The organism is Chroogloeocystis siderophila 5.2 s.c.1 (assembly GCF_001904655.1).
Classification (GTDB): domain Bacteria; phylum Cyanobacteriota; class Cyanobacteriia; order Cyanobacteriales; family Chroococcidiopsidaceae; genus Chroogloeocystis; species Chroogloeocystis siderophila.
In genome coordinates this window covers 1-103639 of sequence record NZ_MRCC01000019.1, presented here as the reverse complement: position 1 = coordinate 103639, position 103639 = coordinate 1, and the positions used below count along the sequence as shown (strand labels likewise).

At 41.1% G+C, this 103639-nt stretch carries 90 protein-coding genes and 6 pseudogenes; 60 read left to right on the top strand and 36 right to left on the bottom strand.

The features are described 5' to 3' along the window. Positions 1–187 precede the first annotated feature (187 nt). Positions 188–832, bottom strand: a complete 645-nt coding sequence (locus NIES1031_RS19885; protein ID WP_073551204.1) for a glycoside hydrolase family 24 protein — start codon at positions 830–832, stop codon at positions 188–190. A 109-nt stretch (positions 833–941) separates the two neighbouring features. Beyond that, positions 942–1601, bottom strand: coding sequence for an NAD(P)H-binding protein (locus NIES1031_RS19880; protein WP_073551203.1), 660 nt, complete (start codon positions 1599–1601; stop codon positions 942–944). 168 nt (positions 1602–1769) lie between these two features. Between NIES1031_RS19880 and NIES1031_RS19875 the strand changes: the two genes are divergently transcribed. Further along, positions 1770–2435: a DUF1997 domain-containing protein gene (locus NIES1031_RS19875; protein WP_073551202.1), complete on the top strand. Its 666-nt coding sequence runs from the start codon at positions 1770–1772 to the stop codon at positions 2433–2435. Between the two features lie 246 nt (positions 2436–2681). Here the strand turns inward: NIES1031_RS19875 and NIES1031_RS19870 are convergent, their stop codons facing one another. Further along, positions 2682–3146 carry a DUF4079 domain-containing protein gene (locus NIES1031_RS19870; protein ID WP_073551201.1) on the bottom strand — a complete coding sequence of 155 codons (465 nt, stop codon included), beginning with the start codon at positions 3144–3146 and terminating at the stop codon, positions 2682–2684. A 182-nt stretch (positions 3147–3328) separates the two neighbouring features. Between NIES1031_RS19870 and NIES1031_RS19865 the strand changes: the two genes are divergently transcribed. The 3 genes from NIES1031_RS19865 (at position 3329) to NIES1031_RS19855 (ending at position 6898) form a co-directional block, all read left to right on the top strand. Then, positions 3329–4630: an ankyrin repeat domain-containing protein gene (locus tag NIES1031_RS19865; protein ID WP_178378197.1), complete on the top strand. Its 1302-nt coding sequence runs from the start codon at positions 3329–3331 to the stop codon at positions 4628–4630. Between the two features lie 409 nt (positions 4631–5039). Beyond that, positions 5040–5636, top strand: coding sequence for a hypothetical protein (locus tag NIES1031_RS19860; RefSeq protein WP_073551200.1), 597 nt, complete (start codon positions 5040–5042; stop codon positions 5634–5636). A gap of 326 nt (positions 5637–5962) precedes the next feature. After that, entirely contained in the window at positions 5963–6898 is a 936-nt protein-coding gene (locus NIES1031_RS19855; RefSeq protein WP_178378196.1) for a Kelch repeat-containing protein, read from the top strand. 9 nt (positions 6899–6907) lie between these two features. Here NIES1031_RS19855 and NIES1031_RS19850 read toward each other — a convergent pair whose 3' ends face one another. From NIES1031_RS19850 to NIES1031_RS19830, 5 genes are all read right to left on the bottom strand, one after another. Then, positions 6908–7321, bottom strand: a complete 414-nt coding sequence (locus NIES1031_RS19850; RefSeq protein ID WP_073551198.1) for an acyl-CoA thioesterase — start codon at positions 7319–7321, stop codon at positions 6908–6910. A gap of 13 nt (positions 7322–7334) precedes the next feature. Then, positions 7335–10205 (bottom strand): aminomethyl-transferring glycine dehydrogenase, encoded by a 2871-nt coding sequence (gcvP, locus tag NIES1031_RS19845; RefSeq protein WP_236738920.1) that lies wholly within the window; start codon positions 10203–10205, stop codon positions 7335–7337. 175 nt (positions 10206–10380) lie between these two features. Then, positions 10381–10770, bottom strand: a complete 390-nt coding sequence (gene gcvH / locus NIES1031_RS19840; protein WP_073551196.1) for a glycine cleavage system protein GcvH — start codon at positions 10768–10770, stop codon at positions 10381–10383. Positions 10771–10897: 127 nt separating this feature from the next. After that, the gene (gene gcvT / locus NIES1031_RS19835; protein WP_073551195.1) at positions 10898–12043 is read right to left on the bottom strand and encodes a glycine cleavage system aminomethyltransferase GcvT; all 1146 of its coding nucleotides are present in this window, start codon (positions 12041–12043) and stop codon (positions 10898–10900) included. Between the two features lie 334 nt (positions 12044–12377). Further along, a complete protein-coding gene (locus NIES1031_RS19830; RefSeq protein WP_073551194.1) occupies positions 12378–13184 on the bottom strand; it encodes an EamA family transporter in 807 nt (268 codons plus the stop codon). A 188-nt stretch (positions 13185–13372) separates the two neighbouring features. On the opposite strand from NIES1031_RS19830, the gene NIES1031_RS19825 reads away from it, so the two are divergent. The 12 genes and pseudogenes from NIES1031_RS19825 (at position 13373) to NIES1031_RS19775 (ending at position 20507) form a co-directional block, all read left to right on the top strand. Beyond that, positions 13373–13858 (top strand): thiol-disulfide oxidoreductase DCC family protein, encoded by a 486-nt coding sequence (locus tag NIES1031_RS19825; protein ID WP_073551193.1) that lies wholly within the window; start codon positions 13373–13375, stop codon positions 13856–13858. Further along, complete coding sequence (locus NIES1031_RS19820) at positions 13858–14484, top strand: DUF938 domain-containing protein (protein WP_073551192.1); 627 nt, start codon at positions 13858–13860, stop codon at positions 14482–14484. The genes NIES1031_RS19825 and NIES1031_RS19820 overlap by 1 nt, the downstream gene beginning before the upstream one ends. Positions 14485–14767: 283 nt before the next feature. After that, on the top strand, positions 14768–14947 hold the full coding sequence (locus NIES1031_RS23995) for a hypothetical protein (protein WP_143167832.1): 180 nt from the start codon (positions 14768–14770) through the stop codon (positions 14945–14947). Between the two features lie 23 nt (positions 14948–14970). Then, positions 14971–15306: a cation:proton antiporter subunit C gene (locus NIES1031_RS19815; RefSeq protein ID WP_073551191.1), complete on the top strand. Its 336-nt coding sequence runs from the start codon at positions 14971–14973 to the stop codon at positions 15304–15306. Then, the gene (locus NIES1031_RS19810; RefSeq protein ID WP_073551190.1) at positions 15303–16736 is read left to right on the top strand and encodes a cation:proton antiporter; all 1434 of its coding nucleotides are present in this window, start codon (positions 15303–15305) and stop codon (positions 16734–16736) included. The genes NIES1031_RS19815 and NIES1031_RS19810 overlap by 4 nt, the downstream gene beginning before the upstream one ends. Positions 16737–16796: 60 nt before the next feature. After that, positions 16797–16946, top strand: a pseudogene (locus tag NIES1031_RS19805) (NADH-quinone oxidoreductase subunit K); the annotation flags it as partial. Then, positions 16946–18373 (top strand): cation:proton antiporter, encoded by a 1428-nt coding sequence (locus NIES1031_RS19800; RefSeq protein WP_073551211.1) that lies wholly within the window; start codon positions 16946–16948, stop codon positions 18371–18373. The pseudogene NIES1031_RS19805 and the gene NIES1031_RS19800, both read left to right, overlap by 1 nt. Further along, positions 18370–18759, top strand: a complete 390-nt coding sequence (locus tag NIES1031_RS19795; protein ID WP_073551189.1) for a Na+/H+ antiporter subunit E — start codon at positions 18370–18372, stop codon at positions 18757–18759. The genes NIES1031_RS19800 and NIES1031_RS19795 overlap by 4 nt, the downstream gene beginning before the upstream one ends. Then, positions 18756–19016, top strand: coding sequence for a hypothetical protein (locus tag NIES1031_RS19790; RefSeq protein ID WP_073551188.1), 261 nt, complete (start codon positions 18756–18758; stop codon positions 19014–19016). The genes NIES1031_RS19795 and NIES1031_RS19790 overlap by 4 nt, the downstream gene beginning before the upstream one ends. A gap of 3 nt (positions 19017–19019) precedes the next feature. Next, positions 19020–19298 (top strand): monovalent cation/H(+) antiporter subunit G, encoded by a 279-nt coding sequence (locus tag NIES1031_RS19785; protein WP_073551187.1) that lies wholly within the window; start codon positions 19020–19022, stop codon positions 19296–19298. Further along, complete coding sequence (locus tag NIES1031_RS19780; RefSeq protein ID WP_073551186.1) at positions 19291–19848, top strand: DUF4040 domain-containing protein; 558 nt, start codon at positions 19291–19293, stop codon at positions 19846–19848. The genes NIES1031_RS19785 and NIES1031_RS19780 overlap by 8 nt, the downstream gene beginning before the upstream one ends. Further along, entirely contained in the window at positions 19845–20507 is a 663-nt protein-coding gene (locus NIES1031_RS19775) for a Na(+)/H(+) antiporter subunit B (RefSeq protein WP_073551185.1), read from the top strand. Before NIES1031_RS19780 ends, NIES1031_RS19775 begins: the two co-directional genes overlap by 4 nt. 179 nt (positions 20508–20686) lie before the next feature. Here the strand turns inward: NIES1031_RS19775 and NIES1031_RS19770 are convergent, their stop codons facing one another. Then, complete coding sequence (locus NIES1031_RS19770; protein ID WP_073551184.1) at positions 20687–21817, bottom strand: hypothetical protein; 1131 nt, start codon at positions 21815–21817, stop codon at positions 20687–20689. Positions 21818–21882: 65 nt separating this feature from the next. On the opposite strand from NIES1031_RS19770, the gene NIES1031_RS19765 reads away from it, so the two are divergent. The 3 genes from NIES1031_RS19765 (at position 21883) to NIES1031_RS19755 (ending at position 23087) form a co-directional block, all read left to right on the top strand. After that, a complete protein-coding gene (locus tag NIES1031_RS19765) occupies positions 21883–22128 on the top strand; it encodes a hypothetical protein (RefSeq protein WP_073551183.1) in 246 nt (81 codons plus the stop codon). A 25-nt stretch (positions 22129–22153) separates the two neighbouring features. Further along, positions 22154–22369 (top strand): hypothetical protein, encoded by a 216-nt coding sequence (locus NIES1031_RS19760; RefSeq protein ID WP_143167831.1) that lies wholly within the window; start codon positions 22154–22156, stop codon positions 22367–22369. A gap of 367 nt (positions 22370–22736) precedes the next feature. Further along, on the top strand, positions 22737–23087 hold the full coding sequence (locus tag NIES1031_RS19755) for a hypothetical protein (RefSeq protein ID WP_218596878.1): 351 nt from the start codon (positions 22737–22739) through the stop codon (positions 23085–23087). A gap of 35 nt (positions 23088–23122) precedes the next feature. Here the strand turns inward: NIES1031_RS19755 and NIES1031_RS24530 are convergent, their stop codons facing one another. Continuing rightward, positions 23123–23299, bottom strand: coding sequence for a hypothetical protein (locus NIES1031_RS24530; RefSeq protein WP_218596877.1), 177 nt, complete (start codon positions 23297–23299; stop codon positions 23123–23125). A gap of 63 nt (positions 23300–23362) precedes the next feature. On the opposite strand from NIES1031_RS24530, the gene NIES1031_RS19750 reads away from it, so the two are divergent. The 3 genes and pseudogenes from NIES1031_RS19750 to NIES1031_RS19740 all read left to right on the top strand — a co-directional run bounded on the left by NIES1031_RS19750 (position 23363) and on the right by NIES1031_RS19740 (position 24979). After that, on the top strand, positions 23363–23644 hold the full coding sequence (locus NIES1031_RS19750; RefSeq protein WP_073551180.1) for a hypothetical protein: 282 nt from the start codon (positions 23363–23365) through the stop codon (positions 23642–23644). 441 nt (positions 23645–24085) lie between these two features. Then, entirely contained in the window at positions 24086–24502 is a 417-nt protein-coding gene (locus tag NIES1031_RS19745) for a hypothetical protein (protein WP_218596876.1), read from the top strand. A gap of 80 nt (positions 24503–24582) precedes the next feature. Further along, positions 24583–24979, top strand: a pseudogene (locus NIES1031_RS19740) (IS1 family transposase). Positions 24980–25073: 94 nt separating this feature from the next. Here NIES1031_RS19740 and NIES1031_RS19730 read toward each other — a convergent pair. After that, complete coding sequence (locus tag NIES1031_RS19730) at positions 25074–25433, bottom strand: ArsR/SmtB family transcription factor (RefSeq protein WP_073551178.1); 360 nt, start codon at positions 25431–25433, stop codon at positions 25074–25076. A gap of 509 nt (positions 25434–25942) precedes the next feature. On the opposite strand from NIES1031_RS19730, the gene sbcC reads away from it, so the two are divergent. The 4 genes and pseudogenes from sbcC to NIES1031_RS19710 all read left to right on the top strand — a co-directional run bounded on the left by sbcC (position 25943) and on the right by NIES1031_RS19710 (position 32700). Beyond that, entirely contained in the window at positions 25943–28966 is a 3024-nt protein-coding gene (gene sbcC / locus NIES1031_RS19725) for an exonuclease subunit SbcC (protein WP_073551177.1), read from the top strand. 230 nt (positions 28967–29196) lie between these two features. Then, positions 29197–29712 carry an Hsp20/alpha crystallin family protein gene (locus NIES1031_RS19720; RefSeq protein WP_073551176.1) on the top strand — a complete coding sequence of 172 codons (516 nt, stop codon included), beginning with the start codon at positions 29197–29199 and terminating at the stop codon, positions 29710–29712. Between the two features lie 90 nt (positions 29713–29802). Continuing rightward, positions 29803–31738 (top strand): annotated as a pseudogene (gene ftsH, locus NIES1031_RS19715) (ATP-dependent zinc metalloprotease FtsH). 203 nt (positions 31739–31941) lie between these two features. Continuing rightward, positions 31942–32700: a PRC-barrel domain-containing protein gene (locus NIES1031_RS19710; RefSeq protein WP_073551175.1), complete on the top strand. Its 759-nt coding sequence runs from the start codon at positions 31942–31944 to the stop codon at positions 32698–32700. A 244-nt stretch (positions 32701–32944) separates the two neighbouring features. On the opposite strand, the gene NIES1031_RS23490 is transcribed toward NIES1031_RS19710, so the two are convergent. The 4 genes from NIES1031_RS23490 to NIES1031_RS19690 form a co-directional block, all read right to left on the bottom strand. After that, positions 32945–33163, bottom strand: a complete 219-nt coding sequence (locus NIES1031_RS23490; RefSeq protein WP_143167830.1) for a hypothetical protein — start codon at positions 33161–33163, stop codon at positions 32945–32947. Between the two features lie 88 nt (positions 33164–33251). Then, a complete protein-coding gene (locus NIES1031_RS24525) occupies positions 33252–33389 on the bottom strand; it encodes a hypothetical protein (protein ID WP_178378193.1) in 138 nt (45 codons plus the stop codon). A gap of 740 nt (positions 33390–34129) precedes the next feature. Then, a complete protein-coding gene (locus NIES1031_RS19695) occupies positions 34130–34351 on the bottom strand; it encodes a hypothetical protein (RefSeq protein ID WP_073551173.1) in 222 nt (73 codons plus the stop codon). A gap of 245 nt (positions 34352–34596) precedes the next feature. After that, a complete protein-coding gene (locus NIES1031_RS19690; RefSeq protein WP_073551172.1) occupies positions 34597–35667 on the bottom strand; it encodes a glycosyltransferase family 4 protein in 1071 nt (356 codons plus the stop codon). 665 nt (positions 35668–36332) lie between these two features. Between NIES1031_RS19690 and NIES1031_RS19685 the strand changes: the two genes are divergently transcribed. The 4 genes from NIES1031_RS19685 to NIES1031_RS19670 all read left to right on the top strand — a co-directional run bounded on the left by NIES1031_RS19685 (position 36333) and on the right by NIES1031_RS19670 (position 40912). Further along, positions 36333–36854, top strand: a complete 522-nt coding sequence (locus NIES1031_RS19685) for an Hsp20/alpha crystallin family protein (RefSeq protein ID WP_073551171.1) — start codon at positions 36333–36335, stop codon at positions 36852–36854. Positions 36855–36998: 144 nt separating this feature from the next. Further along, positions 36999–37310, top strand: a complete 312-nt coding sequence (groES, locus tag NIES1031_RS19680; protein ID WP_073551170.1) for a co-chaperone GroES — start codon at positions 36999–37001, stop codon at positions 37308–37310. A gap of 104 nt (positions 37311–37414) precedes the next feature. Beyond that, on the top strand, positions 37415–39052 hold the full coding sequence (groL, locus tag NIES1031_RS19675; protein WP_073551169.1) for a chaperonin GroEL: 1638 nt from the start codon (positions 37415–37417) through the stop codon (positions 39050–39052). Between the two features lie 645 nt (positions 39053–39697). After that, positions 39698–40912, top strand: a complete 1215-nt coding sequence (locus NIES1031_RS19670; protein WP_084544409.1) for an HhoA/HhoB/HtrA family serine endopeptidase — start codon at positions 39698–39700, stop codon at positions 40910–40912. A gap of 443 nt (positions 40913–41355) precedes the next feature. Here the strand turns inward: NIES1031_RS19670 and dnaK are convergent, their stop codons facing one another. Beyond that, complete coding sequence (gene dnaK, locus NIES1031_RS19665) at positions 41356–43227, bottom strand: molecular chaperone DnaK (protein WP_073551168.1); 1872 nt, start codon at positions 43225–43227, stop codon at positions 41356–41358. A 532-nt stretch (positions 43228–43759) separates the two neighbouring features. Here dnaK and NIES1031_RS19660 point away from each other — a divergent pair. Continuing rightward, positions 43760–43942 carry a hypothetical protein gene (locus NIES1031_RS19660; RefSeq protein ID WP_073551167.1) on the top strand — a complete coding sequence of 61 codons (183 nt, stop codon included), beginning with the start codon at positions 43760–43762 and terminating at the stop codon, positions 43940–43942. A 108-nt stretch (positions 43943–44050) separates the two neighbouring features. Beyond that, positions 44051–44716: a Fe2+-dependent dioxygenase gene (locus NIES1031_RS19655; RefSeq protein ID WP_073551209.1), complete on the top strand. Its 666-nt coding sequence runs from the start codon at positions 44051–44053 to the stop codon at positions 44714–44716. Between the two features lie 283 nt (positions 44717–44999). Here the strand turns inward: NIES1031_RS19655 and NIES1031_RS25815 are convergent. After that, positions 45000–45437 (bottom strand): annotated as a pseudogene (locus NIES1031_RS25815) (MBL fold metallo-hydrolase); the annotation flags it as partial. Between NIES1031_RS25815 and NIES1031_RS26435 the strand changes: the two are divergent. Beyond that, positions 45404–45690, top strand: a pseudogene (locus NIES1031_RS26435) (rhodanese-like domain-containing protein). The pseudogenes NIES1031_RS25815 and NIES1031_RS26435 overlap by 34 nt on opposite strands. Before the next feature lie 346 nt (positions 45691–46036). Here the strand turns inward: NIES1031_RS26435 and NIES1031_RS19645 are convergent. Both NIES1031_RS19645 and NIES1031_RS19640 read right to left on the bottom strand, forming a co-directional pair. Then, complete coding sequence (locus NIES1031_RS19645) at positions 46037–46840, bottom strand: type 1 glutamine amidotransferase (protein WP_073551165.1); 804 nt, start codon at positions 46838–46840, stop codon at positions 46037–46039. A gap of 46 nt (positions 46841–46886) precedes the next feature. Beyond that, the gene (locus NIES1031_RS19640; RefSeq protein ID WP_218596880.1) at positions 46887–48230 is read right to left on the bottom strand and encodes a Mur ligase family protein; all 1344 of its coding nucleotides are present in this window, start codon (positions 48228–48230) and stop codon (positions 46887–46889) included. Between the two features lie 2303 nt (positions 48231–50533). Here NIES1031_RS19640 and NIES1031_RS19635 point away from each other — a divergent pair. Then, positions 50534–51949 (top strand): helix-turn-helix domain-containing protein, encoded by a 1416-nt coding sequence (locus tag NIES1031_RS19635; protein ID WP_073551164.1) that lies wholly within the window; start codon positions 50534–50536, stop codon positions 51947–51949. 311 nt (positions 51950–52260) lie between these two features. Continuing rightward, the gene (locus NIES1031_RS19630) at positions 52261–53217 is read left to right on the top strand and encodes a phytanoyl-CoA dioxygenase family protein (RefSeq protein WP_073551163.1); all 957 of its coding nucleotides are present in this window, start codon (positions 52261–52263) and stop codon (positions 53215–53217) included. A 2-nt stretch (positions 53218–53219) separates the two neighbouring features. Here NIES1031_RS19630 and NIES1031_RS19625 read toward each other — a convergent pair whose 3' ends face one another. The 16 genes from NIES1031_RS19625 to hepC all read right to left on the bottom strand — a co-directional run bounded on the left by NIES1031_RS19625 (position 53220) and on the right by hepC (position 72041). Further along, a complete protein-coding gene (locus tag NIES1031_RS19625) occupies positions 53220–54512 on the bottom strand; it encodes a glycosyltransferase WbuB (RefSeq protein WP_084544413.1) in 1293 nt (430 codons plus the stop codon). 339 nt (positions 54513–54851) lie between these two features. After that, positions 54852–55430 (bottom strand): putative colanic acid biosynthesis acetyltransferase, encoded by a 579-nt coding sequence (locus NIES1031_RS19620; RefSeq protein WP_073551161.1) that lies wholly within the window; start codon positions 55428–55430, stop codon positions 54852–54854. A 77-nt stretch (positions 55431–55507) separates the two neighbouring features. Next, positions 55508–56665: a glycosyltransferase gene (locus NIES1031_RS19615; protein ID WP_073551160.1), complete on the bottom strand. Its 1158-nt coding sequence runs from the start codon at positions 56663–56665 to the stop codon at positions 55508–55510. Between the two features lie 16 nt (positions 56666–56681). Further along, on the bottom strand, positions 56682–57347 hold the full coding sequence (locus NIES1031_RS19610; RefSeq protein ID WP_073551159.1) for an acyltransferase: 666 nt from the start codon (positions 57345–57347) through the stop codon (positions 56682–56684). Beyond that, positions 57344–58471, bottom strand: a complete 1128-nt coding sequence (locus tag NIES1031_RS19605) for a glycosyltransferase family 4 protein (RefSeq protein WP_073551158.1) — start codon at positions 58469–58471, stop codon at positions 57344–57346. The genes NIES1031_RS19610 and NIES1031_RS19605 overlap by 4 nt, the downstream gene beginning before the upstream one ends. Further along, positions 58468–59784 carry a hypothetical protein gene (locus NIES1031_RS19600; protein ID WP_073551157.1) on the bottom strand — a complete coding sequence of 439 codons (1317 nt, stop codon included), beginning with the start codon at positions 59782–59784 and terminating at the stop codon, positions 58468–58470. The genes NIES1031_RS19605 and NIES1031_RS19600 overlap by 4 nt, the downstream gene beginning before the upstream one ends. Before the next feature lie 14 nt (positions 59785–59798). Then, entirely contained in the window at positions 59799–61034 is a 1236-nt protein-coding gene (locus tag NIES1031_RS19595; protein ID WP_073551156.1) for a glycosyltransferase family 4 protein, read from the bottom strand. Between the two features lie 21 nt (positions 61035–61055). Further along, positions 61056–62144, bottom strand: a complete 1089-nt coding sequence (locus tag NIES1031_RS19590) for an NAD-dependent epimerase/dehydratase family protein (RefSeq protein WP_084544408.1) — start codon at positions 62142–62144, stop codon at positions 61056–61058. Then, positions 62125–63222 carry a glycosyltransferase family 4 protein gene (locus tag NIES1031_RS19585; RefSeq protein ID WP_084544407.1) on the bottom strand — a complete coding sequence of 366 codons (1098 nt, stop codon included), beginning with the start codon at positions 63220–63222 and terminating at the stop codon, positions 62125–62127. The genes NIES1031_RS19590 and NIES1031_RS19585 overlap by 20 nt, the downstream gene beginning before the upstream one ends. Beyond that, on the bottom strand, positions 63206–64333 hold the full coding sequence (locus NIES1031_RS19580; protein WP_073551153.1) for a glycosyltransferase: 1128 nt from the start codon (positions 64331–64333) through the stop codon (positions 63206–63208). The genes NIES1031_RS19585 and NIES1031_RS19580 overlap by 17 nt, the downstream gene beginning before the upstream one ends. 33 nt (positions 64334–64366) lie before the next feature. Further along, positions 64367–65293 carry a glycosyltransferase gene (locus NIES1031_RS19575; RefSeq protein ID WP_143167828.1) on the bottom strand — a complete coding sequence of 309 codons (927 nt, stop codon included), beginning with the start codon at positions 65291–65293 and terminating at the stop codon, positions 64367–64369. A 503-nt stretch (positions 65294–65796) separates the two neighbouring features. After that, positions 65797–66525: a Uma2 family endonuclease gene (locus NIES1031_RS19570; protein WP_073551151.1), complete on the bottom strand. Its 729-nt coding sequence runs from the start codon at positions 66523–66525 to the stop codon at positions 65797–65799. Positions 66526–66632: 107 nt separating this feature from the next. Then, a complete protein-coding gene (locus NIES1031_RS19565) occupies positions 66633–67523 on the bottom strand; it encodes a glycosyltransferase family 2 protein (RefSeq protein ID WP_073551150.1) in 891 nt (296 codons plus the stop codon). Between the two features lie 57 nt (positions 67524–67580). Continuing rightward, positions 67581–68855: a lipopolysaccharide biosynthesis protein gene (locus NIES1031_RS19560; protein ID WP_236738919.1), complete on the bottom strand. Its 1275-nt coding sequence runs from the start codon at positions 68853–68855 to the stop codon at positions 67581–67583. A 14-nt stretch (positions 68856–68869) separates the two neighbouring features. Next, positions 68870–71068 (bottom strand): GumC family protein, encoded by a 2199-nt coding sequence (locus NIES1031_RS19555; RefSeq protein ID WP_073551148.1) that lies wholly within the window; start codon positions 71066–71068, stop codon positions 68870–68872. 55 nt (positions 71069–71123) lie between these two features. Next, complete coding sequence (gene hepC, locus NIES1031_RS19550; protein ID WP_073551147.1) at positions 71124–72041, bottom strand: heterocyst development glycosyltransferase HepC; 918 nt, start codon at positions 72039–72041, stop codon at positions 71124–71126. A gap of 1479 nt (positions 72042–73520) precedes the next feature. Here hepC and NIES1031_RS19545 point away from each other — a divergent pair. From NIES1031_RS19545 to NIES1031_RS19505, 9 genes are all read left to right on the top strand, one after another. Continuing rightward, complete coding sequence (locus NIES1031_RS19545; RefSeq protein WP_073551146.1) at positions 73521–74486, top strand: DUF3102 domain-containing protein; 966 nt, start codon at positions 73521–73523, stop codon at positions 74484–74486. A 901-nt stretch (positions 74487–75387) separates the two neighbouring features. After that, positions 75388–76701, top strand: a complete 1314-nt coding sequence (locus NIES1031_RS19540) for a nucleotide sugar dehydrogenase (RefSeq protein WP_073551145.1) — start codon at positions 75388–75390, stop codon at positions 76699–76701. A 109-nt stretch (positions 76702–76810) separates the two neighbouring features. Further along, a complete protein-coding gene (locus NIES1031_RS19535) occupies positions 76811–77821 on the top strand; it encodes a Gfo/Idh/MocA family protein (RefSeq protein ID WP_073551144.1) in 1011 nt (336 codons plus the stop codon). Then, entirely contained in the window at positions 77811–78416 is a 606-nt protein-coding gene (locus tag NIES1031_RS19530) for an acyltransferase (RefSeq protein ID WP_073551143.1), read from the top strand. The genes NIES1031_RS19535 and NIES1031_RS19530 overlap by 11 nt, the downstream gene beginning before the upstream one ends. A gap of 14 nt (positions 78417–78430) precedes the next feature. Further along, positions 78431–79567 (top strand): DegT/DnrJ/EryC1/StrS family aminotransferase, encoded by a 1137-nt coding sequence (locus tag NIES1031_RS19525; RefSeq protein WP_073551142.1) that lies wholly within the window; start codon positions 78431–78433, stop codon positions 79565–79567. Between the two features lie 158 nt (positions 79568–79725). Then, a complete protein-coding gene (locus NIES1031_RS19520; RefSeq protein ID WP_236738918.1) occupies positions 79726–80028 on the top strand; it encodes a DMT family transporter in 303 nt (100 codons plus the stop codon). Further along, a complete protein-coding gene (locus tag NIES1031_RS19515; protein ID WP_073551140.1) occupies positions 80025–80363 on the top strand; it encodes an EamA family transporter in 339 nt (112 codons plus the stop codon). The genes NIES1031_RS19520 and NIES1031_RS19515 overlap by 4 nt, the downstream gene beginning before the upstream one ends. A 22-nt stretch (positions 80364–80385) precedes the next feature. After that, positions 80386–81399 carry an NAD-dependent epimerase/dehydratase family protein gene (locus tag NIES1031_RS19510; RefSeq protein WP_236738917.1) on the top strand — a complete coding sequence of 338 codons (1014 nt, stop codon included), beginning with the start codon at positions 80386–80388 and terminating at the stop codon, positions 81397–81399. A 155-nt stretch (positions 81400–81554) separates the two neighbouring features. Next, a complete protein-coding gene (locus NIES1031_RS19505; RefSeq protein ID WP_073551139.1) occupies positions 81555–82868 on the top strand; it encodes an NAD(P)/FAD-dependent oxidoreductase in 1314 nt (437 codons plus the stop codon). A gap of 94 nt (positions 82869–82962) precedes the next feature. Here NIES1031_RS19505 and NIES1031_RS19500 read toward each other — a convergent pair whose 3' ends face one another. Next, positions 82963–84726: an ArnT family glycosyltransferase gene (locus NIES1031_RS19500; RefSeq protein ID WP_073551138.1), complete on the bottom strand. Its 1764-nt coding sequence runs from the start codon at positions 84724–84726 to the stop codon at positions 82963–82965. A 532-nt stretch (positions 84727–85258) separates the two neighbouring features. Here NIES1031_RS19500 and NIES1031_RS19495 point away from each other — a divergent pair. From NIES1031_RS19495 to NIES1031_RS19420, 16 genes and pseudogenes are all read left to right on the top strand, one after another. Continuing rightward, complete coding sequence (locus NIES1031_RS19495; RefSeq protein WP_073551137.1) at positions 85259–88303, top strand: N,N-dimethylformamidase beta subunit family domain-containing protein; 3045 nt, start codon at positions 85259–85261, stop codon at positions 88301–88303. A gap of 32 nt (positions 88304–88335) precedes the next feature. Beyond that, positions 88336–89199: a hypothetical protein gene (locus NIES1031_RS19490; RefSeq protein WP_073551136.1), complete on the top strand. Its 864-nt coding sequence runs from the start codon at positions 88336–88338 to the stop codon at positions 89197–89199. A 24-nt stretch (positions 89200–89223) separates the two neighbouring features. Continuing rightward, positions 89224–90015, top strand: coding sequence for a glycosyltransferase (locus NIES1031_RS19485; RefSeq protein ID WP_084544406.1), 792 nt, complete (start codon positions 89224–89226; stop codon positions 90013–90015). Positions 90016–90104: 89 nt separating this feature from the next. After that, the gene (gene wecB, locus NIES1031_RS19480; protein ID WP_073551135.1) at positions 90105–91160 is read left to right on the top strand and encodes a non-hydrolyzing UDP-N-acetylglucosamine 2-epimerase; all 1056 of its coding nucleotides are present in this window, start codon (positions 90105–90107) and stop codon (positions 91158–91160) included. Positions 91161–91828: 668 nt separating this feature from the next. After that, entirely contained in the window at positions 91829–93403 is a 1575-nt protein-coding gene (locus NIES1031_RS19475; RefSeq protein ID WP_073551134.1) for an S-layer homology domain-containing protein, read from the top strand. Positions 93404–93453: 50 nt separating this feature from the next. Then, positions 93454–94047, top strand: coding sequence for a hypothetical protein (locus tag NIES1031_RS19470; RefSeq protein ID WP_073551133.1), 594 nt, complete (start codon positions 93454–93456; stop codon positions 94045–94047). 149 nt (positions 94048–94196) lie between these two features. Next, positions 94197–94442, top strand: coding sequence for a UPF0175 family protein (locus NIES1031_RS19465; protein ID WP_073551132.1), 246 nt, complete (start codon positions 94197–94199; stop codon positions 94440–94442). Positions 94443–94500: 58 nt separating this feature from the next. Continuing rightward, positions 94501–94932: a PIN domain-containing protein gene (locus NIES1031_RS19460; protein WP_178378191.1), complete on the top strand. Its 432-nt coding sequence runs from the start codon at positions 94501–94503 to the stop codon at positions 94930–94932. A gap of 625 nt (positions 94933–95557) precedes the next feature. Beyond that, on the top strand, positions 95558–97051 hold the full coding sequence (locus NIES1031_RS19455; protein WP_084544405.1) for a lipopolysaccharide biosynthesis protein: 1494 nt from the start codon (positions 95558–95560) through the stop codon (positions 97049–97051). Positions 97052–97104: 53 nt separating this feature from the next. Continuing rightward, positions 97105–98046 carry a sulfotransferase family protein gene (locus NIES1031_RS19450; RefSeq protein WP_084544412.1) on the top strand — a complete coding sequence of 314 codons (942 nt, stop codon included), beginning with the start codon at positions 97105–97107 and terminating at the stop codon, positions 98044–98046. A gap of 104 nt (positions 98047–98150) precedes the next feature. After that, entirely contained in the window at positions 98151–99323 is a 1173-nt protein-coding gene (locus NIES1031_RS19445; RefSeq protein ID WP_218596872.1) for an O-antigen ligase family protein, read from the top strand. A gap of 1 nt (position 99324) precedes the next feature. Continuing rightward, entirely contained in the window at positions 99325–100482 is a 1158-nt protein-coding gene (locus NIES1031_RS19440; RefSeq protein WP_073551129.1) for a glycosyltransferase, read from the top strand. 73 nt (positions 100483–100555) lie between these two features. Beyond that, complete coding sequence (locus NIES1031_RS19435; RefSeq protein WP_073551128.1) at positions 100556–101167, top strand: acyltransferase; 612 nt, start codon at positions 100556–100558, stop codon at positions 101165–101167. A 46-nt stretch (positions 101168–101213) separates the two neighbouring features. Beyond that, positions 101214–102398, top strand: coding sequence for a glycosyltransferase (locus tag NIES1031_RS19430; RefSeq protein ID WP_073551127.1), 1185 nt, complete (start codon positions 101214–101216; stop codon positions 102396–102398). Between the two features lie 39 nt (positions 102399–102437). Then, positions 102438–103262 carry a glycosyltransferase family 2 protein gene (locus tag NIES1031_RS19425; protein ID WP_073551126.1) on the top strand — a complete coding sequence of 275 codons (825 nt, stop codon included), beginning with the start codon at positions 102438–102440 and terminating at the stop codon, positions 103260–103262. A 129-nt stretch (positions 103263–103391) separates the two neighbouring features. Beyond that, a pseudogene (locus tag NIES1031_RS19420) lies at positions 103392–103586 on the top strand (hypothetical protein); the annotation flags it as partial. Positions 103587–103639: the final 53 nt, after the last annotated feature.

Genomic DNA, 103639 nt, shown 5'->3' with positions numbered 1-103639 from the left:
GGCTGCTGGTGACGCGACTCCTGTTGCTTTCACTGCTCCTACCATCCATGGCTAAACTTTAGCTCTCGATAATTGAGAAGCGCCTCCCTCGCGGGGGCGCTTTTTAGTTGATTTGGAAGAGGTAGTAGATTAGCTTACCTTGCATTCAGAATAACTCTGACCCCTGTGAACTCTAACTTCTGCTGTACTATCCAACAGCTTTTAGTTCTTCTTGCAGCATTTTTTGATACACCTGAGGTAAATGTTGCGTCATTACATTGTCTTCAATTCCGTAGCCTAGGCTTGTCCAAGTATTAGAGAGAAGCTTAAGTACGCGGTCTAGGTTTCCTTGACGTAGTAATGTGGCAATATCTGTTCCCCAAGCTTGGCGATCGCTCAACCAAGCATAAACCACAGCATCTTGAAATTCCGGTTCAAAGCTGTATGATCGCCAAAACATCAAGCCTGGTGGTTGTGGATGATACCGTTGGGCTTTTTCTTTCCATGTTGTGTTGAGCATTTGGTATCGACCTGCTGCGGTAGAACAGTTACCTCGATTTGGACCTACGACAATTGTGATACATTTTTCTGGATGACCGCTCAGGTCTTTAACGTGTTGCCCTCCATAAAGAATCGTGTAGGGTTGAGGATGATTAGATTCGCTTGCCGATATTGTACGCATTAAAGCACGAATGTAGGGATCGCCACCGTCCATGACTAATGGTGGAAGATAACCTACTGTGGAATCAAAATGAGGCGATCGCCTCGCTCCTGGCTGTCGATGATGTACTAAATAGGCTAGCGCTAAAACCGCCGTACTGCTGGCAATCAAACGTTTCCAAGACTTACGCATTTGCACGAAAAATCAACACAAAGAAATTGTAGGGCAGTAAAAGCTGCCCTTACATTACATTCAGAGGAAGCTTGCTGGCTCAATGTTCCTCAAATTTCACGCGATCGCTTCAGCCTACACTCGCAAACAGTTCTTGAAAGCTTTTTGCTGATGCTTCTGGCTTAGCGACAATTTCCACAATTTTATTTCTTGATTCAGGATTAAATAACGCCTCAACGCATACCTGTGCGACTTTGGTGCGCGGAATACTACCATCAAATAGCGTATCCGCAGCCGACATAACTACAGGATTAGAGTTGTCGTCATTTTTCAAACCGCCTGGTCGGACGATAGTATAGGTAAGACCACTTTTTTGTAGATACTCCTCCGCCTGCTTTTTCCACACTAAGATCAACCAAAACAAATTCAGCGGATGAAACAGTTGAGAAGTACATAAAGAAGAAACAAAAACAAAATGCTCTATGCCTTTGGTCTTAGCAATATCAACTAAATTCTTTGTTCCTTCGTAGTCTACTTTGTAAGGTCCTGTGGGGTCAAAACTTGGTTTAGCTCCCGTTGCACAGAGTAATACAGTGCTGTCTCCTATCGCAGCACGGAGAGTATCTGGCTGCAATACATCACCGACAACCAACTCAGCTTCAGCGGGTAAAATTGCTTTGGCTGAATCGATATTCCGAACCAAAGCGCGTACAGGAATGTTTCTTTGGACTAACTCTTGGACAATTCTGCGACCTGTCTCGCCTGTTGCCCCTGCTACAAATGCTTTCATTTTAAAGCTTATGCTGAATAAACGAACAAATTCTCAGGTGAGTTTAACTAACTCTCAATCTCAATTGTAGATTTGATAAACCTTGATATAAGCTGCACAATGGCAGAGAAACTCTAAGACTGACTTGGGAATCCTAAATAGATAAGTCAAATTATAAAGGATGCGTTTATGCTGTCGAGCAATAGTGAATATAAATCTACTAGAAATGGACAAGTGCATTGGGATGCACCCACAACGCTAGCAGAAAGTGACTATTCACATACTGCACCAACACGCTTCCATGGAAGGTTTACGGACTGCATGGAAATGTATGCCCCTGCTGATGCCGTTGCCAATTACCTTGATGCTCACCAAGGCTGGTTTTGTCGCTGCGCTCAGCCAATGAAAGTAGAATCGGTTCAGGAAAACGCATACGCTTTGACGATTGGTCGGATCGGTTCGTTTGGTTACGAAGTAGAACCCAAAGTCGGCTTGGAACTTTTGCCACCAGACGAAGGAATTTATCGAATTAAGACAATTCCAGTGCCAAATTACATTGCTCCTGGCTATGATGTAGACTTCCATGCCGTGATGGAACTTGTCGAAACAGCCGCTACTCCCGAAGTAGTTGCAGGGAAAATGACACGCGTAGAATGGGAGTTGGATCTAGCAGTTGCGGTTCACTTTCCAAAGTTTATTCAACGTTTACCAAAATCACTTGTTCAAAATACAGGCGATCGCCTACTTAATAGTATTGTCAAACAAGTCTCGCGTCGTTTGACGCACAAAGTTCAAGAAGATTTTCACAAGTCATTAGGTTTACCTATCCCAACCAAGTCAAAGCGGGCAAGTTGAAGTGAGCTATTAATTGTGTTAGTGGCAATCAGCAAATTCTCAATATTACCCTCCCCACAAAATGATGTTTATGTCAACCCTACTCATTCATCTTGTGGATACAAGTCTTTAAGATAATAAGCTTCCACTTGTCTCAAATCTCGTTATTTACTGATAATTAAAATGGTGAGTGAATGTGACTAGCGGCTAGCAACTAACCACTAACCACTAGCAACGACATAGTCAGTTATTTAACTAGAGATGATATTATCGCTTGCTAAGGATGTTTTGGATAATTTGTACGCCACTGACTGCTTGCCAACTGAATAAAGCGAGTAAAACAGAATTTAAAACAATGTGAGTGTAACGCGCCCAGTTCTGACCTTTTTGCATAAACGGTGAGAGACTTGCGGAAACGGCAATTATCCCTGTCATAGCTAGTCCGACTAAGAGGTGAGGTCCAAGAAACAACTTTTGATTGTTGATATAGGTAACACCCATCGCAGCAAGTGTCCCTAAAACCATCAGTGCCAAGATGACCGAGCCAATTTGATAGTGTTTAACGTTGTATCTGCCTTTAATTAACTCTTTCTTAACTTCACCCTCGGCGTAGCGCGTGCGTCTGACTTGTACGCCCAAATACAGCGCATAAAATGAAGCTGCGAGTAAACCCCACATCAAAACAGGGTGAATGAAATTTAGCCAAAATTTTACGTCTTGTGAAAGTTCCATCGTGTTCTCTTCTGTTAATAAACTTGATAAAACTTAGCATAAGTTGTTTTATAAATTTGACCAATGAGTAATTTATCCCAATGATGTAGTGGTGATGAGTCATTGGATATCGTAAGTTCATCTACTCAAAAGTGGCATTTAGCGATAGACTAGCTATGCTTTCGATGAGATGATGCTTGAATATGAGTGTGACAAAAGACATCTCATTACTCAGGGCAGTTAAATGTGGTGACATTCGACAAATCCACGCACTGCTGAGCGCGGGTGCAAGTGTGAATGCTAGTGATGGCGACGGTACAACCGCCTTGATGTTTGCTGCTCAACGCGGCTATACCGAAATTGTCCGATTATTACTTGCAAACGGGGCTGACGTTAATCGCCAAAGAAAGCTTTATAGCTTGACGCCACTGATGTTAGCCGCAGCAGCAAATCACCTTGATATCGTAGAAACGCTACTAGCACACGGCGCAAATGTAAATGCGATTAATGAGGATGGTAGCACCGCCTTGATGATCGCCGCGCTCAAAGGTCATGCCAATATAGTACGCGTATTACTTAATGCAGGTGCCAAAGCTGATATTCGCGATCGCGATGATGATACTGCGCTCAAGTTGGCTGTGCAGCAACAGCACGTTGATGTTGTTCAAGCGCTGGTAGCATCTGGAACACTCGATGTTAATCTCCAAGATGAACAAGGCGAAACAATACTCATGCAAGCTGTCGATCTTGGTGTAACGGAGGTTGTAGAAGCACTACTACACGCAAAAGCAGATGCAAATTTAAAAAATATTGATGGTGGTAGTCCGTTAGCCGCCGCCGCCGCAGGGGGATACACGGCGATCGCAACTGCATTACTCACTGCTGGCGCTGAAATTAATGCCAAAGACCAAGACGGCGAGACGCCACTACATCTAGCCGTTGTTGAAGGACATACTGAAGTCGTCCAACTCTTGCTAAGTCGTGGTGCTGATGTTGAAGCGAGAAATTCTTTAGGCGATACACCTTTAATGGTTGCAGCATTGCATGGACATCGTGCGATTGTTGCTGTGTTGTTAGCGCAAGCACGCAACATAGATAAAGATATATTGAATATTAAAAACTTAGGTGAAACGCCGCTAACACTCGCCGCGACTCAAGGACATGCCGATACAGTGCAGTTGTTACTTGACTACGGTGCTGATCCTAATTTATCGGCCGATGATGGCAAAACAGCGTTGATGAAAGCCGCTGATCGCAATCAGATTGAGGTCATTGAGTGCTTACTCAAATCAGGAGCGAAGGTTGATCTGCAAGACAAATATCATGCTACTGCTTTGATGTGGGCAGCACACCGAGGTTTTGCGGATGCTGTGGAAATACTACTTCAAGCAGGGGCAGATGTCACGTTGAAAAATATCGCAGGTTACACAGCTTTGATGCTTGCAGAATTTAACGGGTATAAAAATGTTGTGCGATCGCTTAAAGCTGCTGGTGCGGACGAATAATGCGATCATTTCTGGTGAAAAGTCTGCGTTATTATACTTTATTTGTCTATAACAGCAGAAAGATCTACACTACTGCAGTTATTATAAAACTTCTGAATAACCTATTGTCTATCGAAACTCGCCTTTCAAGTAGATAGACTTTTGATTTGTGTAAGGAATCTATTAACTATTATCCAGTATTTTCCCCCTACTGAAGCGGCTTTAAGCTGCACTAAGATAATAAAAATACTAGCACAACTTCACACCTCCAATGTTCCACAAGCGAACTATTTTCTTCCACTATTAGAAGCAAGCATCAAACATAAAAAACTGACAGTTCATTTATATGTTAAAAAAACAGCTAAAACCTCTATTTTTTATTATGTTAACACTATTTGTGGCTTGCAAAAATCACTCATTGCAATCTTCCATGAAATCTACCGAACCTCCTGTAGCGACGGCGATTGCTGTTGATACTTCTGTTGGTTTGCAATCAATGAATGCTACAAAATCTAGAACAGTTATCGGTCATGCTATTGACTGCGATAATGATGGGCGTGATAATGACTATCGAATTGACTATGATGCAGATGGTATTCCTGACGATTGTATTATCGGTGATGACAATAGTTTAACGCCAGTTGATACTTCCAATTCTCAAAGTTTATTTGATAGACGAATAAAGTTTTTAGAAAAACTTACCGCAGGTTGTACAGAAAATCGTAAAGTTGAAGGCAATATGACTTACAGCATTTGTATTGCTGATGGTCAGCCTGTAAAAGCCGCAGAATTTCTGACTGAACTTGGAGATGGTTTAAATATCTGGTTTGAGCATGGTAAGGTTATAGCCGTACTGCGTACTCATAGTGGTGAAATGTTCTTCTTCGACAACGGCAAGCTTGAGTTAATGTTTGAGGACTATGGAACTCAAGTTGTTGTAAGCTTTACCCCTGAAGACCGCCAAGAATACGAAGATCTGGCACAAACTGCCTACCAACGTATTTTTCAGGTGTTTAGTATTGACTAAACTTACAAAATAAGAATTTTCCGTAAAATTGTAAATCTTGCTGGACTATATTTCCTAACAAAATAAATCCTGCTTAAGTTTATTTTATTACGTTGGTCTCTACACGTATTTTGCTTATCTTACAAGTTGTACAGCTTCTGTAGTTAATACAAGCGATCGCATATTTTTTTTATCGCTAACTTATCAAATTTAATATGTGTGGTTGAACTGCTCAATTAAAAGTCATTTAATTAAACTTAGAGTTGTTTATTCTCTACACGGAGAACACAATGCGTTACCGAAGAAAGCAGACGATAGCGATAGCATTTATTGCAATAATTTTTGTAGTGTTAAATACAGTTAAATCTTTAGCTGCAACTGAAATTAAGTGGACTACGGTTGCACCTTCGCCGGTGGGGACTGGAGAGGCAATGAGTGCAGTCGTTGGTGGAAAATTATATCAATTAGGTGGATATACTTCTCAGTGGAGACCAACAAATCGCGTGGATGTATACGATCCTGTAACGAACACTTGGAAGCGTCTTGCAGATATACCAATTAGAATTACCCACGCAGGAGTGGCTGCTGACGCAGGAAATATTTATTTAGCAGGCGGGTATGTTGGCAAACCAGAAGGCGGACAACTATTTGCAACAAGAAAAGTTTTACGCTACAATATTGCCACGAATACTTGGTCAGAAATGCCACCATTACCACAAGCTAGAGGTAGCGGTGGCTTTAGTAATCTGAAAAGAGAATTGCATTTCTTTGGTGGAGCAGATCTTAATAGAATTGACCGTGGCGATCATTGGATACTCAAGCTTGATAATATGGCTGCTGGTTGGCAAACAGCGGCTCCATTACCCAATCCACGATCGCACTTAGGAGATGCGATTGTCAACGGTAAGATTTATGCGATCGGCGGGCAGCATAGTTATGATGACTACTTGACAACACAAAATACAGTCCACGCTTGGAATCCCACAACGAAGCAGTGGACTAGAGTCGCGAATTTACCGCAAGGTCGCAGTCATATTGGGGCTGCGACTTTTGTCATTAATGGAGAAATATATTTAGTGGGTGGCGAAGTTCGACACAAGCTAGCAGTTAAGAAGGTAACGGTATATAATCCTAAGACTAATTCGTGGCGTGAATTAACTCCACTACCGACTCAACGTCACTCTGGTGTTGGTGGTTTTATCAATGGTAGTATCTACTACTCTTCCGGCGCTCCAGCTTTTGATAAAACAGTTTACCGAGGTAGATTTCAGTTTGTAAGTTAAAAAATCTTCTCAAGAATGCTGCATCTGTACAAAAGCATCGAGTAACACACCAGGAATGGGTCTAGGGCGCATCGACACTGCGTCCACCCATACCCACAAGGCTTCGGCTGTGACTAATAAGTGATCGTTGCCAGATTTACGAATTTCATAACGCCGAATCGCCCGTGTACCGCGCATTTCTTGCAACCAAGTACGTACCTCTAGCGTGTCACCCGCGATCGCCGGACGCAGATAATCGATCTCAATCCGGCGCATGACAAACACACCACCGAGTTCGCGATAGACATCCAAAGAAAAGCCCAAATGTTCTAAATGTTCGATCGCCGCTTGTTCGAGGTAATGTTGATAAACTGAGTTGTTGACGTGACCCAAGGCATCCATTTCATAATGGCGTACCCGTAGTTGTGTTGTAAATGGTTGCATATATAACGACTACTCACTCACTATACGCTTCCATTGGCAAACACGAGCAAACAAAATTGCGATCGCCATAAGCATTATCAATTCTTCCAACGGTAGTCCAGAATTTGTATTCGCGAGTCCACGATGTGGGATAAGCAGCTTGTTCGCGAGAATAAGGATGTTGCCAATCTGAAGAAATTAAAGCATCGGCAGTATGCGGGGCATTTTTCAAAACATTATCCTGCCTATCGACTTTACCCACCTCAATTTCTGCGATTTCTTGGCGAATTTGAATCATCGCCTCACAGAAACGATCCAACTCGGCTTTTGATTCGCTTTCAGTTGGTTCTACCATCATTGTGCCAGCAACCGGCCAAGAAACTGTAGGCGCGTGGAAGCCGTAATCCATTAACCGCTTGGCGATATCATCTACCTCAATTCCGGCAGATTTTTTGAGCGATCGCAAATCTAGAATGCACTCATGTGCAACTAACCCTGATTTACCTCTGTACAATACTGGGTAGTAAGGTGCTAAACGATGGGCAATGTAATTCGCATTGAGAATCGCGACTTTGGTTGCTTGCGTCAACCCTGCTGCGCCCATGAGTGTAATATACATCCAGGATATCGGTAAAATACTCGCACTTCCCCAAGGTGCAGCAGCGATCGCGCCTACGCTTTGTTCGCCACTAATTTCTACCACTGGATGACCTGGTAAAAACGGCACAAGGTGCGTAGCAACGCCAATTGGTCCCATTCCTGGACCGCCACCACCATGCGGAATACAGAAAGTTTTATGTAAGTTTAGGTGACACACATCTGCACCGTAATCGCCAGGACGACAAATTCCCACTTGGGCATTCATATTTGCCCCATCCATGTAAACTTGTCCGTCGTGGGCGTGAACAATCGCACAAATATCTTTGATTTGTTCTTCAAAGACACCATGCGTTGAAGGATACGTGACCATCAACGCCGCAAGTTCGTGACTGTATTTTTCGGCTTTTGCTTGAAGATCGTCTAAGTCGATATTACCTTGTTTGTCGCAGGCGATCGCCACAACTTTCATTCCCGCCATGACTGCGCTTGCGGGGTTTGTTCCGTGGGCTGATTCTGGAATTAGACAAACATGACGATGCGTTTCACCGCGACTTGCGTGATATTGACGAATTACAAGTAACCCTGCGTACTCGCCCTGCGCACCTGCGTTTGGTTGCAGTGAAATTCCTGCAAAACCTGTAATTTCAGCTAAAGCTTGTTCGAGTTGCGCGAATAAAATTTGATACCCTCTGGTTTGGGACAAGGGTGCAAACGGATGAATTTTACCAAACTCCTGCCATGAAATGGGTAACATTTCAGTTGTTGCATTCAACTTCATCGTGCATGAACCCAGAGGAATCATCGATGTTGTCAGCGACAGATCTTTCGCTTGCAGTCGGTAAATATACCGCAGCATTTCAGTTTCAGCATGGTAGCTGTTAAAGACAGGGTGCGTTAGATAGTTGCTACTGCGAATAAAAGGTTTGATTTTTTCAAGTGCAAATTCGGGAGTTGCTAACTCCTCTAGCGCAAATGATACTTCACTTCCGGCAAAAACTTGCCACAAATCGTATAAATCGGCTTCGGTTGTTGTTTCGTCTAAGCTAATAGCGATCGCACTTTCACTAATCGTCCGTAAATTGATTTGCTGTGCTAAGGCTGCTTCAATGATTTCTGTAACCTGTTCGGGTTCAAGGTCAATTCGTAACGTATCAAAGTAGTGTTCTGAAGCAATAGTGTAACCTAAATGCTTTAGACCTTCAGCTAAAAGAACAGTTAGCTGATGAACGCGTTGAGCAATATTTTGCAACCCTTGTGGTCCGTGATAAACCGCGTACATTGATGCCATTACAGCTAATAACACTTGGGCTGTACAAATGTTACTTGTTGCTTTTTCTCGCCGGATATGCTGTTCTCTGGTTTGGAGTGCAAGACGTAGCGCCGGCTTACCATGAACATCTTTTGAGACGCCAACGATGCGTCCTGGGATTTGTCGCTTGTATTGTTCTTTTGTTGCCAAATAAGCTGCATGCGGACCGCCGTAGCCGAGGGGAACCCCAAAACGTTGCGTACTTCCAACAGCAATATCAGCCCCAAATTCTCCAGGTGGTGTTAGTAAACATAAACTTAAAATATCGGCGGCGACGGTGACTAAAGCCCCTACTGCATGGGCTTGTTCGACAAAGTGACGATAATCGTAAATTTTGCCATCACTCGCTGGATACTGTAACAACGCACCAAAAATCGTATCATTAAATGTAAACGTTTGATGATCACCAATAATAATTTTAATTCCTAGCGGTGTCGCGCGAGTTTGCACAACGGCGATCGTTTGCGGATGGCAATCTTGCGAAACAAAGAAGGTGTTTGCTTTGTGCTTACACACTCCATAACTCATTGCCATTGCTTCGGCGGCTGCGGTAGCCTCATCAAGAAGTGAAGCATTTGCTATTTCTAAACCAGTTAAATCAATGATTGCGGTCTGGAAGTTTAGTAACGCTTCGAGTCGTCCTTGTGAAATCTCTGGCTGATAGGGAGTATAAGCTGTGTACCAACCAGGATTTTCTAAAATATTACGCTGAATGACAGGCGGGGTGATGCAGTCATGATACCCCATGCCAATAAACGAGCGAAAGACTTGGTTTTTGGAGGCAATTTCTTTGAGTTTGGCTAAAGCTGCGTATTCACTTTGCGCAGGTTCTAGCTGAAGCGGTCTATTAAGGCGTATTGCCTGCGGTACGGTTTGGTCGATTAAAGCATCAAGCGTTGCCAAACCCAATTCATCAAGCATTTGCTGAATTTCTTCTGGCTTAGAACCGATATGCCTTTGTGCGAAAGAAAAAGATTCTTGGGCTGCTTCTACCAGTTGCTGACAAATTGAACCAGTACCAGAGCGATAAGCTACCACAGACTGCTCTCCAGACACGACTTCTTCTTCATATTCTGCAACATTATTTTAAATAAGGAGAACTAGGGAAAAGATAATTATTCAATCTCATGAATTTTTCTTACCTCATATCATCCCTAGCCTGAGTCGCTCACTACTCGCCTTCTACTTGTGCCTGATACTCATCCGCAGACATTGCATCGTCGAGTTCGCTAGAGTCGGTAATCCGCACTTTTAACAACCAACCTTCACCGTATGGATCATCGGCTAACTGTTCAGGTGCTTCGACGATCGCATCGTTACGCTCCACTACAGTACCACTAACGGCGGCGTACAAGTTTTCCACTGCTTTCACTGACTCAATTGTGCCAAAGCTTTCTCCTTTGATTAAGGCGTCACCGACTTCGGGCAATTCGAGAAACACGATATCACCTAATTGATCGACGGCGAAGGCGCTAATCCCAATTGTGGCGATATCGCCATCTAACCGTACGTACTCGTGAGAATCTTGATATTTTAAATCGCTGGGATATTCCAGTGCCATGTGTAACCTCAACAATAAAAGTATTGATACCTATGTCGTTTCTACAGCGTAAATTCATTAAGCTGTAGCGTTAATCGAATGCAGCATCGTGCTAGCGCCCATTATTTCATAAAAATCCGAAACGATTTTATGTTGATAACCGCGTTTTTGACCGATAGAATGGGCGTTTAACAACGATCGCCGGATACAATTTACCGCGAATCTCAACGTCTAGCTGCTGTCCTATTTGACTCAAGGAAATAGGAACATACGCCAAAGCAACAGGATAACCTAGTGTAGGCGAGAGTGTACCGCTCGTGATTTCGCCAACAACTTTTCCTTGCGATCGCACTTGATAGCCATGACGCGCAATATTTCTTCCTTCAAGACGCAATCCGACCAGTTTGCGTTGAACTCCGTGGGCTTTTTGTTGCGCCAGCACTTCACGTCCGATAAAATCTTCTTTAGAATCTAAATGAACTAGCCAGCCCATACCAGCTTCGAGGGGTGTGGTCGTTTCATCAATATCTTGTCCGTAAAGCGCCATTGCGGCTTCGAGTCGTAGCGTATCGCGCGCGCCAAGTCCGCAGGGAATAACACCAGTATCGTAGAGCGATCGCCATAGTTCTATCCCGATAGATATATCAACCATTACTTCAAAGCCATCTTCTCCGGTGTAACCGGTTCGCGCAATAAACCCAGGTTGACCAAGAACAGTTGCTTCAAGATGTCCAAATGCTTTGAGCAAAGATAAATCTTCTTGGACAAAACCCTGTAAAACTGTCACTGCTTGCGGTCCTTGCACAGCAATCAAAACTTTTTCTGAAGAAACATCGTGCAGATGTACGTATTCTGAATCAATATTTTGCAAAATCCATGCTTTGTCTTTACTAGTGGTTGCCGCATTCACAATCATGACGCCGCGTTGTTCCCCAGCATCCTCACCTTGGTAGTAGAAAATAATGTCATCAATAATTCCAGCTTGGGAGTTTAACAATACAGTGTATTGCGCTTGACCTGGTTGCAGGCGATTTAAATCGGAGGGAACTAAACGCTGTAATTGAGAAATCAACTGCTTTCCGCGCAAAAGGAATTTACCCATGTGGGAAATATCAAACATCCCCACTGCAGTACGTACCGCTTGATGTTCTTTACTAATACCAACAAACTGCACGGGCATTTCCCAGCCACCAAAGCTAGTGAGTCGGGCTTTGAGTTCGAGTGCGAGTTGATATAAAGGTGTTTGAGCTAACGGTAGCGCTATTTCTGGAATTAACTCTTCTTGATTAGCCACAGACAACCTATTGAGTTACTAAACATCTTATATATCGTAAGCCCAGTCTTTATGTGAATTGGTAAGGGGTAATATGGGTGTTAATTCAATAGACTTCTTGCATGAATCACAAATACCCTCCGACTGAAGTCGCGGCTATTTGAACAAAGTTGACGAGCGCACACTATAAGCAATAGATTTGAGGAGGTAAGGCATCTCTTACATGTAGTCCATCTCCATGGCTTTGTTTGTTGAGTAACGAATTGATTTGCAATTCTTTTCATGCAGGAGGTCTAATAAAGTAAAGCCCTCTACTCTCTACACTCATTGTGTCTATCTAAAAAACTCTGATCTCTCATGTAGTATTCAGCCAAACGCCACATAAAATCATTGCGCCGCCGAATACGGCTAACGGTGAAAGAAGTTGACCAACTAAGAAAATAGCAAAAATTGCTCCGCATACTGGTTCAATCATTGCTACTAATGTTGCTACGCGTGCCGGAATCTGGCGCACTCCCCACAAAAACAAACCAAAGGGAACAACAGTTCCCAGCACAACAATATATGCAACTGCGGCTAAATCAACAGCATTCAAGCTCAGCACTTTCTCCCAAGGAGTGAAAGGTAAACTCAAAATACTACCAACTCCCGTCCCGATCGCTAATACAGTTAACGGGTGGGCGCGCATTCCCATGCCTAAATAAGAAAAAGTAGCAAACAAGAAAGCCGAAGCAAGACCATAAGCGATTCCCAATCCCCCTGCAAGTCCTTGCGGACCTACGACTAGAAAATAGGCGCCGACTACTGCAAATCCTAAGCCGAATAATTTGGGTCGAGATAAACTTTCTCCACGCACCAAAGCATATAAAGTAAGTAACACTGGAGCCATGTACTGCAAAAATAGCCCCGTTGCCACACTCGATAGATGAATTGCTAAATAGTAGCTAACTTGAGTGAGTGTCAGCGCTAATCCGATCACAAAAAGGCGGGGAAACTCTTTATTCTGTGGCGGAAAGCGCCAGACAAATGGCAAAAGCACTAAAAAGCTACCGAAAAAACGTAACGGTACAAGTATTGCAGGTTCTAACGTTCCTCCCATTAAAAGCCCAGCTAACGCCCCAGCAAACCCCCATAAAAGTGCAGCACACAAGACTTGAATCATTTAACTGTAGACACCCTTGCAAAGCGATTCCTACTCTAGCGCATCACTCCTGTGGTGTTGCTTTGAACTTTGTTTTGAACTTTGTATAGACAGGAAGCAGATATGTTGATTAGCTTTCAATTAAGTTAATTTTTATTGATTTTTCTTAAAATAGAGATATCAGCTTTAAAATACTTGAGATTGATTTCATGTCTGCATCAAATATCCAGTCACGCGAATCTACAGCACAAAAAGCCTCAAATTCAACATCCTGGAAAATTAAGCTACTGTACGATGGTGAATGTCCACTGTGCGTGCGCGAAGTCAACTTTTTGAGAAAACGCGATGCTGGTCGCGGGCTTGTCGCATTTGTCGATATTGCGGATGAAGACTATAATCCTGAAGCGCATGGCGGCGTAGACTTTGAAACTGCGATGGGGCGAATACATGCAGTACTTCCTGATGGCACAGTCATCAAAAATGTAGAAGTTTTTCGCCGAGTTTACGAAACTTTAGGAATGGGTTGGGTTTACGCAATTACTAAGTTACCTGTTATTGGTGCTATTGCCGATATGCTGTATGGGATCTGGGCTGACTGGCGGTTACGGCTGACTGGGCGACCAGATTTAGCAGCAATTATTGCCGATCGCCAAAAGCAGTTAGAATGCAAAACACAAGGGCGCTGCCAGATGTAATGAATTATTTTGATGCCCGACAATACGCACCTGCAACTGTGCGCAATCGCGAACCGATTCTAAAGATTTTACTCAAAGTTCTGCCGCCGACAGGTACGGTGTTAGAAGTCTCTAGCGGAACTGGAGAACACGCCGTCTTTTTTGCACCGCGCATTCATCCGCGCAAGTGGCTACCGTCTGACCCAAATCCAGCCGCACGTGCAAGTATTATGGCATGGCGCGAATACACTCCTAACGCGGAAAATCTTTATCCGGCGATCGCTCTTGATGCGTGCGATCCTATATGGACGGTCGAACAACAATCATTAGACATTGTGGCGATTGTTAATATTAACATGATTCATATTGCGCCTTGGGCGGCTTGCTTAGGATTATTTGCAGGAGCAAAGCGTATTCTTCCTCCTGAAGGTATATTGTATCTCTATGGACCTTTTAAGCAAGGTGGTCAACATACAGCAGCAAGTAACGCCGCGTTTGATGCGAGTTTACGCACACAGAATCCCGCCTGGGGCGTGCGAAATTTAGAGGATGTCGTCGAAGTTGCGAAAACGGAAGGTCTCGCACTTGGCGAAACTGTGGCGATGCCGGCAAATAATCTTTCGGTAATTTTTAAAAAGTGCAATTAGCAAGTGCACTATAGCCGACAGAGAATTCTATCATAACTATATCAGAATTTTATGGCATGAGGACTCGTCAGAAGTGCCGGAATCAAGTATTATCAGATTACTTTCAATTTTATATTTAATTAATCATTGCGATTAATTAATGCACACCATGAAGATTTGGTGAGCGGGAAGGGCAATTACCAGATTAACAAGCGAGTGCAGTTTGAGCTAAAAACGCGATCGCGTTTAATTTGCTGCACTTCTAAATCGGGGATTGATGACGCGCTGTTAGGGGGCAAGGTCTATGCTGCAATCATTAAAGAGATTTTGCGGAATCGCCTGCTTTGGTCAAATAAATATTTACACTAGCAAAAAGTGGTGTCAGGCTTTAAGCATTACGCAAGCTAGAGCAGCGGTTGACGATCAGTTTTCTATAAATAAACTGGCGATCGCAAAGCATTATTTCACTCTTGATTACGACTAACCTTTACCAAACCAGCAAATCCCGTGTTAGAAGCGTTTATCCTGGCAACGATATTGTGCGGTTTTTTCGGCATAATTTTTAAAAAAAACCTTGTGATGAAAATTATCTCAATGGATGTGATGAGCACAGGGGTTATTGCTTATTACGTGCTGATTGCCTCAAGAGATGGTTTACATACACCAATTTTTTCAAACGTCAAAAAAGGTATCTACGCCGATCCAGTTCCTCAAGCAGTGATCTTAACGGCAATTGTCATCGGCTTTTCGATTCAGGCTTTGATGCTAGTCGGTGTAATGAAACTGGCACGAGATAACCCAACATTGGAAAGCAGCGAAATCGAGAAGAACAATATGCCATGAATACATTGACAATCGCCTGGATTGTGCTACCGCTATTTACAGGGTTTATTGTTTATTTAGTTCCTCAACTAAATCGATATCTGGCGCTCGGTATCAATTTGCTGTCGCTTGGATATGCGTTGCAAGTATTGATTGCCGAGTCGCCGCTGACACTACAATTACTTGATAACTTTGGTGTCACACTACAAATTGATCAGTTAAGTGGCTACTTCATATTGACAAACGCCTTAGTCACAACAGCAGTAGTTCTCTACTGTTGGCACACTGATGAGACGGCTTTTTTCTATATGCAGACCATTTTTCTGCATGGCAGCTTGAATGCTGTATTTATCTGTGCAGATTTTATTAGTCTGTACGTAGCGCTAGAAGTCATTGGAATTGCTGCGTTTCTCTTGATTGCCTATCCACGAACTGAACGATCAATTTGGGTAGCATTACGCTATTTGTTTGTTAGCAATACAGCAATGCTGTTTTATTTAGTGGGTGCAGTGTTAGTTTATCAAGCAAATGATTCGTTTGCTTTTGCAGGTATAGGCAACACACCAATCGAGGCACTAGCTCTAATCTTGGTAGGACTATTAACCAAAGGAGGAGTTTTTGTATCGGGAATGTGGTTGCCGCTAACTTATGCTGAATCAGCAACACCAGTAACGGCATTGCTTTCAGGAATCGTGGGAAAAGCTGGGATTTTTCCGCTGGTGCGTTACGCTTTGATGTTGGATGAGGTCGATACAATCGTCAGAATCTTTGGAGTTGGAGCAGCACTGCTAGGAGTGATCTACGCAGTCTTTGAAACAGATACCAAGCGTACATTAGCGTTGAGTTCGCTGTCACAGCTAGGCTGGATTCTCGCCGCACCTGAAGTCGGAGGCTTTTACGCGCTGGCGCACGGACTGGTCAAACCAACACTCTTTTTGACCGCAGGAGCTTTACCAAGCCGAAATATCAAGGAACTGCAACACCAGCCGCTCAATACCTCACTCTGGATTGTTTTAGTGGTCGCCAGTTTGTCGATCTCTGGTTTTCCCCTGATGGTTGGCTTCGGCGCGAAAATCTCAACCCTGAATAATGTGTTGCCCTGGCAAACAATCGCTATGGATGTTGCGGCTGTAGGGACAGCAATAGTGTATGCCAGATTTATCTTTCTACCCCATCACAGACAAGCAGGGCAGGAGATCAAGTTTGGTTTTTGGGCAGCTATAACTCTGTTAATCGGCGGGCTAATCGGTGCAAATATTTTTTATTTCCAAGCGTATACGGTGGCGAATACGATCAAAGCACTAGCAATCATCGCTATTGGATGGTTAGCATATGGTCTGATTTTCAAGCGATCGGTATTGAAGTTACCACGTGTACTAGAGGACTTTGAGCATCTCATTGGTGGGATGAGTTTAATGTTGATTCTGGTGTTTTGGATGATAACTACATGACTGAGTATCTCAATCTCATCTTGCGGCTAGCCATCTGGTTTCTGCGCGAGAAAAGGTGCTTACGCCGATTTAGTTTTGCAAGCAGTAATCTTGACGGCAATTGTGATTGTTGTTTCGATTCAAGCTTTCATGCTAGTTGGAGTCATGAAATTGGCACAAGATAACCCGACTTTAGAAAGCAACGAAATCGAGAAGAATAATATGCCATGATAAATACCTTAACGATCGCCTGGATTGCCTTACCATTATTTATCGGGTTTGTCATTTATCTTATCCCCAAACTTGACCGTTACCTTACACTGGGTGTAACGCTAGTTTCGATGGGATATGCGTTACAAGTCTTGATAGCGCAGTCGCCGCTGACACTGCAATTACTCGATAACTTCGGTGTCACGTTGCAAGTCGATCAGCTAAGTGGGTACTTTATCTTAACCAATGCACTCGTTGCGACGGCAGTTACTCTCTACTGTTGGCACACCGATAAGACAGCTTTTTTTTATATGCAAATTGCTATTCTGCATGGCAGCCTGAATGCGGTGTTTGTCTGTGCAGATTTTATCAGTTTGTATGTAGCACTAGAGGTGATCGGGATTGCGGCGTTTTTGTTAATTGCCTATCCTCGAACTGAGCGATCGCTATGGGTAGCTTTGCGCTATCTGTTTGTCAGCAACACGGCAATGCTATTTTATCTAGTCGGCGCGGTACTTGTTTATCAAACACATCATTCGTTTGCGTTTGGGGGTTTGCGGGGCGCCCCAACCGAAGCACTCGCGTTGATCTTTCTGGGACTCTTGACAAAAGGTGGAGTTTTTGTATCTGGGTTGTGGCTACCGCTAACACATTCTGAATCCGAATCGCCAGTTTCCGCGATGCTATCGGGAGTTGTCGTTAAAGCAGGTGTGTTTCCGCTGGTACGGTGCGCGCTGATTTTGGATGAAGTGGATGCGATCGTTCGAATTTTTGGCGTTGGGGCGGCGCTCCTTGGCGTGTTTTATGCAATCTTAGAAAAAGACACAAAGCGGACGCTGGCGTTGAGTACAGTTTCCCAGTTGGGCTGGATACTTGTTGCACCGAGTGCGGGGGGGTTTTATGCGCTGGCGCACGGGGTAGCTAAATCTACGTTATTTTTAATCGCAGGGACTTTACCTAGCCGCAACTTTAAGGAACTTCAACAAAAACCACTAAATACTGGTTTGTGGGTTGCTTTGGTAATGGCGAGTCTTTCAATTTCGGGATTTCCCTTATTCGTTGGTTTTGCGGCGAAGATCCTCACGTTGAAAGATCTGTCACCCATCTATATGATCGCGATGAATCTTGGTGCCACCGGAACAGCGATCGTCTACGCTAAATTTATCTTTCTGCCGCGTGGAGGTAGCGACAAAATCCGCTTTGGTTTGTGGTTAGCAATAGTACCGCTAATCGCAGCGCTGGCGATCGCCAATGTTGCGTACTACCAAGCATATACCGTCGCGAATATCATGAAAGTCCTCGCGATTATTGCTGCTGGCTGGATTGCATATCTTCTCGTTTTTCGACGCTTAGAACTCAGGCTACCGCGCGTACTTGAACAATTTGAGCATTTGATTGGTGGTATGAGTCTGATGTTGATTCTACTGTTTTGGATGGTATTTACATGACAGGATATCTCAATCTGATTTTACGACTCGCTATCTGGTTTTTACTCACCGCTAATTTCAGCGCGGTCAACATCATCATCGGTATTAGCGTCGCGCTGCTATTGCCTCACAGCCACAAATCTCGCGCCGCATTAAAAGATTGGCTGCGGGCGCTTTGGGAGATTGTTATGGCGCTTCCACAGGCTTATATTGAGGCAGTTGAAATTATGTTCCGCCCGCATACCCAAGAAGTGGTGACGATGGAACGAGTTCCACCACGCCGGACACCAGGACTAATCTTTCTAGATATTTTTCTGATCACCTTTACGCCGAAAACGATTGTCTTGAAATACCACGAAGACGGCTGGTACGAAGTTCACCGCGTACAACGGAGGAAAAAAACATGAACTTGGTACTTATCGCAATGATTCTGGCGTTACTCATACCGACTTACGCAGCGTGGCGTGATGATGAAGTTTGGCAGCGAATGTTGGCATTTGCGAGTATTGCGACTAAGACGGCAATTATGGCACTCGTTGTCTCTGTCTTTCGTGATGATTGGATGATTGGAATTGTCGCGGTCATTATTTTGAGTGTGGGTAACGCCGCGTTAATGCTACTAGCACACGTGATTAAACGCATGCAAGATGTTTCAAATTCGTAAAATATGATTGACTTATTGAGTTATATATGCCTTGGCATAGGAATTGTTTTTTGGTTTTGGGGAACCTCGCACCTATTGGGCAGGCGCTCAATATTGTTCAAATTGCATAGCCTTTCGGTTGCAGATACGCTGGGTTCTATGAGTATCATCTTCGGACTACTATTGAAAATTCCCAGTGAATGGCCATTGTTGATCCTGGCGATTATCTCCTTAGCAATTTGGAACACGGTGCTGGGATACGTGCTGGCATACTGTTCGAGTAGCGGAGATAGCTATGAATGATTTCTATATCTATGCGATCGCGGCTTTGTTGCCATTGAGTGCCTTTATGTTGGTATTTCAAGTCAATCCATACCACGCTTTAGTGATTCGCGGCATCTTGGGAGCAATCGCCGCGTTGGTATATGCAGTTTTAGGTGCGGCGGATGTGGCTTTAACTGAAGCGTTAGTCGGTACTATGCTGGCAATTACGCTTTATGCAGTTGCAGTACGTTCATCGCTCGTTATGCGGCTTGGTGTTCTCAAGGATGAGTCGAGTGCCGCCGAGGGCAATCGGTTTGGGCAACTTCTCGATCAGTTACGCACAATTTTGCGCAAACATCATATGCGGCTGGAAGTGTTTCCCTACACTGATATGCAGGCTTTAGAGCAAGCACTGGTTGACAAAGAAGTTCATACAACGTGCGTTTTGCGATCGCCTTCTCAGGCGCCACCTTATCACACTGTCACCAGAGTTCAACGCCTCTACGAAATTATGCAAACCGAACTCGCATCGCCAGAGACAAGCCTCACTTATGTCAATCCATTAGACGCAAAGGAGAATCATTCATGAAGTGGGTCTACATTGCGGCGGGAATTGCAATGTTTGTCAAAATGCTGCTCATTCCTAATCCAACACTCAACTTAACAGATGTCTCGATTGTTGAATTAGTTGTGCAAGATAGTGGAGTACCCAATGCAGTATCCGGTATTATTTTCCGCAATCGCTTGTATGACACGATTTTTGAGGTTGTTGTATTTACAATCGCAATCTTGGGCGCTTATTATCTGCTCGCTAACGAAAAGCCAACAACGACGATCTATCAATTTACAGATCAACCATCAATCGTGCTGGCGCGTCTAGGTGCAACGATTACGGCATTAGTAAGTATCGAACTCGCAATTCGCGGGCATTTAAGTCCTGGCGGTGGTTTTGCTGCTGGCGTGGCAGGGGGAACCGCGATCGGTCTTGTAGCGATTACCTCACCCTCAGTGTGGATGCAGGCACTCTACAAACGCTGGCACGCTGCTACGTGGGAAAAAATTTCCGTCTTGATTTTTATTGCACTAGCAGTTGTTACACTCAGCGGAATCGAATTATCACACGGACAGTTAGGCACACTTGTCAGTGGTGGGGCAATTCCTTTACTCAATATTCTAGTCGCCGTTAAAGTCGCGTTGGGTTCTTGGGCAGCTATTTTACTGTTTATTCGTTATCGTGGATTATTGTAAGTCGATGGTTAGAAGCACAAGTTAAGCGATCGCTTTTTACGCGCGTACAGAGGTTCTGATCTCAACACTATACAATCTGACGCAAGCCGCATAAAAAGCAATCAATCAGCAAGCCTAGGCAATAGCTTGCAAGATCCCAAGCGTGTGCTGTCTATGATGCAACGATTTGAGCAGCAAATTTAATTCAACTGATTCAATGGCAATGTATACATTCCTAGCTGACCTGGAACACTTTGCCAGCGTCCTTGTTTAGCCCCATTCCACAATGTTTTGCCAACTTTGCCTTTTGCTTGTGTCAAAGCTTTTCCTGCTATGTCGCCGTACAACGCTTTTGCAACTATCTCTGGAGTTAGTATCTCACCAGCTTTTTCCTGTATAACAGTAGTCACTGCGCCAGTGAAACTCATTCCATGATAACGCGGCAACAGTGATGGTTCTGACTCGTTGTGGGATATGTGCTTAGGAAGTGGCTCGTCTTGATTTTGGTGAGGATTCGTTTTTGTACCTTTAGTCTCTTGTTCAACTAACGTCAAGTTAATCGTGTAACAACCAGGCGAATTAGGTACTTTATCCCATAATCCTTTTTCCACTCCTTTGCGTAGAGTGTCGTTCATTCGTAACTTTTCTGCTTTGAGGTCTTCAGCATTAAGTTCACCGTGCAAAGCACGAATGATGTAATCGACGTGTAGAATACTTCCTTCATTTTTTTGCAGTAGCTGTTCAACGGCTTCTGATTTAGTCAGGTGTTGATATTGTGGGACGAGTGGTGTTTTTAAAAAGCGCGATTGTGGAGGAGGCGCTGATGTTGTTTGATGCTTAGAATCTAGTGGCTCGATAAAATCGGATTCTAAATGCTGTGCTTCTGGAGTAGAGACGGAGGTTTGGATCTGTGGATGTGGAAGTTCTTGTGCGTCTTGCTGTTGCAGTGATGAGCGATCGTCCTCATCCGTAATAAGTGTTAATCCTTCATTCAGCTGTTTTTGGGCTATAGTCGTTGATTGAACAGCGATCTGTTGTTCGTTGTGCTGTAATACTAATTGGTCTGCGAGTAATGCATTGATGTGCGCGATCTGCTCTTTAGCATTTTGGGCTTGTTGTTGCTGCTGTGCGTACAGCGTTTGATAGTGTGCTCTCAGTTGCAGTAAGCTTTCTATATGCTGGTTTTCAACTAAGCGATCTGCTAACAAGGCGTTGAGGGAATTGAGTTGAGCGCCAGCGTGAGAACTCGCGCGATCGCACTTTTGAACAACCACCTGGTAGTGTTCGCGCATTTCAATTAAGTTTTGAATGAAGTGATGATTTTGAGGCATTGTTAGCGATTGAACTCCTGCTTCTAGCTAGCATATTCTTTACAGCAGTATATTATTCTTAGCCTATGCCATCTAAGAAAGTTCATGTAAGAGAATACACCGTTAAAGCACACGAGCGGGTGATTCATACGCGCCTGTACAAGTTTATCTGTAAACAATGTAACAAAGATGTTGAACGCGAAACTTACGGTCCGCGTCCTTTATACTGCGAGCAATGTCGCCCAAGGATAACTCACAGCACCAAAGTAGCTAAAAATAAGAAGAAGCCTAGACCTGTATTGGTCAAGCAGCAGAAACGTCGTGTAGGTTAGCCAAGTTGGTTTGATTGAAGCTACTTTGACGCAAAAAGTTGGATACTCTGTCGTTCACATTTTTGCCGAGTTATCACTGTGTATAAATTCCAACAAGAACAGCAATGTCAACAAATCTGGTTTGTTGGAATTATTGCAAACTTATCTACTAAAGCGTGGAACGTATGGTGGATCAAACATTCAGTACAGTAGTCAATTTGCTAATCATGCTATTTGTGATGCGATGGCGATCGCGACTTAATCAGATAGCAATCATCAGACTATTTAAAACCAGTGTTAGTGACAAAGGACAATCAGTCTACAATAGTCTAAGACCGCGTAAAAATAAACCGTAACGTTGAATTTATTTCTGTTAGTAGTATCGCTGAATACTTACCGAATTAATATTTAATTCTATCTGAAGGAAGCTGTTATTTAAAGTAAGATAAGCTTATTAATTAACTATTAATTGGACGACAAGCTTACGTTATTTGCCCATTAATTACCATTTAGCTAAGTAGACGGAGAATTTGAATCATAGACTGATAGATATTAAGATTGCTAGTTGGAGAAGATTTACAATAAAACTGCAAGATTTAGTCGGCAAAAATCTTAGTCATTCTAATTTTATGAATTCTGAATTTGAATTTGTTAGATCTCCACATTTTGCAATGTCAGACGATGCTATTACTTTCCTCAACCGTGCAACAGAGACAGCTTGGCAACTATATTGGGATAAAGGAAAGCTAATGATAAATGTGCCAAATCATAGTTTTCAAATTTTCCCCGATAACCTGACTAGATTCCGACCTGTAAATTCATTAATTGAGCTAGAATTTGAGTTTAAACAATCTGCCTCAAATTATCCTTGTTTCATGCATATCTATGCTAAGAGCATAAAACGGGCTACGTTTGAAGCTGTTAATTCCGATCAATTGGATATTTCAAGTCTAGCAACCCACTTATTAGCTAATAAATAGAAGATTTTACTACTAGAGGCGATCGCTTTTACTACCTATGCATGAAGAGTGGAACTATCAAGTGCAAAGCGCCAAAGACCACTCAAGTGATCGCAAAATAACTTGGTAGCATGACGAGTGTATCCGTCTGCTGCTTTGAAGGCTGCGCTACGCGCGATCAGCTTGAGCGTAAGGCATTTACGTCGCCGCATTGCCAACGCATACGTTATCAAGATTACGTTTTATGGAACCAAAACAACTAAGTCAAGAACTGCGTCAAGGAAAGAACCCTAATTATGAATCGTTGGCGAGCAATTATTGGCTTGTCTATGCTCGGCGGTTCGATGGGACAACTCGTTACACTTTATCAAACTGAAATTATTGGTCACTTACCTGATCCTCCAGGACAAGAATTTTTCGATGCCGATCGCGTGGATGCATCTAACTACGCCTACAGCCGATTTAATTCACCTGATAGACCAATTATGGTGCTGATGCGCTCACTGGAATGGCTTGCTGCGGCTGGAGGTTTGGAACGCGAGGGTAAACCCGCTGATACCCATTGCAATAGGTATTAAAATCGTGTTGGATTATGACGCACTTGAATATATTGAGAGAGATTAGAGCATTTTGTGAACCCTGAATCTTAGTTAATAAATTTGGCGATCGCATCTTCTTTGAACCTGAACCGCCTTGTAACGATATCAAGTGACACAAAGCATCCATTAATCAGCAAGGCGCAAACAACGCTACCTGAAATTTCGTGCGGAATTGGGGCAATTATGTTGAGCTACATCACCTTTGTGGTGATTTAGGTGTTATTTAGATTATTTTCATAGAGGAGTCAAGATGGTTACAAGCATAGATGATACAAAGCGCTTGACGATTGGTGAAAGATTAGCAGACTTGAGGGCATTTTAGGATTTAATTATTTCCAAATTTAATTATTTCCAATGAGCAAAAACTTATAGATACCTGCCCTTACGAAGTTATTCGCGAATGTCTTCAAAATATGCTGAATGATCACCAGCAAAACATCGGTATTTATCGCTACTGTCATCGTGCAATACAGTATTCAAGCTGAACCGAGTGCAGCAACGCAGATATTTATTCCGCAATTCGAGCAAATGATGTCGGGAGATGAGTTTACGTTTTATCAAAAGCTCATTCACCACGAACTGATGAAGCATGGTCAAGCAATGAGCAAAATCATGATTCACCAAGCGGCTCAAGTAGTAGGGGCTGATATTAAAGTAGCAATTGCTCCGCTGAATACTGTCAATTTTGAGGGACGCGCTCATCAGGAACAACTTAAAGGGATGCTCGAACAGGTGGGTGTCCGTGAAATGACCGGTCAAGATGCAAAGCAAGGAAGAAGGAAGATGGGCGCGGGTGCAAGATGCGATGATCGCTGCCTTGTCGGGTGTTGCTGGTAGTGTCGTTACCTGCCTGCGGTGATGTTCTAGACTTGTGGAAATAGAGAAAATCATACAGGTGTTATTGCTAAATTTACAGCATGGTTTTGGAACCCGTTCTTTGTCCGGCTTGTGAGAGTGATAATGTAGTGAAACACGGTCGAGCTGAGACAGGTAAACAACGCTATAAGTGTCGCACCCGTGAGTGTAATCGCAGTACCTTCATGCGAGACGATGTTTATCGCGGCTACTTGCCAGATGTTAAACAGCAGATTGCAGACATGGCTGTTAACGGCAGTGGTATCCGAGATACTGCCCGTGTGCTGAAGATTAGTCCCACAACTGTGATTGAAGCATTAAAAAAAAGATCGTCCCATTGAACGCAAACATCTCACCTTGCCAACTCGGATTAAGCGGTTAGCTCGAAAAACGATTTGCTTGTCCAAGTCCATTTGGTTACATGATGTGGTCATTGGTCTAATTCATCAATCGCTATGAATTTGGCTTAGACATCTAAACTTGATCCACCAGTCTAGAACATAACCAATGTAAAGTTATGCGCTCAAGATTGATTTGATTCTAATCTAGAGTGCTAAAAAACTTGTTTTCCCCGCAAAGCTTTGAGACTTGCCGCCTGCTTTAGTACTCGTTCGCTCACACGATCACACGCTAATTCACAAAATTCAAAAATCATCGGGTCAACAATTTTGTAATAAGCACTTGTCCCTTTAGCTTGACGCGATAGAATACCGGCTTGAGTTAACACTTTCAGGTGTTTGGAAAGGTTCGTCTGTCCTAAATCAGTTGCTTCAGCTAGTTCCATAACATTCATTGGACCTAATTTTAGACAAGTTAAAATCTGCAAGCGACTGACTTCTGAAAGCACCTTGAAATAGTCTGCTACAGCAGTGAGAATTGTGGGATCGGTCTTTTGTGGCTTGATTTTAACCATAGATATATATATATACTGTGGTAGTTAGTATGATAATAGTTAAATAACTAATTGGTTATTGTAGCTAAGTAGCCAGTAACTCTTATACTAAGTGAAGATTCTGTCAATGAATGTCACGTGCAGGTTATTTTGTAGACCAACCAAAGCGTCACAACATCACCATCTCATTGTCATAGCACTGCCACACCAAGTTAGTATGCTTGTTTTTAGTAGCCATAAATCTACTGCTTCTTTTTGTTCTGACTAATAATGCCTTCTTGCATAGACAGTAGAAGGCATTTTTGTTGTAAAAATCCCCTTTTTAAATAACCAGATAGTGACTAATCACCCGTCACCATTTTTATCATCACTAATCAACCGAATTTAATTATGACTAGGGCTATATATTAAGAATCGTGAAGGTAATGGCTTGAACGCTGGAAACCTAATAATCTCGTGGATAGACTAGGCAACAGTGCAAATGTACTGTTATTTCTTAGATATATTTCAAGTGTGGCGCTATAGCCTAGATGATTCCAGTTCAACTCACGCTGAAAAATTTCTTAAGCTACCGCGATGCAACCCTGGACTTTTCGGGGCTGCACATTGCTTGCATTTGTGGATCGAATGGTGCGGGTAAGTCTTCATTACTCGAAGCCATGACTTGGGTAATTTGGGGGCAAAGCCGCGCAGCTTCTGAAGACGATATTATTCACACCGGTGCGCAAGAAGTTCAGGTAGACTTTATCTTTATCAGTAACCAGCATCAATACCGCGTGATTCGGACGCGCCATCGCGGACAAAGCAGTTCGCTAGAATTTCAAATTGCGACACCGAATGGCTTTCGAGCTTTGACAGAACGCGGTGTACGGGCAACGCAGCAGTTAATTTTAGAACACATCAAACTTGACTACGATACCTTTATTAATTCGGCGTATCTCCGCCAAGGACGCGCTGACGAATTTATGCTCAAGCGTCCGACTGAGCGCAAAGAAATTTTAGCAGAATTGCTCAAACTCAATCAATACGACGATTTAGAGGAAAGAGCAAAAGACTTATCGCGCTCATTTAAAGCGCAAGCTGAGCAATTAGAGCGCACTCTAGAAGGAATGCAAAGCTCGTTGCAGCACAAAGAAGCGATCGCACAAGAACGCGCAGAGTTAGAAGCACAACACAACCAGCTACAACAAAAGCAAGCATTTGACACAATTCAACTGCAAAGCCTACAAGTTATTCAACACCAGCGACAAACTTGGGAACAACAGCTAGTTTTTTTACAACAGCAGTACCAAAACTTGACGCAAGATAGCGATCGCCTAGCCGAAGAACGTCGCGCCATCAACGAACAGCTATCAGCGATTGAAGAAACGCTGAGTCATACCGACGAAATTCACGCAGGCTATGCTAAGTATGAAAGCTTGCAAACTGAGGAAGAAACGCTTTCTGCCAAATTTCAAGAACATTCCCGCGCTACGGTGCAACTTCAGCACTTACAGCAGCAACTCGCCCAGCAAATCAACGAAATTCGCTCCTCACTTCAACACGCCGAAGGACAACTCGCCGCTTTACAGCAGCAAGAACAAGAAATTCAGCAAACGTTGCAAAAATCGAGCGAAGTTGAAGCAGGGTTAGCGCAACTCGCCGCCGCGCGTCATCGGCTAGCGCAGTTAGATCAACTGCAATTGCAAGTGACACCGCTACTGCAATACCGCACATCGCTGCAAACACAACTCGAACGGGTTCAAGCACGAATGCAAGCGCGACTCGAAGAATTGCAAGCTTCTCAAAATCAACTTACTCATCAACAGCAACGCCAACCGCAACTTCAGCAAGCGGTGATGGATGTCGCAGTTCAACTAGAGCAACTCGAGAAAAAGCGCGTTTACCTCGAACGAGTCCGCGAAAAAGGACAAGAACGGCGTCATTTTATGGAACGCCTACAAGCGCATCAACGCGACTACGAAAAACAAATGGGGGAATTAGAGCAAAAGCTGCAAATGCTGCAAAACCCCGACGCAACGTGTCCGTTGTGCGATCGCCCGTTAACGGAACATCATTGGCAACGTGTTGTTGAAAAAACTCAAACCGAACAACAAGAAATTCAACAGCAGTTTTGGGTGATCCGCGAACAAATGGCAGTATCCGAACGCGAAATTCAGGTATTGCGTCAAGAATATCGCGAAATCTCGCAACAAATTGCCGGTTACGATGCGTTAAGAGAACAACGCGGACAACTCGCAGCGCAACTCGCAGCAACCGATGACGTACAACGCCATTTGCAGCAGATTATTGCAGAAAAACAGCAACTAGAGCGATCACTAGCTGAAGGTGATTATGCGCGCGACAAACAAGAAGAACTGCGACAAATCGAGCAACAATTGCAACAGTTAAACTACAACGAGCAAGAGCATGCTTTAGCCCGCAGTGAAATCGAGCGGTGGCGCTGGGCAGAAATTCGTCAAGGACAATTGAAGGATGCGCAAAAACGCTTGTCACAAATTTTACAACGGCAACCACAGATTGAAGCACAAATTGCCGAGTTAAATCAAAAAATTGTTGAGCAGCAAACGCATTCAGAATGCGCGCAACAAATTGCAGTTTTAGACGCAAAAATCAAGACAATTAATTATGCACCTGAACAGCATAACGCGCTCCGCATCGCCTTGCGGAAGGCGCAAACGTGGCAAATTCGCTATCAACAGCTAAAAAATGCCCAAGAGCAGTATCCGCAATTTCAAGCGCGATCGCAAGACCTCAAAGAAGCGATTCAAGCAAGAAGCGCGGAACGTCAAGTTCTGGTTGCGCAAATCGAGTCCCTAACACAGCAACTCGAACAAACACCTTTACCTACCGCAGAAATTCAAACCTTAGAACAGCAACTTGCGTTTCGTCGGCGACAGCTTGACGAGCAACTCAGTCATTTAGGGCAACTTCAGCAACAGTTTAACCACCTTGAAGCCCTACAAGCACAATACGAACAAGGACAACAACAACTACAAGCAATAAAACAACGCCACCGCGTTTATCAAGAATTAGCGCAAGCCTTCGGGAAAAATGGCATTCAAGCATTAATGATTGAGAATGTCTTACCGCAACTCGAAGCCGAAACGAATCAACTCTTGGCGCGGTTGAGTGCGAATCAATTGCACGTTCAATTTGTGACGCAAAAAGCTGGGCGGAGTGGAACGCGCAAAAAAGCGACTAAAATGATCGATACGCTCGATATTCTCATTGCCGATGCGCGCGGCACAAGACCTTATGAAACTTACTCAGGAGGAGAAGCGTTTCGGATTAACTTTGCGATTCGTTTGGCGTTGGCTAAACTGCTCGCGCAACGCGCCGGAGCCGCACTACAATTACTGATTATTGATGAAGGATTTGGGACGCAAGATCAAGAAGGATGCGATCGCTTGATTGCCGCGATCAATGCGATCGCAGGTGATTTTGCGTGTATTCTGACAGTGACGCATATGCCCTACTTCAAGGAAGCGTTTCAAGCCCGAATTGAAGTTGCTAAAACCCAAAATGGCTCGCGCCTCAGTTTAGCAAGTTAAATAACGTCATAAGATGACCGAGAGGCATAGAGAATCCCTATCTGGAAGAAAGTACTACTAGATTCAGTATGGTTTTCCCTACTGACGAAATTGTCGATTCAAAAGCAAATCTATAGATACTACAGATAGAGGTAAATGAGCCAGGTCAGTTAGCCTAGTTTCCTGGCTAGATCTCGTGAGAAAAACTGACGCCTCACATCTTCAATGTTTTACTTGGAGGTGAAATCTGTATGGCATTAGTACGTTGGCAACCATTTCAGGAAATAGAAACTCTGCGTCGTCAAATGAACGAATTATTTGATGAATTGGTTGAATTTAACGACGAATCAAGACGGCGTAAGTTGAATTGGACACCCACGATTGAACTTAAAGAGACTGATGAGAATGTGATTTTGAAGGCAGAAGTTCCTGGTGTAGAAGGCAAGGATCTCGACATTCAAGTCAGTCGGGAAGGCGTTTCTATTGCGGGTGAACACCGTCATGAAGACCGTATAGTAGAGCAAGGATACTTCCGTTCGGAATTCCGCTATGGCAAGTTCCAGCGTCAGATCAATTTACCTGTACCTGTGAAGCACGACCAGGTGCAAGCTGAGTTTAATAATGGTATTTTGACGCTAACAATGCCGAAAGCAGAAGAAGCTCGCCGCCGAGTTGTCCGGCTCAACTTGGCAAATAGTCAGCACGCTATTCCGGCAGCCGAGTCTAGTGGAACTTCTGATTTTAACCAACAGATGACTAGAAAATGAGCTAGCAAAGGCGATCACTTCTCATGATACTCCGCCATTAAATGGCGGAGTCAGATTCGTCCTATATACATTTTCAAAGAGCGGATCGAAATGCCAGTTGAAAACAATCGCAATTCACCTAAAGTACCAAAGCCAAGCCAGGTCGGCGAGAGCTTTCTAATCTTCCTGGCGGCACTTTTACTGTTTAACTTAGCTATTATTCCCAATCTAGGAACTCGCTATCCAGAGGTTGCTTATAGCGATTTCATCAATCAGGTAGAAGCAGGAAAAGTTGACCGTGCGATTATTGGAGCAGAGCGGATTTTCAGTATGTACTCAAATCCAATAATTCCTCTGAATCTCCTAGAGTATTTATAACAACACCAATAGCTTTGGATCTTGATTTGCCAAGAATTCTGCGAGAGAATCAAGTCAAGTTTGCTGCCCCACCTCCTAATAATACTGGATGGATTACAACTTTGCTAAGTTGGATCGTGCCTCCTTTAGTCTTCTTTGGCATTTGGGGATGGCTGATTAGCCGGAGTTAGGCTAGTGGTCCTGCAGCTTTAACCGTGGGCAAGAGCAAGGCGCGTATCTATTCAGAAGGCACTACTGGAGTCAAGTTTGACGATGTTGCTGGAGTCGATGAAGCCAAAGTTGAACTCCAAGAAATCGTTGAGTTCCTCAAAAACCCGAACAAATATATCCGTCTGGGTGCCAAAATTCCCAAGGGAGTGTTACTCGTTGGATCGCCAGGTACTGGTAAGACGTTACTTGCTAAAGCAATTGCTGGAGAAGCGGGAGTACCATTTTTTAGTATTTCCGGTTCCGAGTTCATTGAATTATTCGTTGGCGTAGGTGCAGCGCGGGTACGGGATTTGTTTGAACAGGCAAAGCAACAAGCCCCTTGTATTGTATTTATTGACGAGTTAGATGCTTTAGGTAAATCTCGTGGCAGTAATATGCCCTTCATTGGCGGCAATGATGAACGCGAACAAACTCTCAACCAGTTGTTAACAGAAATGGATGGTTTTGATGCTAATACAGGTGTCATTATCCTTGCTGCTACTAACCGTCCAGATGTCCTTGACCCAGCCTTACGTCGCCCTGGTCGTTTTGACCGTCAGGTTGTTGTTGATCGCCCTGACAAAAACGGACGAGAAGCTATTTTGAAAGTCCATGTCAAGAATGTGAAGCGTGGTGATGATGTGTCGATCTAGCAAAGATTGCAGCGCGAACCCCAGGTTTTGCTGGAGCAGATTTGGCTAATCTTGTCAACGAGGCAGCTTTACTGGCGGCGCGTCAGAATCGTGCTGCGGTGACAATGGCAGATTTTAATGAGGCGATCAAACGTGTTGTCGCGGGACTGGAGAAAAAATCTCGCGTTTTGAATGAAACTGAGAAAAAAACTGTTGCCTATCATGAAGTGGGTCACGCGATCATCGGTAGCTTAATGCCTGGTGCGGGAAAAGTCGAGAAGATCTCAGTTGTGCCTCATGGTGTGGGTGCCCTAGGCTACACTGTGCAGATGCCAGAGGAAGATCGCGTCTTAATGCTGGAGGATGAAATTCGCGGACGAATTGCAACTCTATTAGCTGGTCGCGCTGCCGAGGAGCTAATCTGTGGTAAAGTATCTACTGGAGCTAGCGATGACATTCAGAAGGCAACTGACTTAGCTGAGCGGTTTGTCACTTTGTATGGCATGAGTGATGGTTTAGGACCTGTAGCCTTTGAGAAGGTTCAACCAAGCCAGTTCCTTGAAGGTTTTAGCAATCCGCGTCGTCCAGTCAGTCCCAAAATTGCTGAGGAAATTGACCGAGAAGTACAGGAAATTGTCGATAGTGCCCACCAGATGGCTTTATTAATTTTGAGGAAAAATCGAAATTTGCTAGAAGAAACAGCCCAAATTCTGTTACATAAGGAACCCGAACTACGAGAACAACTTGACAAGGCGATCGCCCCAGATGAATTAGTACAGTGGCTGCATGCGGGTAAACTCTTAGAAAGTATTCCCACCACAGCCTTCACCACTGAAAATTTAGTTTAATGGATTTAGCGAACCATATCATCGAACAGTAAACCATCTTCCTTGACGACTTGGTCATCTAGCATAGCTTGTTTTTTTCTATCTCTATTTTATTAAAGATTCGTGCCATCGAAGCGCGAATAAATGCAGCGCTACGTGGACAAAGAAATTGCCCAATTGCAAACATGCCAAACAAAGAAAAGAATCTTAAGGAGAACAAGGCCATGATTAATGTTGTACGTCGTAGCCAAATACTCGGTTTAATGGAATTGGACAGTGCGACTGCATCTCGGTTCGGTACAGTCAAAGAGGTTTGGATTGATGATACTGGTCAGGTAGTTTACTTAGGCACAAGTGAAGGATATACGCCGCTCGAACAAGTGTCTGTTATTGGTCCTGATGCGGTATTAACTTATAGCCATACAGTCCTGCCTCAAACCACGCTCAATCTCCGCCGCCTGTACCGATTGCCAGTCCGCTCATCGATGACAGATTCTTTGGGGTGGGTAGAAGATTTTTTGTTTGATTGGGAAACTGGCAACATTGCTGCTTTTATCCTGAGTGGAGATATAGCTGCTCCTTTTGGCGGACGGGCAGTATTATATCCAGAAGATGTAGTCATTGAGGCAGAAGCGGTAGTGCTACGAGAAGGAGCACAGGAGCGTCTCAAGAGCGAACCAGAAGGACTGAAGGGCTTTTTGAGCGAAAAATCACAACAGGTTAAGAACCTAGTGAAGACAATCGCATACCGCCTTCAGTCTCTAGTTTCACCGCATGACAAGCCAGAAGTCGTGCGGGTGAAGATAAAAGAAGTGCATGACGAACTTGCAGCATCTGGACAGCACGATAAAAATGCCTTGCAACAAGCAACCGAGTTCTTACAAAACGAGTGGGAAAGCTTTCAGCAGAGTCTGAACCGAGCAAGTGAACGTGTCAAACGCGCCCTTGATTCTGCCTGGAATCTCACTGGCAAAAAATCATAAAAGTGATTGCTCAAGCGATTTCCTATTATCTAACGTTCCCGTTCACCCGCTGCAGAGCAACCTTCGTTCTTAATAGACCTCCGGCATGAATCACATCTTGTTTCCCAGCATGAGTAAGCTTGCCCCAACCCCCAATTTTGGGTGGCTTCTAAACAACTCAAAGTACCTCACGAGTGGGGAGCCACTGCGCCTTTGGAGGTGCCCTCGTTGAGTGGTGGCGCGGATCTAGCGATTATCTTGTTTGTCAACCCCTTTTCCCAGGCAAAGGCAGTGGGGAGGAATCAAGCGCTGCTGGGTCTTTCCACGACACTTGCTGTTTGACTAATGCATTGAGAATGCCTAACAGCGTGTGGGCAGACGCGATTAAGGCAATCTTTTTCGCTTTACCCGCCTGCAGCAACCGACGACCGCAGGCTTTAGCAAAGTCACGTGCTCGCTTGGGATTGATTACCGCACAGAGCAAATCTTTGCCGTTGCAACTGTTGGACGATGCCGCGTTCCGTTCCTCCAGTGGATTCAATGACAACCAACTTCACCATAATCTATTGCAACTAAGTGACTAACTCGACCCATCCCATCTCCTGATGGCTCACTTGCCAGTAGGTGCCAGCAGGGCGAAGAACGACATCTAACCAAGCTTGGCTCACATCAATCCCGAGCCATTGCGGTTCTGTGACGACTGTGACCATCGTTGTGCTCTTGATGCGTGCAATGTATTTCATCAATCCCTCAACCTTGTCCGATGCTGGTTCTTGACCCTGGCGATTTTTCCAGATTTTGACAGAAGGGTGAGCGGTGACCTTGACTAAATCTCGGTTTTTCAACCTGCGGGGTATTGGTCTACCACTCTGCTTTTAAGATACAAGGGGACTTGAAATATTCGCGTAACAGGTCTAATGAAACAAAAATTGTAAGATTGGGTGCAACGGGATTATTCCACAGCAACTTTATACATTAGACTTTATGCATGAATCCTAGATACCCTTCGACTTTCTTCGGGGCTACTCAAACAAAGTTGACCAGCGCACACTCAAATAAGTGTTTTATCGGTAATTCCACGGGGGTAGACAGGGTTTATTTAGCTGCGAATTCATTCACACTCGCATTCATGCAGAAGGTCTATTATTCTCCAAAAGCGCCGTAAAAACTTGCCTTTGTGTTTGATACATGTATCCATATCTCCCTAAAATTGCTTTAACCGATTGAGTTCTTTCACCTTTTCTGACTGTGGAAGCAACAATCGACTTTTAACAAAAATATCGCTTTGTGAACTTTGAATCACTAACTAAACCCCAACCGAAATGTCAGAATCTTCTTCAACTTTAAAGCTGGCAAACGATTCAGTCCAAGTTTCAAGTTGATGATTTGAGTCTTCTGCCTGCAAAAGAACAACCGCTTGATTAAACTCGTGTAGCGACACCGAGACTTGCTAATCTAAATCTCCTTTTGTCAGTAGAACTAGTATTGACGTCGCTTCAATATGCTCGACGTGTGCTGTAGGGACTAAATGCAGAATCTTTTTCCGATGCTCTTCAAACAGGGCTTCTACTTTCTGAAGATAGCTCCGACAAGGAACAAAAAATGTAGTCTTTTCATCTTCTGCGATCGCCCATGCTTTAACAAAAAAGGTATACCTCTTAACAGCGCACATCACCTCTCAACAGCTATTTTCATGCTGCGCCTCACCCCATAAGAAGCGGTTGAAAGATATTATTATGCGATGCAGATTTTCTTAATAAAACTGCCTTAAACCAATTAATTTTACTGAATCTATATAACAACATGAATATTCAGATATTATACGGAGTCTTTGTGCATAACGACTTGAGGAATGCTGGTTGAGGAACTTCCAAGCCTCATATAAAAAGGTGGATACCATCCGGCTGCACCTGGCAATTACATTTGAATCGCACTTCGAACGTGTCCATTTTGAGCAAAACGCTCGGCTAGGATTTGTTGATAAACTGCTTCGTAACCATCCGTCATGCGCTGCACGCTGAAGTTTTTGACGACATGCTCTCGACAAGCAAAGCGATTCAACTGCGGCACTTTATTGATCGCTGCAATACACTCATCAATCGTTCGACACAAAAAGCCTGTCTGTCCGTGAACAATAACCTCTGGTGTCGAACCGAGTTCCATGGCAATTACTGGCGTTCCTGTTGCCATCGACTCAATCATCACTAATCCAAACGGTTCGCGCCAAGTAATCGGGAACAGTGTAGCGACTGCACCGCCCATCAGTTCGCATTTTTGAGCATGGTTTGCCTCGCCTACATACTCAATCTGTTTGCCATTAATGTGAGGTTTGATTTCGCGCTCAAAGTAGTCGCGATCAACGACATCCACCTTACCAGCCATTTTCAAGCGCCAACCGGAACGCTTGGCAATTTCGATCGCCAAGTGGGGGCCTTTTTCTGGAGATAGTCGTCCTAGAAATGCTAAATAAGGAGGGTCTTGCGATCGCGGGCAAAACTCATAGTTATTTAGGTCAATACCGTTGTATACTGTAGCTACGCGGTTCAAACTTAATCTTGGTTCCATCTGGGCGTCAGAGATACTGACGAAGGGTTGATGGCGGGCGTACATAAACAACTTCTCGTTGTCAGGGGTAAAGACGCCATGAAGCGTATGTACGGTAGGCGTTTTTACCAAGTTGGCGTAAGGTAAAGCTGCATGACCCATGTGAGAGTGAATGATGTCAAACTCTGACGCTCGCTCGTAAACCTTACTCAGTTGTAGCATTGCATAGACATCATATTCCTTAACTGTGGTATCTAAGCGTAATGCTTGGGGGTGAACGGATTCTAGTTTAGCAAGGGTAATTGAATCTCCCGTTGCGAACAAGGTGACTTCATGTCCGCGCCTGACAAGCTCATCGGTGAGTAATCCGACAACCAGTTCAATTCCTCCATAGGCTGGAGGTGGGACTCGCTCCCACAGCGGGGCTATTTGGGCAATCCGCATTGCACGTTCCTCCTGTTGTAAGTATGGGTAATCAACACAAAAATGCTAATGAGCTACTTTTCAGCACCTAACAACCAGCTTTCAAGGGAGACGTCTTGAAAAATAGTGAATCGCAACGCAGCCCAGTCGTAGTAGCGTGCTACACCACGACAAGTTTTGAAGATTTCACGATGCACCCTAGAGGCTGTCCATTTTTTCTTTCACAGCGCCTAGAAGAAAATTTCATAAAACTTTCTAATCAAATTTAATAAAAACTTTAGAGTTTTGAAAATTCCTGAGCAGTAGGGAGAACCGAAAAAAATTTTGTTCGGAAAACAACACACAAAAATGGGTTGCCATTCTGAAAACTCCTTCGTTAAATTAGCACTTAGATATAGGGAGTGCTAATCAACATCTGTTACTAAAGAGAGATGGCATCTGGTAACGGTTATTCTATTACCTTCTCAACTAAATATGCTGAAAAGGCAGAGTTCTCTCCTCGATAGGGGAAGTTTACAAAATGCCAAAACGCAGAGGTTGGGAAATAGCAACTCGTTGAGAGAGCCTTTCGACCGTAATTTCTGGGATTTCACTGATTGCGTTGTTTGGTTGAATGGTCAACGATAAAATCCGCTATACCTATTAATTCACTTGAAATCTAAGATTGTTGTAGAGGTGAGAAATCTATGATGATCCGGCGTTGGCAACCAATGGAAGCAATGGAAACCCTACGTCGTCAAATTGACCAGGTGTTTGATGAATTAAAATTAAGTAGCGAATATTCGAAGTGCTGGCTACCGGCAATTGAGTTACAAGATACTCCAGAAAACTTGCTTTTACGTGCGCTACTTCCTGGTATTGATCGCAACGATATCAATATCCACGTAACTCGCGACACTGTCTCGATTGCAGGTGAGCGTCGCTATCCTCCAGGCGCTGAAGATCGAGGCTACTTCCGTTCTGAATTTCCTTACGGCAAGTTCCATCGAGTTGTATCGCTGCCTTTACCTGTACAGCACGAACAAGCTAGAGCAGAGTTCTGCAATGGTATCCTCACTCTAATTTTGCCCAAGTCGGAAGAGTATCGTCATCGGGTTGTCAAACTTAACCTAGGCGAGATGGCATCGGCAACACCAACTACCACTTTAGAAGCTTCTAGTGAGTCAAGGTCAAGCGAGAGCAGTGCCGCTGTAGCAACTGCTACTTGAGGCAGCAATAAAGCGGTTTGGGGCTGAAGTACATAGAGGCAAGTTTCCCAGCCCCAGTGCAATAGACTTCGTGGTATTAATCGGGAAAAATAGTCAGTCGTTTTGGGAAAGCTTGAGTTTTGAAGTAAATCGGGAAAATTGAGGATGACAACTGTAGCTTTAACCGTTTCTACGGTAAAACCACTTGGTGATCGCGTATTCGTGAAAGTACATGAAGCTGAAGAAAAAACCACTGGTGGAATTCTCCTACCTGACACGGCAAAAGAGAAGCCCCAAGTTGGAGAAGTTGTTGCGGTTGGTTCTGGCAAACGCAATGACGATGGTTCGCGCCAAACAATGGAAGTTCAAATTGGCGACAAAGTTCTCTACTCTAAATATGCCGGAACTGACATCAAGTTAGGTAGTGAAGAATACGTTCTGCTATCAGAGAAGGACATTCTAGCAACGCTTGCTTAAAAATTGAGAGCGAGAAGTTTTAAGCTTCAAACTTTCTGTTGATACGTAATAAAACTCCGTAAGTCGTCTTCAGCATCAAAATTCTTTAGTTCTGGAGGAAATTCATGGCTAAGCAAATCGTTTATGACGAACAAGCACGTCGTGCCTTAGAAAAAGGGATAGATATACTAGCAGAAGCTGTAGCTGTTACTCTTGGTCCAAAAGGGCGCAACGTGGTTCTAGAGAAGAAATTTGGTGCACCCCAGATTATTAATGATGGCGTGACGATTGCAAAAGAAATTGAACTCGAAGACCACATTGAAAACACTGGCGTATCTCTCATTCGCCAAGCAGCTGCAAAAACTAATGATGCAGCGGGTGACGGAACTACCACAGCGACGGTTCTAGCGCATGCGATGGTGAAAGCAGGACTGCGAAATGTCGCCGCAGGCGCTAATCCCATTGCGCTGAAACGTGGAATCGATCGAGCTACTCATTACTTACTTGATCGCATCTCTGAACACGCTAAACCTGTCAATGATTCGAAGGCGATCGCCCAAGTTGCTGCGATCAGTGCAGGTAACGACGACGAAGTCGGTCAGATGATTGCCGATGCGATGGATAAAGTCGGTAAAGAAGGCGTGATTTCCCTCGAAGAAGGGAAGTCGATGGCCACTGAACTCGAAATCACCGAAGGAATGCGCTTTGACAAAGGCTACATCTCGCCTTACTTCGCCACCGATACAGAGCGGATGGAAGCAACTTTGGAAGAGCCGTACATCTTGCTTACGGATAAGAAGATTACCTTGGTACAAGATTTAGTACCCGTGCTAGAGCAAGTGGCGCGGAGTGGCAAGCCGCTGCTGATCATTGCCGAAGATATCGAAAAAGAAGCCTTGGCTACCTTGGTGGTGAATAAGCTACGTGGTGTACTCAACGTTGCTGCGGTAAAAGCTCCTGGCTTTGGTGATCGGCGCAAAGCAATGCTGGAAGACATTGCTGTACTCACTGGCGGTCAAGTGATTACTGAAGACGCTGGTCTGAAGCTAGAAAACGTCAAGCTGGAAATGCTGGGCAAAGCCCGTCGTGTCACGATTACGAAAGAGCACACTACGATTGTTGCTGAGGGCAACGAAAAGGCAGTTAAGGCACGTTGCGAACAAATCCGCCGTCAAATCGAAGAAACTGATTCTTCCTACGATAAGGAAAAACTGCAAGAGCGTCTTGCGAAACTCGCTGGTGGTGTTGCCGTAGTGAAAGTAGGTGCAGCCACAGAAACAGAAATGAAAGACCGCAAGCTGCGCTTAGAAGACGCAATCAACGCAACCAAAGCGGCTGTGGAGGAAGGCATCGTTCCTGGTGGCGGTACAACTTTGGTACATTTAGCTCCACAATTGGAAAACTGGGCAGCCGATAACTTACACAGCGAAGAATTGATCGGTGCAATGATTGTCACCCGCGCTTTGTATGCTCCGCTCATCCGAATTGCAGAAAATGCTGGTCAGAACGGTGCGATTATCGCAGAGCGTATCAAGGAGAAAGAGTTCAATGTTGGCTATGATGCCGCAAGCGATCGCTTCGTTGATATGTTTGAAGCTGGTATCGTTGACCCCGCTAAAGTGACACGCAGCGCGCTACAAAACGCGGCTTCGATTGCCGGTATGGTGCTGACGACTGAGTGCATTGTTGTAGACAAACCAGAACCCTCCAAGGCTAAATCACCTGCTGGTGCTGGCATGGGTGGCGAAGATCTCGATTACTAAATTATTACTGAATATTGCATATATTCCATCAAGACGAGAACAGCAATGTAGTCGTTGCCTGTCATCAGAAAGTTGAAAATAGGGGAAAATCGAGTTTTCCCCTTCTCCTAAATAAAGCGTTCTCATTTTTGATTGGGTGTGAGGAGTTTTCACCAACTTGTTTGAAGCGAGGCTGAGGACATCATAGAAGATCGATTCTATTAACAAAGCTAGCCTTTAGCTCTCACCTTCATCAGAATACAAAAAAGTGAGGTGACTCATGAAGACCTTTAATCTCCAACGTCCAAATAAATTTATCCTTTGGTTTGCTACTTTTATGTTTCTTGGAGCTTACTGGAGCGCGGTTAATTTAATGTTCTAGTTGCTCTAGTTGAATGAGATGGGTAGACGTTGAGTCTAACTCAAGTTCCTCCAGGAGTGGGTAATGTTAGAAGTTTTACCTTGCTTGGGAAGGTGAACTTCTTTAGCGTTACCCTAATTGGCTTTTTAGCGCTTATATCTGTACTTATGAACAAAGTTTATCATTGTCCCGGCAATCGCAAGTGAAGCCCAACACCTCGCCTTTTCAAAGCGGTGCCTGGCACCGTACAAACGCGGTCATGGCACTATCTGCTAAAGACTCTGTAAATCGGAGGTCGCTTTTTTATGTCAGCCTCTAAACAAAGCTTTCCACCACTGCGTCAGATTGCTAGCTATGTTTTTACTGCTATTTTGAGTATTGCCTCGACCTTGCTTGTAGTACGGGCATTTCCCACACAATTAATTTCCAACTATCTCGTCAATACTCCTGAGGTTCAAGCAGTTGCGTCTGAGGTGCAATTTGATAATGATAGCCGCAGCTTTGTGACTGCCGCCGTCAATCGAGTTGGATCAGCTGTAGTGCGAATCGACACTGAGCGCACGATTGCAACAAATTACCCCGACCCTTTCTTTGATGATCCTTTCTTTCGCCGTTTTTTTGGCGAGGATATTTTTCCTAGACTGCCGCAAGAGTATCATCTGCGGGGGCAGGGTTCAGGCTTCATTATTGACCGCAACGGTATGATCCTTACCAATGCTCATGTCGTCAGCGGTGCTGACACAGTGAAAGTCACGCTCAAGGATGGGCGCAGCTTTAGAGGAGATGTGCGGGGAATTGACGAACCTTCAGACTTAGCCGTCGTTAAAATTGACGGACAAAACCTACCCACAGCTTTCTTGGGAAACTCGGATTCAGTACAGGTAGGGGATTGGGCGATCGCCGTCGGCAACCCCTTAGGTTTGGATAATACTGTAACTCTAGGAATTATCAGTACCCTCAACCGTTCCAGCGCTCAGGTAGGCATTCCTGACAAACGTCTAGACTTCATTCAAACTGATGCCGCGATCAATCCTGGTAACTCTGGCGGTCCACTTTTGAATGCTCGTGGTGAAGTGATTGGCATCAACACCGCGATTCGCGCTGAAGCTCAAGGAATTGGGTTTGCGATTCCGATTGACAAAGCCAAGGCAATTAAAGACGCACTGGCTCGCGGCGAAAAAATCTCCCATCCTTACATTGGTATTCGGATGCTCACTCTCACTCCAGAGTTAGCGAAACAGTCAAATCGCGACCCAAATACGCCATTCACCGTACCAGAAATTAATGGAGTGCTTGTGGTACAAGTCATGCCTTCAAGTCCGGCTGCTGACGCAGGCTTGCGCCGAGGGGATGTCATCGTAGAAATAGATGGCAAAGCAGTTACTACGGCCGAACAGTTACAAGTGGCAGTGGAAAACAGCCGTATTGGTCAACCGTTGCGGTTTAGAGTGCAGCGGGGCGAACAAATCTTGCAATTAACTGTGCGCTCAGGAGAATTACAGGATGCACGTCGTCTGTAAAGGGTCAGCATAGTTAGCTGATAAAACTTGATTTCGTGTTGACAAGCAACTGCTAGGGGAGGTCGTCAGTATAGCGGTTAGCAATTGGCTGTTAGCTATTAGCTTTTCTCAAAGCTTTATAGAGCAATACATTTACTCAATATACTTGTCCTCACCTGAATGCGTCTTGCCATATCAGCCACCCGTGTTGAAAGATCAATTCTACTTGCCGATAACGACAACAGTTTTTACCTCAAAGGTACTACTGCCATATAACGATTCAAACTTTTTAGTTTTGAAAAATCTTAGCTACAGAGATCGCTGTCGGACACAACACTAAAGATGTGCGATCTCTGTGCTTCTGCGACATCTATGGCTTTAAGCTAAAACACGCAAAGACCTGTTTTTGTGCAGCTGTGCTCGCTTCTGTGCATTCTAAACTAACAACTTAAATGTTGAACAACTTACGTGTGTTCAACAAAGTCGGCATCGATCACATCCTCACCGTCTTTGCCATCGGTGGAACTGCTACTTGCTTGGGCGTAAACGGCGCTGCCAATTTGCATGAGGGCTTGTTGGATGTCGTTAGTGAGGGATTTCATGCGATCGTAGTTTTCTTGCGTTATCGCCTGCCGCAGGTCTTGGATCATACCTTCTAAACGAGTTTTGTCAGGACTTGGCACCTTGTCGCCCAAGTCTTTGAGTTGCTTCTCGGCTTGGTAGGCAACAGAATCTGCGGTGTTCTTTGTATCTACGCGATCGCGTCGTCTGCGGTCTTCTGCGGCATTGCGTTCTGCATCTTTGACCATGCGCTCAACCTCAGCTTTATCGAGCGTTGATGCACCTGTGATGGTAATTGATTGCTCTTTACCACTGGCTTTATCTTTTGCAGACACCGACAAAATGCCATTGGCATCAATGTCAAACGTCACCTCAATTTGCGGGATACCGCGCGGTGCCGGAGGAATGCCATCGAGCCGGAAGGTGCCCAGACTCTTGTTGTCGACAGCCATTTCCCGCTCTCCTTGCAAAACGTGAATTTCCACGTTAGTTTGCCCATCGGCTGCGGTGGAGAAGATTTCGGATTTTTTAACGGGAATCGTGGTGTTGCGGGAAATGATTTTGGTCATCACGCCGCCCAAGGTTTCTACACCCAGCGATAGGGGCGTCACATCTAACAGCAAGATGTCTTTCACATCGCCTGCCAGTACTCCTGCTTGAATCGCTGCACCTACTGCAACGACTTCATCTGGGTTCACACCCTGGCACGGTTCTTTGTTTGTGATTTGCCGTACCAATTGCTGTACAGCCGGAATGCGCGTTGAACCACCAACTAATACGACTTCATCAATGTCAGCAGCTGTGAGGTTAGCATCGCGCAGAGCCTGATTGACGGGTATCCGGCAGCGATCGAGCAAGTCACTGCACATTTGCTCGAACTGCGATCGCGTCAGTGTCGTGTCTAGATGTTTAGGACCTTCTTGCGTTGCTGTAATGAAAGGCAAGTTAATGTTTGTTTGTGTTGCTCCTGACAGTTCAATCTTGGCTTTTTCGGCAGCTTCGGTGAGGCGTTGCAAAGCTTGTTTATCTTTGCGCAGGTCGACACCTTCGTTGCGCTGAAATTCTGTTGCTAGCCAATCGACGATTTTTTTGTCGAAGTCATCGCCACCTAAGTGGGTATCGCCACTTGTGGATTTCACCTCAAATACACCATCACCCACTTCTAGGATGGATACGTCAAAAGTACCGCCCCCTAAGTCGAAGACTAAAATAGTCTCGTTGCTCTTTTTATCGAGCCCATAGGCAAGCGCAGCGGCAGTCGGCTCGTTGATGATTCGTAATACTTCAATTCCCGCGATGCGTCCGGCATCTTTGGTAGCTTGCCGCTGTGAGTCGTTGAAGTATGCGGGAACAGTAATTACGGCTTGCTTGACGGGTTCGCCTAGATATTTGCTCGCATCATCTACTAGTTTTCGCAGTACCTCTGCCGAGATTTCTTCGGGAGCAAACTGTTTTTTGAGAATTGGGCAGTCAAGTTTGACATTGCCGTTGCTATCGCGCATCACTTTGTAAGAAACTTGTTTGGACTCGCCTGTGACTTCATCATACTTACGCCCTATGAACCGCTTCACTGAATAAAACGTGTTTTCAGGGTTCATCACGGCTTGCCGTTTGGCAATTTGTCCCACCAGCTTATCACCCGTTTTGGTATATGCAACTACTGATGGAGTCGTACGGCTACCTTCAGCGTTAGCAATCACAACGGGTTGTCCGCCTTCCATGACGGCAACGCAAGAATTTGTTGTTCCTAAGTCGATTCCAACGACTTTGGCCATCGTTAGTAACCTCCTTAAAATTCATGTGATGAATTTTATTGAACTTGATTCGGTCACACCTACCCGATTTTTATGCAGAAAAATGTAGGTTATTTAAAATTGTGTCAACTCTTGATATCAACGCAGCATCCGATGACAAAAAAATAATATTGGAAAAGCGCCATCATTAAATACCAGCGTCTACCAATCAATAGTAAAACTTTGAAAAAGTGAAAGGGATCGGTTTTTCAGATGCGATAGGTTCCTGTTCCCGAACTCGCGATGCTTGTCCTACCGTAGAGATGAGGAAGTACACAACAGTGAACAAGGCATATCTAGTAGCGAATTTATGCGCTAAGTATTCATATAGCCAGTCTATTGAAGAGATAAAGAGATTATCTCCAATCCACAACAAAATGCGGTCAACGTAGGTTCTGCTATCGTATTTATTGTTTATTGTGCAACATTGTTAAAAACTCGCACCCCACTAGGATAATAAAGCAAGTAGTTTTGAACTTGAGGAGCATCGATCGCGCGTTCCAGGGCAATTGAAATGTTTCTTGCACTAGGTCTTGCTGCTACTGTTTCAGCTTGTAACGGTGGTACGACAACGACTCCTGGTGGTGAAGCGGGTGAAGCTGGTGAAGTAGGAACACCGCAACCAACACAAACACAACCAACTCCTGGTGGAGAGGCTGGTGAAGCGGGTGAAGCTGGTGAAGGTGGCGAAAACTAACCAAAAGTAAGTTGCTAATGCAGGACGATGGCACATAATCGTGATTTATACCTTGTCCTGCTTTTAAAATTAAAATTATTCAACACGCGATCGCACGTTGAATTCACTATGATTTTATGTATCGATATTCTTACTCCTGAAGAACTTGCACTAATCAACGCCAAACTGAAAGATGCTGAGTTTATTGATGGTAAACTCACAGCGGGATGGCATGCCAAAGAAGTAAAAAATAATACTCAAATTTCAGGAAAATCCGCAATAACACAGGATTTACGGTCAATCGTCGAGCAAGCACTACAACGCAATCAGCTGTTTCAAGCTGCGGTACATCCAAAAGCAATACGTCCCGTATTATTTAGTTGCTACGAGTCAGGGATGTACTACGGTTATCACATTGATAATGCATTGATGGGAACACCGTCAATGCGTTCAGATGTATCGTTAACTCTATTTCTGAATCCTCCAGATACCTATGAGGGTGGCGAACTTGTCATTGAAACTTCATTAGGCGAACAGGCTTTTAAACTGGCTGCCGGTTCAGCGATCGCTTATCCTTCTACAACTTTACATCGCGTTGAAGTTGTGAAAACTGGAATTCGACTGGCTGCGGTAACCTGGATACAAAGCTTCATCCGCGATCCTGGCGAACGCGAGATTTTATTTGAGTTGAATACGGTCAAACAAGTTATGTATGAAAAATACGGTAAAACACCAGAATTCGATCTTGTTTGTAAATCGCATGCGAACTTGCTTCGTAAGTGGGTTGAGGTTTAATTTGATAGTAGGAGTCAAGGTCGGAGGTCAGAGGTCAGGGTTAAAAGCTAGCTAATGAGCCACTCAGTAGAGAACTTACTTAGCGTTGAATCAAATCACTAATGCTGTTTTTGTTGGCACATCCATCACGTAGATTAAGACAAGAGCCGCAAGACTGAGCTACTACCAATTAAGCCCAAACTCAGCCCGATACGAACTGTAAGAAGGTACCCGATTATCCAGAGCATGAGTATTAACCCTAGTTACGGTTGTAAGGAAGTTTGCTAAGGAGCATTGCTAGCGTTCAGTTTCCTGTGATTCCCGCAAATTTAATTCTGCACCAACAAGGCCACTCAGAATCAAAAACCAGGGAGAAACAAATGCACCCAGTAAAGTGCCAAGTAAGACTAGCGATCCTGCAACGATTTGAACTTGTCGCATCTTTTGTTCCTTAATAGTGGATACTGTGTGTCCTCGATAATCGTGTCCTGGATAAACTAACGTGTCGTCTGGTAAAGTAAAAAGTCGCTGTGTTACCAATTTGAAAATCTGTCCGTCCACAGCCGCAAATAAACAATGCATCGCCGGTTAATAAATGCGTGTCGTTGACAAGATATGTGACGTGGCTATCGGTATGTCCAGGAGTCGCGATCGCCTTAATGTTGACATTGCCAATTTGCAATGTTTCTCCGTTGCGAATGAAGCAATTTGCACACGCTGCATTTGCGTTTTCGGGGACAACTAGACGATCCTAATGTTTTGGTACTAGATGTCCGTGGCGATGATGAATATCAAAAGGGTGCTATCCCAGGAGCGAGGAACATTTACACGAGCTAGAGCGCTCTAAGAATATAGCAACATGCTGCGGTAGCGGCTTTTGTGCTGCGATCGCTGCGAGTCTGCTCAAAAAGCATGGATTTGAGAAAGTGACGAATGTTCCTGGGTCATGGATAGCGTGGAAAGCCGCAGAATTACCCGTAGAAGCACCTGCATAAAACAAAAGAGTAAGCTCTTGGGAACTTTCCGTGTTTCGATCCCAAGAGCCTTTTCAATCCAGTTCACTCCTCACACAATTAAGTCTAGGATTTCTAATTATGAGAAAGATGAGTGAAGGTGACACTTTGTACATTGTCATCTTGAGAGTTTTAAGTTTTGAGTGTTGAGTTTAACTCATTCGTAAGTCTGGGAAGCACTAAAAACGCTTTTAGGCTCTAACTTAGGTTATTTTTCGTTTCCCAAGGAAGGCAATCTTTCGTTGCTGAGATTTTCATTTTTGTCATACCTTGACCGAGTAAGAACTTTGCCGACCTCTAAACCGTAAATCTGCGAAGCGTCCTCTCTTTATCCAGTAGGAACATTAACACGTAAGCGTTGGAACATCGCTTGTCTTGCTTGTATAGCAAGAGGATCTTCGAGGGGTGTAAGCGTGATCGGAACTTGATATTTTTGCCGCAATGCAGTTTGAATCAACCAGTCGGCGACAAAGGGGTTTTTGGGTAATAATGGACCGTGCGAATAAGTGGCGATCGCATTTTGGTAAAATGCACCTTCTGTTCCGTCTTCGCCGTTATTACCTAAACCTTGGACGACACGCCCTAGGGGTTCGACTTGTCCTAGCTTGGTGCGTCCCCCGTGATTTTCAAAGCCAATCAGGTAAGTAGGAGAACCGCAAAACACTGCGAGTTCTTGTGCTAAAAGTTTAGCAGTGACTTCAACGACAAGATTACCAATACAACGGCGGGCGTTTGCACCTGGATGCACAGACACAAAATCTAACAGGCCTAAGCCTTCAATGCGCTGTCCTAATGCAGGTTCGTAGTAGTGTCCGAGTAATTGCGGCGCACCGCAGGTAAATACGCCAGGAGTTCCATTATCAATTCTTTCGCGGAGTGCTGCGGCTTTCGTACCGCGTAAGTCGCGCATGACAATTTCTTGTTGTCGGTCTTGCGCACCACCACCAACAATCATATCAACGTTGTGAAAGTCTGCATCTGTCGCATTTTGATCGAGGGGTAAGATCTTCACAGTGTACCCGCGCCACTCACAGCGTTTTTGCAGACAAATCACGTTTCCGCGATCACCGTAAGTGCTCATCAACGTGGGATACAACCAGCCGATTGTCAGTTCGATTTGTTCTTGGTTCATAAAATTAAGGCTAAGTTGTGGGATAGTAATTGGTGAAATAGTATATTTAGAGAATCTTACGCCCTGTGAGGACTTCGCGAACTTCAAGCATTGCTGAGTAGGTAGGGAGAATGTGTAAGGTTTGATTTTGTGGGGTATGTTCTAATGCCGTGGCGATCGCTTCGCGTAAATCTTCCTTAACGATGAGTTGCAAGTCGTTATCCTCTGAGTGCGAGTAGCGCAATCGCAGCGCCATATCATAGACGCGATCACCGCTGACAACGAATGTTCCGCCTTGGGCGACGAGTTTTTCGGTATCGACATCCCAAATCCACGAGACATCTGTCCCATCGGGAATGCGATCGTTTAATACAAACAACACTGGTGCAAGTTGCGAAGAATGCGTTTTTTGCCGTACTTGGTTTACTGCGCGAATCGTTTCGTTCATTCCTACAGGATTTTTGGATAATAGAATACGTACGTGTTTACCGTTGACGTTTAACTCTTCAGCGCGTCCAAAGGCTGCTTGAAAATTGCTGATTGTATCACGGATTGTAGTTTCATCAACTCCCAGTTGTTGCGCGGCTAAAACTGCTGCTAAAGTGTTGTACTTGTTATATAATCCAATTAAGATCTGAGGGTATTCTTGGCTATTAATTGCCACTGGTGCTTTGTGAAAGCCACAATTAGGACAGTGAAAGTCTCCTAAATGTGATAGGTAGACACCTTCATAATCAAGTGAATGTCCGCAGTTGGGACAGTAAATCGAGTCTACAGCGTGGGGAATCTCTTCAAGATACTGTTCGGGTTCGCTTAAACCAAAGAAAAGGACTTTTTGTGGTAGTTGTTGACCCATGTAAGAAAGTGTTGGGTCATCGGCATTTGGAATAATAATCGTATCTGGTGGGAGTACGGCGATCGCTTTACCCCAGCGCTGACTAATCGTGTCTACTTCACCGTAGCGATCAAGTTGGTCGCGAAACAAGTTTAAGCACAAAATTAACTTTGGCTGAATTGCTGCTAAAACTTTAGGAACAACGTTTTCATCAACTTCTAAAATCGCGTAATCGACATCGAGTGTACCTACCAAGTTGGTATTTGCAAGTAAGGCACTCATTAACCCATTTTCCAAATTTGCACCAGTTGCATTGTGCGCAACGCGCTTCCCTTGACGTTCTAGCATCGTGCGCAACAGTAGCGATGTTGTCGTTTTGCCATTAGTTCCGGCGATGAGAATCACTCCCTGCTTAACTTGGCGACTGAGTAGTTGTAGTAGCTGCGGTTGTAAGCGACGGGCAATTTCGCCCGGTAGGACACTTGCTGCACCAAGTTTAAGCGATCGCACTCCGAATGTGACTGTTTTTGCGGTTAAGACTGCTAAAGCTAGTTGTAGTCTATCCTTGATCTGAATTTTTGCCATTTCACCCACTACATGCATAGAAGCAACTACAGCCGATCTTCACTTGCGCTTATATTTTTGCACTATATGAAACTGGGCAACAGAGAAATCAACAAACTCTAGCAATAGATGCGTGCAAGCAGCGATCATTAACCAAACTTTATCAGGTTGCACTGAAGTGTTATCGAAAATTGGTAGCGCTAAGACGTTGCACCTTAGTGTAATAGTTAAAGGCGTGTCTTTCTGCTCAAACGTTCGGTTATTGAACTACTCAAGGGTTCATTTAGTTGGTGTTATAACGGGTTAACGACTGCGTAATCGTACCTCAAACACATAAAACCTTGGCGTAGATTACCAATATGATAAGAATTGCTTAATTGATTTTATTCTCAATATGGCTAAGGGCTTACTCATCGCGTATCTTTGTTGATGCTGAAATTTAGCTTAGTTGGTATTTTGCTTTCAATTCAAAATCACATAAAGGTCATACAAAAGTCATATAGAGTTCGTATTCTTGAGCGCCATTTTTGTATTTGTCACCTTTATACATAAAAATAAAAAGAACACTAAGTGTTACAATTACCGAAGACTACATTCAAATTTCAAAACAATGAATAACTAATTTGCATATATGTTTTACCTCTTCCAAATAGAACTCAATTTAGTTTCAATATTGAATTTAGTTGACAAGCTTACTCAATCATGGGTTCATTCAAATCATTTAAAAATAATACATTAAGCTTTATTTATTTAAATAATTAAACTTTTTACAGCTAAATTAAAATAAAAAGATGAAATATATTAGATGCAATGATGCAATAACGACGTGAATTTTTCAGTTTTTGTAAAGATTTTTATAAAAAAGTGGATACTGCAATTTTGATAAAAAGAAAGCCATATCCTTAACCTAAAATTATTGTTTCAATCTTATTTAGAGGATATTTTGTGAAGCGAATTCTTATCACAATATAACAACTGTTAATATTAGTGCTATTTTAGTATCACTACATCTGTAAATATAATTTTTTAGATACTTTAAGACGATTCAAATTAGCTGCTTATTTAGTTAAGTAGTTTTGATTTTGATAATCATTACAAATAAATTATTAAGCTGGGATAAAATACGATGGCTCTCAGTCTAGATGGCACGGGCTTTATTGATGATTGTAGTTAAATCAAACTATCAATTTATTTGAGTTTAAATAACACTCATGACTTATAAAGAAGGTTATGCTTACAAGCAATATTATCTTAAATATAGTATATTCTTTAGAGATAGCTGACTTAGGTTGATGATCATTAACTATTACACGAATAATAATTTAAGCTCCACTGCACGAGGTCAAATAATAAGAGTATTATTTAATTGAGTTGCTGTGCTACGCTTAACTAATGGTCAATAACTATTTTATGCTATCATATGGGTTCGATATATATTAAAAATTGTCAAATATTTTTACTTAATAGATTAATTGTTTTAGCAATAACTGCTCAAGGATACATAGACTGAATAAAACTTTATAGCATATCGACTACTCAATCATAGGGGCGTCTTTGAAGAGGTATAAAAAAGCTGCTTTCTATCACTATTAGTGCATAGCTTAGCTACGATATTCTTGAGATAAAGTTTCGTCCAAATGAGTTAAGTAGTACTTTAATATACATAGATAACACAGTACTTGCTAAAAAAAGCATATTTGGGACTATCACAGCCATCGTAGTTTTAGTACTTTGTAATACAGCGCTCTTTAAATATTGTTATGTAATCTTTGAGGTAGGATGTTTGACAACATACCTTCATATGTGGTAAAGACAAAGTATAAAACATACTAAAAATGTAGTTAAAAAGCACAATGTAATTAAATAAACTTATTTTTTTGAACACATAGCGAATAATCAAAAGTAGCATAGATACTACACAATTGTAGCTATGAAGCAAGTTTCTTTTATAAGAGATATAGAAAAGACTTATATAATAGGGGGAGTTGAAAATAGTGGCTTTTATACTAACTTGACAACGGATTACAGGCTGTAAATTATCTATTCAATCAATAAGATTTGTAAATCAGCTAAGGTTGGCAATACTCAGTTAGTTAAGAAATGTGATTGTCAAAAAGCTAGTAGAGCCAATTGAGTTGATGAATAAAGCTACTGGAATCAAAAATACCAACAAACTATATTTGATTTGGCAGTTTTTAATTTAGATACGTGCAACCAGGGCTGGAAAATAAAAAGATTAAAATTATTTATATTTGGTGAATCTTGAAAATTTTTAATAAAAAGACCTGACAACTTATAAAATAAATCTGAACAAAATGAAAATATCAATAGAAGAAGCACTAGAAATAGTGGAAAAAGTAACTCACCAAGGTGGTTTAAGTAAAGTTCAAGAAATTGTATTTCGGCAATGTTGGGAAGGGAGATCTTACCAAGAGATTGCAAGAAGCTCTGGCTATCAATTAGGTTATATTCGAGACGTTGGCCATAAGCTGTGGCAATCTCTTTCAAAAGCTTTCGGTCAAAGAATCACAAAAACAAATTTTCAGCGAATTATTAATCAATATCAATTAGCTGCATCGTATCCGACAGAGAAACACCAAGCGTCTCCTGCAAGTGCTTATAGTTTACTGACTCTGCAACAAAGCACAGTAAACTATAAGCAAGAGTGGAAAGAGATAATTGATGTTTCTAAGTTCTTTGGTCGTACAATTGAACTAGCTAATTTAGAAGAATGGATTGTCAGCGATCGCTGTCGCGTTGTATCGCTGAGTGGAATGCCAGGAATTGGCAAAACGTCTTTAGCCGCAGTTTGTGCCGAACACATACAACATGAGTTTGAGTATGTCATTTGGTATAATGTGCGTAATGCTCAGCCGATTAAAGAACTGTTAGCAGAGATCATTGTATTCTTAGGGCAGCAGCCAAAAATAGAACTACCGCAAACAATTGATGGCTTACTCGCCTGTTTGATGAAGTATTTAAGGCAGCATCGCTGTTTATTAGTTTTAGATAACTACGAGTCAGTTTTACAAAGTGGCGGAAAAGCTGGACGTTACCGCGATAATTATGAAGGTTATGGACAATTGTTGCGGCAAGTTGCGGATGAACGACATCAAAGCTGCTTGTTACTAACAACAAGAGAGTTACCTATTAGTTTAAATGTCAAAGCTGGTGATAATTTACCTGTGCGATCGCTACAATTAACCGGTTTATCACCAGAAACTGCCTGTGAGATTTTGGCGGCGAAAGGTTTAGTTTTTACTAACAAAGAAGCACAAGAGTTGGTTGAGCGTTATTCGGGTAATCCACTGGCTTTAAAGATTGCTGCTACATCAATTCAATCTTTATACAAAAAAAATGTATCCAAGTTCTTATCGCAAGATCGAATTGTCTTTGGAGAAATTTGGGATCTGTTAGAGCAACAATTCAATCGTTTATCGAATCGCGAGAAGCAAGTGATGCTGTGGTTAACAAATCAAGATCCACAATTGCTACACATCAATGAAAATGACTTGCCTGGATTATCTATCAGAAACGTGTTAGAAGCTTTGCAATCGTTACAACAGCGATCGCTCATCAAAAATGATTCGTTTTGCTTTACTCAGCATTACATGATCTTAGAGTACATCAAAGAAGTAACGCACTACAAAAGTGAATTTAGTATTCTTAAATTTACAAGTCCATCATCAGAATTAAGTCAGGTGCCTACACTTAGTAAAAAGCAAGGTTAGAGCGCTGTAAAGCTGTCTTTTGTTTCACCTGCATGAGGGAGAAAAGTAGGTTGGGAAACTTTCCAGCCTATATTTTGTTATATTAAAGTCGTTTTTGGTTAGATAACCAGATCAGGTTTTTTGTTAGTTCACATTTATCTTTGCTTACTTTAATCCAACTTGCCAACAACTCATTTTCTTGACTGTGTATTGATTGCTCTGGTAATTATCAGTAATTACCGTATAGGTATTTTTTGAGATTAGAGCTAGTATTTATAAAAATTATTTAATTTTATAGCTTTATTAACTATTCCATAGAACTTTCAGCGAGTATGTATACAAGAAAATTTTTAGCTGTTGAGAATGAAAAGATTATAAAAGCAATTAGAGAGAATGGTTACTTCGTATTTGAGGAAGCTCTTACCAAAGAATATGTAGAATCTATTCTACAAGAAGTAGATTTTGAAAAAGTTTTAGTTAATACAAATGATGTAGGAGTCGTTTTCAGCGGTTCGCAACAATTCTTGACGCATTGTCTGGCTAAATCTAAGAAAGTATATAATGTTATTACATCCAGTAAAGTTTTAGATATCTGCAACAAATACTTTTTGCATAAATTCTTATTAGTAAACCATCGGATTTATCAAACTAAAGCCTCGCATTATATGCCGTGGCACACTGATAATAATCGGCAAGTTGGTTATCAACTTTCTGAAAAACACAATATGCCAGGATTGCTTTTTCTTTTTTATCTTTCAGATGTCACAAAAAATGCTTTTCAGATTGTTAGAAAGTCACATCATTGGGCGGACAACTATAACCACGAGATTTATTTAAGCGAGAGTTTTATCAAGAAATTCGAGAAAGATATTGTTACTTTACAAATGCCGCAAGGAAGTTTAATTATTTGTAATACCCATGTTATTCATCGAGCAGAACCTCTTGACAATAAGAATTATGTGAGAAAGACATTGCTATTTCAAGTTGATGAAGTTGGTGATGATGTGGAGAATGTAGGACATGGGGAACCAAATTTGATTAATACAGAATATTTAGAGAATCTTAGCCCCGCAGTCGTAGAGTATTTAGGATTTGGTCGCCCGCGAAATTATCCAACTTATCCTTATAGTTCTGTATCTACGATATCAAATAGGGAGCTTGTGGCGTTGCAAAAGCAGTTGTTGCTTACTTTATTTAAAGCAATTCCCAAAAAAATGGTTATTGCACTTGTATCTTATAGAGTGATTATTGCTGCTAAAAGAATGATGTGGAAAATCAAACACAACTAAAATCATGAATCTGATTCTAAGGGCTGCTCTAGTGCAGTATCTATCCGCTTATTTGATACGTTTGGTGTAAAGCATAGCTGATAAAATTTTTGTTCGAGTTGCTGTAAAACCTTCTCTTGTTGCCAGTTGTTGAGGGTAAATTGACGTGCAGCTTTACCTAATTCAATGCATTGCTCTGGATGATTTGCTAAAATCACAAGTGCTTTGGTTAAAGCTATAATATCTCCTGGAATAACGGTTATTCCACAACTTTGTAGAACTTGGGCAATTTGAGTATCTGGGTGTACAGTGGCAATCGCAGGTCTTCCTGAAGCACACATACCTTGTAGTTTAGAAGGCATAACTAAATCGGCTGCGGTGGGTAACTGCGGAAGTAAGTGAACATTTGCAAGATTTAATAAATCATTCAATCGGTGTACGGGTTGCAAATTGAGAAAGCGCACATTCAGCATTTTTTTTGCCAACTTTTGCAGGTGCTTTCTCGCAGAGCCTTCGCCACATAGAACAAAGAGTATATTGGGATAATCAATGGCGAGCATTTGTGCAGCAGCAAGTATTACCTCAAGTCCTTGCTTTTCTCCCATACTACCGGAATACAACGCAACAAAAGTATCTGGTGCAATCCCCAATTCTGTACGCAAGGCGCTCGTATGTTGCAAGGGATAAATTGTTTTGGTATCTACCCAGTTAGGGAAATAGACACATTTATATATTAGTACTCCTTTGAGCTTGAGTCGTTCTAACATTTTTTCTGAAATTGTTGAGACACGATCAAAGCGATTTGTCAGCCAACGTTCGATTGTCGATATTAAAGAACGAACAATTCCTGAAGACGGCAAAAGTCCTAAATCAAATCCTGCATCAATTTCAAAATCTTGAATATGTAGCCACGCTTTAGCACCACTTACGCGACTTGTTACCAAAGCCCCCACAACACAGAAAAATGCTGGTTCAACGACAAACACAACATCCGGTTGCCAGTTTAACCCTTGCCATAACACGACAGGAAAGCTGGCGATCGCAAATGAAGCTAGATGTAAAATGCGTTTCAATCCGCTTGGTTTGTGTGGAACCCATAACGGACAGCGCCAGACTTTAACACCTTTTAAAAATTCAGTACAGTAACGCCAAGGGGAGAAACCCGCGTCTACTCGCCACGCTGGGTAATAGGGTAAGGCTGTGACGACTCGCACTTCGTGTCCTTGCGCCGCTAGCCACTCGGTCATCTCGCCTGTATATTTACCAATGCCAGTTAGTTCAGGAGTATAGTTAAGTCCATATACAAGTATGCGCATATTGCGTTTAGCTCGATTTGTGAAAATTTGCATAAATCATCTTTGAGCAGTAACTATCTGCTTAAGTGCTGGTTCTGTTAATGAAGAAGTAAAAGCTTTGTTTTGCGGAGTATTTGATGACCCTGCGGGGTTTCGTATTAAATTTTGCTCAAAAAGCAAGCCAGATTGAGGTAACAGCGATCGCTAAGCAATTAGACAAAAGAACTATTTTGAGGATTCTAAAAAAGCTTATTTCGCTTTAGCTATTTCTACAAGTAGGTAATCTCATTATTAAATCATAGGAAAATCAGATGTAAATCATCCGCGTTCCCTATGTCTATTGCAAGGCTTGCTTAAGTTTTAGTTACTTGTCAAAACCACAGTTTGCTTTTCCCTTCTACGTAAAGGCTGGGCAGGACATCCAGTACAAATCATCATTGAAGGAAGCGAGCGAAAAACGCTACTACACGCGCCTACTACTGCGCCTTTCCCGATGGTAACTCCAGGTGCCACAAACACATTTGTCGCTAGCCAAACTTCATCCTCAATGCGTACTGGCTTAGCAAAGATATCAAAAGACGAAGAATTGTAATCATGACTCGCAGCACAAAGATACGAACGTTGAGAAATGACAACATTATTGCCGATCGCTATGTCACCCAAACTATACAAAACTACATCGTCACCAATCCAACTATAATCGCCAATCTGAACTTTCCAAGGATAAGTAATTCTCGCGGTAGGTCGAATTAACACTTTTTGCCCAACAGTTGCACCAAAAGCTTTGAGTAGCCATCGTCGCCAAGCATACATAAACTGTGGCGATAAACCAAATAAAGTAGACTGGACTAACCACCAAAGTTGTACATACCATCCTGGTTTGCCCCGAAAATTGTGTGGTAATCTAAATTCTTTGAGATTTTGTATCTGATAATCCATAAACTTAAAGTTCGATAAAGCTTCATTGACTTATTCAATTTTTCGTTGAATTAGCACGTTTAATTTAAAAGATTAATCTACCTCATGCTGTTTGTATTAATGGCATTTAATAAACTTTCGGCTGCTTGGTGAATCTCAAATGTTTGTGTAAAACAGTATTTAGCATTTTGTCGCATACGCTGTTGTTCTTGAGGCGACATCGTTAACCATGTGTGTAATACTTGTGTAGTGCCATTTAAATCGTCGCTAGCCACTAACCCTGCTTTAGCTGCTAAAATTTCCCGCCAAATATTCACTTTATTAGAAATTAAAACTGGGGTTCCACACGCCATAGCTTCAGCTACGACAATACCAAAGTTTTCTTGATGCGAAGGTAGTACAAGAACTTCCGCCGCGTGAAATGCACCCCACTTTACATTACCTGACAACATTCCTGTCCAAGTAATTTTCTGACTTATACCTAATTTTTCTGCTTGCTGTTGTAGTTCGGCTTGCCAACCAGTTTGATCGGGACCTGCTATGACAAGATGTAGCGAATCATCAAGGCTTGCGACTTTGGCAAATGCTTGAATGAGAAGATCGCAACCTTTTTTGATATGAATTCTACTGAGAAATAAGAATAGGCGTTTATGCGATAGTTGAGGAAACTGAAGGAGAAATTGTTGCCGTTGTAGCGTTGGGTTTCCTTGAGGTGCTGCTGTACCAAAGTTGACAACAACTTCATGGCATTTGTATAACCAAAACGATTGACGGGCTAACAGGCGTTCTTCTTCGCAAGTAAAAAAAACGGCGCGTGCGTCGCGCAATACTTGATAGTCTGCCCAGGGCCAATAAAGCCATTTTTTTAAATGTTTGAGGGGATAAGTGCGTTTGAACCAAGGATCGAGCATTCCGTGAGTAAAGACAAAATAAGGCGTGTTGGTATTGCGTAAAGCCAACCACGTTCCAAAACTAGAATATTGCCAAATTCCGTTAGCGATCGCACAGTCATAATTACGCGCGTTGTGTTTTAACCAAGGTACAAAATTGGCTGAGTACCCATAACCTGTGATTCCAGGTCCTAATGCATGAACTTTCAACGGAAATGTTTTCAACCACGGTGCATTTGGCGAATCAAGACACGCGACTTCACTTATGCAGCCTCGGCTGTTTAGTAATTCACTCATTTGCTTTACTGCTTCAATCGGTCCCCCACTAGCAGGATCAACCGATGCGATCGTCCAAAGAATTCGCATATTCTAGTTCTTAGTACTAATTAACAAAACCAACCGGACGAGAAAAATATAATAGTTGCTTGGATAACTGCTTAATAGGTTTTGCTGGCACTCCAGCGTATAAGTAATAAGAATCTGTGTATTTTTTGTTGAGTAAAGATTTGGCTCCAAGCACGGAATAGTCAGGTAACGAACTATTTCCTAATAGTACGCAGTTTGTGCCAATAAAGCAATAATTACCAATGCTAATAGGCGCAGATGATTGTCGGCATGATTCAAGGTCAATACTATGAGATAAAATCTGTGATTGGAAGCCAGCAAAAGTTGAAAAATTGCCAATAATAACTGAATTTGTACAATCAATTAAATGGCGATTAGTAATTGCGGAATGTTCGCCTAGAACCAGTTGCGGCTTGCGGTCTATTTCATGTATAAAATGAATTTTAGAATTTAGCGGAAAGCCTGTAATCCAATTACCTTTACCTATGGCAGCAGATTGCTTGAGATGCACAGAATCTACACTTTTGCACACGGTAAAGTGTCCAATACTCGAATGAGCTTCCATAATTAAGTATTGAGGAAAAACCCAAGCAAAGCCAATTCTACTCGTTGGATGAATTTGATAGCCGAAAGCTATTTCTAATAGCCAACGCCGAATCAACCATGGTAGAAATAAGCTCAGCAACATGAAAAGCTGTTTCATTTATATTTAACTAACTCAATGTAAAGTTGGTTATATTGATCAATCATTTCATCTAAAGTAAAACGTTTGATATTATTCAAACCTTTTTGAATCCAAAGATGACGTTCTACGGGATCTACTAAACGTAAAATATCTTCTGCAAATCCAGATTCATCTTCTATAGATCTCATTAAAGCTGAGTCGCCCACGACTTCGGGAAGAGAAGTGCGATCGCTACAAATAACAGGGCAACCACAAGCCTGCGCCTCAATCACAGGCCAGCCAAAACCTTCGCATTTTGAAGGAAATAGAAATACAAATGCCCGATTATAAAGTGCCTCTAGTAAATTGTTATCAGGTTTGATAATTTGGATAATTTGCTCTTTAATATTGAGTTGCTCAGCAAGTTGAATTTGCTCAGTGGTCAAAGCTTCGCCAGCAAAAATTAATTGCCCATCCCATTGTTCCTTAATTTTAGAGAAAATTCTCATAATTCCATCGCGATTTTTCCGCTTAAGGCTTGAACCAACATTAAGAATAAAAGGCTTGGATAAATCTAATTCAATTATATTTGCTAGTCTAGAATCAACTTCGTCTCGATAAATTTGCTTGTAGCTATAATTTAGTCCGTTCAATACTAAACGAATTTTTTTAGTAAACAAGGAATTCTCGATCAGCTTTTCAAGATCGTGTTTTGTCGATGAAGAAACACAAACAACCATTTGGCTTTTTTGCAAACTTTTAAGAATCCAATTTTGTAAAACTTTTCCTGTCATTGATGCTGGACAATCGGTATCGTCACCTAATGCGCCGCGTACGGCAAGTAAATCGTGACACGTTACTAGATGCGGTACGTTCTCCAAATATTTGGCGTACATAGCATTAGAGTGGTCGCAGATATGGACAACATCCGCCCATGCGATCGCTTGACACAGTTGTTGAGGAAATAGTAAAAATTTATCTATATAACCAAGCCATTTTACTAATCCGAAACTTGATAGTTTTAATTTACCAAAAATAGGTTGTGGTTGAACTAAACGAACTTCATGACCTCGCTGAGTCAAACCCGTTTGCAGGATCTGCGCAAATCGCAGCATACTTTCTTGTCGATCTGGTAAATAATTGCCAAGTAGTAAAATCTTCATTTCGCATATTTTGGTATGTTAGTACGGCAAGCTGCCAAACAAATACCACTGCCAAAAACTGTAAATCCCAAAGTTGTAGGCTGACCAAATTGCCCATTTAGTATCAATAAGGCAGAAGAACCAAAAAGTAGTAAAGGTAAAATATTTCCCTTAGCAGCGCATTCTACGCAAACCTTACCCATCCAGCACATTAGGGCAATTCTCCACACAATAAATAGTAAGCCTAACAAGAAACCACTTTCAAGAATGATTCTTGCCCATTCTCCTTCCGCAAGTAAAAATTCAGCTTTTCCTATGATCAAAGCCGATCCGGCATTTGTCCCCATACCGAGTCCATGACCCAAAAAAGGAACTGCGTCTAAGTTCTGAAAAGGTTCTGAAAAGCTTGCCAAAAATCTTCCTAAAGGACCTCCACTTCTTGCTTCAGCTGTGTTGGCGCTGTCAATTCTCGTATCCAGAATCTCAACTGCTTCGTTAAAAGAAGGCACAAATCTTAAGCCGACGCTGACGATGATAATAACAACAAGCAATCGATAAGACTTAATAGCTAATTGCGGTCTACTTAACATAGCAACGAATAGCGATATGATTACTGTTGCGATCGAAGCGATCGCGCTACGACTTCCTGAACTCACAACAGCGACAACTAAACTTAATCCTGTAGCAGTTAATAGCCAGGTAGGATATGTTTTACTCTGGATAAGTCCATACAAAACAAAGGAAGTCACTAAAGCGAAATACTGAACAGCACCTGTAATAAAGGAAAACGTCCCTGGTGGGCGAATCTTTCCCATTGCAGAATCGATTTGTTTACCCTCTCCACCTGCAACCGTATTAATAAAAGCATCGGATGGGGAATTGAACTGTATAACCATCAAAATAGTCATAGGAATAGCCAAAACAAGAAGCCACCAACCTATCTTTTTGACATCTTCAATATTAAAGACTTTGGGGATCAGGAAGATTAAGGGTAAATGTAAAAAGTTAGTCCGCAGTCCAAACAAAGTGACTGTTAAGCTACTGTCCGCAGTAATTACAGTAAATAAACCTCCTAAAAAAGAAACAAACCCTAATAAAATAATTGAGCGAGTGAATATGTCTTTAGGAAATAAATTATTTTTATAAGCTAGAAGAAAAATTCCAATAATGAGAGGATCTCTAATAACTAATAAAGGTGCAGATAGTTGTGGTGCGATCCATTTTCTTAAAGCACCTTCAAATATTAATAATACTAAGTATAGCCAGATGAAATATTTAATATATTTTATATTGGTATTCACTTTAGAAGCTAAAGCAGGAGAATTATAAAGCATAGTATGTTGATAGTTTATACATAGTTTTGAATAGTTTTAACTAAACATTCTCCATAGCGTTTCCAAGTATATTGTGATGCTTTTTGTAAAGCGGCTTGGCTCATTTCTAGAAGTCGTTTGCGGTTGGATGCTAAAAGGTTAAGTTTTTGCGCGATCGCTTCTGCTGAGCGAATTGGGACAATAAAGCCATCTTCACCATCAGTAATGATATCGGGACCAGCGGTGTGCGGTGTGGTAATGACAGGTAAACCCTGCGCCATTGCTTCGAGAATGACTAACCCAAACCCTTCAAAGAGTGACGGAAAGACAAAGACATCATGATGACTCATTTCTTGTAAAACTTGCTGATGCGGAAGTGACGCAATCCAACGATGCGTTACTAAGGCTTGTTCTAAAGGAGAACACAACTGATTGAATCTACCAATTAAAGTTAACTCAGCGCGATCGCCTAACTGTTCAACTGCATCTAAAAGATAAGAAATACCTTTACGCTGACTCAAACTTCCAACGAATAAAACTTTTAATTTATTTTCATTAAGTTTATGGCGATTTACAACTTCAGTATAGCTACAAGGCGCTCCATAAGGAATGCAAACTACAGGTGCTTTGAAATCTGGCGCTAACTGTAATGTCTGACGAGTAAAACTACTAGCAACTAAGACAACATCTGACATCTGTAATTCTATATCTTTGCGTGCTAATTTATCAGCACTATCAAAGTTAGCTTGTAGGGTAGACGACCACTCTGGGTTTAATTCAGCTTCTTCTTGCTGAATGATCTGTCCCATTTTCCAATAGCCAATTGGTAGATCGTAAAAACAAGTTAACCCTAGCTTTTTAGCCGCTTTAAAAGTATAAATTGCTGCGTCCTCATAACAGTAAACACCAGCAATTTGATATTTCTTATAGTAAGTTGTAAGTTGCTTTGCTAAAATTCTATCTAAACTACCATAAACCGAGTCAATCGATGCCCATCCTGTTTCATGAGTAATGAGGAACTGCAAGCCTATTTTCAGCGATACTAATCTAGCTAATTCCCGAAATGGATGTTGATTAATCTTACATCTCGGAAGCGGATAAGTGCGCCTAAGAAGTTCTTGCTTAACAGCAGTTGGTAGTAATTTAAAATACCAGTCTGACTGATGTACTGCTACTGTAGTTTGATACAAAGATAGCTTTTCTGCTTGTTCTAAAGCGGAAATAGCACCGCGAACATTTGCATTTCCAGTAGGGTGAGACAGTAATAGCATGAAGTTAGTAGTGTCCTTAATTTATTTTCGAGAAGAAAGTTCTACAGGTGCAGCATGCTGAACAAGCTTTTGCGGAACAGACACAAATTCTTGATATCTTTGATTTCTGTACCAAAGTGCATATTCTCCTAATCCGTTGCTTAATTTAATAGTTGGTTTGTAATTCATTGCTGTTAATTTAGAAATATCTGCGACCCATCGAGATGGATCTCCTGGACGAACTTGATTATTAAAATGAATTTTTACTTCTTCAGGAAACGATTTGAACAAATTAAATGCCGCATCTTTGATAGTAACTTCTTGTCCGTTAGCAATATTGATAATTTGAACTTGTTTGGGTTGGGGATTTTGATTGACTAAAATTGCTGCTCTAGCAATATCAAACCCATGAATAAAATCACGAGATTCGTTACCGGTGCCAAACAGAGTAATACTTTGCTGCTCCTGTGGTGCTTGTTCGTAGTACTTAGATAAAATATCCCAAAATAGCTGTTTTCTAAGACCAACTCCGTAAGCTGAGAAGATTCTTAAAATGGAACACGTAATTCCATAAATCGCAGAATAGCTTTGGAGAAGGCTTTCAGCAAGTTGTTTATGAACTCCATACGGTGAAATGGGAGCCGGTAACTCAGTTTCTGAAATTGGCAAAACCTTGGGATTCCCGTAGACTGCTGCACTTGAAAACAAAATAAAATGACACTGCGGCTGATTACGTACAATGTATTCAAGTAGCTTTGCAGTTCCAGGTAGAAGTTTATTAAAGTCTTGAAAAGGTTCTTGAATCGAGTAAGCAACTAAGGCTGAACCTGCTAAATGGAAACATACAGCTAGTTCAACATTGTGTAGAAAAGCCTTAAAATCGACTTGAGAAGTAGAGCTTTGAACAAAATTAGTCCAAAGTTCAAGGTTCTTCGGTAACTTATGATCTATTCCATATATTTGATAACCAGCATCAACACATACTTGAGCTAAATACGTTCCTAAAAATCCTGCTGCTCCGGTAATTAAAACTGACTGTTTGTTTGTTGAGAAAGTATTCATTTCCTTCATAGTTTTGATAAATAGAGAATAAGTATTGAAGCAATTCATCTTAGGCAAGAAGAGATTCATATTTTTCTACATAAAATGAAATTGGTTTTAGATACATTTTTAATTCTTGATACGAAGCGTTTGCTAATGTTTTATATTCCTCCTCTGACATATTTGCTGCGACTTCAAGGAGGTGCGCTAGCTGCTCAACATTATTAGGTTCACAACTTAAGGAATAGCGTCCTGCGGCTTCTGGTAAACCACCGTCACGAGTGATAATACAAGGAACACCAACATTTCTTGCTTCAAGTGCTGTCAATCCAAAATCTTCTTTTGTATGGGGTGGTATAACTATCCAGCGAGAAGAACGAATGACTTCTGCTTTTTTTTCATCATTGACAAATCCTAAAATTTCTATTCCATCAATTTTCTGCTGTTTTATGTAATTTTCTATATCAGCGCGTAGTGGCCCATCTCCCATTAGTTTTAAAGACCACTTCCGTCGATCTAGGTTGGCTTGAGCATATGCTTTGACTAATACTTCAATACCTTTGTTTTGAATCCAACGCGCTAGAAAGACAAATCCGTTACGTTGGTTAATTGCTAATCTCCCTTCGGGAAGCTGAGAAACAGTAGGGACTCTACTACTTTTATGTGACTTGACGTGTGGCTCCCAAGTTTGCCAAACAAAGTTAGAGTTATATAGCCGCAGATGGGCAAAATTGGCTACAACTTTCCAAATTGCAGAATAAATACCCCAACCTCGTTTACACCAATAGTTATGAATTGTTAATACTACACGTTTACCCAAAAGTCGCGCCAATAAAATGACATCTGGAGATGTATTCTGTCCGTGTACAATATCTGCCCAAGCTATTTGTTGAATTAAAGCTATACTTCCCTTGTCTACAAAGGAGAAAGGTACTTGGCTTTTTTGGCACATAACTTGCAGATTATCCTGTAGTGCAAATCCTTTAACGCGCTTAAAGCAAAGTCTTACTTCTAAAGCGAGATTTTGACTAAGAGATTGAGCTAGAGTAAGAACAAAAGCTTCCATGCCTCCATAAATACCTTGGCATGGACTCACTATCAAAACTTTTATCTTTTTTCTATTCTGGGAATCTACAGTTTCCGCTTGATTTTTATGAAGTAAATGCATCTTTAATTTCTTGGGCAATTACAGACCAATTGCAGGTGTCGTTGTACCAAAGCTGTAAGTTACGCGATCGCTCTTTTAAAGAGTTATTTAAAAAATCTGAATGCTGCTCAAATTCGCTGGGATGTGTTAACCAGCAGAAAGGTTTTTGGCTTTGTTTTGAGGCATATGGCGAAAGGATATTCAGACCATGTGCAGCATATGCCATGAACGTGCCAGACTTTGTAAAACTCTGCGGGCTTTGAGTAGAAATTCCAAATTCAGCTTGTGATAAAATTGTTGAAATTGTTTGGTTAGAAGCAATTCCTATACAAGAGTAAGTATTGTGAGGAAGAGTTTTTTCTAAGAGTTCTTTCTCTACTATTTCCAACTCTTCGCTGTTACCTCCCCCAATTAATAATAGTTTCTTCAAGCGCCCAGAATTGTATAGTTTTTTGATTTCGCTTTGCACTTGCTGAAGCGTATTAATACGGTTTCCTTGCATCCCGAACAACACAAAAACACCAGGTTGCGTAGCGCAATGCGATCGCTGCTGATTAGGTACAATGTTGGAGCCAACAGGTAGCAACTTAACTGCGGCTTGAGGAGAAAAACTTTTCAACCATTCTACATAGTCTGAAGTCGTCGTAAAAATACTGTCAGCAATGCTTGCTAAGCGCTTGATACTCCAACGATGTAATCCTTCTTGTAGCAGAAAATGTTTATTCCACCAGGGAGATTTATGCCAAAGTTCATGAAAGATAATGACAAGTTTTCCATCATTATCTTTTCGCCATTGAGTTAATGCTTTTGATAACCATACTGGACATCCTAAAGAATGAAACCCATAACCGCTATATTGAATTAGAAGCTGTTGAGGTGCTAGCTTTTTGAGTTGAGATACAAATAATTCTTTATTGCATTCAAGCTGATGGACAGCGAGTTGGGGATATTGAGCTTTTGATTCGTCTAAACCTCTAACAACTAAATAATTAAATTCTGAAATATTTGACCAAGCTGTAACAAGATTAAAAGTGTAATCACCTACACCACAAATTGTAGGCGGTAACTGAGGTAATACAATTGTAATTGGCGATGAATGCTGGCTAGAGTTATGAGAAATAACTGATGTCATTAAATTCACTACGAGTATATAAACATCTTGAAATCAGCTAGCGATCGCTAAAAAATCCTCATTATGCAACATTTTTGCTATTTTGTTCGTATTGGTTTGCCAATCGGCGTTAATTTTGTACCAGTTCCATAAATTATGTCCCCGCGCAGCTAAATCGTTTTCAACATCACTAAATTTGTTTTGTAACAACTCTTGCGGGTGGGTTAAATAACAAACTGGTTCTACCGCAGTGGTAGCAGCATAGGGCGATATCACATTGCACGCATGACTTGCAAAAGCCATGAAAGTACTTGATTTTGTTAGATTTTCTGGCGGCTGACCAATAATACTAAAGCCAACACGATGCAGGAATTGAGAGACTTTTTCTGGAGGAATGACGCCGTGAAATTTAACGGCGTGCGTAGGAAGTATTTCTGCTAAAAGCTGTTTTTCTTCTGAGTCCCATCGCGTTTCTAATGGACCAATTAAATGCAGTTGCTCAAGTAATCCTCTGCTATATAATTTTTTCAGTGAATCTGATAATTCTTGTAATGTCAATAGCCGCGTATACTGTAGCCCAAATATTAAAAACTCTTTTGGCGATCGCTGAGTAAAACTAGCATCTACAAATTCAGTTGGTATAATATTTGTACCAACAGGAATCCAAGAAATTTTGGCACTAGGAACAAGCGCTCTAAGCCGCTCAGCTTGATGCAGTGTCAGGCAACCAACCGCATCTGCTAAGCTAATCAACTCCTTGGTGATTTTGCTATTTAAAGTTTCAGTTAAAAAATGCTTTTTCCATATAGGTAAAGAAGCCCATAATTCGTGGAACATAACTAAAAGCGACTGTGAAGGATGCTTTTTGCGCCACTGCTTAAGTGCTAAGGGCAACCAATAAGGACAGCCGTATTTGTGATATCCTCTGCCTGCATACTGTAAGAGAATATTTGCATCAGGAAAACGCTCTAGCAGAGCCATAAAAGAAGCATAATTATTGTGAAAATCATAAATATCATCTATACCCAAATGCTTTCTTGATTCAATGGCTCCGCTTGTAACCAAATGGATAACTTTTGTTTTTTCATCCGGCCAGTGCCGACGGATCATCGCTGTGTAATTTCCCTGCCCGCACGGATGTGGAGGTAGAGGAGTTGATACTATAAGTAACTTCTGCATGAACTTAAGCTTAACTATTGCTGAAGCTTGATAACTAAAATTGCAATACTAATAATTTTGACTTGCGCATACGGAAGATATGCTCTACGCAAGCTCAAATATATTGTTTCAAATTTATCTGAATGCCTTAATTTTTACAATAGCTAATATCGTAAGAAAGTCAGTTACAAGTTAGCTAATAATCATAAGCTTTCAAACTTGTTAGTAGCTTAGTTTAGATAAGGCGATCGCATCGCTTTGGCTAACTGATATGACTTAGACAACGACTTACTAGATGAGTGATGAAGCGCTAAATTAGATTGACGTCAACTATCTAAATCTGGCTCAATTCCTAAAGCTTTCAGTTGATTAGCTAATCGTTCTGCTCGCGCTTGCTCTTGCTCTAATTGTGATTCTGCTTGCTCAGCACGTTGTTGCGCCTGCTGTGCTTGTTGTTGTATCTGTATAGCTGCTTCTTCAGGAGTTGGTACTATGCTTCCATCCGATGTAAAGTAGCGTAATTTACCTTCAGCAATACCTATATACAGATTTAGCACTTCGCTCCAACGCCATCCTGCATCGTTGGGCATGATTTCTTGATAGTGTTGACCACTAAGACGAAAACCTTGGAATTCTAAAGTATCTGGGGAAAACCAAAAGTATTCTGGAGTGCGAAACTGATTTTGGTAAAGCTCCTTTTTGAGCGTGCGATCTACTCCAGCCGTAGAATCAGAAAGTAACTCAATAATTAAGTTAGGGTATTTGCCTTCTTCTTCCCAAACCACCCACGATTTACGCGGACGTTTCTCTGTGGGTTGTACTAGAAAAAAGTCTGGTCCTCGAAAATCGCGATTGCGTAGTTGCTGCCTGCTGTAGTAAATTGTCAAGTTAGCACCGATAAAGTAATCGTTTCGCTCGCGCCACAGCCATTCTAAGCACGTAACCAACAACAATAGTTGCAGATAATGTAGAGAACTTTCCATTTCTGGCTCGTCACTCAGTAGCTGAGTTGCATCGGGTAGCTGTGCTTCTAGTTGTTCGACTGTGAGGAACATAAGACACCAGTAGCAATGGGAGTATTATCTATTGTAGCGATCGCGCTCATTCGCTGGTAGATTTTAAAAATTATCATATTTCAAATATGTAAACTCTACTTTAGTTTTTAAATAATTTGAGCATAGTTTTGCTTGTTAAAAAGCTCCTGGTATTTTCTGCCTACTATCCACAATCTCCACAAATCAAAAATATTAAAGTGATAATCTTTGATTTTCAAGGTACTTATTAATCCTATCAAACTAAAATAACTTAAGCATTCTACATACTTAAAAAAGTTAGGTAAATAACAACCATAAGTTAAAAGTGCAGCTAAAAAAGCAGTTTGCTGCTGCATTTTCTGATCATTGAAAGAACGTTTATCATGAATGTAATGATGAATGATGTATGTTTTTGGGCAATAACGAATCCGATATCCCAAGGCTTTCAATCGTGCTCCAAACTCTAAATAAAGATTACCAAATTTAAATAACTCTAAGTAATGGTGAGAAGAGAAAATAGCTCGTGGATAAATCGTCGCTCCATCACTAATAGCACAAGTATCATCAAGATTGCGAGGAAGTTGACTAAATCCTCTAGGTTGAATTTCTCCAGGTAAATATGCTATTCCTGTTGTAGAATCTATTTGATCGTAATGGCTTTCACCCAGAATCCAAATACTAAGAGGATCTGCTTTAACTACAGCTTCAAGTATTTGAAAATGGTCTTCAGGAAACTCGTGATCGTCATCCATGGTTCGCACATGAGTCCCTTTGCAAGCTTGTGCAGCATGATTGCGATTGGCGTATAGTCCACGTTTAGGTCCTTTAATGTATTGGCAGTCCCACTGTTTGGCGATCGCCTCTGTTGCTGTAGCATATTCTAAATCAGAATCGTCTGACACTATAACTTCAAAAGGTTGAACGCTCTGCGATCGCAAACTTTTCAAGCAACGATTTAGCGACTCAGGGCGATTTCGAGTAACCAACGCGACACTTATCTGTATCTCCAACACGTTCATGATCCCTAAGACAATTTATACGATAGTGCTAAATAAACCTTGCTATTTTTAGTAAAACTATTCAAAATCCAAAGCTTTGTAAGAAGCTAAACCTTTGTACATCAATACTATATTCAAAGCCAAAGAGGGGATATTAGAAAGAATTCCAAACATAATTACTCCTTCAATAGTAGATAAATTTATTAAGAAGAGTAAAGCAATCTGAGTAGTAAGTGTACTTGGAATTGAAAACCACGAATAAGAAACCCATGCCTTTGAGCAATTTAAAGACCACATAACTCCCACTACGTGACTAAAAATTGTACTTAATGCAATCAAAAATAACTCATTCTGTAAATGCGCGTATTGTTCGCCCAAGAGCCAAAGTATCTGCACAGGGAAAATAGCTATAAATACTAATATACAGAAACCAAGAAAACAAGAAATGCCTACAATTTGCCAATATTTACGGTGTAACAAAGTTACTGAATGGCAACGAGCAAAACTGGGAGAGATTATACCTGCTATTACTGAATTAATGATAGAAAATATAACAGCCAGTCTACTTAAAGCTCCAACCTCTGCAATATTTTGTGTATTGCCGAAAAAACTAATCAACCAAACTGTAATTTGTCCTTGTATGCAATAAAAGATAGTATTTGGTGATAAAGATTTAATAACTGCTAATATTTCATGGTAGTAGTCTTGATTAGTTTTTGCTTCGCTATCTATATTTTGAGTAACCCATTTAATAAGAACAGAACGTTTGAGCAGCAGTGAAAGTGATGAGATGAAAACAGCTATTAGGGCATTTAAAGATGTAAAATAAGCGCAGAGTAACAGGACAAGGCGAGAAACAGAAGGTACTAATTCTATAGTTTGAATTCGATTGATTTGGGAGTAAAGCCTGGGGACAATTTCTAATACTCCTATTGTTAACTGAGCATTTAACCCTAGAATAATTACGATTACTATTAGAATTGCAGATAAAATTGATGCGCCATTACTAATTAATAACCAAAGTGTTATGGGTGTAACAGCAACAACAGAGATAATAGATAAGTATATTCTCAGTTGCAGCGCAGTATTGATCAACTGACTGAACTGATCCCGATTTTGCCAAACTCTACCACCAATAGCTGAAAGACCAGCAGTAATACCGCTATCCGATAACACAGTCATAGACCCTTGCATGGTGTTAGCAATCGTAAAGTAGGCGTACTGCTGCTTATCTAGAGTACGAACTATTAGAAGACCACTAATAAAACCTAACCCCTGAATGATTAATTGTACAGAAACAAATTTACTCAGGGTTTTACACCAATAAATAGCTTTAGGAGAAAATTGTAACATTCGCATATTCAGTATTATGGTCTTCTAAAGAATCTCAAGGTATTTCTCCAATCTTTGATTTTTATAAAGTCTGATGGCTTAAAATCTGATCCTGCATCAGTATTGTTTTCGACATGCCTATAGTAACTATGAAGAGTGTTGTCGAGAGGAATACCATTAACTACAATACCTAAAATATTTTGTCCAGATTGGTCAAGATATTCTTTAGCAAACCTAGAACTACTGATGTCTGCAATGCCTGGTCGAGTGACTAAAATTACACCATCAACAACCTTACTTAAAATAGAGGCATCAGCAGCAATGCTTAAAGGTGGAGTATCAATGATGAGATAATCATATTGTTTTGCATATTGCGTAATTAAGGTAGACATACTTCGAGAATCAATTAAAATACCTAAGTCTGATTCAGAAGTACCTGTTGTGAGCACGTCTATATTTTTTGCAACTGGCTGAATAGCCTTCTTATTAACTCCAACACGTTTGGTGATCGTATTCATCAACCCGATGTGATTAGCAATCTCCCAGATCTGGTGCTGAGACGGATGACGTAAATCAGCATCGATAATTAACACCTTATAATTAAGCAATGCCATCACTGCTGCTAAATTCGCACAAGTAGTAGATTTACCCTCTTTGGGGATAGAACTTGTTACTAAAATGACTCTAGACGAGCGATCCAACGAAGGAGGGAATTTAAGATTAGCTAGCAGCATTCGATAGCTTTCAGTGATAAACGATCGCGGTTCAGCTAGTACGGGAACTCGCCATTGTTCACGTTCTGTCTGAGATTCATTATGGAAAAGTGGAATTGTGCCAAGTAATTTATATTCAAAAATTTCACGAGCTTCTTTAGCCGTTTTAATCTTTTTATCGGTAAGCTCTAAAAGATAGACAATACCTCCAGCAATCATCAGTCCTGCTAAGCTTCCAGCGGCTAATGCTGATGTGTTACTAGCATTGATAGCTCCTGAAGGAACTTGAGCATATTCAATAATTTGGACATTACCAACTGTCCGGTTTTCGATAACTTTAATTTCTTGTAAACTTCTCAGGAGAGCTTCGTAAGTTGATTGCGCAGCAGATAACTCGCGTTCTAATTCACGTTGCTGCTGTTCCAGCCGAGGTAAATTAGTCGCTTTTTGCAGATAAGCTTTTTGTTGCTGAGTTAAGGTAGCTTGTTGCGAAATTAAGCCTTGGCGCTCAATTTCGGCTGCGATTAAATCAGAAATCAGGTCTTGCTGAATTTGTCCTACTTGTAATTGATTGTTACCATTAGGCGTTTGACCTTGCAAAACTTGATTAGTTTGCGTTTGTAGTAGTTGTTGAAATCGTGCTTCTCGCTCTTGTAGCGAATCAAGAATCGGATGATCGTCTCGATAACGCGATCGCGCATCTGCAATCTGGCGCTGGACAGTTTGTAATTCGGCTAATACTCCTTGGATTGCTGATGACTGGCTAATTGTTGCGATCGTCATTGCTTGCTGGGGATTCATTCCCAGTTGGCGCTGAAGACTTTGCGTGCGTGAATTTAAATCGACAAGTTGTGCTTCCACAGCATCAATCTGCGATCCAACACGTTCGATGTTTGCTGCTAGTGCTGTTTGCGATTGCTCAATATTCGTAAGTTGGTTTTTTTCCTTAAAGTTGCGTACAGCTAAATCGGCACGTTGCAAATTTGCCTTGACTTTCGGAAGCTGTGCTGTAATGAAGTTACCTGCTGAAATTGCAGCTGCACGATTATTTAATAAATTTTTGCTCACATAAACGTTCATTAATTGGTTAACAATCAAAGCCGCTTGCTCAGGTTCTTCACCTCGATACACAACTTGCAGAATCTCCGTTCCTTCAACAGCAACGATATCTAAGCCTTGTCGCAAACTTTCTAAGCTCAAGGTTGTGTTTTGGGAAGCTTCGTTGATCTGCTCTAAAGCTTGTTGCAAGATTGGTATAGAACGGATGACTTTTGCTTCGGTTGCTAGTGATGTGTCGTTCTGAGTTGTTGGATTGGCTTGCGTCGCCGACTGCAAGCCAATCAATGATGAGCTTCGATCTTGTCTAAAGAGTAGCTCTCCTTGTGCTTGATAAATAGGCACCCTTGATAACGTATGCAGATAAGTAATACCCATAACAGTGCCAAACGCAGCAACAGCAGGAAGCCAACGACGTTTGAGAATGTACCAGTATTTATGAAGGTCGAGTTCTGTTACTTCCATTTATCAGCTAAAATGATAGTTGCAGTTGCTTTTTACGCTCCCAAATCCAATGTTGCTAACAAGCACCAACGCCGAAGATCACTCGAGGAATCGTAAGCAGGAGAATTTTGAGGTCTCGGTAAAGACTCCAATTGCGTAAGTACTCTAGATCGATCTCATTGACAACATCTAACTCTAAAAGGTGCGATCGCGCGCGAACTTGCCATTCTCCGGTGATTCCTGGTAAAGCATTGAGTCGCTTTTGCCCGTCAGGACTCAAGCGCAGTGCATCATATAACGCCCACGGGCGCGGTCCTACCAAACTCATTTCTCCCCGTAATACGTTAATGAGTTGCGGTAATTCATCTAAGCTTAGTTTGCGCATCCAACGCCCCATGGGTGTAATGCGAGGATCGTGCTTCAGCTTGTGTAATCCCTGCTGATTTTTCATAACTTGATGATGTTGCGTTTCAGCATCCGCAACCATCGTGCGAAATTTAAAGATGCGGAATAACTTACCACTTTGCCCGACACGCCACTGCTGAAAGAAAATTGGTCCAGGCGAATAAAGCCGCACTAGCAACATGAGTACTAATAGCAAAGGACTTAGTAGCATCAACAACAACGCCGCCGCACTAAAATCAGCAAGGCGCTTGCACAGCCAAGGAAATGAGTTGTCATGTTTATACAACGCCTCCATCACGGCTATACGTAGAAATACAGGCTTTCGTGCTTGCGCGGCTGCATCTGCCCATAACTCTAGTTGCGCTTCACCGATTTGTGGATTCAGGCATACTTTTTTTACCGCCGAACCTTCTAGGGATTCTACAATGTACTGCCTAATTTCGGATGCTGGTAGAGAAAACTCTTGAAATTGCTCGATTGTCAATTGTCCTTGAACTGATTGTGATTGACGGCGCGGAGAATTAAGTTGAATTCGCCTAGGCTGATTTAAAATAGATAACTTACTATCTACGGCTTTATATTTGAGCATGTCTTTATTCTTAATTCTTATAAACTCAAGCTACCGATAACACTTCACTTGGCTCAATTTAGTTAAATTGCGTGCAAGCCTCAAACATCAATGCTCAAAAACGGCTTAGTGTACCGTATACAGACCACATGACGAGCGATCGCATCGTTAAACTAATTTAAGTACTTACACTCGTATGCTATGTAGCTAATTGTTATCCAAAATACAAAAATAATTTAGATTTTGTAAGTTATTACCTTTGACTCATAGCTTTGATTTTGTAAGAAACATAACTTTGCTTTATTAAAAATATGTCAGTAGTGTGTTAGTTCCGCATTACCAGTAACTTTATCGGTTTTGATTCAATTTGGCTAGCACGAGAGATCAGAACAAAGTTATGCAAAAGTCAGGTGCAAATCGGATTGCATTCAATAAACCGTTTAAGCGCTTCATGAGTAAAAGTGTACATACTGTGAAATACAATTAATTATTTGCATAACTACTAATGGCTGCACTCTGATATCCTGGTACGTTATAAATTTATTGAGAAATGCTTTTTGTTAAAAGTCTCATCGTTGAATGAGAAAAGTTATTAGTCAAAATTGATTGCTCATTTCTTGATTAAGTTAGCTAGTCTACGCGTACTCCTCTTATGAAGTTCAACTAGTAGCTTACTTCGTTCAAATCCTAGTAAATAGTAAGTAGAACGCTTGCTACTACTAACATATCTTAAGATTGACATATTATTCGACCATCAAGATATAATAGATTGCAGACAGCTAATACTGTTTATCATTAGCCATCTTGCCTAACAGATAATAGTTATTTGTAATCAATATGCTGATCTATATAGTTTTTGCTTTCGTCGCGCTCAGTATTCTGTTGTTACTGCTGTATGTTGTGAATTTTGTATTAAGGGTAAGTGGTATTGCTGAGGAAGAACAGGAAAGATACTGAAAAAGTATGTATTTTTAAAAAAATAGATATGACTTCTGACTTTACCTCTAGAGGGGTAGCTCTTTATATACTAAAATTTAAAACGTAGGGATAGCTGTGTAACTTCTATTAATGTGCAAAGTGTAAAAGCTATTAACATCAGACAACTTGTCAGAGCAAAGGCTTAGTCAGTAATGAAGCAATAAACTACATAAATTGTAATATGTGATAAATAATTTGTTCTTGTAAAAAAAAATAAAAACCATTAGTATAAATTGCAAAGAGTAGATAAAATAAATTCTGACTAAATAAAAAAAAGTTTCCCTCACAGGATAGAACCAAGCATCTGTTATCAACGGTAAAGTACTGATGTTGGGACATTTGGTTATGCCTAAATAGCGTTCACCATAAGTACTTGATTTCATATGCAAAACTTATTTGATCTACTTATCAAGATTGCCACCATACTTAGTTAAGTAAAAATAACTAATCATAAGGTGTTGGATGCGGAGAATCGTGATTGCGAGTGCTAACAGTAGTCCAAAAGCGTGATTGAAAGTGAGTATGAATGACCTTCCAGGAAACCAGCGTTCTCAGGGTGAATTTGATTATACGCAGTTGAATCCAGAAAATCGCCTCCTTATCCAGCAACATACGCAAGAACTCAAAGAAAGACTGCAAAGAACAGCCCAAGATATTTGGGAAATCGGACAAAAATTAGCTGAAGTCCGTTCAAGACTCAAACATGGACAATTTGATAATTGGTTGAAAGCTGAATTTGGATGGAGCCGCCGTACGGCTTACAATTTTATCAACGTTTATGAAACTTTTAACGAGCGTGCAAAATTTGCACACTTTAATATCGCGACGTCAGCGCTTTATCTATTAGCCTCGCCCTCGACACCTCAGGATATCAAAGATCAGTTTATTGAAGTAGCCCAAACAGGGCAAAAAGTCACACACAAAGATATCCGCAAAGCACTCGAACACCGCAATCAGCCACAATCAAAGCCTGTTGTTCAAGAAGAAACACAAGCGGAAACACTAGAAATTGTTGCTAAACCGCAAGTTGTCTCGATTATGCCACCAGGGGTCGAACCGGCAACTAAAAAGCTAAAAGACACCCCTGTATCTCAACAACTGTCATACTGGTATTTGCTGGGTAGAAAGCATTTATTATTTTATGGAAATACGCGATCGCCGCAATTTATCAATCGACTTCCGCCCTCGATTCCCTTAGCGTTGGGGTTAACGGATGGAGAATGGCAGCACGATTGGTTACTCGATAAAGCTAGTGCTGTACTCATCTTACAGCTAGCAGCAGTAGACGTTAAGTTGGTACAACGACTGATTACGATGTTCTCGCAACCTGGAGACTCAATTATTTTTCCGATTTTACCGAGTGGGGAAATCATTGCGGCTGTCCACAATTTACAACGGCTTGTCTATACCGGAGATAGCAATACCGCCGCGCTACAGCAGGCGATCGCTGAATCAGGTTTAAAGGCAGAAAGAGTCAATATTTTGTAGCTAGTAACGAGCTACTTGTCTGAAAACAATAACAATTGTTAAAATATTGCGTAATCACTTGCTTTCTTACGAGTAGTAGTGGTACATAGTAAACACAAGTAGTGTAAGTTAGTCCGCCTTACGCACTCATCAAGAAATTGCTATGTTTGTAACACGATGCAATAACTGATAGGCGTAGCTGGTCGTATATTATCTCTAACTTAGGTGCAAATAATGAACCTAAATTAAATATTCTGAGGAGTTTTACTTCCCTCTCGATTTCCTTTTACAGTGTATACACATTTGTATCACTTTGAACTTCTGGATTTGCTTCTCGACTCGGTGAACAAACGTTATGGGAAATAGAGCCTTAAAGTCTCTCATGTATGGGGAGATAGTCCGCCGGTCAGGTGTCCTCGTTGAGTGCAACTGATGTGGATTTAAGGAACAATGCAACTTGTTATGCTACTTCAAAGTAAATGGCTATAGTGACTGTAATGTTACTAACAATTTATTCAAGTCGCTACAATAGCTTGGGGAAGCAGTGCTGTAGCAGGGGTATTGCTGACTGAGGAATGAATTTTTGAAATCATCAACCGTTTGCTGCCCCTAAATCCACGCCACTTGCTATGGGGCGCGGACACCTCCGCACCGCAGTGGTCTTCCCTTGGGGACTTTAAGTGGTTCTTAGCCCCCAGGATTGGGGGGTTGGGGGACAATATCATACTGGATTCAGCAACGCCGTAGCAGGTAACTCGTTTATTCAGAATTTACATAAAAGGTAACTCAGGAGCATCGCGGCTAGTATTAATAATTGACAAAAGCAAATGCTTGATATCAAGCATGGCTAACTATTAGCAATGATGCAATTCTTCTTAGCAACAACTTACATCCGCTACTTTCATTTTTATGGTGCTAAAATATGTACTTCTTAAAAGAACTCAAAGGGCAACTTGCCAGTAAACAAGCAACAATCGGTGTGATTGGCTTGGGCTATGTTGGTTTACCGCTACTCGTAGCTTTTGCGGAAAAAGGTTTTTCTGTGATTGGCTTTGATATTGACCAAAATAAAATTCATCAAATCGAGCAAGGTCGCTCCTATATTAAACACATTCCAGGGGAACAGCTACAAAATAAGCTGATTTCCGCTACAAGTGATATGAGTCGGTTAAAAGAACCCGATGTCATCATCATTTGTGTTCCGACACCATTAAGTATTCATCGCGAACCGGATTTGAGTTATGTCACTCAAACAGCCTACGAAATCGCACATTATCTAAGAATGGGACAACTCGTTGTATTGCAAAGTACAACCTATCCTGGAACAACCGAAGAAGTCGTATTACCAATTCTGGCGGGAACTGGCTTAGTTGTTGGTGAAGAATTTGCTTTAGCGTATTCACCTGAACGCGAAGATCCTGCTAATGCTGACTACTCAATATTTAATGTGCCAAAAGTGATTGGTGGAGTAACCCCAACGTGTCTCGATTTAGCACAAACGTTGTATAACCAGATTATTACGCAAACTGTATCCGTTTCTTCAACTCGCACCGCTGAAGCGAGTAAAATTTTAGAGAATATTTACCGCTCAGTGAATATTGCACTCGTTAATGAGTTAAAAATTCTCTTTCATAAAATGGACATCGATGTGTGGGAAGTCATCGAAGCCGCAAAAACTAAGCCTTTTGGATTTCAAGCATTTTATCCAGGTCCTGGTTGGGGCGGACATTGTATTCCTATAGATCCGTTTTACTTAACATGGAAAGCCCGCGAGTATGACCTTTCTTTACGCTTTATTGAACTAGCTGGTGAAGTCAATACTTTAATGCCAAGCTATGTTGTCAGCCGTTTAGTGTCTGCACTGAATAATTGTGGAAAACCATTAAAAAATTCTGAAGTTTTGATTTTAGGCGTCGCTTATAAGAAAAATGTAGACGATCAACGCGAAAGCCCCGCGCTAAAAATCATTCAGCTACTGCAACAACAAGGCGCAAACGTGTCTTATCACGATCCTTATGCACCAACGTGTACAAATCATCGACATTTTCCAGAAATTAATTTACAATCCACAGCATTAACAAAAGAAAATTTAGCAACATTTGATGCGGTTATTATTGCTACAGATCATGATGATGTAGATTACAAACTAATTGCTGACTACTCATCTTTAATTATTGATACGAGAAACGTTTTGGCAACAAAAGGCTTGAGAACTGCTAACACTGTAAGTGCATAAAAGTAGGTGTTGACAGCCCCCTAATTTTATATGTGGGGTACTTTGAAAGGCTTGGTTCCCTTGAATTCTGGGGCGCATCATACTCCTGAAAGTATATTTTTGGAAAATTATGTATTGTCAAAACAAATATATAGCAGTTGTTGGGTGTGGTTATTGGGGTAAAAATCTTGTCCGCAGCTTTGCCCAACTTGGTGTCTTAAGAGTTATTTGCGATGCTAGCTATACGACAGTCAAGTTACTCAGCGAACAATTTGACGTTCCTTGCGTGACAGACTTTCAACAGGTATTATCACTACCAGAGGTGCAAGCTGTTGTGATTGCAACGCCTGCAACAACACACGCAGATCTCGTCATGCAAGCTTTAGCTGCGGGTAAAGATGTTTTTGTTGAAAAGCCGCTGGCGTTGACTTTAGGCAATGCTTTAGCAATTCAAACGCTAGCAAACAAAAGCGATCGCCTACTAATGGTTGGGCATTTGCTTGAATATCATCCTGCATTAGTAACACTACGTCAACTCGTCGCTGATGGCAAACTTGGCAAACTGCAATACCTTTACTCAAATCGCTTAAGTTTTGGCAAAGTTCGCACCGAAGAAAACGTGTTATGGAGTTTCGCGCCGCACGATATTTGCAATATTCTCGGATTTACAGGCGAACTTCCGCGCCGCATTCAAGCATTTGGTAGCAGTCTTAATACGGTTGAAGACTTTTGTACGATCAATTTAGAATTTGCTGACAATATCAAAGCGCATATTTTCGTAAGTTGGCTGCATCCGTTTAAAGAACATCGGCTAGTTGTTGTGGGCGATCGCGCAATGGCAGTTTTTGATGATGTCTCAACGGATGCTAAACTTTGCCTTTACCCGCAGCGCGTCGAATTTCAAGGTCATTTGCCAATCTTGCACAAAGATGCAAAACAAATTATTCCGCTACCGCAAGCCGAACCTTTACTTTTGGAATGTCAGCATTTTCTGCATTGCGTCCAAAACCGTCAACAACCCGTCACCGGAATCAAAAATGGGATTGATGTTTTAACCGTTTTAGAATCAGCGCAAGCATCCTTAACAACTCACGGCACAATAATTGAAATTGATATTCGGGAGAAGTGCTTTGTCAGTTAAATTACAGCCACCCGCTACCAATTACTTTGTTCATGAATCAGCCTATGTCGATTCTCCTTGTACGATTGGTACAGGAACGCAAATTTGGCATTTTAGCCATGTTATGCCCAATGTTGAGATTGGCGAAAATTGTAAGCTTGGTCAAAATGTCTTTGTCGCGGCTGGGGTGAAAATTGGTCGTAACGTTAAAATTCAAAACAATGTTTCGGTTTATGCAGGCGTCATTTTAGAAGATGATGTTTTTTGCGGACCAAGTTGCGTATTTACAAACATCAGAAATCCGCGATCAGCGATTCCACGCAACACCGCTAGTGATTATTTAGTGACTTTAGTGAAACGTGGGGCAACAATTGGTGCAAATGCCACAATCGTTTGTGGTGTAACGATTGGTCATCATGCGTTCATAGGTGCAGGTTCTACAGTAACGAAAGATGTTCCTGATTATGCTCTTGTCTACGGTAATCCTGCAAGACAACGCGGTTGGATGTGCGAGTGTGGCGCGAAGCTTGTCAGTCTAGATAAAATCCACGTTTGCAACGAGTGCGATCGCCAATATCAGTATACTAACCCGCACCAAATTCAAATAATAAAATGAAATCAATTTAGAATATGAAAATTCCAAGTTTTGATGCCAAGAGTCAATATCATCTACTTGCGCCTGAGTTAATCAATGTCGTTAGTTCCGTGATGGCTGATGGGCGCTATATTATGGGTCCACAAGTGAAATGCTTTGAAATGCAGTTTGCTAGCTACCTTGATTGTGCTTCTACGATCTCATGCAATTCTGGTACTGATGCTTTACACTTAGCTTTACGCGCCTTAAATATTGGTGTTGGAGACGAAGTAATCACTACGCCGTTTACGTTTATCGCAACTACCGAAGCGATTGGGATTGTGGGTGCGACTCCTGTGTTTGTAGACGTCGATTTAGAAACTTACAATATCGATCCCCAGCAAATCGAAAGCAAGATTACCGAACGTACTAAGGCGATATTACCTGTGCATCTTTACGGTCGTCCGTGCGATATGTCTACGATCATGGCGATCGCACGCAAATATAATCTCAAAGTCATTGAAGATTGCGCGCAAGCAACAGGCGCAGTTTGGCAAGGACAAAAAGTCGGAACGATTGGTGATGTTGGTTGTTTTAGCTTTTTCCCAACAAAAAACTTAGGCTGTTTTGGTGACGGCGGTGCGATCGCCACAAACGATCCTGAAATTGCAGATCGCGTTGAGTATCTGCGCCGACACGGGGGAAAAATTAAGTATCAACATGAAGAATTGGGCTTAAATAGCCGTTTAGATACACTGCAAGCAGCGATTTTATCTGTTAAGCTACCCTATCTCGAACAATGGAACACCGCTAGAAAGGCGATCGCCTATTACTATTTAGAACAACTCGCTTCTGTTGCAGGGATTGTACTGCCAAGCGTTGTTGCTAACGGTACATCTGTTTGGAATCAGTTCACGATTCGGGTTTTGGACGGACAACGCGATCGCCTCCAGCAACAGCTAAATCAAAAAGGAATTAGCACAATGGTTTATTACCCAATTCCTTTACATTTGCAGAAAGTACATAGTCACTTGAATTATCCTTTGGGTTCGCTACCCAATAGTGAAAAATTAAGTACTGAAGTTTTATCATTACCAATGTTTCCTGAGTTAAGTTTATTCGAGCAACAAATCACTGTCGAAGCAATCAGTCAAGCTTCAGCAAATTTATCCTGTATCCATGAATACGTATAATACTCATTTGCTAATTTCGTAATTTGTGTAGAGAAATGAATGTAAAAAAATAGCTAATTCCGATTTTTATGTCTCAAATTTCCACGGTTCGAGCTAAACCACGTGCTTACCTTAAGCTATCACTTAGTATACTTTTTGGTATTACTGGACAACTGCTCATGAAGCATACAATGAGTATTGCTGCTACAGAACTATTTACGTTATCGTTTGTTGTGCAATTAAGTTTAGCACTGGCGACTTATACGATTGGAGTAGCAAATTGGGTTTTAGCGCTACGGGTTGTCAAACTTAGTGTTGCTTATCCTTTAAGTAGTTTGAATTATGTGGGAATCTTATTCGGTTCGTACTACTTCTTTAATGAGACGATCACCTTTACACGAATTCTAGGAGTATTACTCATCTTTACCGGAGTTCTATTTGTCGCCTTATCTCAAAGCGATCGCCAACTCATATCGAAATGAATGTTCTTCCTTGGATATTTTTATTACTTGTCGTAGTTCTCGGTACTGTTGGGCAAGTATCTCTCAAATACGCACTCTATAATAATGCCTCGGCACCGAAAATTTTTAATTCATACTATTTTTGGATTTGGTCTATTTGTTATGTAATTGTTACGCTATTATGGCTCGTTGTTTTACGCACAATTCCGTTGAGCCAAGCTTTTCCTGCCCTTGGATTGACGTTTGCTTTAGTTCCCTTGGCTTCACATCAAATTCTTAAAGAAAAGATTGTTTTTGGCCAATGGATAGGAATTGCAATCATCATCACTGGAGTTTGTTTAGTTGTACAAATGTAATTTTTAAAATAAGGAAAATAGAATGATGATATTACCAAGAAAAGTATTAGTTACAGGAGTTGCGGGCTTTATTGGTTCTCATTTACTAGATAAACTTATAGCAGCAGGTCATCAAGTTGTTGGTGTTGATAACCTGTGCATGGGAAAACTAGAAAACATAGCACATCATCTAGATAATCCAGCGTTTAAGTTTCTACAACGGGATATCACTGAAGCATCGACATTTGCGGATTTAGAAGACTTTGACTGTTTGGTTCACTTAGCAGCATTTAAAATTCCCCGTTATGGTAAAGCAATTGATACGCTAAAAATTAATTATCAGGGAACAGAAAATGTTTTAGAGTTTGCGCGATCGCGTAACTGTAAATGCGTTCTAGCTTCGACTTCTGATGTTTATGGTCGCAATCCTAAATTACCATTTAACGAAGATGATGATTCCGTTTTAGGTTCGTCAAAGGTAGCCCGCTGGAGTTATGCTGTTTCTAAACTTTTTGATGAACATTTAGCCTTCGCTTATCAAGAAAGTTACGGATTTCCTGTTGTCATTTTACGCTTTTTTGGTTCCTATGGACCGCGACATCACTTATCTTGGTGGGGTGGACCACAATCGGTTTTTATTGAACAAGTTTTGAGCGATCGCGAAATTCAAATTCATGGAGATGGCTTACAAACACGTAGTTTTACTTATATCAGTGATACTATAGCTGGAATTTACGCAGCAATTATCAAACCTGAAGCCAACGGCGAGATTTTTAATATAGGAAGCGATCGCGAAATTTCAATATTGAACTTGGCTAAAACTATTAAAATATTAAGTGATACACCTGGTAATCTTAAGCTTAGATTTGTTCCTTACGAATCATTTACTGGGAAGAAGTATGAAGATGTGCGGCGTAGAGTTCCCGATAGTAGACGTTGCGAGCAAATTCTTGGTATCAAAGCGGCAGTTTCTCTAGAAGAAGGACTATTAAGAACAATTGCTTGGCATCGCAGTCTAAAATCACAAGAGGACTCAAGTCTACTTGTGCTGAGTTGAGAAATAGATTGGTAATTGGTAATGGGTAATTGATATTACCTATTACCTAAGTTACAAGTTGACGCCTATATTTGACAAATCACATAACGTAGTCTTTCCATAAGATAGACATAAGAGGAATAACTTAGAATTGCTTTATTTATTATAAAATTCATATGAACATTGCAGTGATTGGTGGTGGCTTGATGGGGCTAGTTTTAGCTCATCGTCTCTCGCAGCAAGGACATATAGTGACTGTTTTTGAACGTAATCATCAACTAGGTGGACTTGCAACTTATCACGATTACGGTTCTTTTGTGTGGGATCGCTTCTATCATGTTATCTTGCCTTCGGATACGCATTTAATTAGATATTTACATGATATTGGCTTAGGTGAGCAGTTACGTTGGCGCAGTACAGGTACAGGCTACTATGTCGATAAAAAATTATATTCAATTAGTAACACATTAGAATTTTTACGCTTTCCGCCTCTTAGTTGGTGGGCAAAGTTTCGGCTAGCTTTTACTTTAATATATGGCTCCCGCATTAAAAATTGGCAACCTTTAGAAAGAATATCTGTTGAGGATTGGTTAGTTAAAGTTAGCGGTAGGAAGACTTATCAAAAATTTTGGCTACCGTTACTACTAGCGAAGCTTGGAGAAAACTATAAAAAAGTTTCTGCGGTTTTTATATGGTCTTATATTAAACGTTTGTTCTCAGCGCGTGATTCTTCTCTAAATAAAGAAAAATTAGGCTATGTTGTAGGAGGATATAAAACAGTTTTTGATCGTCTTGAAAAGTTGATTTATACTGCGGGTAGCTGTATTTGTACCGGTGTAGCAATTAACAGAATTATTCCTGATTCTGTAGATGGTTTGTGGGTTGAGTACAAAAGTAAAAAAGAGCATTTTGATAAGGTTATTTTTACCGCACCTGTGGAAATTTTACAAGACGTTGCACCGCCTAGTCTTGTTCAAATGAGTGGTGATCGCACTTCAATTGAATATCTCGGTGTCATCTGCATGGCATTAGTTACCCGTAAACCTTTAGTTCCTCACTACATCGTCAATATTGCTGATAGTCGAGTTCCTTTTACTGGAGCGATCGGTATGACTAATCTTGTATCGCTTCAAGAAACTGCTGGATTACATTTAACCTATCTACCAAAATATATCCTATCAAGCGATCCTCTGTTGCAAAAAACTGATGCAGAATTGCGTCAACTATTTGTATCAGGTCTTCGTTATATGTTTCCCCATTTAAGTGAAAATGATATTGTCACCACTCATATTAATCGTGCCAAGCACGTTCAACCTTTACAGATTCTTAACTACTCGCGCAAAGCACCACAAGCTACCACTAGTCACAAAGATTTCTTAGTTCTCAATACTTCCCAATTTGTAAACGATACACTCAACAATAATACAGTCGTACGCCATGTTGAGGAATTTCTTAAAAATGAACGTTTAACAGTATGGAATCACTCGTAAAGTTTCTGTATTAACCGAAGTTGATAAACTGAAATAAATGGGTACAAAATATTTTAGTAATTTTTGCTAAAACTTTGTTCCCATTTACTATTATTTATTTTTGAGCATAGATCTGAATCAGATCGTCAAACGAATGAATCAGCTGGTACTGATCCACAATCCAACGCGCCACTATAGGGTTAAAGTCTGCGTACGTATTATATCCCCACTCAGTAAATTCGCGTTCTACATAAACAATAAGTTCAGGGGGATTAGCCCGCATTCGGGTAAGAAAGTTTTCTTCATCTTGTGCTGTTGGTAAAGCTACCGGAAGAAAAGTAAGTTCTTTACTAGGTGAGTGGGTTGCTGTGAGAAAATTTAGGATATTACCTTCGGGTAAAACTAGAACTGAAGTAGCACCAGAAGCATCAATAACGTCTATTGTTTGATTAAAGACTCGCGCTGTTTTAGCATCTGTCAAATAAAAAGTTCCGTAATCTGAGCTAACAGCATAATTGTAATTGCGAATCAGATTTCCAGCTTTAAAGCTAGCGCCAATTAATAGGCAAATCAGTAAGTAATGCCAAACAATTTTGCGGTTTTTTTGTGCTAAATAATAAAGCAAGGTAAAAAATAATATAATAACTGTTGTAGCGTATAAGCCATAAAAATTAATATAAAATAGCCAGCGAGAATTAAGGACTAGTGAAAATACTAACAATGCTCCTAGCAAACCTACTTGACTAAACTTGTGACGCTTTGTAAATAAGATAAGTAACCATCCAGCGATCACAGGTATAAACCACGATAGCTCTCCTAAAGGGTAAGCTACTGCCATAAACTGACTACGGAGAATTACTTTACTTAGCACAATAATGCCAGCGCTGGCGAAAGTAAAACTAATCAAAAACTCAGTGACATTCCTTATATTTTGTGAACTGTTGCTCTTTGATTTAACTAACCAATGTGCTGCTACCATGGCTAAGACAATGACTACCGAAGTAGTCAAAAAAACCTTAAGCGATAGCCACCATACTTGTAAAGTTTTAATCGGTGAAGTTTGAAACAATTGACTACGATTTAAAACATCAGCTTTAGCAATCGGAAATAACGAAGTATGAATATTTTCCCAAGAAGCTTGCTGCGCAAGTAAAGCTAATGGAATGAACGCCCAAAGGCTAGCAATCAATATTACTAACAAGCTACGATGTATTTTGATTTTGAACTTTTGCACTCCAGAGAGATTGATTGCAGCTAACACCCCTGCTATTGCAGCAACTCCATATTCCTGTTTTGATAAACCCGCTAGCCCACAAGCGATCGCAGCAGCTATCAGCCATTTCATTTTATAGGATGACTGTTCGTAATAATGTACACAACTAATCGCCATTAAACATAATACTGTTGCATATACGGCTGCATAGCTATAAGGCACTACAAAATTAAATATTCCTGAACCCAAAATGCAGTAAATCATTATGCACACTGTACATAAAGCAGCCCAACTTGCATTAGTCAGCGTCTTAGCTAACTGATAAACTAAAACTGTAGCAGTCAATGATAAAAGAAAACCTAGTATATAAAAGACTTCCAAACGGTGTCCAAAAATAAACAGTGCTAAAGCATTTACGTAATACGCAAGCGGACCATAATACGTCACAATATCGCGATAGAGTACTTGTCCTGTAAGTAAACGCGCTGGGATTTCTACTTCACGCCCAATATCGATAACCGCACCGTCTAGTTTACCCCAGCTTAATGCGGCGATCGCAGCAAAACAAACCAATACAATCCCCAGCCACAAATCAAGCCGTAACCAATTTTTTATGATTTGCTCTTTACCAAGACGTCTTCCCTGAAACTCAGCCGAATTTCTCATATTAAATTTAGCTCTCCTAAGTTTTTCAAATTTAATATCACGACACACTTTCTTTAAGGCAAAATCACAAGAAGTGTCAATGTTCTAAAAATTTCTAAAAAAATGTTGCGTTTACATTGGGAAATGCTTTATCGTTGTATTATACATAGAAGTCTGAACTTTCTTTATAAAGATTAAAATTACTTTCAATAAAAATTATAGGAGGTAAGCTAAGCTTCTATTAAGACTAATATATAGCAATTTCTACTAATTTGTGTCATATTTCATTTATATCAGTTTGAAATAACAACACTGATTCAAATTTAGTCATGGCTTAATTTAATCACTGCACTGTTGCCATATGTTTGAGCAATATCATACAGCTTTGCTGTCTAATTATTGATGTGCAGATCTTTACATCAAAGTAAGCTGTTCTATTCATTAATTAAACTTTAGTTATTAGCATCAGAAGTTAAAGATCGTAATAGCTAAGTAATAAAGTGCTACGTCGTGCTAACAAGTACACCCATCAAGTAAATCATATAGAAATACAATGAGTTACACAGCAGATTCCCATGAGGAATTTTTAATAGCACAAGTACAAACAAACCAAACTATATTTACAACTCAAACTCCTAGTATTCAAAATGCTTCTGACGGTGTACCCTATGAGCTTGGAATGAAGTTCAGAAGCGCAAAAGCTGGAGAAATCACTGCGATTCGTTACTGGAAAGCAGCTAACGAAACAGGAACCCATGTCGGTAAAATCTGGACAGCAACAGGTACACTTCTGAGTAGCGTAACCTTTACGAATGAAAGTACTTCAGGCTGGCAACAGCAAACACTTAATACACCACAATCGATTGCTGCAAACACAACATATGTAGTTTCTGTCAACGCTAATAGCCATTTTCCGATTACGTATAACGGATTAGGAACTACTGTAACCAATGGAGATCTCAGTTCAGTAGCTGATGGTAATAATGGAGTGTTTGCTTCTCAAGGTTCTTTCCCAAGTAGTTCGTATCAGAACAGCAACTACTTCCGCGATGTTGTATTCGTTGTTACTAGCAGTCAAACAATTACGAAGGTCAGTGGAGACAATCAAACTGGTACAGCAGGAACAACATTATCAGCACCATTAGTCGCTCAAGTGAAAGACGCTGCTGGTAATCCACAATCAGGAGTCACGATCAATTTTACAATTGATAGTGGCGGTGGCTCAGTCTCTCCTACTAGTGCAGTAACTGATACTAACGGACAGGCTAGCACTGTCCTTACCTTAGGATCAGCCCCAGGTGCAATCGAGCCAGTGATTAATACCGTGAGTGCAACAGCGTCTGGGATAGGTAGTGTAACTTTTAGTGCTACAGCTAATCCTACAGGCAATCCTACCACTCAGACTTTATTCACAAACCAAGTTCCTGGTATCTCGAATGCTAGTGATGGTGTTGCTTATGAACTAGGAACGAAGTTCCAAAGCTCTGCTGGAGGTCAAATTACTGCAATTCGCTATTGGAAAGCACCCAGCGAAACAGGTACGCATGTTGGTAAAATTTGGACAGCAGGCGGTCAAGTCTTAGCAACCGTTAACTTCACGAACGAGTCAGCTTCAGGTTGGCAACAGCAGGAGCTTAGCACCCCAGTTTATATAGACCCTAATACTACATATGTAGTTTCCGTCAACTGTAACAGTCATTTTGCACTGACCTACAACCAATTGGCAAACTCAGTAGTCAATGGATCGCTGAGAACGGTTTCTGATGGCAATAATGGAGTTTACGGTAGTTTTAACTCTTTTCCCACGAGTTCTTACCAAAATAGCAACTATTTCCGCGACATAGTATTTATTGTTAGCAGTACTGTTAATAAAGTAAGCGGTGATAACCAAAGTGGTACGGTGGGTTCGACATTACCTAACCCCTTGGTAATACGAGTTAAGAACAGTGCTGGCAATCCTCAAGCTGGCGTTACAGTTAGCTTTACGGTTGACAGTGGCGGAGGTTCAGTTTCACCGAATATTGCTGTCACTAATAGTAGTGGTCTAGCTAGTACATCGCTGACATTAGGTTCGATACCGAGTGGACCCAACAACGCTGTCGTTGTAACTGCTACAGCCAGTGGAATTGGTAGTGTTATCTTTACGGCGAAAGCTATTCCAGAAAACCCTAACGCAATCTATTTAGAGAATCTACAACAAGGTACGACAAACTGGAAAATCACTAATCAAGCTTTTAATGAGATTGCTGGTTATGCAACAGCAACAAGCGTTAACAAAGGTGGTTCGCTCCCCATTAAAGTTTCTCTGGCACAGTCTGGACAATTTACAGTAGATGTGTACCGTTTAGGATACTACGGAGGTAGGGGTGGTCGCTTAGTCGCTAGTAGTGGTTTGTTGAACGGAATTACCCAACCAGCAGGGACTTTAAATAGTACTACCCGTTTGTTTGAATGTAACTGGTCAACATCCTACGCGATCGCCGTTGGTGCTAATTGGACAAGTGGTTTGTACATAGCTAAGCTGACTGACCAACGAACAGGTAAGCAAAGCCAAATATGGTTTGTCGTGCGTGACGATAGTAGTAACTCTAAAATACTATTCCAAAGTAGCTTTACAACATTTCTTGCATATAGCAATACTGGCGGCTATAGCTTATATAGTTTCAATAGTATTGGTGGACAAAGAGGATTTAAAATTTCATACGACTGTCCCTTCTCACAAACTGGTGTTGGATTCGGTGAATTCAATAATATTTTTCGATGGGAGTACAACATGGTACGGTGGTTGGAGTCTCAAAGCTATGATGTGTCTTACATCACCAACATGGATGTACAGAATAATTCCCAGCTTCTACAGCAACATCAAGTTTTTCTGTCAGTTGGTCATGATGAATACTGGTCATTAGAAGAACGCAATCATGTTGAGCAAGCCCGTAACAGTGGAGTTAACTTAGGATTTTTCTCTGCTAATACCTGTTATTGGCGAGTCAGGTTTGAGAACAGCACAAGTGGAGTTGCTGACCGTGTTATGGCATGTTACAAAGACGCATGGAATCTAGATCCAGTCGCTGCACAAAACTCGAGTGCTGCAACCAATAAATTTCGCAGCCCGCAGAATAATAAGCCAGAAAGTGCTTTGCTAGGAGTCATGTACGTTGGTGACATAGATATTGTTTATGGAGGCTTTGATTTTGTTATCAAAAACAGCAACCATCCTTACTATGCTAATACAGGTCTTAGCAACGGCGATCGCCTCAGCCAATTAGTGGGGTTTGAATGGGATGCAATTAATCCAAATGCTTCTCCTAATGGGCTAGAAATTCTGGCCGAATCGCAATCCCCGCAGGTTCCTGACAACGTAGAATTAGAAGGATTTCCTGCTGGAACGAATCCTCGAGTATCACACGCAGTTCGCTATGTTGCTGCTAGCAAAGCAAAAGTTTTTGCAACTGGTTCGATTCAATGGATGTGGGGACTAGATAGCGATGGTGTATCTACCCCGCGTGAAGATCTTCGCGCTAAGCAAATTGCGGTGAACATCTTGGCAGATATGGGAGCTAAACCTTTGACCCCTGATCCAGACATTATTGTTCCCTAAGTCAACGCTATTTCTTCTTAAGGAATACAAAGATGAATTTGAGAATCAGACGCCGCCGCTTTGGACAAATTGCGATCGCCAGCGCAGCTGCGACGGCTTTAGGAAGCTTTGCTAAACGAACGCTGGCACAAACAGGACCAATTCTTTATGGTGTAACAGTAGATTCTACCGGCACAAACTTAATTATTCAAGCGCTGAATTTAGCCACAGGTAATCTCTTACCAACCAACATCCAACGTAAACTTGAAACTAACGAACGCATTAGCGGTTTTACCTCACTTCCCAACGGTAGATTTGCGATCGCAACAGGTCCTGCCACGTCATTGCCTGGTAGAGGCGTAGGACGACGCAGCCGTTTAATTTCCTCATCTGCACAAAATCTACCCGAACCTCAAGGGCTAGATGCAAATGCTGCATTTGAAAGTATACTCAACACTACTGACAACAGACTTCTTAGCATTGTTAGTCTCAATCAAGGAACACCGCCATTTCGTTTTGCCAATGTCGATCGTCAATCTGGCAGAGTCACCTATTTATCTGATATCGATTTACGACCTAATCGGCGATATAGCAATCTAAGCCAATCGCCTAAAGGTAACATATACGGTACATTGCTTGGTCCTGACGGTGGTCCAACTCTAGTCCAGTTCGACTTTGCCAACCGCTCCATCGTGACTGGTAAAGCTAAAATTATACCGATTGCGCAGTTGACTTATAATAAACGACCCTTATTTAATGACGTAGCTAGCTTAGCATTATCCCCCTCCAACCAATTATTTGCACTGGCTGACCCGACTTACGAAGGTACAAATTCTCTATTTTCAGTCAACATTCAAACTGGAGAAATGACCTTTCTACGAAAATTTGCCGTACAGAAGATTACTTTTACTCGCTAATCAATTTATCGTCAATTTCATAAAATGCAAACACAATTTTCCCAAACAAACATTATTCCTAATACAATTTCCCCAACCGCAGACTCGTGTTCTGTTAGCATTATTATTCCCTGCTTTAATGAATCGGAAGGAATCGAGTCACTAAGTACAAAAATCTTACCAGTTTGGCAGCAGTTGAATTTAATTAGAAAAACTGAACTCATTTTCGTTGACGATGGTAGTACTGATGATACGTTTGCGCAAATTCAACATTTTTTTGGCGAACAAGCACAGATCGTTCGCCATCCGAAAAACAAAGGACTCAGCGCTGCAATTCGCACTGGCTTTATCCATTCACGCGGCAACATTATTTGTACAATCGACAGCGATTGCACCTACGATCCACAATATCTACTTCCACTCTTAAACTTACTGAATTGTGCAGACGTCGTTACTGCTTCGCCATACCACCCAAAAGGTAGTGTCAAAAATGTTCCACCTTGGCGGCTATTTTTGAGTAAAGGTCTATCGCAAATTTATCGAATAGTTCTACCGCAAAAACTCTACACCTATACGAGTATGTTTCGCGCTTATCGTCGCGAAGTTTTAGAAATAATACCTATCACATATCCTGGGTTCCTTGGTCTAGTCGAAATTTTAGTCGAAGCTATGCTGCATGGTTACAAAGTTGCAGAGTATCCTGCTGAACTTCAAAGTCGAGTTTATGGACAGTCAAAACTACGTGTTGCTAGAGTCATTTTAAGTCACCTACGATATTTAACTCAGCTAATGAAAAAAAGATTCATCAAACAAAAGAAAATTTTAGTTTACAAATAGACTTCTTGTACAAAACTCTATTACCAATTACCCACTACCGATTGCCAAAAATGCCTATAATTTATAACTAATTTAGAATTTCTATACTTATGAAATTAGCCACAATTCTAGGTGCTAGACCACAATTTATCAAAGCATCAGTCGTTAGTTCTGCCTTGAAAAATGCTGAAATCGAAGAAATTCTTATCCACACCGGACAGCATTTTGACCGCGTAATGTCTGATGTTTTCTTTCAAGATTTGGATTTACCCCAACCCAAATATCATTTAAATATCCACAGTCTAAATCATGGGGCGATGACAGGTCGCATGATGGAAAAGATAGAAGAAATCTTATTACAAATTAAGCCCGATTGGGTTTGCGTTTATGGTGATACTAACTCGACGATCGCCGGCGCTTTAGTTGCGGCGAAGCTACAAATTCCTATTGTCCATATTGAAGCAGGATTACGCAGCTTTAATCGCGAAATGCCCGAAGAAGTCAATCGCGTTGTTACCGATCATCTTTCACAGCTGCTCTTTGCACCGACACCTCTAGCTGTACAGTGTCTCACTAAGGAGGGAATCTTGCAAGGAGTACATCTCGTCGGGGATGTGATGATGGACGCGATCCTAACGTATCTTGCCAAAGCCCAGCAGACATCGCAAATTCTAGAGAAACTTGATTTAGTTGACCAAAAATTTTATTTAGCAACGATTCATCGACCGAGTAACACCGATAACCGCGATCGCCTCCAAAATATCTTAGAAAATTTAACGCAACTCAAATATCCTGTTGTCTTTCCCATGCATCCGCGTACCTTAGCCAAAGTACAGCAGCAGGAAATGTTACCTTATCTTGAAGCGATACAAGTTATTCCACCAGTGAGCTACCTAGATATGTTGATCTTAGAAAAAAACTGTCAATCTGTGCTTACTGATTCGGGAGGAATGCAAAAAGAAGCATATATCCTAGGACGTCCTTGCTTTACACTGAGAGACGAAACCGAATGGCAAGAAACAGTAGAAGTTGGTTGGAATCATCTCGTCAAGCCCGAAAACTTATATCAATCTTTAACTCATTTTACGACACCGACTCATGCACCACGACTCTACGGTGAAGGTAACGCAGCAACACGCATTGCTGATATCTTACTTGCTGCGTGACGAATCAGCCGTTCGTATTTCTATAAGCAGGTCTAATCACAGCATTGTGATTTGTGCAAAATTTTCACAATTACGTAATTGCATCCTCAAGATTCGTCTCAATTTAGCTTCAGCGGTGAAAAAGAGTTTACAGTAACGTGATTCAACGCATCTACGTTGTTAAAATATTTGTAGCAAAAACTCTAAATTTGGTAATACGGTAAAATTACTGAATCTACTTTACTCCTCCGTATTTATTCTGTTTTTTTAAGTGAAAACACGCTTGAATGCATGACACAGCAAAGTTACATTGCTGTCGTCGCTTATTATTGTCTAAAAATGCCAAAAACATTGAAATTGCTCCTTTTTTGGGTTAAATAGCGGAAAAGTGTTTAGCACGCGCTTGCAGTTAAGACTTTAGCCTAAGAAAAGCCAATAGCTAATCACTAACGGCTTGTTGTTGCTAATAACCAACCCTGAAATGATCTTTATTTTCACGCACTTATAAGTAGGTTGTAGCTGTATTCAACCCAGCGAAAACGGTGCTGTTTATCTGATTCCTCTTGATGTTGACTTCAAGAGCCAATACTGTCTGCATATTTTTTGTAAGCTAGTGCGCTAGCAAAACAATATCTCCAAAAATGCACTGATTTCAACCCACAACATAACTGTTAAATAAAACAACTTGTATGCTGATTTTGAAACCTGCAATTTATATTTTAGCAGCGTTAGCTATTAGTAACTTAGGTCAGGTAGCGTATGCTAGCCCTGCAAATCTTAATTCGCAAGATAACGCGACTTTGTTCAAGGCCAACGCTGCGCATCTATTGCAGCAACAAGCAGCACAAAACAATTCGACAAACGTAGATAGTTACAAGGTCGCGCAAGCAACAACGTTTCCAGATATTCAAAACAACTGGGCGCAAAGTTTTATTGAAGCTTTAGCTGCACGGAATGTTATTAGTGGTTTTCCCGATGGAACTTTTCGTCCTAATGCACCCGTGACGCGCGCGCAGTTTGCCGCGATGATTAGTAAAGCGTTTCCGCTAACACAGCAACGGGAAGGAATCACTTTTAACGATGTTCCTTCATTTTACTGGGCAAGTGATGCGATTCAAGCCGCGTACCAATCAGGGTTTTTGGCAGGATATCCGAATAACATCTTTCTTCCTGAGCAAAACATTCCGCGCGCACAAGTTTTAGTCTCCCTTGCAAGTGGACTGAACTTAAACGCAAGTAATGTCGCGATTCTAGATAACTTCCAAGATGCTGCTGATATTCCTGATTTTGCGCGCAAGGCGATCGCTGCTGCAACCGAAAATCGGATAGTCGTTAACTACCCTAATCTAGCAACGCTCAGCCCAAATCAAATTGCTACACGTGCGGATGTCGCGGCGTTTATTTATCAAGCTTTAGTCCGTAACGGTACAGTACCACCTTTAGAACCAACCGATGTAGCAAATCAGTATATTGTGGGTTACGAAACCGTTGCTACCGCACCAGAACCTACTCCTACATCACCTCCAGAACAAGAAGTCGCGCAGTTACGCGAGCAATTTCGAATTGAACCACCAACAATCGTCGATACGATTAGACCTACAGTACCAGGTGGTGGATCGAGTGTCGGTTCGCCTACCGCGTTTGGTGCTGATTGGGGTGATGCATTTTTAGGTGCTAGCTTTCAAGCACGGGCGCGAAATACGAGTCGCTCGGACGGCGGAGTTTCCTTCGGTTTTGGTTTAGGTGACGCAGATCGTGCTGTTGGGTTAGAGGTTGCGGTTTCGGTTGTCGATTTAATCGGTGACACATTTGAAGATGGTGGTGTGAGTTTGAAACTGCACCGCGTATTACCAAATAACTTTGGCGTTGCGGTTGGTGTCGAGAATGCGACGACTTGGGGTTCTACCGATGGTGGTAGCAGTGTTTATGGCGTTGTCAGTAAGATTATTCCCTTGCGCGATGACCCTGCTGACCCTTTAAGTAAGCTGACTTTATCTTTAGGACTAGGTGGCGGTCGTTTCCGTTCGGAAAGCGATGTCGAAGCTGGTAACGAATCCGTCAATGTCTTTGGTAGCATCGGTATACAAGCTTTAGAGCGCGTCTCACTCATCGCCGACTGGACAGGTCAAGACTTAAACTTGGGTGCTTCGATTGTTCCTTTCAACTTCCCACTAATTATTACTCCGGCGATCGCTGATGTTACAGGGAATGCAGGTGACGGTGCGAGATTTATTCTCGGTGTCGGTTATGCTATCTCCTTTTGATGCAAATTCTTCCAAACTGATATTTGTAAGTTTTAATCAAATTTGAAATTATGAAAAACATTCTAAAACGTTTATCTATTGGTTTAACACTAGGAACTTCTTTACTCGTTTTTGCAATACCCGCGCCAGCACAAACTGGAAACGCTTCTGACGTTACAGGTGCAATCATTACAACAGGTGATATTGCTGGTGGTGCTTTTGCTCCTAGCCTAACAAGAAGTGGTACAAGAATTTCCAAAGCAGCCCTATTACTCGCGCTGCGTCAAGCGATTAGTATCATCAGCGCTCAATTAGCGCAAGGAACATTACCTGTTGCCGTTCCTGGAGTCGCTATTGCAAGTATTCCTAATACAGTACAACAAACTCTATTAGCGGTACTTACAGGAACAGGAGATCCGACTGCACTCGAAAGTGCGATCGCATCCTTAGTTGACGATCCAGCACTAGCAGCAGAACTTGTAGCGGCGCTCCAAGGATTGTTCGATAACACTACAGCATCTCCAGCCAACTTGTTAGCAGCAGTGCAAGCCTACAATGCGGTTATCGATGCGAGTGGCTCGGCGTTGAGTAATCCATCACCAGAACTCGTTGCAGTGCAATCGGTGTTAACCGCGCTAGTGAGTGCAACTTCTGCCGCACAATAAAATGCTTGTGCATCGCTAAATTTACAGAGGCATATCACGTGCCTCTTTTTTTATTATGCGATCGCACTGTTGGAGTGGAGGAAGTTATCAGCAGTGTAGAATTGCTTATCCTTGAATTAGGATAACTTTACTTTCTACCACACAAACCAATGAGCGTTGTTATTCCTGATGAGATTCTGCAAGCAACTAAGATGAGTGAGGATGAATTGCGGCTAGAAATTGCTATCATGCTGTATAAGCAGGAAAAAATCAGCAGTGGCAAAGTTCGCGCTTGGACTGGGCTAACAGTCATTGAATTTCAACACGAATTAGCAAAACGAGGACTTTGTATTAACTACGATGTAGAAGATTTTCAGTCTGATGTGACAACATTGCAGTCAATGGGCTTGTTGTGATTGTTGTCAGTGATACTTCACCTATTACAAACTTAGCAGCGATGGTCAGTTAGATCTGTTGCGGCAACTTTATGGAGTCATCATTATTCCTACTGCCGTTTACAACGAAATGGTGAATGTGGGTAAGATTGTTCCTGGTGCAGCCGAAGTAAAAACTCTACCTTGGATTCAGACTCAAACCGTTACTGACGCTCAACGAGTGAAAGATACTCAAACTAAACAGAGTAATATTGACTTGGGTGAAGCTGAAGCAATCATTTTAACACTGGAACTGAAGGCGAATCTTCTTTTAATGGATGAGCGTCGCGGCAGAGTATTGGCAGCAGATTTGGGACTTAATGTAACTGGGCTTTTGGGTGTTTTATTACAAGCTAAACGGAATGGTTTGATTTTGTCTGTTAAGCCTCTAATGGATCACTTGATTGAGCAGGTGGATTTTCGAGTAAGTAGCCAGTTATATGCAACAATCCTACAGGCTGCTGGTGAGTAGTTGATTTCATACTGATCGTCCCGCGTAGGCGACATCCAGCCCAATGTTTGAGGAGAATTACTGAGTTTGTCTAAGTAGGCGATCGCACTGTTGATTTAGACACAATCGCACTTAAATAAAAAACGCTATCTAAAAGTTGAGTTCGGGTCCTACTAAGCTAGGCGATCCCACTTATCAAGATGCGATATAGACAAATCGCAGAAGCAATCATAACTCATATTAATTTATCAGTAATATTACTGGAGCTTGAGCAGAATTTCTTATCGTCTTACAAGGTAAAGCTGAATTTATACGTAAATATGCGAACTTTAATTTGCAATTATTAATTTAATCCTTTTTCTCAACGCATAGCTAATTAATTAGTTTTTGATTATCTGCACAAAACACAGCGGCAAAATACCGTATATCTACTTAGGCAAATAATAGAATATTATGAATTACCTCAAAAGTTCCGTGAGATCTCCATACATAGTTGTTTGTAAATCAGGTTAAATTCTTTTTGTAGTTCACGCAAGGCAAAAAAATAAAAGATTGCAAGCCTAGGTTTTACTATTTAGCTGACAAACGTGTTTCATACATCTGCTAACCAAATAAACAAGCGAAATCTACTATTTTTAATTCATGTATGCAGAAGAGTATAACCCATAGTACATTAAATGGATTATTTTGGGTAATTTCCGGTGCGGGTTTTCAAGCTATACTGCGGTTAGTAGTCTTTATTATTTTGGCACGTCTTCTCACTCCAGCAGATTTTGGGATTGTTAATGCTGCCTCTATTGTTATAGGTTTTTCCGAAATTTTTTCTTTACTAGGTGTTGGTCCAGCAATTGTACAACGTCCAAATTTAGAAGACAGTCATCTGCGTACTGGTTTTACAGTTTCTGTATTTTTTGGGTTACTAATGGCAAGTTTTCTCTGGCTATTTAGTCCTAGCTTGGCAAACTTCTTTCAGATGGAGGAACTCACATTAGTTATTCGCGTTCTCGTGTTGGTTTTCCCTCTGCATAGTATATCAGTTATTGCTGAATCGCTATTACAAAGAGAACTACAATTTCGTTGGTTAACGAGTATTAACCTTGCGTCGTTTATTGTAGGATACGGTATTGTTGGAGTCAGCCTTGCTCTTGCTAGCTTTGGGATATGGGCGTTAGTAGGAGCAACGCTATCTCAGGCAGCTACCAACAGCCTAATTTTGCTCATTATTAAGCCTCATCCAAAATTACCCCAGTTTGACCGCGCTGCTTTTGACGATTTAATACATTTTGGTGGTGGATTTACAATTGCTCGTATTTTTAACTATATTGCAACTCAGGGCGATTACTTAGTAGTAGGTCGCTGGTTGGGTGCAGAAGCTTTAGGCTTATACGGAAGAGCTTATCAACTTATGGTTTTACCTGCAAATCTGCTAGGTCAAGCTTTAGATAAAGTACTTTTTCCAGCAATGGCAAAAGTTCAAGAAGAACCAAAAAGATTGGCAATAGCTTATAGACGCAGTATCACACTTATCGCGTTAATAATATTACCTACTAGTGCAGCTTTGTTTGCTTTAAGTCCTGAGATTATCCATTTGTTACTGGGACCTGCTTGGACTGGAGCGATCATTCCCTTCCAAATTCTGACGATAGGTATGCTGTTTCGTACTAGTTATAAAGTTAGTGATTCGCTAGCAAGAGCCAAAGGTGCAGTCTACAAACGAGCTTGGATACAAGGAGTTTACGCAACTCTCATTTTAGCAGGAGCTTGGCTAGGACATTATTGGGGAATATCAGGTGTAGCGATCGGAGTTCTGATTGCTCTTAGCATAAACTTTCTTCTCATGGCTCAGCTTAGCTTGCGTTTGACATTTATTACTTGGCGAGATTTATTTGCAGCACATATACCAGCTAGTTGCTTTGCCGTTATTACCTATGTCAGTGTTTGGTTAATAGCTACATTTATGAGAAGTTTGTTTATACCAAATTTAGCAATTATTAGCATAGCTGGAACAATAACTTTAGCTTTTTCTCTTTTATTATCTCTTCTTATTCCTCAAACTTTTTGGGGTGTCGATGCAATATGGTTATTTAATACTATAGCTAATACATATAAACGGTTTTTACAAAAGCATTCCTCAAATTAAAACCATAATTAATTTTGGTAAAAGTTGTTAAAAAATTCTTTAAGGAGGCAACAATGAATCCCGTTTTCATAGGTGGATGTGGTAGAAGTGGAACGACTTTGCTAGGAGCAATTTTAGGTAGTCATAGCGATTGCCTAACGATACCAGAATTTCAATTCAAATTAAATATCATTCAAGCTTGCAACCATAAAGCTCATTTTCATACATATACAAACGAAATTTTAAAAGACAAGCGCTTCAAAATATGGAGAATTAGCGTAGATGCGGAAAATTTACAAGAAAATTTAGCTAAGAGTGCTATTCATACAGTAGATTTTTTTGTGAAGAAATACGCAGAAAGTATAAATTCCTCTAAATCTCCTAAGCTGTGGATAGATCATACTCCTACAAACATGAAGTATGCTAAAACTTTACTAGAAGTTTTCCCACAAGCTAAATTTATACACATTGTTAGAGACGGTAGAGCCGTAGCTTCCTCAGTTATGCCACTAGACTGGGGACCAAACACAATAACAAAAGCAGCTAGTTGGTGGGTAGAACATATGGCATATGGTCTTGCTGCTGAATCTTTTCTTGGAAAGGACAAAATTATCCGTATCAAGTACGAAGATTTAATCAGCGAACCTGAAGAAACTGTAAAAAACCTTTGCTCTTATCTAGATATTGAATATCAACACTTAATGCTTAAAGCTACAGGATTCAAAGTACCATTTTATACTTCTGCACAGCATAATCTTATTGGAAAACGTTTAGATGTAACGCGATTAAACGATTGGGAAAAAAAACTAGCTTCTGAGGAGATTGAAATATTTGAGATTCTGACTGGAGACTTTCTTAAACATCTTAATTATTCTTTAAAATCCCATTCAATAAGACTAACTATTCATAGAGTTGACAGGGTCAAATTTTACCTACAAGAAATATATATTCAACAGCTAAACAAAATTAGAAATCGACTGAGATTTTATAAATCGCAAATTTATAAATTAAACTGATTATTAGTTGAGTTCATTTTTTAAATTTTAAATAATAAAAGATGAGAAATATCATATACATACTCTTATTATCTTGTGTAGCTTTTTCGCCCTGGGGAGATTTAATGCGCTTTGCACAGACTGCTAAGGGAGAAACTAATATAGGCATAACAACAGGATTAGCAATACTACTAATTGGATTAAGTGTATTCTCTGGAAGAACTATGGCTGCAATAAAGCGCTATCCAAATGCTTTGTTTTTTGTAGCTTTTCTGATTCTTAGTGGCACAGCATCTTTATTTGCTTCTGAACCAATACAAGCTATAAAAATGACAATTTTAGTAGGTGGCTATTTCTTGCTTGCTTTTTCTGTCGCAGGGTTAAAGCTACAAAGACAAGAAATTTTGCAGTTAATATCAGTATTTGCTATATCTACTGCCTTAATGTCTATTACAAGTCTTATCGATTATTTTCATGTAGTTGATATACCTAGAGTTAATGAGCGTTCAGCTAGTCGTGGATTGGAAGTTGCTAATTTACTAGGTCCCTTTTACAGCCAAACACCAATGGCTGCTCACTTATGCCTTGCTTTTCCCATCCCAATAGCTTTCATTTTTTCGCAATCAGTTGAAAAAAAACAAAAATTTTTATGGATTGTGGTATTGATTCCTACTATCTTAGCAGCAATACTTACCTATTCAAGAGGCTTATTTATAAGCTTTGCTATTGTGATTACGTACATCTTTTACATTAGCGGAGACATTACAAGAGTAAAGTATTGGTTGCGAAACTTTGTTGCTGCTAGTACGATACTAGCAATAGGTATTTTTCTGATTCAAAGTTATTTACCAAAGCAATATACAGCATTAATACAACGACTGAGTGATACTCAATTAGAAGCAATACAAAGTAGCAAATCTGATACAGCACGCTTTGGAGCGATTGAGAGTACATTAAAAGATTTATCAGAATCACCATTTGGTCTTGGCTTTACTGAATCAGAAATCCAAGTAGGTAGCCGTGTATATAGCAAAAATGCGCATAGTAATATCATTGATATCTTAAGAGCAGGAGGTCCACTAGGTCTTCTCCTATTTACATTTTTCATTTTACCAGTTTTAGTTAGAGCTTTTAATATTATCGAGCCACAGATAGAAATTCCATTATTTGCTGCGCTTGTTAGTTTCTTCATGTATGGATTAACACATACTACAATAGCAACAATGTTTGCCTGGATTCTTGCTGGTATTACTTTTCACTTAAAGTCGTTAAGAGTAAATAAAAAGGTAAGTTTTTAAAATGAAAATTCAACGTAAAAACATATTGATAGTTGGATTATCATCTGTACAGCATACTTCAAACAATACGTGGATAACTAAAACATCAATTGCCGAATATATTAATGAATTAGCTCAGCAATTTGATGAATGTACTTGGATAACCTATGTATCTAGCGAAATGCCTTCACTGCAAGGAAATATAAATTCAAATTTAGTTAAAGTTGTTCCTCTACAATCGCACCAAAAGGCACTCTTCAACTGGCTACGCTTAATAGCTTACCTAAGGCACCGACCCTATGTAATACTATACTTTCCTGCTTTTCTATCTCTCGTGCCAATTCTTCCACTAATTCATCAATTATCACGAGGCATGGTGGTTTATTTAGGTAATGATTATGAACAATCTCTTTTACAAGCAAATGGTAAATGGTTAGGCTGGTCAGTTCTATATCGTTTTAGTACTGAGTACACATTAAAAATAGCAAGTGTAGTAATTGCTAGAGGAAAATATTTAGCTGATCGTGTACGTAAATTCAATCAAAACGTGGTTGAAACTGTTCCTCTTGGGCATCTAAACCTACGTAGTAAAACATACGCTCCAGATTCTTCAGTTAGTTGTGTAAAGCGAGTTTTATATCTAGGTCAAGTTCTCTGGCGCAAAGGATTAAAAGATTTGTTTTTAGCAATGCAGTTAGTTGTTCACAATTACCCAGAAGTAACAATTGTACTCGATGTGGTTGGTGATGGTGCGGATCGTCAAGCAACTGAAATATTTGTTCAAAATATGAAATTTAATGAATACATCAAGTTTCATGGTTGGGTTGATGCAAAAGAAAAATTGTCTGCTTTTTTTCAAGAGACAGATGTATTAGTTGTACCATCATCTTCTTATCCGGAAGGAGTTCCTCGTGTAATAGATGAAGCATTAAGTCAAGGAGTACCTGTGATAGCTACACGAGTAGGTGGTATTACAAAAGAATTTACTGACGAGGAGATAATGTTGATAGATCCAAACAGTCCACAACAAATAGCTGTAGCGATTGCTGCAATTCTATTTGACACAAAAACACGCGAACGTTATATAACTAATGCACAAAGACGATTAGAACTTTGGACTAAGTATGGTTCAGCCGCACAGCAGCACAAACGTATATTACTTAGAGAAAGAGAAAATTAACTGCCATAACACAATTATAATTTATGCATTTAATTCCTGCTTCTGTTCAATCAGAGATTAAGCACAGATTTATATGTTCTACTTATTCTTGTCAAAGGTATTTAAAGGCTTTGACTTTTTAAAATCTACTTTAGTAGCTAATAGCTGTTTATTTTTTCCACAGATATGGTTTAGGGCTTTAGGTAAAAATTGTTGTTTTCAAGGATTTCCTCGATTTGGATATGCTTTTCGTGATATCAGAGTTGGAAATAATTGCTCGTTCGGAATAGGAATATTTCTGAACTGTGGAGCAGATGGCTATATAAATATTGGAAACTTTGTAAGCTTAAACGATTACACATATATTTCTTCTTTGTATGGAGTAGAAATTGGTGATAACTCAAGGATTGCAGAATTCGTATCAATTCGCGATAACGATCATGCTTATGCAGATCCAGAAACTTTAATTAGAAATCAAGGTTTTCAAGGAGCAAAGATCAAAATAGGTTCTGACGTTTGGATTGGTAGAGGTGTTTTCATTGGTAAGGGTGTTGAAATTGGTAATGGTGCTGTTATTGGTGCAAATAGTGTAGTTACTAAGTCAATTCCGCCTTTTGCTGTAGCCGTAGGAGTACCTGCAAAGGTTATAAAATACCGCCAGAAAAAGTCTAATGAATCTATAATGCAGTGTCTTGAAGTGACTTAAATCATTATGTGATTGTGAGATTTATTTGAAGTATTAAACAGATTTTATGAAAATTTTAATGCTTGTTCCTGCTGTTGGAACTGTCTACGGTGGTCCTTCCAAAAGTGTTGTAGAGCTAGCTCAAGCATTAGGTCATCACAGCATCGAAGTTGATTTGATAACAACTAATGCTAACGGTTCTGAGAAACTAAACGTTCCATTACAAACTTGGATCTCTGAAACATCCTATCGCTTTCAATATTTCCCCTATTGGGATTTAAAAGGCTATAAATTTAGTCTCGCATTGACGAACTGGTTATTTAAAAATGCATCCAACTATGATCTAGTACATGCAAATGCTGTTTTTTCTTATGCTAATTTGCCTGCTTATTGGGCTTGTCAGCAACAGAAGATTCCTTATCTTGTAACTCCTCGTGGAATGTTAGAGCCTTGGGCATTATCATACAAAGCTTGGAAAAAGCGTTTATACTACAACTTATTTGAGAAACCTGCTCTTCAGCAAGCTAGTGCTATTCAAACTCTAGCAAAAAAAGAAGCAGAAGGTGTTAAAATCCTTGATCTCAAAGCTCCTATATTTGTTGTCCCTAATGGAGTTCACAAACAAGATTTTGAAACTTTACCAGAGCCAGAAAATTTTTATTCAAAATTCCCAGAAACTCGAAATAAAACACTAATTCTATTTCTTGGTAGAATCGACCCTAAAAAAGGATTAGACTTACTTTCTACTGCTTTTGCTAAAATACATACCCTGTTTCCTCATACACATTTAATCGTTGCAGGGCAAGACAATATTGGTTATTTACCTGTTGTTAAGGACTATTTTGCTCAAGCTGGATGCATAGACGCAGTTACCTTCACTGGTATGCTGACAGGCTCCCTCAAACACAGCGCTCTTGCTGCTGCAAACATCTACGTTGCTCCTTCGTACTCTGAAGGATTTAGTATGTCTGTTTTGGAAGGTATGGCATCAGGGTTGCCATGCGTGATTACTACTGGCTGCAATTTTTCTGAAGCAGCATCAGCCCAAGCTGCTTATGTAGTCAACGTTAATGCGGAAGAACTTGCTGATGCTTTAACGAAATGTTTACAAAATCCTCAACAAGCAAAACAGATGGGAAATCGTGCTAGACAGCTAGTTTTTGAAAACTATACTTGGGAGCGTGTTGCCTCACAATTGATCGAAATATATATGTCCATTCGTAAAAGAGAACCGATTTCTGCTGTTTATTAAATATCTGCAAATATTACGATATTGTCATAACTACAATCAATGCTTGATCAAATAACTCCCCTGATCCTGACATTTAATGAAGCTGCCAACCTCCACCGTACACTTCAGCGTCTTACTTGGGCAAAACAAATAATAGTTATTGACAGTTATAGTTCTGATACAACTCTAGATATTCTGCGCTCCTACCCTCAAGTTCAAATATTTCAGAGAACATTTGATACTCATACAAATCAGTGGAACTATGCCTTACAGCAGGTACAATCTGAATGGGTATTATCACTAGATGCAGACTATGTTCTTACAGAAGACTTCATTGCTGAGATTGCTACTCTCGCACAAGACTCCTTAGCAGATAGCTATTTTGTCAAATTTAAGTATTGCATTTTTGGCAAACCTTTACAAGGTACACTACTTCCACCACGTGAAGTTCTTTTTAAAAAAGAGAAAGCTATTTACATTGATGATGGACATACACAGTTACTACAGGTAAATGGCAAATCTGCCGTGCTTTCATCGTATATTTATCATGACGATCGCAAACCTTTAAGTCGATGGTTATGGGCACAAGATCGCTATATGATCATTGAAGCAAAAAAACTCCTAGAAACTCCTACTCAAGAACTGAGCTTCGGCGATCGCATCCGGAAACAAAAAATTTTAGCTCCTTTTGCAATTTTATTTTACTGCTTAATCCTTAATAAAGGCATCCTAGACGGATGGGCTGGTTGGTATTACGCCTTTCAACGTGCTTTAGCTGAAGTCCTTCTCTCTATTCGCTTAATAGAAGCTGAGATGAATCAACATCAAAACTTAGAGACAAAATCTTTTGATGTAAATATAGCTACTAGCCTACTAACAAAGTAAATAATTCAAGGAGATTCGCTGAGGCTTGATAGCAACCTCTGCTTTCATTGTGGTACTATTCAGCATTATTTCAACTAGAGACGCGATCGCTCTACTCAACACATTGTTCAAAAGCCCATCTTACTATGCATGATAGACCACGATCACCTGTTCAAAGAACTACTGACAACCTTTTTTTGGGAATTCATTTCTCTCTTCTTTCCCGCCGTCACCACCTATCTCGAACGCGACTCAATTACATTCCTCGATAAAGAACTCTTCAGTGATGTGACATCAGGAGAACGTCGCGAAGTTGATTTAATAGCCCAAGCCAAGTTTAGAGGGTAGTCCTGAATAAGTAAGGATAGTAGAGATGGCTCACTCTACTTCAATCATGT

What these genes read in the sequence shown, in the direction of transcription:
- NIES1031_RS19885 (WP_073551204.1), bottom strand. Translation starts at nt 832, where the DNA reads ATGCGTAAGTCTTGGAAACGTTTGATTGCCAGCAGTACGGCGGTTTTA.
- NIES1031_RS19880 (WP_073551203.1), bottom strand. Translation starts at nt 1,601, where the DNA reads ATGAAAGCATTTGTAGCAGGGGCAACAGGCGAGACAGGTCGCAGAATT.
- NIES1031_RS19875 (WP_073551202.1), top strand. Translation starts at nt 1,770, where the DNA reads ATGCTGTCGAGCAATAGTGAATATAAATCTACTAGAAATGGACAAGTG.
- NIES1031_RS19870 (WP_073551201.1), bottom strand. Translation starts at nt 3,146, where the DNA reads ATGGAACTTTCACAAGACGTAAAATTTTGGCTAAATTTCATTCACCCT.
- NIES1031_RS19865 (WP_178378197.1), top strand. Translation starts at nt 3,329, where the DNA reads ATGAGTGTGACAAAAGACATCTCATTACTCAGGGCAGTTAAATGTGGT.
- NIES1031_RS19860 (WP_073551200.1), top strand. Translation starts at nt 5,040, where the DNA reads ATGAAATCTACCGAACCTCCTGTAGCGACGGCGATTGCTGTTGATACT.
- NIES1031_RS19850 (WP_073551198.1), bottom strand. Translation starts at nt 7,321, where the DNA reads ATGCAACCATTTACAACACAACTACGGGTACGCCATTATGAAATGGAT.
- gcvH (WP_073551196.1), bottom strand. Translation starts at nt 10,770, where the DNA reads ATGGCACTGGAATATCCCAGCGATTTAAAATATCAAGATTCTCACGAG.
- NIES1031_RS19830 (WP_073551194.1), bottom strand. Translation starts at nt 13,184, where the DNA reads ATGATTCAAGTCTTGTGTGCTGCACTTTTATGGGGGTTTGCTGGGGCG.
- NIES1031_RS19825 (WP_073551193.1), top strand. Translation starts at nt 13,373, where the DNA reads ATGTCTGCATCAAATATCCAGTCACGCGAATCTACAGCACAAAAAGCC.
- NIES1031_RS19820 (WP_073551192.1), top strand. Translation starts at nt 13,858, where the DNA reads ATGAATTATTTTGATGCCCGACAATACGCACCTGCAACTGTGCGCAAT.
- NIES1031_RS23995 (WP_143167832.1), top strand. Translation starts at nt 14,768, where the DNA reads ATGCTGCAATCATTAAAGAGATTTTGCGGAATCGCCTGCTTTGGTCAA.
- NIES1031_RS19810 (WP_073551190.1), top strand. Translation starts at nt 15,303, where the DNA reads ATGAATACATTGACAATCGCCTGGATTGTGCTACCGCTATTTACAGGG.
- NIES1031_RS19795 (WP_073551189.1), top strand. Translation starts at nt 18,370, where the DNA reads ATGACAGGATATCTCAATCTGATTTTACGACTCGCTATCTGGTTTTTA.
- NIES1031_RS19790 (WP_073551188.1), top strand. Translation starts at nt 18,756, where the DNA reads ATGAACTTGGTACTTATCGCAATGATTCTGGCGTTACTCATACCGACT.
- NIES1031_RS19785 (WP_073551187.1), top strand. Translation starts at nt 19,020, where the DNA reads ATGATTGACTTATTGAGTTATATATGCCTTGGCATAGGAATTGTTTTT.
- NIES1031_RS19780 (WP_073551186.1), top strand. Translation starts at nt 19,291, where the DNA reads ATGAATGATTTCTATATCTATGCGATCGCGGCTTTGTTGCCATTGAGT.
- NIES1031_RS19775 (WP_073551185.1), top strand. Translation starts at nt 19,845, where the DNA reads ATGAAGTGGGTCTACATTGCGGCGGGAATTGCAATGTTTGTCAAAATG.
- NIES1031_RS19770 (WP_073551184.1), bottom strand. Translation starts at nt 21,817, where the DNA reads ATGCCTCAAAATCATCACTTCATTCAAAACTTAATTGAAATGCGCGAA.
- NIES1031_RS19765 (WP_073551183.1), top strand. Translation starts at nt 21,883, where the DNA reads ATGCCATCTAAGAAAGTTCATGTAAGAGAATACACCGTTAAAGCACAC.
- NIES1031_RS19755 (WP_218596878.1), top strand. Translation starts at nt 22,737, where the DNA reads ATGAATTCTGAATTTGAATTTGTTAGATCTCCACATTTTGCAATGTCA.
- NIES1031_RS19750 (WP_073551180.1), top strand. Translation starts at nt 23,363, where the DNA reads ATGAATCGTTGGCGAGCAATTATTGGCTTGTCTATGCTCGGCGGTTCG.
- NIES1031_RS19745 (WP_218596876.1), top strand. Translation starts at nt 24,086, where the DNA reads ATGATCACCAGCAAAACATCGGTATTTATCGCTACTGTCATCGTGCAA.
- NIES1031_RS19730 (WP_073551178.1), bottom strand. Translation starts at nt 25,433, where the DNA reads ATGGTTAAAATCAAGCCACAAAAGACCGATCCCACAATTCTCACTGCT.
- sbcC (WP_073551177.1), top strand. Translation starts at nt 25,943, where the DNA reads ATGATTCCAGTTCAACTCACGCTGAAAAATTTCTTAAGCTACCGCGAT.
- NIES1031_RS19720 (WP_073551176.1), top strand. Translation starts at nt 29,197, where the DNA reads ATGGCATTAGTACGTTGGCAACCATTTCAGGAAATAGAAACTCTGCGT.
- NIES1031_RS19710 (WP_073551175.1), top strand. Translation starts at nt 31,942, where the DNA reads ATGATTAATGTTGTACGTCGTAGCCAAATACTCGGTTTAATGGAATTG.
- NIES1031_RS24525 (WP_178378193.1), bottom strand. Translation starts at nt 33,389, where the DNA reads ATGGTCACAGTCGTCACAGAACCGCAATGGCTCGGGATTGATGTGAGC.
- NIES1031_RS19695 (WP_073551173.1), bottom strand. Translation starts at nt 34,351, where the DNA reads ATGTGCGCTGTTAAGAGGTATACCTTTTTTGTTAAAGCATGGGCGATC.
- NIES1031_RS19690 (WP_073551172.1), bottom strand. Translation starts at nt 35,667, where the DNA reads ATGCGGATTGCCCAAATAGCCCCGCTGTGGGAGCGAGTCCCACCTCCA.
- NIES1031_RS19685 (WP_073551171.1), top strand. Translation starts at nt 36,333, where the DNA reads ATGATGATCCGGCGTTGGCAACCAATGGAAGCAATGGAAACCCTACGT.
- groES (WP_073551170.1), top strand. Translation starts at nt 36,999, where the DNA reads ATGACAACTGTAGCTTTAACCGTTTCTACGGTAAAACCACTTGGTGAT.
- groL (WP_073551169.1), top strand. Translation starts at nt 37,415, where the DNA reads ATGGCTAAGCAAATCGTTTATGACGAACAAGCACGTCGTGCCTTAGAA.
- NIES1031_RS19670 (WP_084544409.1), top strand. Translation starts at nt 39,698, where the DNA reads ATGTCAGCCTCTAAACAAAGCTTTCCACCACTGCGTCAGATTGCTAGC.
- dnaK (WP_073551168.1), bottom strand. Translation starts at nt 43,227, where the DNA reads ATGGCCAAAGTCGTTGGAATCGACTTAGGAACAACAAATTCTTGCGTT.
- NIES1031_RS19660 (WP_073551167.1), top strand. Translation starts at nt 43,760, where the DNA reads ATGTTTCTTGCACTAGGTCTTGCTGCTACTGTTTCAGCTTGTAACGGT.
- NIES1031_RS19655 (WP_073551209.1), top strand. Translation starts at nt 44,051, where the DNA reads ATGATTTTATGTATCGATATTCTTACTCCTGAAGAACTTGCACTAATC.
- NIES1031_RS19645 (WP_073551165.1), bottom strand. Translation starts at nt 46,840, where the DNA reads ATGAACCAAGAACAAATCGAACTGACAATCGGCTGGTTGTATCCCACG.
- NIES1031_RS19635 (WP_073551164.1), top strand. Translation starts at nt 50,534, where the DNA reads ATGAAAATATCAATAGAAGAAGCACTAGAAATAGTGGAAAAAGTAACT.
- NIES1031_RS19630 (WP_073551163.1), top strand. Translation starts at nt 52,261, where the DNA reads ATGTATACAAGAAAATTTTTAGCTGTTGAGAATGAAAAGATTATAAAA.
- NIES1031_RS19625 (WP_084544413.1), bottom strand. Translation starts at nt 54,512, where the DNA reads ATGCGCATACTTGTATATGGACTTAACTATACTCCTGAACTAACTGGC.
- NIES1031_RS19620 (WP_073551161.1), bottom strand. Translation starts at nt 55,430, where the DNA reads ATGGATTATCAGATACAAAATCTCAAAGAATTTAGATTACCACACAAT.
- NIES1031_RS19615 (WP_073551160.1), bottom strand. Translation starts at nt 56,665, where the DNA reads ATGCGAATTCTTTGGACGATCGCATCGGTTGATCCTGCTAGTGGGGGA.
- NIES1031_RS19610 (WP_073551159.1), bottom strand. Translation starts at nt 57,347, where the DNA reads ATGAAACAGCTTTTCATGTTGCTGAGCTTATTTCTACCATGGTTGATT.
- NIES1031_RS19605 (WP_073551158.1), bottom strand. Translation starts at nt 58,471, where the DNA reads ATGAAGATTTTACTACTTGGCAATTATTTACCAGATCGACAAGAAAGT.
- NIES1031_RS19600 (WP_073551157.1), bottom strand. Translation starts at nt 59,784, where the DNA reads ATGCTTTATAATTCTCCTGCTTTAGCTTCTAAAGTGAATACCAATATA.
- NIES1031_RS19595 (WP_073551156.1), bottom strand. Translation starts at nt 61,034, where the DNA reads ATGCTATTACTGTCTCACCCTACTGGAAATGCAAATGTTCGCGGTGCT.
- NIES1031_RS19590 (WP_084544408.1), bottom strand. Translation starts at nt 62,144, where the DNA reads ATGAATCTCTTCTTGCCTAAGATGAATTGCTTCAATACTTATTCTCTA.
- NIES1031_RS19585 (WP_084544407.1), bottom strand. Translation starts at nt 63,222, where the DNA reads ATGCATTTACTTCATAAAAATCAAGCGGAAACTGTAGATTCCCAGAAT.
- NIES1031_RS19580 (WP_073551153.1), bottom strand. Translation starts at nt 64,333, where the DNA reads ATGACATCAGTTATTTCTCATAACTCTAGCCAGCATTCATCGCCAATT.
- NIES1031_RS19575 (WP_143167828.1), bottom strand. Translation starts at nt 65,293, where the DNA reads ATGGCTCTGCTAGAGCGTTTTCCTGATGCAAATATTCTCTTACAGTAT.
- NIES1031_RS19570 (WP_073551151.1), bottom strand. Translation starts at nt 66,525, where the DNA reads ATGTTCCTCACAGTCGAACAACTAGAAGCACAGCTACCCGATGCAACT.
- NIES1031_RS19565 (WP_073551150.1), bottom strand. Translation starts at nt 67,523, where the DNA reads ATGAACGTGTTGGAGATACAGATAAGTGTCGCGTTGGTTACTCGAAAT.
- NIES1031_RS19560 (WP_236738919.1), bottom strand. Translation starts at nt 68,855, where the DNA reads ATGTTACAATTTTCTCCTAAAGCTATTTATTGGTGTAAAACCCTGAGT.
- NIES1031_RS19555 (WP_073551148.1), bottom strand. Translation starts at nt 71,068, where the DNA reads ATGGAAGTAACAGAACTCGACCTTCATAAATACTGGTACATTCTCAAA.
- hepC (WP_073551147.1), bottom strand. Translation starts at nt 72,041, where the DNA reads ATGCTCAAATATAAAGCCGTAGATAGTAAGTTATCTATTTTAAATCAG.
- NIES1031_RS19545 (WP_073551146.1), top strand. Translation starts at nt 73,521, where the DNA reads ATGAATGACCTTCCAGGAAACCAGCGTTCTCAGGGTGAATTTGATTAT.
- NIES1031_RS19540 (WP_073551145.1), top strand. Translation starts at nt 75,388, where the DNA reads ATGTACTTCTTAAAAGAACTCAAAGGGCAACTTGCCAGTAAACAAGCA.
- NIES1031_RS19535 (WP_073551144.1), top strand. Translation starts at nt 76,811, where the DNA reads ATGTATTGTCAAAACAAATATATAGCAGTTGTTGGGTGTGGTTATTGG.
- NIES1031_RS19525 (WP_073551142.1), top strand. Translation starts at nt 78,431, where the DNA reads ATGAAAATTCCAAGTTTTGATGCCAAGAGTCAATATCATCTACTTGCG.
- NIES1031_RS19520 (WP_236738918.1), top strand. Translation starts at nt 79,726, where the DNA reads ATGAAGCATACAATGAGTATTGCTGCTACAGAACTATTTACGTTATCG.
- NIES1031_RS19515 (WP_073551140.1), top strand. Translation starts at nt 80,025, where the DNA reads ATGAATGTTCTTCCTTGGATATTTTTATTACTTGTCGTAGTTCTCGGT.
- NIES1031_RS19510 (WP_236738917.1), top strand. Translation starts at nt 80,386, where the DNA reads ATGATGATATTACCAAGAAAAGTATTAGTTACAGGAGTTGCGGGCTTT.
- NIES1031_RS19505 (WP_073551139.1), top strand. Translation starts at nt 81,555, where the DNA reads ATGAACATTGCAGTGATTGGTGGTGGCTTGATGGGGCTAGTTTTAGCT.
- NIES1031_RS19500 (WP_073551138.1), bottom strand. Translation starts at nt 84,726, where the DNA reads ATGAGAAATTCGGCTGAGTTTCAGGGAAGACGTCTTGGTAAAGAGCAA.
- NIES1031_RS19495 (WP_073551137.1), top strand. Translation starts at nt 85,259, where the DNA reads ATGAGTTACACAGCAGATTCCCATGAGGAATTTTTAATAGCACAAGTA.
- NIES1031_RS19490 (WP_073551136.1), top strand. Translation starts at nt 88,336, where the DNA reads ATGAATTTGAGAATCAGACGCCGCCGCTTTGGACAAATTGCGATCGCC.
- NIES1031_RS19485 (WP_084544406.1), top strand. Translation starts at nt 89,224, where the DNA reads ATGCAAACACAATTTTCCCAAACAAACATTATTCCTAATACAATTTCC.
- wecB (WP_073551135.1), top strand. Translation starts at nt 90,105, where the DNA reads ATGAAATTAGCCACAATTCTAGGTGCTAGACCACAATTTATCAAAGCA.
- NIES1031_RS19475 (WP_073551134.1), top strand. Translation starts at nt 91,829, where the DNA reads ATGCTGATTTTGAAACCTGCAATTTATATTTTAGCAGCGTTAGCTATT.
- NIES1031_RS19470 (WP_073551133.1), top strand. Translation starts at nt 93,454, where the DNA reads ATGAAAAACATTCTAAAACGTTTATCTATTGGTTTAACACTAGGAACT.
- NIES1031_RS19465 (WP_073551132.1), top strand. Translation starts at nt 94,197, where the DNA reads ATGAGCGTTGTTATTCCTGATGAGATTCTGCAAGCAACTAAGATGAGT.
- NIES1031_RS19455 (WP_084544405.1), top strand. Translation starts at nt 95,558, where the DNA reads ATGCAGAAGAGTATAACCCATAGTACATTAAATGGATTATTTTGGGTA.
- NIES1031_RS19450 (WP_084544412.1), top strand. Translation starts at nt 97,105, where the DNA reads ATGAATCCCGTTTTCATAGGTGGATGTGGTAGAAGTGGAACGACTTTG.
- NIES1031_RS19445 (WP_218596872.1), top strand. Translation starts at nt 98,151, where the DNA reads ATGCGCTTTGCACAGACTGCTAAGGGAGAAACTAATATAGGCATAACA.
- NIES1031_RS19440 (WP_073551129.1), top strand. Translation starts at nt 99,325, where the DNA reads ATGAAAATTCAACGTAAAAACATATTGATAGTTGGATTATCATCTGTA.
- NIES1031_RS19435 (WP_073551128.1), top strand. Translation starts at nt 100,556, where the DNA reads ATGTTCTACTTATTCTTGTCAAAGGTATTTAAAGGCTTTGACTTTTTA.
- NIES1031_RS19430 (WP_073551127.1), top strand. Translation starts at nt 101,214, where the DNA reads ATGAAAATTTTAATGCTTGTTCCTGCTGTTGGAACTGTCTACGGTGGT.
- NIES1031_RS19425 (WP_073551126.1), top strand. Translation starts at nt 102,438, where the DNA reads ATGCTTGATCAAATAACTCCCCTGATCCTGACATTTAATGAAGCTGCC.